Here is a 115,343-nt window from a genome sequence, read left to right on the forward strand (position 1 = left end):
CTACTGACGACCTTGCGGGACGTGCGCTGGAATGCGCCGTTCTACCGCAGCGAGGGTTTCGCCGAGTTGCCGATCGCGCTGCAGGGCGAGCAGATGCGCGCGGTGCTCACGCATGAACAGGCGCTGGGCTTTCCGATGCATTTGCGTGTCGCGATGGCCAAGCCGCTGGGCGACTGAGCTTTGCGCGGATCGAGGTATCGGTGACCGTTACGTGGTGGCGCGCGGCGCGTGCGCGCGTCAGGGCAACGGAAATCGCGACAGATCGTGCTACGACGCTAGGCGACGCGTCGCACGAAGCCATAAAACAACCGTGGATGCATTTTCAGCAGGGACAGCGCGATCGCGAACTTGGGATGGTGGCCCTGCTAGGTCATCGCCAAGTGCCGCAGGCGCGTGCGGCGCGGACGGTGGCCAGTACGGAACGCGTGGCGGCGTCGTTGGGCACCTCGCGGGCAATATGGAACGCGATTTGCCGGTACGCCTACACGTACTTGAGTCGAAAGAACAGCCGCGTGTAGTCGGGAATCGGCAGCAAGCGGGTGCTGTGCTCGACCAGGTCCATAATTTCGAACAGGTCGGTGACCGTCGGATTAAACCGGACCGGCAGGCCGTTGCCATGTTTGACATAGAAATACAGTTCATCCGCGTCGCACCGCTATCCCTATCGAGCGCACGCGTGTAGGGTCATCGGATGGACGAGATGTCGCAAACGAGGCAAAAAGGTTGGCGGATTACGTGGGTTTACGCAGGTTGGCAGACGGCAGGGCGGCGAGCAATGACAGCAGCGCCTGGTCGCATGGCAGCGTGACCTTCAGCGCGAGCAGCGGATCGGCACGCGTGCGCCCGAGGTTGATCGCGGCAATCGGCTTGCCGGCCCGTGCCGCTTGCACGCAGAAGCGATAGCCCGAGTAGACCATCAGCGACGAGCCGACGACAAGCACTGCATCGGCGCGCGTGAGCGCGGCCTGCGCCGTGTCGACACGCTCGCGCGGCACGCCCTCGCCAAAGAACACCACGTCCGGTTTCAGCATGCCTTGGCAATGGTCACACACCGGCACTCGGATCGTATCGAAGTCGATCGACTCGAGATCGGCGTCGCCATCGGGCGCTGCGTTGGCCGACAGCGTTTGCAACGCCGGATTGTCCGCTTCGAGCCGCTGCTGGATGGCCGCACGCGCATGCATGCGGCCGCAGCTCATGCAGATGGCACGGCCAATGTTGCCGTGAAGCTCGATTGTGCCGGCTTGTCCGGCGCGACGATGCAGGCCGTCGACGTTTTGCGTGACAAGCTGCTCGACGTGACCCAGTGCCTCGAGTCGCGCCAGCGCATGGTGCGCGGCGCTTGGCTTGGCCTGGGCCAGCACTTTCCAGCCGAGCGCGCTGCGGGCCCAGTAGCGGCGGCGCGCCGTCGGCGAGCGAAGGAACGCTTGCAGCATAATGGGTGCACGGCCCTTACGTTCGCCGTTCGCATCGCGATAGTCAGGAATGCCCGAGGCGGTACTGATGCCGGCGCCCGTCAGCACGAATAGGCGAGGATGCGCTAGCACGAAGCCGGCCAGCGCGCGCAGGCCCGGTTGCACATCGTCCGGTTCGGCCAGCGTGTGCCCCGGCCGAGCCGGATCGACGCCGTTGCAGCTTTCGGCTGGATCTTCGGATATGAACGTTTTCGTCTCCTGACAAAGCAGCATGGTCTGGCGGCAGCCGTGCGCCGCATCGGCGACGGGCCGATACGCTCCCTGCCCAATTCTACGGGGTTTGGGCACGGCTGTCGGCGTTGCGTGCGACGAGGCAACGGCCCATGAACCCTCGACTATTAAGCAGGACCGATCCCATGCTAGCGGCGCAGGGGCACCAGCCTATCCTCGACGCACTTTCGGAGTGCGGCGTACTGTCGGTTGCGCAACACCAGCGTAGCATGGAGAGGTTGTTCCAGAGCTATGCACTTTTGCATACCTACAGTGTTTGGAAATGTCACGTTCGGCTGCGAGTGCGGCGTGTTGAACGCGAAGGTCGCGCGGCGCGTGGCCGATGTGCTCAAGCTCGTCCAGTTATCCGACGCAGGACCATGTGATGCTGCTGTTGGACGAACCGCTGTCCGCGCCTGATTTCGACCTGCGCGCGTCAGTGCGCTCGGCACTCAAGGCGCTGCATGAGCGATTGCTAAACCTGACCATCTTGTGCGCGACGCATGTCACGATGACGCGTTGGTGCTGTCCGAGCGCACGCTGCTGATGCGCGCGGACGTATTGTGCAACGGGTCACCAGCAGCGTGAGCGTGTCGCATGTCTGCGGCCCAAGCAACTTTGCATCGGCGCGTGTGCCCGTGTTTGTTACGAGACTGTCGATGTGGCCCCGGTCCGAACGTAGCGAGTATCTTGCGCAATTGAGCTGTTTATACGAAAATGGATATAATTAACTAATATTTATCGACAATAAAATGCAATTTAAGTGCGGGATGACTGAGCCAAATTGGCTTGCCTACACCCTCTCTGAAATACTACCTCGCGATCCTCGCACGCGTACGCGCGCTTTGATGCGCCGCGTGCCTGTGCTGCTGCGATCACTCGCCGCACTGAAGCATCGGTCTTTTTAGATCGCTTATCCGACGCTATACGTTCTGCTCACCTCCGATTGTGACAGGCTCGCAGCCCGATGCAGCAGCTGCATTTTTTATGGCGAGGACACAATGACACGACAGACAAGTCGATTGCTTTCGAAGCTAGGCGCCGGCATGGTTTTGGCAGTAACCGCGGGGTGCGGCGGCACAACGAGCAGCGACGTGGGCGCGTCGGCCGAGCATCGTACAGAGGGGGCACCATTCACCGTATCGCGCCTCGATGCTTCCCTGCGGGATGAGCGCGGAGAACACGACAAGGTTGAAGAGCGCCACAGACCAGATGGACCGGAGCTTGATGGCGACGCCATGCCTGCGCATGCTGCACCGACTGCGCTTGGCGACGGCAATTCGCGCGAGCTATCACACACGGAAACCACAAACTTGCAGAGGCAGGATGACACGGAGAAACTACACGGTTGGACAGACGCTGCTCATGCGAGAACATGTTTGTCTGCGCCGGCGAAGCGTCCGTCCGATGAATACAAGCGCAGGTCGCATTCGAGCAGGACGTTGTCGCTCCCTGTCTTCCATGGGCCCCACCCCGACAACACGAATGGGAATGCCCACCCCGACGGAAGTACCATTCTCCGCGGCGTATCGTCAATAGACATTCCGAGGCCCGCGCACCGCCGCTCTCGGGCCAGTTTGACTCTTAGCCCGACCACGCGATCGTCTAGCGAGCAAAGTAACGAGGGATTGAATGTATTGCCACATTTCTTCCACGATACCAATTTTAATCCGCTTGAGGCGTTCCGCTCCACGCCGGGCGACACAGTAGCCACTTTGGAGGAACGGCCGGCGGCGCCGTTGAGTACTCGCCTTAGGTCGTGGATGCGGGAAGCCCATGCCGATTTTGCCGACTGTCGTACCATGCCTTGTCCTCATCGAGGATCGCCGCAGCCGTGGACCACGTTGTTCGATGTCGACGCACGGATGAGACAGCACGAGAAACAGGAAATCGTGCGCAGGAAGCTAGAAGAGTGGGCGTATGCACAGCAGGTGGTGCCTGTGGCGCCCGAGGCGTTTGATCAACTCGATCAACGCGATAAACTGTGGGTCGCGCTGCGTATCTCCGATGCGGAGGCTGCGGACAACGGCGACTTATTCGCTTGGTCAATGGCGGCCGAGCTGTTTCCGTGCGAAGCGCTTCGCCAGCGCCAACATCGCAAATTTGTGTCATGGATGCTCCAAATGTTCGACTTACGTTTGGACCTAGTCGCTTTGGGCGAGCGCGGCGCCCGACAGGACGAACTCGATGCATTTGTCCGGGCGGCGGCTCGTGACGTCGATCAGCAAGATCGCCTCGAGCAGCTGGAGCGAGCGCTGCACGCACTGGCCGTCTACGAGATTGTCCCGAGAATGCGTAATATTTTAGAGCCGACGGGCGCACCGTTGCATGAAGTGGCGGAGACGACATTTCGCGTAGTTGAGGCACTCAAACAACTGGCTGCCGAAGTGGTGCCCACGGCGGTCCAGCAAGGCGCGGTCGACACGGACTACGCGGATCGTTTCAACCAATTATTGTCCGGAACGATATAGACGTCTACCGTCCCAAGGCGTAATAGCAGACTGTCCGCTCCTATAATGGACGCCTATTGTCCATGCGAGTCGCTTCAGTGGCTCCCCGGTGATAGCCGTAGCGGACACAATAATGACGGGGAATTGATCGGTGAGCAGCCAGCATGCCATGCAGCAATCGTGATTTGCGCGGCGCATAGAGCCGGCCCGACTGGATTGATTCAAGCGATGCATGCGGCGATGGGCGGTCACTAATGGCGTGCAAGGCTGATTGGGTGAGCGATACGCTAGCACGGTTGCGGGCCGTGCTAGCGCCGGCCCACGTGTGAGCGCTGCAGGCGCGGTGTGTGAGTCGCGCCACCAGCACCTTCGGGCGCACGCTACCACTATTGCGTCATAGTGCGAAACAGCGCACGGCCGTTCAACGACGGATGGTGTCCTGGAGCGCGCCGACGTACAGCTGCGGTCCAGGAACGGCCGTTGCACGCGTTCCAGCATCGCCGAGCAGTGACGCACCAGCGCGGTGGTTGGCTGAGTGAAGCATTGCGCGAGCCACTGCGTCGTCTCGTTCCACTACACGAGCGAGCGCACGTGGAGTTCGAGGCCGCCACCACCGGTGTGCGGCGCGCTCTCTGGGATAGGCGATGCGCGCGGCACACCTGATCCGTGCGATGGAATGGGCTATGCCGTCCAGATAGCGCGACGGCGCCGCCAGTCATCCTGACAAAGGCGGGCATCATGCGCGGAGGCTGTTCAGCACGAGCTCGCGCGCACCGGGCAGCGCGGACGCGAAAGACCGATCGGACATGGCGCGGTAATGAAACGGTGGAGACGGAACAACGAAAAAGAAACGGTGAAGACGACATCGATCTTAGCCGCGAGTGGCTGGTATTCCTTTCGAAATGCGCAGAGAAATATCGAGTTGTATCGTAGAATGCGCGCGAAACATCCATGCCATTGAGCGGCTCCATCATGGTTTCACGCATTTTGCTGATCGAAGACGACAGTCGCCTGGCTGCGCTGGTGGCCAGCTACCTGCGCAAGCACGACTATGACGTGCATATCGTGCTGCACGGCAACGACGCATTGGACGCGATTCTCGCGCGTCGGCCCGACCTGGTGATTCTCGATGTGAACCTGCCCGGCAAGGACGGCTTCCAGATATGCCGCGAGGCGCGCAAACAGTTCGATGGGCTAATCATCATGGTGACGGCCCGGGATGAGGATCTCGACGAGGTGTTGGGACTAGAGCTCGGTGCCGATGACTATGTGCACAAGCCGGTGGAGCCACGCGTGCTGCTTGCGCGGATCAAGGCGCTGCTGCGCCGCGGGCTGCAGCTCGGCGGCGAGACGAGTGTTGAGCCGGAGTGCCTCATCTTAGGCAAATTCGAGATTAACCGCGCCACGCGCAGCATTCGCCTGCCTGATGGCAGCGTACCCGATCTCACCTCAGCCGAGTTCGACTTGCTATGGGCGCTGGTGCGCTGTGCCGGCGAGGTCGTGAGCCGCGACGACTTAATGCGTCAGCTGCGCGGCATCGGTTTTGACGGCGTGGATCGCACGGTCGACGGCTGTATTTCCAAGCTGCGGCGCAAGCTGCACGACGATGCGGCCAACCCGCAACGGATCAAGACCGTGCGTGGCAGAGGATATCAATTCAGCAAGGTGGCATGGGAGTAAGTCGAAAATTCGACAATTTTGCCCGCAACGCAGCAACACACCGTGGCTATATCGTTGTGGCGCCCCCTCAGTCGCTCGGCGGCACGCCCTTTAAACCGAGTTGGCCGGTGACAGGAGCGCCTACATGTTCGGACCGTTGGTGCCAGGCGCCAACAATCAATAGCCAACAGCTAACAGCTAACAGCCACTGCCACCGCTCGCGGATCAATAGACGTGCCCGAACTGGAAATACACATTGCGACGTCCCCCCGGCGCGAGCGCGACACCGAAATAGACTGGCCCGAATGAGCTGGTCAGCCCGGTGAACAGCGACACGCTGCGCTTCATCGGCCCGCTGTCCAGCGCGTCGTTGAAGCCGTTCCAGACGTTACCCATTTCCGCCGTGACGCCTGCAAACAAGCCGCGGAACGGACCGGTGTTGAACGAAGCCAACTGATTCATGTACGTGAGTTGAGCATAAGCCATCGACGTGCCGGACAATTGGTCGGCTGCATACGCGGACAAGTGTCGGAAGCCGCCCAGCGTGAAACCGAGCGGATTGATCACGTTAGTGCCGCCGATGTCTTTGCCACCCTCGATGCTGACGTTGACGCTGTGTCGTTCGAACGAGACTGCAGCCATTGCCTTGCCGTATAGCTCAGTGATGCGGTCCTCGCTGCTGGCAAGCGAACGCTCGGCCTTGATCTCCGTATAGTAGCCGCTGCGGGGGAACTGCGAGTCGTCGAGTTGGTCGATGACCAGTCGCGCGCGCATGCTTAACTGCCGGCCATAGGCGTCCGGGAACGCCAGCTGTGTGCCGCTTTCGTCCAGCGGCAGGTTGTACAGCGGCGATGTGAAGCCGTGCGCATACGCGAGCCCGATGCGCAAGTCGCCGAGTCGCGCGAGCGGCAGCCCGAAATCGATGCCGGCGCGTTTGGTTTGCAGATGGAAGCGGGTAATGCGGACGTTGTCACTATAGAGGTTCGCGTAGCGGCTCATGTACTCGACATATGGCGCCACGTAGTAGCCGAATGCACTGGACAGCGGCTGGCGCAGCTCACCATGCACGCTGATCAAGTCACTGCCGAGCGTGGTGTCCACGCGTCCCTCGAGTCCCGCCGGGCTCAGCCACGGTCGGCGATAGCCCAGATGCAGCCGAAATCCGCCTTCATCGGTTGAACTGCTCGACAAGCCTAGGCCAAACAGCAGGAAGTTTGGCCCCCATGACTTTTGTCGCGCCGTGATCACGAGCCGGTGTTCGTCGCCGTGTTCGACCAGCTTCTGCGTGACGTCCTCGAAGTCACCGGAATTTGACAAGGTCAGCAGGTCCTTGTTCAGCTGGTGTGGATCGTAAAGGTCGCCCGGACGCACATGCAGATAGTTGCGGATCCGTGCGGCCGGCACTGCGCCGACCGACTCGATGTCAATCTGCGTCAGGCGTATCGGGCGCGGTGGCGGGGCGGCGTGTGCGCGGCGGTAAGCGGCGTAGTCGGCGGGCGCCAGCGCCAGATGCCGTAGTTGCGGCAGAGCCGCGCGGGCCGCCGCCTCGCCGGCCTCAATCGCCTGTGCCGCATTCGCGAAATCGGTGAAGGTCAGGGAACCGAGATCGGGTTGGATTAGCACGTCGCCGGCGACCAGCCGCGAGCGTTGTTGCGCGACGTTTTGCCGGATCAGGATGCCGATCATCTGCTGCATCACGTCTGCGGGCGTCGCCAGTGCATCGAGCGGACGTAGCGGCGAGCCGACGTCTACGGCGATCACGACGTCCGCGCCCATCGTGCGTACCGTGTCCACCGGCAGGTTGCTGACCAAGCCCCCGTCGACCAGCGTGCGCCCGTCGACGTCAGTCGGCGCGAACAGCCCGGGCATCGCCATGCTGGCGCGGATCGCTTGCGGCAGTGAGCCATGATCTAGCACAATCATCTGGCCACTGCGCAACTCGGTCGCGATCGCTCGATACGGGATCGGCAGCTTATCGAACGACAGGTCACCGGCCAACGTCGAGGTCCAATCCGACAACAGCGCTTGTAGCCGGTTGCCCTGCACCAGGCCGCGTGGCAATTTCAGCCCGTCGCTGCTGACGCCCAGTGTCAGGCTGTTGGCATACGATTGTTCGTCTTCGCGTTGCGATTGTGGCAGCTCGGCGCGTTGGTGCACGTCGAATGCGATGTCCGTCAGGTTCACGCCTGCCAGCCGGTCCTGCATGTCTGTCGCACTCATGCCGCTCGCGTACAAGCCGCCCACCACGGCGCCCATGCTAGTGCCGGCGATGCAATCCACGGGGATGCGGTTTTCCTCCAACACCTTGAGCACGCCCAGGTGCGCATAGCCACGCGCGCCACCGCCAGAGAGTACCAGACCGATCGTCGCGCGGCCGTGCGCACGGTCGGGCGTCGCGCACGCGAGCGTCCCGGCGCACGAAGCCGACGCGTGCAGCGCCAGCGCTGCCGCGAACGCCACGGCAAGTGCTTGGTGGCCAGTGCGGCCACGCCGTGACACGTCCTTCTGCCCGATCGTGACGCGCATGACCAATGCGCGGAGACGGGCCCGCAGTGATAGGGTCATCCTGTTATTTGCGTTCTTAAAAACTAGCTATTATCGTTGCACGGTTACTGTGCGTGCAGGACAATGCGCGATTTCGCTCGCCCGCACAGACATGCGCAGGACTTTGCGTGTCGACGTCGTGCTGGTCGTCGGCACTGTTGGCGAATGGGCCATGATACCTGGTGATGCTGCATCGGCTTGAGCGCCGATATTCGATTGGCGTGCGACGGGCCCAGCGATGATCGAGATCCTGGCTCAATATCCGCCCGCCTACCTGCATAGCGACGGGCGTCAGTTGTTCGTCCGGGCGGTGATCGCGTGGTTGATCGCCGCGTCGCTGGCCATCGATTTCACGTTGTTCGGGCCGCTGCTGGTCGTGCACGTGTCGGCAAATCGCTGGCTCTCGATCCCGGTGGGCGTGTCTACGTACGGGATCCGCGGCATACCGCTATACGTAAAACTGTCATTGATCTGTACCGGTGTCTACGGCCTCGCGTTCGTGCGGTCTCACGAGTGGCTCGATGCGTTCTTCTGCAGCGGATATCACTGTACGGTGCTGGCGTTTGGGCTCAATACGTGTGCGTACACAACAAAAATTTTCGCCGGTGCGATCCGGATGACACCGTATGGAAAAGTCGGGGCCGCGCGTGCCTATGGCATGCCGCAACTAACGCTGTATTTGCGCGTGATTTTGCCCTCGGCGCTGCGTCGCGCGTTACCTGCGTACAGTAACGAGGTGAAACGGATGCTGCACGCCAGCACGGTGGCCTTCACGGCCACCGTTGGCTGTCCTGGCGCTCGCCGGCCAGTTGTCCGGCTATTGGGTTAGGGTCAATCGGGGAGGAGCGGCTGTGCTATCAATATCTGGCGGCGATACTGTCGAAGTATGACCTTGAGCAGCGGCCGGCGAAGGCAAAGATCCCATGGCAGCGCACCAGCAAATCAGTCCGGCAGATCAGCACTGGCGTGCAGATTCTCTTCGGCTGCTCATTTTACCAACGCGTATCACGAGAAGTTCGGCGTGACGTCGCGTGAGGAGCGGCGTGCATTCGTCAATGTAACGGCCCGGGTATCGACTGAAAACGGCGTGACATAGCGGGCGGACCCTATGCCGTTATTTCAGGTCCTTCTCGCTGGCTTGCCAGAAAGGATTGTCTTGGATGTCGAAACTGAAGCGTGGCTCGCCTGGCGTTCGCGTACCGTTGACAAACACGCGCGGCGCCGCTGCCCGGGGTGCGGCGCGGTCGCGACGGGTTGCTTCGGGGCAGCGAGCTGCATCGGATCGGTAGGCAGGCTTCGCGCTGAGCCCGGACAATCGGCCATTGCCGGATGCACGCTTGGCAGTGTGAGTCGCCTTGCGTTGATCCGTTTGCGGTTTCGCGTCGGCGGAGTCGGCCACGATCGGCGGCTTTGCTCCGCAATGGCGGACTGAAAATCTGTCAGACATTCCGGATCCTCGCTGGTGTGCAATGTCGATACCCGTGATTCTGACGCCGACGCCACGGGCGCGACGTGCTTACTACGAATCCGGCGGGTTGCCGGCGAAGTGGCGCGCCGGACTGTCCACGGAAACCGATAAAACGGCTCGCGTAGGCGAAAGGTGTTTCATTAGCCCCATCTAAGATGTTTTTATTGGACTGCAATCGAGGAGTCGCCATGAATAGCATCCAAGTGACCCGCGATACCTTCAATCAAGGAAGGGCCCCCGTTTTCTCGCCAGCGCCTTACCTGCTCGTGTTGACCTCGCGTGGTGGTCCAATCGCCGACACGCTCCTCTTCGATCTGCGCAAGAGCATGAAGAATGTCGGGGAACCGGCATGCCCACGGCTGCGTGTGGCGTTGAACGAGCGGGAGATCGATGAAATGAATCCATCGCTGTAGATGGACGACAAGTTGTATGCGCAACTGAACGCGTGAGCCGAGATGCACTATCGCGACCGTTTAATCGCCGACAATCTCGGCGACCCGCAACGGCTGGTGCAATGCCGCACCGCGCTCGATGAACTTACGCAGTGACTCAATCTCGGGTCTGTCCATGACTTCCAGCGCTGAGCCAGTGTGGCTGTCCGATCCGCTTGCGCTGACGCTGCAGGGCGAAGTGCCCGTCGAGCATGAAGGAAGACGGGCTATTTCTATTCGCTGGCACTTCGGTCTGCGTACGGCGAGCCGAGCGTCCGTCTCAGATCTTCTTGTCGCCGTGTTATTTATCCAAAGACGCGGTTGATCGAGTACCCGGCGCCCGGTGCCGTAAGCATCAATTTCGCTTTTATGACGGTAGGATAGGGCATTTTTTAAGGCGCACGGTTTGAAGGACACTGCGCCGTCGCAATCGGTTACCGATAGCGTGTCAAAGGCGGCCAATCGCTTTTAGGGTGAACGCCAGAAGCGCCGACCACCTCTTTTCGCAAGAGGCCGCGGGGTTAAAATCCCAAAATCAGTTCTTTACAGTGCGTCAAACCACTGATACATTAAATTTTGGGCGGTAAATCCCGATAGAGAGGGTGGAGTTGGAACCTGAGAGACGCGGGCTACGGAGCGCGCCAGACGATTCCGGACCGCGAATGGATGCACGGCTGCTAGCCGTGCTTTTTTTTGAGGGGTGTGCCCAGCATGGGTACACCCCTATGGGTGTCGGTCCCGCCTTCAGTTGGCCATCGCGAATGAAGTGAGGTTGTACCCTCTGGTGAGCGCTTGGCTGGTGATACGGGAGCCGCGGTTGCGGCGGACGTATCAGCCGGGGCCGGCGCGATGGGTGACAATCCCCAAGCCAGGCGCAGGTGAGCGCAAGCTAGGCATCCCGACAGTGACGGATCGGTATCGGTTGCTTTAACAGGCGTTGCTGCAAGTGCTGCAACCGATTCCACCACCATGAACCCAGTGCCACACCGCCAGACCAATGTTGTGACCCCCGTGCAATCGCGCGGATGTATCGATTGCAGCGGTAGTGCTTCATGACGGGTTGAATCTAACGGGCACTAGCCGTGGAAGAGCGCCACAACACTGAGCATCGTGCGATAGATGCCCCACACGAGTGGCAGCCCAACCGCGACCCAAGCGAGCACGACCAGCGCACTGCTGCCAGACGCCCGCATGGTGGGCGTTTCGGCAGACAGCTCGCACATGGGTGGCGCAGGGTGCGCCACGCGTTTCTCCTCCGCGAGTTCCTGCTCGCTCATGAAATATTTCGGGTGCACTGGCTTGATCAGAAGGTTGCAAACTAAGCCCACTAACAGCATGCCAACTAAGATATACATCGACTGGTTGTACACTTGCTCACGCGGCAGGCCCAGAGCAAGCTGGTAGTCGCGCATGTAGTTCACGACGACCGGTCCAAGAATGCCGGCGGTGGCCCAAGCTGTGAGTAGTCGGCCATGGATGGCACCGACAAATTGAGTGCCGAACAGGTCGGCCAAGTAAGCCGGCACCGTGGAAAACCCTCCACCATACAGACTGACGATGACGCAGACAGCAACAACAAAGAGTATCAAGTACCCGGCAGTGATGCTCGACGGAATGCTGGCATATAGAAGCATGCCTAGCACGAAGAAAATGGTGTAAGTCTGCTTGCGTCCGAACTTATCGGAAAGACTGGCCCAGACAAACCGGCCACCGATGTTGAACAAACTTAGCAGCGCGGTAAAACCGGCCGCCAAAGACGCTATTGACGTCAATTGTTTTTTGTTGAGATCAGAGAATGACATGGCTTGGCCAATCAGGTGTCCACCGAAGACTTCTTGCAGCATCGGACTGGCCATGCCGATAACCCCGATGCCGGCCGAGACATTCATGCAAAGCACCATCCAAACAAGCCAGAACTGCGGGATACCCCACACTCTCTTCACATGGACATGGTGCTGAGTCACCATGGCGCCATCTGCCCGATCGTTAGTGGACTTCCAGCCAGCGGGTGCCCATCCGGGCGGGGGTACGCGATAGGCCAGCGCGCCACTCATCATGAATACAAAGTACATTGCGGCCATAGCGACAAACGTCTGCGTCACGCCCCCTCCTTCGTACGTAGCAAAGGCCGCCATGAGTTCGGTGGCGAGCGGCGAGCCAATCATCGCGCCGCCGCCAAATCCCATGATGGCCATGCCGGTAGCCATGCCTCGCCGATCTGGAAACCATTTGATCAGTGTACTGACTGGCGAGATATACCCGAGACCCAGACCAATACCGCCAATCACGCCGGAGCCCAGCAGCATCAGCCAGAACTGATGTAGGTGGACGCCGAGTGCGGAAAGCAGCATGCCGCCGCACCAGCATAGTGCACTGACCACGCCAGCCTTGCGCGGACCGGCTCGTTCCAGCCAGCCTCCCCAAATGGCGGCAGAACTGCCAAGCAGCACAAAGAACAATGTATACATCCATCCCAGCGTGGAGATCTTCCAGTCGCAATGCGTGACGAACAACTCTTGCAAGAAGCCGATTTCGGGGCCGCAGGCCATGGGATGGGTCATGCCGATGGCCTGCGACAAGGGTAGCCAAAAGACCGAAAAGCCATAAGCCATGCCTATGCACAAGTGAATCGCCAAGGCAGCCGGAGGGACCAGCCAGCGGTTGAAGCCTGGCCTCGCTACAATGCGCTCCTTGGAGAGGAATGGCACAGCCGCGACTTGCTCGGCGGCACCTGTACTTAGACTAGATGTCATGTTGTCTCCGTCGATCATGACCGGCTAGGGATGCACCGCATGTCTTGAAACATGAAAAAAGCCGGTCCGTTATGCTAACAAGCGGACAATTTACCCGGCTACAAAACCAGGCACCTCTATTTTTTCGTAACCCTGTCACGATACTGTCGACATCCGAGTTGCACACGATATCGCTGGCAGTATCGTTCCCTATTTAAAATTAACCTCCTACGTTAAGACAGTTCTTTCTGACACCGCGCTTACCCTTGAGCCACTCTTGCCCATATAGCGACACGCAAAATTCTGCGACCACGTCAAACATCCCGGGTGTGGTCAATAACGTCATATGGCACGATGAGTTCACCTCAATCACCTCAAAGCTTGGCAATTACCGTTGCCACGCTTGCCAATAATCATGACGGCACGGCGACGAGGCGTGCTGCTCCATTTCGGAAATTCCTGGCGTCGGGTTGTGAACAGCATGGCTCGTCAGCGTGGGCCGGGCGAAGCGATAGTCTATCGAATCTTTGCCCCCGCGAGGATAACAGACTCAGGCTAATCGAACAGCGATCACACGCATAAATGGCGTTTTTGGAAGCTATGTCGTCACTATCGCTACCTGATAGTTCTTCGTTGCGCCAATGGATCGTGGTTTGCGCGGGCGCTCTGCCATGCGTCAGTGTGTTGAGGTGCGCCCTCCACAGCAACAGGGCAGGGTACTCGTCGGCAGTGTTTGCCAGTGATATGGCCCTGAACAGTGCGACGAGATAGCCATACGGTTCAAGGCGATTTACCTTGCAGGTTTCGATCAGCGAATACAGGCTGGCGGCGGCATTCGCACCGGCGACTGTACCGTAAGCAAAGTCGGTTTTTTTAACCGACGTTGACAGTCAATGGCCGGATCGCGTTCTCGCAAGCATTGTTCGAGATCGGCCAGGTGCCGTTCTCGACGTAGCGAATCAGCTTCGACCATTGACCTTGCAGGTAGTGCAGTGCTTTGCCGAAGGCACTTTGCGGCAACACGGCGTGCAACTGACGCAGAAGCAGTGCCTCGATTTATCCGAGGACCACACGACTCTGGCGTTGCCTTGCGAGCAACCGATTCTCCGGCGACCTGTCTTCGCAGCGCGATTCGATCTCAAACAGCCGCTCGACAGTCGAATGAATTCGCTGGTGGGATGATCGCGACCACGCTGCGCCTTCGGCAGGTTCTCTTTCGCCCCGATCCTGTAGCGACGCGCGTGCGCCCAGCAGCCCAGCTGCACCAGCTAATGGGTGTCGGTGACATCGTTGTACGGCTTATCGCCGTCAGTCATCCATGCTGCGCCGGGCTTGATGCTAGCCTAGCGCGCCGCGGCGTGTGCCGCGCTCGGACTCATTTTCCATGGTAACGCTCTTGAGTGCGCCCCATACCTTGTCGGTTACCTGTTTACCGTTTACCTTCCGTCATCGCTGTGATGTGTTTATTCGACTCTGCGACGAATGACAGCGTATCATCGAGCGTATCGTTTGCCTCCTTTATGGACGTATTCACACGCTCGCGAAAAGCCATCATTTCCTCTTCATTCTCAGATGGCATAAAGGCCCGTCCAGCTTACCGCATAAGCGCACTCGCATATCAATCCGAGCCGCTTGGCGGTCTGTACAATCGCGTGCTTTGGGGCGTCGGGCAAAAATTGCTTGCTGGGCGAAGAGGGTGGTTTTTTGCCCACCGACGATGATGGCCCAGGAGCAAGCATTAGAAACCAGGGTATTGGCGAGTCGTGGCGTACGGACCCGGGAGATAGACAAGCAGCTGGGCTGCTCGTGCTGTACCGTGCGACGGTATCTGTGTGAGGCCGAGGCGTGGCGATACGGAGCGCGAAGCGCAAGCGGCGAAGCTCGATTCGTGCAAAGACTCTCTGCGCGAGCGCATCGAGGCTGCTCGCCCGCACTGGATTGCGGCAATGGTATGACACCGAGAGATGCAAAAGTTGGGCTATGCCGACGGCGTGACGCAACTTAAGCCATTCATCAATGCGTATCGAGCACAAGAGCCCGAGCCAGTGGTGCGATTTGAAACGGCGCTTGGCAAGCAAATGCAGGCAGACTTCACGCATCTTCGGCGAGGTCGTCACCCATTGCTCGCGTTCGCTAGCAGGTCAAACCCGTAAGCCGTTTATTACCACAGCATCAGACAGGACTTGTGCTCGTTGCCGTCGTCAACAGCGGTGCACCGGGTTAAGCCGGTGCCACAACGAGATTTTTGCCACTAGCCTTGCGGGTGCGGCAAAAATTAACGCGGACTACAGCGGCACATTCGCTTCCTTCACCAACATGCCGCTCCACCTTATTTTTGGATTAAGAAGCGCTCGCGATTCTTTCCAATCCATGACGGCGCCCGACCTCTACCGCTCCAGGTCTCACCCGTTTTGGGATTCTGGTATTTCGGCTCCGGCTGCTTCGCATGGGCAGTGCCGCGAGCTTGACGCTTACGCCCAAATAAATCTTCGGCCGTGATCCCCAATTCGGTGATCTTCTCACGCATTTGTGCGATCACCGTTTCCAATTCTCGCGCCCGTAAGGCTTCTGCCTCCGCTTCAAGCTTTTCAATTTGAGCGCGCAACTCTTGGTATGTCGCCATGTTCATTCCCTATGTTAAGTTAAAGATACCCCGGACAGACGCGGGCTGAGTCAACTCGCTTGCACGCCTATGCCTACGCCTCGGATAGACGAAGCGCTTGGTGGCATGGACTCTATTTGAACAATTTCCTTCTTCTATTACCCTGTATCTTGAGGTTTCCGTGTCTGGCCATGCTCTTGCGCTTGCCGCAAATATTCCTTCATTCGTTGCGACATCATCCAAGTTAGCACCCTATATATAGCCCCACCGCGCAAGCTTGATTGCAGACTAACCACTTGGGGCCGGGATAGTGGTCACTTTCGATGATCAAACATCGCTTAGCTTTTTGCCTTCTACCGTGTGTGCGCATAAACAATGCCAGCTAGTTCTTTACGACGACCGGCGGCCCTACAAGGTTATCCATTATACCTTAACGCGCCGACAGCCGAGCCAACCACTGGATTAAAAATAATTGACTGACGGTTTTCACCGGCGGCGCGGCGCAGAAAGGAAAAAATTACCTGTGAGTGTTGTTAGTTTGCGCGATTGAAGGCGAGTGCCGTAATTGCCTTCAAGAAGACGCCTAAGCTCGGATTGCCGCTGCTTGCCCCAGCCGTTTACAAACCCTTATAGAAATCCTGGTATTGCTCGTTGGCGCATGGATAACCTGTTATTCGGCACTGGGCACCTCTGAACGAAATCGTCGAGCGCGCCACGGATATCCCCATTCCAGCGCTCCGGCTGCCGGTCGCTTTACCGTAGAAAGTCTGTGAGGCTGGCCAAAAACTGGGCCATGCAAAAATAAAAAATCCGGCATGATGGTGCTACCTTGGCAAGCAGAAGGTCATGTCGTGAAGAAGAGCCCGTACACTGAAGAACAGATTGCGTTCGCGTTGAAGCAGACAGGGCTGGGTACGCCGGTGGCTGAGGTATGCCGCAAGATGGGCATCAGCGATGTGACATTTTACAATTGGCGGCAGAAGTATGGGGCCCAGGCCCGTCGGCGCTAAGCCGGTTGAAGCAACTCGAGGAAGAGTGCGTGAGGCTTAGGCGCGATGGTGGATTTGTCGCTAAACAAAGCTATGTTACAGGATGTGCTATCAAAAAAGCGCTCGCCGAGTTGTGGAACAAAACGCTCGATGTGCCGCTTATTGTCGTCGGTGAATGACGCTGTGCCCCCTGATTCAGTAACCCGCAGCTACGCGGCGAGTGCAAGGCACCGCTCGCGGCGCATACATGTGTTGCTGCTGCGTGGGCGTACTGGTTTGTTGCCAAGGTTGGAGGGCTTGGCGCACGATGCCGCAACTACCGCTGAGTCCTCGGCTCACGATCTCCCAATATCACCTCGCCGCATTTTGACAGCCTTCACGTCAGCGCTGGGCAAGATAGCCTCAATAGGGATCCAGCTTGCTGGTCGCTGGTGGACGCTGCGCCCGTTCGGGAAACTCGCTGGCATGAATCCAGTGACACATCATACGCCGGTCCAGTGTCGTGACGCACGCAATCGCTCGGATTAAGTCAGCCAGCGTCACCATCAGCATCATGGGATTTGCCAGCACACTCACTGTTCCAGTTTAACGGGAAGGGCAGGTGACGCAGGAAAATGGCCCGCGCAGCAAATTGGCGCGGACGGTAGGCCAAGCCGTCGCGCGTCAGCGCAGGCTGCGTGGCTTGACACAGGAGCAGCGCTCGGAAGCGGCGGGACTGGCGCAGGCCTCGCTGTCGCAAATTGAGCGCGGCAAAATATTACCTGGACTTGACCAGCTGGCACAGCTTGCGCAACTGCTCAATTGTTGACTCGTGGATTGGGTGGCCGAAGGCGGCACCGGCGCGCTGGATCGCGCTATGCGCATGCGCAAGAAGCTATCGGCATTATCGCTCACGCAGCAAGAGGCACTGTAGCACTTATGGAACGAGGCCATTGTGATGGTGACCGACGTCCGCGCGGCCGCTCGCAGACGGGGTCGGAAAGCCGCGAGTTGACACGACGAGAGGGTGCCGCGTGGCGCCGTATTGGGCGCGCCGCGCCAGCGTGGTCTTTTGTAGAGAAGGTGGGACGGGTAGGCCACGCCCACGCCCACGCCGATAACGGCCCCGTTGAACCACCATCTCGCTAAATAAGAGCGCAAGTAGACAACGTCTACTTTAATGGATGGGAAGCCAACATGACGATTGGCTTCGTGTCGGCTGACGATTTCTCTATTATTTCTGGCGAGATCCCTTCTTCAAAGAAAAAACGCTTTTCGCCAAACGCAGGAGTCAGATCATTAAGCCACATTGCGTTCGGGTCAAATTTTGCATAAAAAGGTCTGCGTACCCAATCCGGATTGCGTGCTTGCAAAAATTGCAAAGCAAACACTTTTTCACCCTGTATCGTTGCGATACCATCAACGACAACTTTACCCGGAAAAGCGCTCATTGAAGGACCACGCACTGTCCGAGACAAACCTGAGACGGACTGGTAAGCTGCTTGGAAAATTTCGTAGGATTTAATTAAAGGGAGCTGGAAGTATTGGCGCGGGCCTGTATCACGCTCGATGAACATGTAATAAGGAATTGCCCCTAATCGAACGCCCGTCGTCCAAAGTTCAGCCCATGCTTTTGCATCGTCATTGATGTGACGAATTAAAGGTGATTGCATCCGTAACGTGGCGCCAGATGACACGATGCGCTTCACGGCTTTTTGTGCGATATCTGGACGTAATTCGACTGGATGATTGTAGTGGCCCATTACAGCAAGATTTTTGCCGGCATTGACAACCTTTTCAAAAAGCCACAAAAGATCATCAGCATCTTTATCTGTTACAAATCTTTGCGGCCAATAAGCAACGGATTTGGTGCCGATACGGATATTTTGAATATGGGCTAGTTCAGGGCTGAGCAGCGGTTCGATGTAATCTGCTAGCGAGCGCGTGTTCATGATGAGTGGGTCACCACCAGTGATCAGCACATCGGTGACTTCTGTGTGCCGCCGCAGATAGGCGACTAATTCATTCGATGCTTTTGCATCGAATTTCAGGCCTTCCATGCCGACGAATTGCGGCCAGCGAAAGCAAAATGTGCAATAAGCATGACAAGTTTGTCCCGCACTGGGGAAAAACAAGACCGTTTCTTTATATTTATGCTGAAGGCCGTGCATTCGCTTGCCGTCTAAAATCGGGACGTTGTGTGTCATTTGTCCTGCTGGATGTGGATTCATCCGCATGCGGATTTTTCTAACCTCATTTTCGATGGCTGCTTCGTCTTGCTTAATGAGCACTAAGTCCCGAAGCGTTGCATATTCATCGGCCGGCAGCATATCTGAGTGAGGAAAGGTCAGGCGGTAAATCGGGTCATCTGGCACACGCTCCCAGTTAATAAGTGTATCTAGAACATATTGATTGGTCCGGAATGGGAGAACGCGAGAAATGACTTTTACTGCTTCACGTAGATTTTCGGGAAGTGTTGCCCACTGATGCGCTTGTTGAATGGATTGGCGTGTATAAGGTTTAAATTTTGTTTGAGAAGCTTTTTGACTCATGAACGTGGCTCCATTTCGGTTTATTATGCTGCGGGATAAATAAAAGCCTTGATTTTACAATAGGTAGTTAAATAAAAGTACTCTGTTTGTTATGCTTTAGGCGAAGAGCCAGCATGGCACTGCACGACACTGCAGTATTGAGCTAAAGCAAGGACCCAGCGTATACGGGGTGAACGGCTCGCGCATATCCTTGCGGATGCGGCGCAGAGCATTGTGCTCGCGGATGCAGTGGGCCGCTCCGCGCTGGGTGAGGCGTCTTTGGCCTCTCGTACGGTGCTGGATTTCAACACATTGCCGGATTGGGCGGACACGAATCCATTGGTGCCGGCGCGTGTTGCCTCAGGGGATGATGTTACTCTCGGGTAATGGAGGTGTCAGAAATTCTGTGTACTGAGGTTGGTTAAAAAATCTCAGCTGATGGCACAAATGAATCGGTCGCCGAACAGGATCGCGAACTGGTTGACGGCTTGCCGCCAGATAATAGGTGGCATCTTCCAATCCTTTTCGATGTTGCGCAAGGCCAGATACAGTAGTTTGTTGGCCGCTTTATCGCTTGAAAAGTGGCCGCGGTTCTTGACGATCTTGCGCAACTGCATGTGCATGCTCTCGATAGCGTTTGTCGTATATACGATTCGACGCACCTGGGGCGGATAGGCGAAAAAAGGGTATGACCTGTTCCCATTGGCGCTGCCACATGGCCGCGACGGTAGGGGAATTTGCGGCCCCACTGGCTGTGCGCAAAAGCGTCGAGCGCCGCTGCCGCTGCCGCTGCCTCGGCCGTGGCGGCCTGATAGATTGTCTTGATCGCGGCAGCCAGAGGCTGGCGCTCTTTCCAACTGGCCAGCTTCAGCGAATTGCGGATCAGATGAACAATGCAGGTCTAGATGTGCGCAGCCGGATACACCGCCTCGATCGCTTCAGCAAAGCCGCGCAAACCATCGACCACCGCGATCAGGATGTCGTGCAAGCCGCGGTTCTTCAACTCGTTGAACACCTTCAGCCAGAACTTGGCGCCTTCGGTTTGCTCGATCCACAAACCCAGCACTTGCTTGCGGCCGTCGACCCCGATGCCCAGCGCCAGGTACACCGCCTTGTTCTTGACCGTGCCTTCGTCGCGGATCTTCAATCGAAGCGCGTCAAAATACACGATCGGATACATCGCCTCGAGCGGGCGTTGCTGCCATTGCTCGAGCTCGGCCAGTACTTCGTCGGTGACGCTCGAAATCAGATCGGGCGACACCTGAAGGCCATACAGTTCCCGCAAATGGCCTTGAATCTCGCGCACGCTCATGCCGCGCGCATACAGGCTAATGACGTGATCGTCAAAACCGGGCAGCCGGCGCTAATATTTACCCACCCGCTGTGGCTCGAACCTGGCCTGCCGAGCACGGGGGATAGCCAACTTCAGTTCGCCGCTGGGCATGATCATCGTCTAGGGGCTGCTCCCATTGCGATGATTGCCATCCTTACCTTGCTCGACTTCGCTTTCCAGATGGTGCGTCAGTTCCGCCGCGAGCATGCGCTCAGCCAGTTGCTTCTTCAGTCGCCCGGCTAAGCCCGATTCGCCCAGAATCGACTCGGCATCCTTGCTTTGCACCTGCGCCAGCAGTTGGTCAATCAGTTCATCGGGAAACAGCTTCGGCGCCTTCGCATTCTTACTCTTGGTCACGGTTGCATTGGTCATAGAACGTTATTTCCGTTATCGTCTCATGACCCCGGCACACTAAAATTCTGACAGGCTCGATTCGGGGCGTACTTAAGACGTTTGGCGTCATCCTGCCTGCAGGTAAAGGTGTGACATTCGAACGGCTTGTCGAGCAAAACATGCCCCCTTCATCTCTCGTACAAGGCGTACTTGATATCCTAATAGATAGCTTGCGCCATATTGGAACTCAAATTAATGCATTCGATCAGGCCATCCGTCGCGTGGCTCAAGCAAGTCCGGTCTGCCGACGCTTAATGACCGTGCCCGGCGTGGGCTCGCTGACTGCAGTGGCGTTTGCATCGGCTGTGGATAATCCTGACCGCTTCTCAAGCGTGCGTGACATTGGACCCTACCTTGGGCTGACGCCGACGAAATATCAATCCGGCAATGTCGATCGCAACGCAGGTATTTCGAAAGCAGGATGCCGGCTTACGCGCCATCTACTGTTCGAAGCGGCGTCTTCTCTAATCTCCCGATACCGGCAGGACTGCGATCTGAGACGATGGGCACTGACGCTTATTCCTCGCATTGGCGCTCGCAAGGCGATGGTCGCCACCGCGCGCAAATTAGCGACCGTACTGCTCTCTATGTGGAAGGGGCAAACAGACTTCAAGGTAATGACAGAGTGGATTCGATTTGACTATTTGCACTGCCAGACCCGAACACCTCATTCAGGCTGATTACGTCGCCGCAGCGATTCCTTCACCCTCTTTGCGGTCCCACCGCGGCAATCACATCGGAACGCTGTAGCGACTTTCAACGGCACGTTGTGGCGCACTGCGACCACGTAGACGACAACGAGACGGCTTCTATGAAGCATTGCAACAGAGATAAAGCTTATTGACAGGAATTAGACGATAAAGGGTTTACCGGCTCTATCGTGAGCCGGGGCTGTCATTGCGGCATAAGAGGCCGCGGCGAAACAAGGCGGCGCGGCTGCGGCAGCCCAAGCAGCTCGTGACCTCGATCAACGAGATTGGGAGTATGGACTTTCTATGGTCCACCCGCAAACCGCAAGCGCAGACTGGTGGCGGCTAGCGACTCGCGTTTATCTATTCGGCCTGTGGTGATCCGGGCATTTCCAGATCTGGCCTGCATGACATAGTCGCACGCTTCCTTCCCAATAGGCACGCGGCATGATTCATGCTAAGAAGCTAGACGGGTTGGGGGAGCGGCGTTTGAATATGCGATCGAGCGTTTTCATGAGCGCCATACCCTGCGCGGCAGCAAGTCGACCGCTGTCGTTTGTCGCCGTGAGTGCTTCATTGCTTTTCCTATATAACATTTGTCAGTTTAAGTGATGGTAACAAGCTTGTGTTGTCACAACAGGCGCCTTATAGTCGTAGTCGCCTTATCTGTGAAGCGGTGCACGACAACTTGGCCTCCTGCTTAGGCGCGTCGCGTGAGCGGGCAGTCGTACAATGAGGTGATTTGTCAGCGAACGGGCGCATGGCAGTCGCCGTTTTGCTGGCTAAAAGTGATGTCTGGAGGGAATACAATGCAGAAGTACCCCAGCTTGCACCCGGTGATGCTGTATAGGCGTGGTGCGTCCAACTTTTCCGCCGCACAATCCTCCTGCCTTCGCTCGGTATCTCTATTCGCCACGTTGCTGTCGCGTTGACGCATGCTCACCATGCTCGTGGCACGCGCGCATGGTGGTCCGGTGGCATCATTAACACAGCGTTTGTCTTGATGCGAATCGACTAAGGCCGAAGCGGACCACACTCATCTCACACGCAACGTTATGCCGCGCTAGCCATATGGCCGCCTCGTTGTGACGTGGAGGTATCGAAAGCTCCCCGCTGTTTTTCAAAGCAATGGCCTAAAAAGGCTGTACCAGTGGCAGGCGAGATGCATACGAAGCGCTATGTAACCGGTGCTCGCCAACGTAGAGCTTTATTTTCTTGCTGCCTGGCCGATTGTTAAAGCAATGGCAGTCGTTCAGTGGGTTAGTGCTGCTAAAACGGTTTGACTTTATCTGATCGAAGGTTATAAATGTCTGTTTACAGTATGCCAGTTCCGCTTAGTACGTCCCAAACTGACTGCAATGCGACGCAGCAGGACTGTCCGTCGCACCTGTGCGTGCATCAGCTGTTCGAAGCGCAGGTCGAGCGCACGCCGCAGGCGGTGGCTGTCGTGTTGGGCGAGCAGTCCATCACGTACGCTGACTTAGAGCGCCGGGCTAATCAACTAGCGTGGCATTTGCGCACGCTGGGCGTTGGACCCGACGTCGTGGTGGGGTTAGGCGTGACGCGCTCAATCGAGATGGTGGTCGGCGTACTGGGCATCTTGAAGGCCGGGGGCGCATACTTGCCGCTGGATCCGAGCTACCCGCACGAGCGCCTCACATACATGATGCAACAGGCGCGCGTGCCGGTCCTGGTTACGCAGTCGCCCCTGCAGCAGGCGTTGCCGCGCACGCCTGCATCATGCGTGTGCCTGGATATCGATTGGGCGCAGATCGCGGTGGAGCCCGACACGCGCCCGCCCAGCGGCGTGTTGCCTGAGCATCTCGCATACGTAACCTATACGTCGGGCTCAACCGGCCAGCCTAAAGGGGTGATGACCCGGCATGGTGGCGCAGCCAATTACCTGAACTTCTTAGTTCGCCATTATCGTGTCATCGACAAGGAGGTGGTGCTCAATGTCGCGAGCCTGGCCTTTGATGCGTCGGTGCGTGACCTAATCGGCCCGCTGATTGCAGGCGCCCGCGTGGTGCTCATCCCGACCGCGCACGCCAAGGAGCCGCACCGCTATGTGGGTGTGCTCCATGAGCAGCGTGTCACGGCATTGCTCAGTATAACGCCTAGCTTGCTGCGTAGCGTGTGTCAGGCAGCTGAACACCGAGGCGTGTGTGACGCACTGCGCCTGATCTTGGTGAGTGGCGAAGCGCTGGACGCGCAGCTTGTGGCGCGTGTGCATCAAACGCTCGGCGCGCAGGTGCAGGTGTTCAATCAGTACGGCCCGACCGAATGCACGATGACCTCGACCTGGTTTGCGGCCGTGCCTGACGCACAGGGGTCGGTGCCAATCGGCGAGCCGCTGTCGAACGTGCGCGTGTATGTGCTGGATCGGCAACTCAAGCCGTTGCCACCGGGCGTGACTGGCGAGCTATATATCGCGGGTGCGGGCTTGGCACGCGGTTACTTCAACCAGCCGGCGTTAAGCGCTGAGCGCTTTGTCGCCAACCCGTTCGGGCACAGCGAGCGGCTGTACCGAACGGGCGACTTGGGCAAATGGCGGGTGGACGGTCGGCTTGACTATATGGGCCGCATCGACGATCAGATTAAGCTGCGCGGTCAACGAATCGAGCCGGGCGAGATTGAGGCATGCTTGGCCCAGCACCCGCAGGTGCGCGACGCGGTGGTGCTGGCGCGCGGCGACGGCGAGGACACGCGACTTGTCGCGTATGTCATTGCGGAAGCCGATGCGCCACTGGCCAGCACGCCTGAATCCGGGGTGCCACTCGCGAGCACGCTGCATGCGCATGTGGCCGCTCGGTTGCCCGATTATATGGTGCCGGCTGCGTTTGTGCGGCTCAATGCCTTCCCGCTGACGCCCAACGGCAAACTCGATCGGCGTGCGCTGCCCGCGCCTGACGCGGACGCGCTCGTGCGCCAAGTGTATGAAGCGCCGCAAGGTGAGCTTGAAGCTGACCTCGCGGCGATTTGGGCCGAGCTATTAGGTGTCGAGCGCGTCGGCCGGCACGATAGCTTCTTTGCGCTCGGCGGCCATTCGCTGCTCGCGGTGCAGCTGTTGAATCGTATCGCTGGGCTGGGTGCCGACGTGCCATTGGCTACGCTATTTGCGTCGCCCACGCTGGCGGCATTCGCTGCCGCAGTGGAGGCGCAAGGGCATCACGGCACCGATATGCTGCTCCCCATCCCGCCGGTGCCGCGCGAAGGCGCTTTGCCGCTGTCGTTTGCACAGCAGCGGCTATGGTTTCTCGCGCAACTTGATGGCGTGAGTCGCACCTATCATATGTCGCGTGCACTGCGCGTGCGCGGGCCGCTGAATCGGGCCGCGTGGCAACAGGCGCTCGATGCGCTGTTTGCGCGTCATGACGCGCTGCGCTCACTATTTGTCAGCGTCGAGGGTCAACCGCAAGTGCAATTGCTACCGGCGGGCACAGGCGTGCCGATGACCTGGCATGACTTGCGCGGCGTGCCTGACGCCGACGCGCAATTGGCGCGCTTAAGCGACGAGGCGGTGTACGCACCATTTGATCTGGCGCACGGGCCGCTGCTACGCGCGTGCGGCATTCAGTTGGCCGATGACGAGCATGTGTTGGTACTGACCCAGCACCATATCGTATCGGACGGCTGGTCCATGGAAGTGTCGGTGCGTGAATTGAATGCGCTGTACACGGCCGCCTGTCAGGGTCAGCCGGATCCGTTGCAGCCCTTGGCAGTTCAGTATCCGGACTATGCGGCGTGGCAGCGGCAGTGGCTGTCGGGCGAGCGGCTGCAAGCGCAAAGCGAGTATTGGCGCACGACGCTGGCCGACGCACCGGTGCTGCTGGCGCTGCCGACCGATCGGCCGCGCCCGGCGCAGCAATCATTTGCGGGCGCGCAGGTGCCGGTGTGTATTGATGCCTCGACCACGCAGGCACTGAAGCGCTTAAGCCAAGAGCGCGGCACGACCTTGTTTATGACGGTGCTCGCGGCGTGGAGCGCGGTGCTGGCGCGTCTGTCGGGCCAGGACGATCTGGTCATCGGCGTGCCCAGCGCGAACCGGGGACATCCAGCGATCGAGTCGCTAATTGGTTTCTTTGTCAATACGCTGGCGCTGCGTGTGGATCTGTCCGGTGAGCCGACGACAACGCAGTTGCTGGAGCGCGTGCGGCACACGACGCTCGAAGCGCAGGCACATCAGGATCTGCCGTTTGAGCAGGTGGTGGAGATCGTGCAGCCGCCGCGCCGGCTCAATCACACGCCGCTGTTTCAAGTGATGTTTGCGTGGCAGAACACGCAGCCGGAGCGGTGGCACTTGCCGGATTTAGCGGTCACCCCGACCGAGCTTGAGGGCAATACGGTCAAGTTTGACCTGGAGCTGGAACTACAGGAGTCGGGCGACGCCATTGTTGGCGCATTGGGCTATGCGAGCGCGTTGTTTGACCGCGCGACGATCGAGCGGCATGTCGGGTATTTGCAGACGATGTTGCAGGCGATGGCGGCTGACGCAGCGCACCCTGTGACACGCGTTGAGTTGCTGGCACCGGCCGAGCGCACGTTGTTGCTCAAGACGTGGAATGCGACAGCACAAGACTATCCGGCGCACCAATGCATTCACCAGTTGTTTGAAGCGCAAGTCGAGCGCACGCCTGACGCCACGGCGCTAGTCTATGAGGACCAGACGCTGGGCTATGCTCAGTTGAATGCGCAAGCGAATCGCTTAGCGCATCAGTTAATCGAGTTGGGCGTCAAGCCCGATGCACGGGTGGCCATTTGTGTGGAGCGCTCGCCCGCGATGGTGGTGGGGCTGCTGGCGATCCTGAAGGCCGGCGGCGCGTATGTGCCGCTAGACCCGGCGTATCCGGGCGAGCGGCTCGCGCATATTCTTGCGGATGCGACGCCGCAGATTGTGCTTGCGGATGCGGCGGGCCGGGCCGCACTGGGTGAGGCGGCGTTGGCCGATCGCACGGTGCTGGACCCGAACACCTTGCCGGATCGGGCGGACACGAATCCATTCGTGCCGGATCTGACCTCCCATCATCTGGCGTATGTGATTTATACGTCCGGTTCCACCGGTATGCCCAAAGGGGTCTTAATTCGGCACAGTGGTGTGATCAACCAGATTACGGCGCTACCTCAACAACTGGAGTTGGGTGTACAGGACCGACGGTTGCAATTTGCTTCGCCAGCCTTTGATACGTCAGTAGAAGAAATTTTTTCCACGTTGACCGTGGGTGCGGCGCTGGTCCTACGCACGGATGCTTGGCTAGTGGAGGCCAGGAAATTTTGGGCGTTGTGCCAAGCCCATCGCATAAGTGTAGTAGGGTTACCTGCACAATTTTGGGCGCAATTGGTCCAGGAAGAGGTTCCCATTGCAGACAGTGTGCGCGCTGTCATGATCAGTGGCGATGCAGTGAGCGTGTCAGCGTGGAATGCCTGGTTTACAGGCCGTGGCTATCGGCCACGCTTGTTAAATAGTTACGGTCCGACTGAAACGACAGTGAGTGCCACAATCCATGAGATCACTCACGTTGAGGGTGACTGGCGCACGATTGGTCGCCCGATTGCAAATACGCGACTTTACCTGCTCGATGCACACAAGCAGCCAGTGCCGCTGGGTGCGGTGGGTGAGCTCTATATTGGCGGAGCGGGTGTCGCGTGTGGCTACCTGAACCGCCCGGAGCTCACGGCCGAGCGCTTTGTGCGCGATCCGTTCACGGACGAGCCCGATGCGCGGATGTACAAGACGGGGGATGTGGCGCGCTATTTGCCCAATGGCAATTTAGAATTCCTAGGCCGCAACGACCATCAAGTCAAGATCCGGGGCTTTCGCATTGAGCCGGGCGAGATCGAGGCGTGCCTGACCCAACACCCGCAGGTGCACGACGCGGTGGTGTTGGTCATGGGCGAAGGGCAAACTAAGCGCCTGGTCGCGTATGTGGTGGCTGGGCCCGATGAGGCGTTAGCGGGTACCTTGCGCGCGCATGTGGCGGCCGCGTTGCCTGAATATATGGTACCCAGTGCGTTTGTGCGGCTCGAGGCGTTCCCACTGACGCCGAACGGCAAGCTGGACCGGCGTGCACTGCCGGCACCCAGCGTCGAAGCATTCGCGCATCAAGCGTACGAAGCGCCGCAAGGCGAGCTTGAAACTGACCTCGCGGCGATTTGGGCTGAGCTGCTTGGTGTCGAGCGCATCAGCCGGCATGATAGCTTCTTCGCGCTCGGCGGCCATTCGCTGCTCGCGGTGCGGCTGTTGAATCGTATCGCTGGGCTGGGTGCCGATGTGCCACTGGCCACGCTATTTGCATCACCGACGCTGGCCGCGTTCGCGGCGGCGATCGATGCGCGACGTCATCACGGTACCGGTACGCTGCCTGAGATCGCGCCGGTGTCGCGCGAAGGCCATTTGCCGCTGTCGTTTGCACAGCAGCGGCTGTGGTTTCTCGCACAATTTGATGGCGTGAGCCGCACCTATCACATGCCGATCGCATGGCGTGTGCACGGGCCGCTGAATCGGGCCGCGTGGCAGCACGCACTGGATGCGCTGTTCGCCCGCCATGAGGCGCTGCGCTCGGTGTTCGTCAGCGTCGGCGGTCAGCCGCAGGTGCAGCTGCTACCCGCCGAGACGGGCGTGCCGATGACCTGGCATGACCTGCGCAGCGTGCCCGATAGGCAAGCCCAGTTAGCGAAGCTCAGCGAAGAGGCCGCCCGAGCGCCGTTTGATTTGGCGCACGGGCCGCTGCTGCGCGCCTGCGGGATTCAGTTGTCGGACGACGAGCACATGTTGGTACTGACGCAGCACCATATTGTGTCGGACGGCTGGTCGATTGAGGTGCTGGTGCGCGAACTCAGCGCGCTATACACGGCCGCCTGCCGGGGCCGACCGGATCCGTTGTCGCCCTTGGCGGTTCAGTACCTGGATTATGCGGCGTGGCAACGGCAATGGCTCTCGGGCGAGCGACTGCAGGCGCAAAGCGAGTATTGGCGCATGACGCTCGCCGACGCACCGGTGCTGCTGGAGCTACCCACCGATCGGCCGCGTCCGGCGCAGCCATCATTTGCGGGTGCACGGGTGCCCGTATGCATCGATGCGGACACGACAAGCGCGATCAAACGCTTGAGCGGGGAGCACGGCACGACCTTGTTCATGACGGTGCTGGCGGCGTGGAGTGCGGTGCTGGCGCGCCTGTCGGGGCAAGACGATCTAGTCATTGGTACGCCCAGCGCGAACCGCGGCCACCCAGCGATCGAACCCTTGATTGGCTTCTTTGTCAATACACTGGCGCTGCGTGTGGATCTGTCCGGTGAGCCGACGACGACGCAGCTGCTGGAGCGCGTGCGGCGCACGACGCTCGAAGCGCAAGCGCATCAGGAGTTGCCGTTTGAGCAGGTGGTGGAGATTGTGCAGCCGCCGCGCCGGCTCAATCACACACCGCTGTTTCAAGTGATATTTGCGTGGCAGGGGGCGCAGACAGAGCACTGGTGCCTGCCGGATCTCACGGTCACCCCGACCGAGCTTGAGGGCAATACGGTCAAGTTCGACCTGGAGTTGGAGCTACACGAGTCGGGCAACGAAATTGTTGGCGCATTGGGCTATGCGAGCGCGTTGTTTGACCAAACGACGATCGAGCGGCATGTCGGGTATCTGCAAACGGTGTTGCAGGCGATGGCGGCTGACGCAACGTATCCTGTGACACGCGTTGACTTGCTGGCACCGGCCGAGCGCACCTTGCTACTTAAGACGTGGAATGCGACGCAGCAGCCCTATCCATCGCACCTGTGCGTGCATCAGTTGTTCGAAACGCAGGCCGAACGCACGCCCGAGGAAACGGCGTTGGTCTCTGAGGATCAGGCAGTCAGCTACGCCGAGCTCAATACGCGAGCCAATCGTCTCGCCCATCAGTTGATCGAGTTGGGCGTCAAACCCGATGCACGCGTGGCCATTTGTGTGGAGCGCTCACCCGCGATGGTGGTGGGACTGCTCGCGATTCTAAAGGCCGGCGGCGCGTACGTGCCGCTGGATCCCGCGTATCCGGGCGAGCGCCTCGCGCATATCCTTACGGACGCGGCACCCGCCATTGTGCTCGCGGATGCAGCGGGCCGGACCGCGCTGGGGGACACGGCGCTCGCGTCGCGCACGGTACTCGATCCGAATGAATTGCCCGAGTTGGCTGACACCAATCCAGCGGTGCCAGGCTTGACCGCGCGTGATCTGGCGTATGTGATTTATACGTCCGGCTCCACTGGCACCCCGAAGGGCGTCATGGTGCCGCACCGTGGTGTGGTGAACCTTGCGCAGGCGCAAATTGCCTGCTTTGGCGTCCACGCTTGCAGCCGCATTTTGCAGTTTGCGTCGTTCAGTTTTGATGCGAGCAGCTCGGAAATGGTGATGGCCTTCGGCAGTGGGGCGAGCTTGTATCTGCCACCCAAGACGATTCGTCATGACCGACGCGGGCTGTGGGATTATTTAGCACGACATGCGATCACGCATGCCACCTTACCCCCTGCACTATTTCAACATAGCGAGGATTTACTGAGCCTAAGTCTCCCCCTAACGGTGATCCTAGCAGGCGAAGCGCCCAGTTCGACATTGATTCAAGCCTTGGCCAAGCAAGGCACCGTCTTTAATGCGTATGGCCCAACGGAGGCCACGGTTTGTGCCACGATATGGCGTGGCCCCCGTGATTTTGACGGCAAAGTCGTCCCGATTGGCCGGCCGATTGCAAACACACGGCTTTACCTGCTCGATGCACACAAGCAGCCGGTGCCGCTCGGTGCGGTGGGTGAGCTCTATATTGGCGGCGCGGGTGTTGCGCGTGGCTACCTGAATCGCCCGGAGCTGACAGCCGAGCGTTTTATGCGCGATCCGTTCACGGACGAGCCGGATGCGCGGATGTACAGGACGGGGGATGTGGCGCGGTATTTGCCCGATGGCAATTTAGAATTTCTGGGCCGCAATGACCATCAAGTCAAGATTCGCGGGTTTCGCATTGAGCCGGGCGAGATCGAAGCGTGCCTGAATTCCCATCCCCAGGTGCATGATGCGCTCGTGCTGACGCGCGGCGACGGCGACGAGAAGCGGCTGGTCGCCTATGTGCGGGCCGAGCCCGATGACGCGTTGGCCAACACGCTGCGTGCGTATGTGGCTGCTCGCTTGCCTGACTATATGGTGCCGGGCGCATTCGTGCGGCTTGACGCGTGGCCGCTGACACCCAACGGCAAGCTCGATCGGCGTGCGCTGCCCGCGCCCGATAGCCATGCGCTCGTGCACCAAGTGTATGAAGCGCCGCGGGGCGAACTGGAGACGGCGTTGGCGGCGATCTGGGCTGAGCTATTGGGCGTCGAGCGCGTGGGTCGGCACGATAGCTTCTTTGCGCTTGGCGGCCACTCGTTGTTGAGCGTGCGCTTAATGAATCGAGTGAGTGCACTCGGTGTCGACGTGCCCCTGGCTACGCTGTTCGCCTCGCCGACGCTGGCGGGATTCGCTGCCGCGGTGGAGGCGCAAGGGCATCACGGCACCGAGACGCTGTCCCCCATCACGCCGGTGTCGCGCGAAGGCCATTTGCCGCTGTCGTTTGCACAGCAGCGGCTGTGGTTTCTCGCACAATTTGATGGCGTGAGCCGCACCTATCATATGCCGATCGCGTGGCGTGTGCACGGGCCGCTGAATCGGGCCGCGTGGCAGCACGCACTGGATGCGCTGTTCGCCCGCCATGAGGCGCTGCGCTCGGTGTTCGTCAGCGTCGGTGGTCAGCCGCAGGTGCAGCTGCTACCCGCCGAGACGGGCGTGCCGATGACCTGGCATGACCTGCGCGGCGTGCCCGATAGGCAAGCCCAGTTAGCGCAGCTCAGCGAAGAGGCCGCTCAAGCGCCGTTTGATCTGGCGCACGGGCCGCTGCTGCGCGCGTGCGGCATGCAACTGGCCGACGACGAGCACATGTTGGTACTGACGCAGCACCATATTGTGTCGGACGGCTGGTCGATCGAGGTGCTGGTGCGTGAACTCAGCGCGCTGTACACGGCCGCCTGTGCGGAGCAGGCCGATCCGTTGCCGCCCTTGGCGGTTCAGTACCCGGACTATGCAGCGTGGCAGCGGCAATGGTTATCGGGCGAGCGGCTGCAAGCGCAAAGCGAGTATTGGCGCACGACGCTGGCCGACGCACCGGTGCTGCTGGAGCTACCCACCGACCGGCCGCGTCCAGCGCAGCAATCATTTGCGGGTGCACAGGTGCCCGTGTGCATCGATGCCGACACGACAAGCGCGCTCAAACGCCTGAGCCGGGAGCACGGCACGACCTTGTTCATGACGGTGCTGGCGGCGTGGAGCGCGGTGCTGGCGCGCCTGTCGGGGCAAGACGATCTGGTCATTGGTACGCCCAGCGCGAACCGCGGCCACCCAGCGATCGAGCCCTTGATTGGCTTCTTTGTCAATACACTGGCGCTGCGTGTGGATCTGTCCGGTGAGCCGACGACGACGCAGCTGCTGGAGCGCGTGCGGCGCACGACGCTTGAAGCGCAAATGCACCAGGATCTGCCGTTTGAGCAAGTGGTGGAGATCGTGCAGCCGCCGCGCCGGCTCAATCACACACCGCTGTTTCAAGTGATGTTTGCGTGGCAGGGGGAGCAGACAGAGCATTGGTGCCTGCCGGAACTCACGCTCACCCCGACCGAGCTTGGGGACAATCCGATCAAGTTCGACCTGGAATTGGGGCTACACGAGTCGGGCAACGAAATTGTTGGCGCATTGGGCTATGCGAGCGCGTTGTTTGACCAAACGACGATCGAGCGGCATGTCGGGTATCTGCAAACGGTGTTGCAGGCGATGGCGGCTGACGCAACGTATCCTGTGACACGCGTTGACTTGCTGGCACCGGCCGAGCGTACCTTGCTGCTCAAGACGTGGAATGCGACAGAATGCGATTATCCGTCGCAGTTGTGCATCCATCAGTTGTTTGAAGCGCAGGCCGAACGCACGCCCGAGGCGACGGCGTTGGTGGCGCAAGAGCAGACGCTCAGTTACGCCGAGCTGAATGCGAGGGCAAATCGTCTCGCCCATCAGCTGATCGAATGGGGCGTCCAGCCCGATGCACGCGTGGCCATTTGTGTGGAGCGCTCACCCGCGATGGTAGTCGGACTGCTCGCGGTGCTCAAGGCGGGCGGTACGTACGTGCCGCTCGATCCCGCGTATCCGCCAGAGCGCTTGGCGCATATGATGGCGGACAGTGCGCCCGTAGTCTTGTTGAGCGTGGGCACCCCGCCTGCCGCAGTGACGCCATGCTTGGGAGCCGGGGTGCCGGTACTGGACCTGCAGGCGGATGCGGCGCAGTGGGCACACCAAAGCGCACGCAATCCGGCATTAGCACTGACTGCGCAGAGCCTGGCCTACGTGATTTATACGTCAGGCTCCACGGGCCAGCCCAAAGGGGTGATGATTCCCCATCGCAGCGCGGTCAACCTGGTGACGTCCATGGCGCAGAAACTGGGTCTCACTGCGCACGACCGGGTGTTGCAATGCTCGTCCCTGTCCTTCGATGCGTCGGTCGGCGAGATCTTTGTCACTTTAACCCAGGGCGCGGCGTTGGTGCTACGCACCGATGCTTGGTTAGCGGGGGCCGCGCAATTTTGGGCGCTTTGCCAGGCGAACCGGGTGAGCGTGACGGATTTGCCTACCCAATTTTGGGCACAATTGGCACAGGAAAAAGTCCCTGTTCCGGACAGCGTGCGCGTGGTCATGATTAGTGGCGAGGCGCTGAGCGCGTCAGCACAAAGCGCATGGTTTGCGGGGGCAGGCCACCGACCGCGCTTGTTAAATGTTTATGGCCCGACTGAGACGACGGTGACGGCCACCGTGCATGAGGTCACTGACGCAGCAAACAACTGGCGCACGATTGGTCGTCCCATTGATAACACCCGGCTTTATATCCTGGACGCGCACAAGCAGCCGGTGCCGCTGGGGGCGATGGGCGAGCTGTACATTGGCGGCGTCGGCGTGGCCCGGGGTTACCTGAACCGGCCTGAGCTGACGGCTGAGCGCTTCGTGCGCGATCCGTTCTCGGACGAGCCCAAGGCGCGGATGTATCGGACTGGGGATTTGGCGCGGTATTTACCGGATGGCAATCTGGAATTCCTGGGTCGAAATGACCATCAAGTCAAGATTCGCGGCTTTCGGATTGAGTTGGGTGAGATCGAGGCGTGCTTGGCTCAGCATGCCCAGGTGCACGACGCGGTGGTGCTGGCGATGGGCGAAGGCAGCGCCAAGCGCTTGGTCGCGTATGTGGTGGCCGAGCCCGATGACGCGTTAGTCAGCACGCTGCGCGCGCATGTGACAGCCAACTTGCCCGACTATATGGTGCCGGCTGCATTGGTGCGGCTCGATGCGTGGCCACTGACGCCGAACGGCAAGCTGGACCGGCGTGCGCTGCCGGCACCCAGCGCCGAGGCATTCGCGCATCAAGCGTATGAGGCGCCGCAGGGTGAATGGGAGACCACGCTGGCCGAGATGTGGGCTGAGCTGCTCGGTGTCGAACGAGTGGGCCGACACGACAGCTTCTTCACGTTGGGTGGGCATTCACTGCTCGCGGTGCGCTTGATGAACCGGGTGGCTGTACTGGGCATCGCATTACCGCTGGCGACGTTGTTTGCTGCGCCGACGCTGGCCGGGTTCGCCGCGGCATTGGATGCGCAACGTACGGACAGCGCCGTGCTGCCCGAGATCACACCGGTGCCGCGAGAAGGCCATTTGCCGCTGTCGTTCGCGCAGCAACGGCTATGGTTCCTCGCGCAGCTCGACGGGGTGAGCGACACCTATCATATCCCGCTGGCGCTGCGCCTGCGCGGCACCTTGAACCGTGTCGCCTGGCAGCGAGCGCTGGATGGGCTGTGGATACGTCACGAAGCGCTGCGCTCAGTGTTTTTGAGCGTCGACGGTCAACCGCAGGTGCAGCTGTTGCCGGCCGAGACAGGGATGCCGATGACCTGGCATGACCTGCGCGGTGAGCGCGACGCGCAGGCCCAACTGGTGCGACTGAGCGCTGAGGCGGCACAGGCGCCGTTCGACCTGGCCCGTGGCCCGCTGATCCGCGCCTGCGGGGTGCAATTGGCCGATGACGAGCATGTGATGCTGCTGGTGCAGCACCATATCGTGTCGGATGGTTGGTCAATCGGGGTGCTGGTGCGCGAATTGAATGCGCTATATCGTGCGGCCTGCGGGGAGTCGGCCGAGCCGTTGCCGGCACTGACGATCCAATATCCGGACTATGCAGCATGGCAGCGGCAGTGGCTCTCGGGCGAGCGGCTGCAAGCGCAAAGCGAGTATTGGCGCACGCGGCTGGCCGATGCACCGGTGCTGCTGACATTGCCCACTGACCGGCCGCGGCCGGCGCAGCAATCGTTCGCTGGGGCCTATGTGCCGATCCGGATCGATGCGCAAACCACCCGGGCACTGAAGCGCGTGAGTCAAGCGCACGGTGCGACACTATTTATGACGGTGCTCGCAGCGTGGAGTGCGGTGCTGGCGCGCCTATCGGGGCAAGACGATCTGGTCATTGGTACGCCCAGTGCGAATCGTCATCACCGTCAAATTGAGCCGTTGATTGGTTTCTTTGTGAACACGCTGGCGCTGCGTGTGGATCTGTCTGGTGAGCCGACGACGACGCAGCTGATTGAGCGGGTGCGGCGCACGGCACTGGAAGCGCAAGCGCATCAAGATCTGCCGTTCGAGCAGGTGGTGGAGATCGTGCAGCCACCAAGGCGGCTCGAGCATACGCCGCTGTTTCAAGTGATGTTTGCGTGGCAGAACAACGAGACTGAAGCGTGGCAGCTGCCGGAGCTGGACGTCACGTCAGCGCCCTTGGCTTATGACGTGGTCAAGTTCGATCTGGAGCTGCACTTACAGGAGGCAGAGGAAGAGATTGCTGGGAGCCTGGGCTATGCGACGGCGCTGTTCGATCGCGCAACGATCGAGCGACACGTCGGGTATGTGCAGACGATGTTGCAAGCAATGGCGGCGGACGAGCCGCATCTGGTCACCCGTGTTGAGTTGCTGACGCCGGCTGAGCGCACGTTGTTGCTCGAGACGTGGAATGCGACGCAACAAGAGTATCCGGCGCATCGATGCATTCACCAGCTATTTGAAGCGCAAGTCGAGCGCACGCCCGAGGCCACGGCGCTAGTCTATGAGGATCAGGCGTTGAGCTACGCTGAGTTGAATGCGCGGGCGAACCGCTTGGCGCATCAATTGACCGAACTGGGGGTGCAGCCGGATGCGCGAGTAGCGATCTGCGTGCAGCGCAGTCCGGCGATGGTCGTCGGGCTGCTGGCGATCCTCAAAGCCGGGGGAGGCTACGTGCCGCTCGATCCGACGTATGCGGGCGAGCGGCTTGCGCATATCGTGCAGGATGCGGCACCGGAGATTGTGCTGGCCGATGCGGCGGGCCGGGCGGCACTGGGCGACGCAGCCTTGGCCGATCGCACGGTGCTCGATCCGAACAGGCTGCCTGAGCAGCCGGAGACGAATCCGTCGGTACCGGTGCTGACGCCCCGTCATCTGGCGTATGTAATCTATACGTCCGGTTCGACCGGTATGCCCAAGGGGGTGATGGTCGAGCACGCGCAGGTGGTGAGGCTGTTTGAGGCGACACAACCTTGGTATCACTTCGACGAGAACGATATCTGGTGTCTGTTTCACTCGTTTGCCTTTGACTTTTCCGTGTGGGAACTCTGGGGCGCATTGCGCCATGGCGGCAAGCTCATCATTGTTCCCCATCAGATGGCTCGTTCCCCGCAAGACTTCCACCGATTAGTTTGTGAACAGGGCGTCACGGTATTGAACCAAACCCCAAGTGCGTTCAAAGCATGGATTGCCAGCCAAGCGCAAAGCCCTTTAAGGGATCAACTGCGCTATGTAATTTTTGGTGGAGAAGCGCTGGAGCCCTCCATCTTGCAAGCATGGTATGCGACACGCACAGAGCAGGGCCCGCAACTGGTGAACATGTATGGGATTACCGAGACGACCGTGCATGTGACGTACCGGCCGCTTCGGCCTGAGGATAGTACGCAAGGGGGCAGTCCGATTGGCGTGCGCATTCCTGATCTGAAGCTCTATTTGCTCGACGCCTATCAGCAGCCGGTGCCGCTGGGGGCGGTCGGCGAGTTGTATATTGGTGGAGCAGGAGTGGCGCGTGGCTACTTGAATCGTCCGGAGCTGACGGCCGAGCGCTTCGTGCGCGATCCGTTCTCGGCCGAGCCCGATGCCCGCATGTATAAGACGGGGGATTTGGCGCGGTATTTACCCGATGGAAACTTGGAGTTTCTGGGTCGCAATGACCACCAAGTCAAGATTCGCGGCTTTCGCATTGAACTGGGCGAGATTGAAGCGTGCCTGGCTCAGCACGCGCAGGTACACGACTCGGTGGTGTTGGCGATGGGCAAAGGGCAAGCTAAGCGTCTGGTCGCGTATGTGGTGGCCGAGCCCGATGACGCGTTAGCGGGCAACTTGCGCACGCATGTGTCAGCCGCGTTGCCTGAGTATATGGTGCCCAGTGCGTTCGTGCGGCTCGATGCGTTGCCGCTTACGCCCAATGGCAAACTGGACCGGCGTGCGCTGCCGGCGCCTGATGGGCAGGCGTTTGCGCATCAAGCGTATGAAGCGCCGCAGGGGGAGGTGGAGGCCGCGCTGGCCGAGATTTGGGCCGAACTGCTCGGTGTGGAGAGAATCAGCCGTCACGACAGCTTCTTTGCGTTGGGTGGGCATTCACTGCTGGCGGTGCAGCTCATTGAGCGCCTGCGCCGTCGCGGTCTGAGGTTGTCCGTGCGGGCGTTGTTCGATACGCCCGTGCTCAGTGCGTTGGCCCAGTCGCTCAGCCAGCATCGTGAAGTGGCGGTGCCACCGAATCGCATCACACCAGAGACGAGTGCGCTGACACCGGACTTGCTGCCGCTGATCGAACTGACGCAGGCCGAGATCGATCGCATTGTTGAGCAAGTGCCGGGTGGCGTCGCGAACATCCAGGATATCTATGCACTCTCGCCCCTGCAGGACGGCATCCTGTTCCACCATCTGCTGGCCACAGAGGGTGATCCGTACCTGGCGATTGCACAACTCGCCTTCGACACGCGAGCGCGGCTCGAACAGTATCTGGACGCGGTTCAGCAGGTGGTCAACCGGCATGACATTTTGCGCACGGCGTTTGTCTGGGAGGGGCTGTCCAAGCCCGCGCAAGTGGTCTGGCGTCACGCGCCGCTGTCGGTAACCGAGATCACGTTGGAGGCGAAGGATGGACCGATTGCCGAGCAACTGGTGCAGCGCTTTGATCCGCGCCACACGCGGCTGGATCTGAGGCAAGCGCCGCTGCTGCGTTGTGCGATCGCCCAGGATACGGACGGTCGCTGGTTAATGGTCCAATTGCAGCACCATCTGATCGATGACGTTTCCTCGCTCAAGATCATGCATGCGGAGGTGCGGGCGTTCATCGAAGGAAAGGGCGAAACGTTGCCGGCACCGCAGCCGTTCCGCAATCTGATCGCGCAGGCGCGATTGGGCGTCAGTCAAGCCGCCCACGAGCGCTTCTTTACCGAGCAGCTTGCCGACATTGAGGAGCCGACGTTGCCGTTTGGTCTGTCTCAGGTGCATTGCGACGGTGCGCAGGTGCGCGAAGTGCACCGGATGTTGCCGCAGGCATTGAATGATCGGCTGCGCGCGCACGCTAAACGGCTGAGCGTGAGTCTAGCGAGCCTGTGCCATCTAACGTGGGCACAGGTGCTCGCACGCGCCAGTGGCCAACGACGTGTGGTGTTTGGTACGGTGCTATTTGGCCGGATGCAGGCAGGTAGCAGTGCCGACAGTGCGATGGGACTGTTTATCAATACGCTGCCACTGCGCGTAGACTTGGCCGGCAGCGTGGAGTCAGCCGTGCGCGCCACGCATGCGCGGCTGGCGGCGCTGCTCGAGCATGAGCATGCGTCGCTGGCCCTGGCGCAGCGCTGCAGTCGCGTGCCGGCGGGTACGCCGCTGTTTAGCGCGCTGCTGAACTATCGGCATAATGCGCTCAGCACAGATGAGCACAGCATGCTGCCGGGTGTCGAGTGGCTCAGTGCCGAAGAGCGTACCAATTACCCATTGATGCTGTCGGTCGAAGACTTCGGTCATGCGCTGGGGTTGACCGCGCAGGTCGTGGCGTCGTTGGATCCGGATCGAGTATGTGGGTATATGCAGCAGGCGCTGCACAGCTTGGCTGAGGCGCTCGAGACGATGCCAGAATGGCCGATTGGACAATTGGAGATATTGCCCAATGAGGAGCGGGAGCGGCTGCTGCAGACGTGGAACGCGACGCAGCAGCCCTATCCGTCGCACCTGTGCGTGCATCAGTTGTTTGAGGCGCAGGTCGAACGCACGCCCGAGGCAACGGCGTTGGTCTCTGAGGATCAGGCAGTCAGTTACGCCGAGCTCAATACGCGAGCCAATCGTCTCGCCCATCAGTTGATTGAGTTGGGCGTCAAGCCCGATGCACGCGTGGCCATTTGTATCGAGCGTTCACCCGCGATGGTGGTGGGACTGCTCGCGATTTTAAAGGCCGGCGGCGCGTACGTACCGCTGGATCCCGCGTATCCGGGCGAGCGCCTCGCGCATATCCTTACGGACGCGGCACCCGCCATTGTGCTCGCGGATGCAGCGGGCCGGACCGCGCTGGGGGACGCGGTGCTTGCATCGCGCACGGTGTTTGACCCGCATAGCGTGCCGCAGCGGGCGGATACCAATCCGGTCGTAGACGGCCTCATGTCCCATCATCTTGCGTACGTGATCTATACCTCTGGCTCCACGGGTAAGCCCAAGGGGGTTATGGTCGAGCACCGCAATGTGGTCAATTTCTTGACCGCCATGTCGTCATCGCCCGGTATAACAAGCGATGATCGTTTGCTGGCCGTGACTAGCATCGCTTTTGACATCGCTGGCCTGGAGTTGTATTTGCCGATGAGCCAGGGTGTGACGGTGGTGATGGCTAGCCGTGATGAGGTCACTGACCCGGTCAAGCTGCACAATCGGATCATTGAGCAACGCATCACGGTGATGCAAGCCGTGCCGTCCGTTTGGCGGGCATTGCTAGAGCTACCCGAGCCGATGCTTAACCTAAAAGTATTATGCGGTGGAGAAGCCTTACCTTCGAGTCTGTCAATCCGGCTGGGTCGCGCGACGGGAGGATTGTGGAATCTGTACGGTCCCACAGAGACGACCATTTGGTCCTCTGCCTTGCAATGGGTGGGTCCACGCGACACGGATGGACCCACTGTTCCCATTGGCCGGCCTATTGCGAACACGCAACTCTACGTGTTGGATGCATACGGCCAGCCGGTGCCGTTGGGCGCAGTCGGGGAGCTGTATATTGGTGGCGCGGGCGTCACGCGGGGTTATCTGAACCGTCCGGAGCTGACCACTGAGCGTTTTGTGCGCAATCCCTTCTCTCAAGAAGCCGATGCGCGGATGTACAAGACAGGGGATTGGGCGCGTTATTTACCCAACGGCAATCTGGAGTTCCTAGGCCGCAATGATCATCAAGTCAAGATTCGCGGCTTTCGGATTGAGTTGGGCGAAATCGAAGCGTGCCTGGCTGCCCATCCACAGGTGCGCGACGCGGTGGTGCTTGCGCGTGGTGAGGGCGTCAATCAGCGGCTGATCGCATATGTGGTCGCTGAGAAAGATGAAACGCTCACCAGTGTGCTGCACGCGCATCTGGCGGCCAACCTGCCCGACTATATGGTGCCGGCCGCATTGGTGCGGCTCGATGCGTTCCCGCTGACACCCAACGGCAAACTCGATCGGCGTGCGTTGCCCGCGTCGGACGAGGATGCGTTGGTGCGTCAAGTGTATGAAGCGCCACAAGGTCAGTTCGAGACGGCGCTCGCAGCGATTTGGACCGAACTGCTGGGCGTCGAGTGTGTCGGTCGGCACGATAGCTTCTTTGCGCTCGGCGGGCACTCGCTATTGGCGATGCACTTGATGAGCCGTGTTCGTGATGTGCTCGGAGTGGAGCTGGCCATTCGCAATCTGTTCGAGGCACCTACTCTTAGAGGTTTGGCACAACGCTTAGTCGAGCAGCAGGGAAGCCAAGAAAGCTCATTTGGTGTGCTGCTTGCGCTCAAACCCCAAGGTAGTCGTCCTCCGCTTTTTTGCATCCATCCCGCCATGGGGCTGAGCTGGAGCTATATGGGCTTGTTGCCTCACTTGGATAGTGATCAGCCCCTCTATGGCTTGCAAGCCCGGGGATTTGACGGAACACGACCGCTTGCCTCCAAGATTGAGACGATGGCGTCGGACTATCTTGAGCAGATTCGCCGCATTCAGCCTCAAGGACCGTACTACCTATTAGGATGGAGCCTGGGAGGCATGGTGGCTCACAGCATGGCGGTGCAGCTGGAGCAGCAGGGTGAGTCAGTGGCACTACTGGCGTTGTTGGATAGCCATCCCAGCCCCGGCGTATTGGATGATGTGCCCGAATTCGATGAAGCGGCCCATTATGCTGCGCTGGTGACGCAGTATGGTGAAGGATTGATTTCGGCTATGGATGAACCGCTACGGTGGAACGCCTGGGAAATCGCAAAAAACCATCACCGTATTTTGAAAGACTTTTCTCCGCCCATCTATGGTGGCAATGCGCTTTTCTTCCACACAACCCTAGTGGACGATGCATCTCCCACGCTCGTACCTCGCGATGCATGGCAGCCTTATGTGCGCGGGAATATCGAGATTTACGATATTCATTGCGTCCATAGAGCGCTGCTCGAACCGGAACCAGCCGCTGCAATTGGTCGCGTGATAGCGAGGAAGCTAAATGAATTGGCAGATCAACGGCGTGAATCGGCGTATCCTGTGGCACAAGCTTGATGTCTAGCACGGATGTCTATCCCCGGAAAGTGAATAGGAGAATTTAGCATGAGTGACGCATGGAATGATTCAAGTGGCTTGTCGTGGAGGTTGCGCACGTGCCGCCATATAATCTTTTCTTTCAACCGCGTCCTCCCATCCTTCGGGTCGCAATAGGCAGCCAAGCGCGCAGACAGATTTTGGAGAAGCGCGGCGTCCTGGGGATTGGGACGAAACGGGTAACTCCGGGAGTGGGTGGCGTTGACCAGGCCAACCAGCACCATTCGGGTCGCCGCGCCGGCGTTGACGCCATAGGCGATGTGGGGCACCGGGCCGATCTGACCTGGACCGTCTGATGCCACGTCATGCCATACGCGTGGCGGCTCTGCGGCAGCGTATTCAGTCCACGCCGATCGCTGGAGGACCAAATCAGGATCGGTAGCGTGTGCCCGCTCACCGATACGCGGAGCCGGTCGTTAGACGGGTTGCGGTGCCGGCGCTTCGGTCCTATTGTCCATCTCGGTTCGAGGCAAGCATCGGATCCGATGTGTGGGGAGCGAATAAGTCACGAGTATCCATGATCGGCTTGTCAGCCGCGCGGCGGCTGCCTGCTGTGAAAAGAAAGGTGAGGCTATTGTTGCGGCACACACCGCGCGGCATTGAGAGGCAACCGAAGCTAAGGCATGCCATGCGAGCCAGCCTGGCAGCAAACGATAAGGTGGGGCAGGCTCCCGAGTGAACTGAATTCAAGAAATTAGACAGCGAACCACTATGCCTTCGCAAATCGAGGTCGGTACTCGAGTGGGCTGAGTCCCCGCAATGGGACCTTGATGCGGTCGTAATTGTAGTGCCTGATGTAGCTGTCGATGCCGGTTTGTAACTCCTGGACGTCGCGCAATGCATTGAGATAGTAAAACGCTGACTTGAGCGTATCGGAGAAGCTCTCAATGGCCGCATTGTCGAGGCAGTTCCCTCTGCGGGACCGTACTCTCAGTAATAGCGCGCTCTTGGAGGCGGCGTCTATATTCTGGCCTCCGGTAGTGCCACTCCTATCGGAACACAAGATCGGCTCGTTGAAAATTTCGGCTTTACGCCGCGAGTCTGCCAGCCCTATCGTCCCAAGAGCGTCGTTGTCTCAATGCCAGCACTAACGTATCGACGCTCAGAGCCGCAGAACGCTTCCAACATCCGCTATCGGTCTACAACGAGTTATTAAGGGTGCGTGTCTGAATTTGAAACAGGACAAATTGCAGCTGTGCAAAGCGCTGAAGCTTGATCGAGTCGGCAGTCAGTGGGCCTGCCGTGGCGCAAACGGCCGAACAACAGCAATCCAGTCACGGCGATTTCCCTAAAAAAGTACTGAGTATGCGGACCCATAGGAATAAATCGGAAAACGGTGCTCGAATCAACAAACTATTTTTTGTTGACTATCAGGGTTGGGCCTATAGGTCTCAAGTTCTAGCACCGCTCTCCTATTGCTAGATCGCTTCAATGCCTCGCACGCGAGACACGGGCATTTTTAGCGCGGCCGCTCTGATGGGCGGCCGCTTCGGTCATATCCAGTGCTGCAGGCCGAAATCGAACAACAGAACGACCGCGGAGCAAAATACGCCGCACAGCAAATTGGCGATGCGATGCCCGAAGTCGCGGTGGCGGCTGAGCGCCGCACCGATCAAAAACACGATCTCGGTTGCCACCTGCAGCCCGAACCAGGCGAGCATGACGGTGTACTCGTATCCCATCGAATTGAAGTTGGCAAAGTTCATGCCGTGTACATATATCCATGAGCCTACCCGCCATACTTCGTAGAGCAACAGCACCGCGGGGAATAGGTAGCTTGCGATATAGGTCGGAATCGTCGCATGTCGCAGCTCGAAGTGGTTCTCGTGCCGCAGGGGATGGGTCGTGAGCCGCATGATCTGCTCCTCTAAATATCCAGCTTGCCAAGTTATAGGCGGCACACGGCATGTGTGCGCCTGATTTGACTTTAGGCGGCCTGTGGGAAGGTTTCAATGCTGCATTGCAGCATCATGTTGCGTTGCGTGGCAGCGGACGTATCCATGCGGCATTGAGCAAGACGATGGCGCGACACGTGGGCGCGCCTTACGCCAAGGTGCGCCGGGACGCGGGATTGGCGCTGCACTGCAGCAGACGCCATGCAAGCGGTGACCGCAAAATACAAACGGCGGCCAGTATGCGCAGCTGTTGGACAGACTGTAAAACGAGCTGTCCTACACGACGGGGAATGCGTCACCGTCCGCGGCGACCAGGCTGCCCGTGTGCGTGGTTTCCGGTTGTTCGTTGCTCCGCTTCAGGCGTAGCACGGTGGCGAGTCGCTGCGCGTACCGCTGCGGGTGGTATTCGGCGACGTCATAGCGGCGATTCGGCTGGCCGAGATGCCGTATCAGAGCGTCGAGCGTTGCGCGGTAGCTCACCATATCGCAATGATACTTAAACTTATTGCGGATTTCGTCGCCGAACGTCGACAGGCTGCCAATGTCGTGCACGAGCGCCGGCAACCCAAGCATGGCTGCTTCGACGATCGACAGAGGCGCATTTTCCGCGCAGATTGACGGCAACACCACGGCATGCGCGGTCTCGCGCAATTCGGCCAGGAGCGCGCGAGGGGCACGCCTGCCGCGGAATTCGAGCCTTCCGGCACCAATTAAATCGGCATTGCGGTGCTCGAGCGCGGCACGCTCTGGCCCGTCGCCGAAAATCGTCAGCTTATTCAGACAGGCGAATTGCGTGGCGCGTGCCAGCGCGATGAACTCGCTCAGCCTTTTTCCGCCGCGATGCGGCCGGCGAATGCGAGGTTGATGCGGCTAGCGTGGATCGGCTTGGGCGCGCATACGGGCATGTCCGCGTCAATTGGGTTGGGCAGCAGCGACGTGTTCGTGATGCCGACGCGGTGCAGTGCTTGCTCCATGTACTGGCTGGGGCACAACAGCAGATTGAACGCCCGGGCGGGATGACACAGCAGCCTGGTCGAATGCCAGTAAAGCTTTTTCAATGCATCATGCACCGCGCCTTTCGGACTCGCGCAGGTGGTCAGCGCTGGACGCGTTAAGCCAGCCGGGCCGCGGCCGACCGCGCGCGGGTTGACTTTCAGTCCCATACGCGTTTTCATTCGATCCCGACCCGCTGCGACGACGTCGAATGCGAGCAGGAGATCACCGGCTCTCGGCGGGACATCGAACGGTTGACCGGCCGGCCCTGCGTGCATTTTGCATACCCGAACGGCAACTATGGGGAAAGGGAGATCCGGCTGTTGCGGGCGGCCGGCTACCGTACCGCCAGAACGTGCGATGTCGGTTGGAACGATGACGCGACCGATCCGTTCAGGTTGCGTGCCATTGATATCCATGACGACTCGTCGCTGGCATGGTTCATCGCGAAGCTGAGGGGGATTCCCTTGCTCCTGCGCTATGCGTGGCACGGCGGCGGTTGGCGCGGCCGCAAGCTCCAATTCTGACCCGTGCGGCCGGCGCCAGCCGGCGAGCTGATCGGGATTTTACAAAGCGCGTTAAAATAGCGGTGCAAGCACCTCCTCTGTGCCGCCGGCGTATTCTCGCCGGCTCGCCGCGCAGCTTGCGCGACATAATGATTTCCCCCTATGGACGAACAGAAGAGACAGCGAATCATTGCGTATATTCATCACCGGATGGACGAATACGGCATTTCCATTGAGCATCTAGCCAAAGTACTCGCTGAAGAGGAAAAGAAAATAAAGCCCATATTGTTTCGTGATGCGTATGGCAACGTATGGGATGGTGAAGGAGACATGCCCGATTGGCTCAAGCGCGCGGTGCATGCGGGGCAGTCGACCGAGCACTTCATGGTCGAGCCGGAGCAATGACCGGCACGTCCCTGATGCCGCGCGCGATGCCGCATGCGCAGACCATCACGCTGGCTGACGGAGCAAGCGTTGCTTTCGCGCAGGCAGGCAGTGGCGAGCCGATCGTGCTGGTTCACGGTTCGCTGTGCGACTACCGGTATTGGGAGCCACAGTTCGCGCCGCTGGCGTCGACGCATCGCGTGCTGTCGCTTAGCCTCGGGCATTACTTTCCGACGCGCGAGCTGAATTGCGCGCTGCCGTTTAGTTGGAGTGCGCATGTGCAGCAGATCGCCGCGTTCATCGACGAGGTCGTGCGCGAGCCGGCGCACGTGGTCGCGCATTCCCGTGGCGCCTACCTTGCGTTTCATCTTGCCCGCCGCTTTCCCGACCGGTTACGCAGCGTGACACTGGCCGACCCGGGCGGCGCCGTTCAAGGCAGCGATGCGCCAGGCGTGCAGGCGGCGGGTAAGGACAACCCGCTGCGTGCCCGCGCCGTGGCGCTGATTGAGCAGGGCGAGGTGGACGCTGGCCTGGCGTTGTTTGTCGACTCGGTCAGCCGTCCAGGATCATGGATGCAAAGCCCATACGGGTTTAAGACAATGGCGCGCGACAACGCACATACGCTGCGGCCACAAATGGCGGAGCGGATGCCGGCCTTTGCCGCGCACGAGGCCGGCGCAATCACGGTGCCAGTCCTGCTGGTCGGCGGGGAGAAAAGCCCTTCGATCTTTCATCGGAACATCGAATGGTTGCACCAACGCATCGACGGTGCCCGCCAAATGACGATTACCGGCGCCTCGCACGGAATGAACCTGGCGCACCCGCGCGCATTCAATCGCGCGGTACTGGACTTCGTCAATGCGCAAGGCCGGACCCGGTCGTCCGGAAACGGTATGTAGGTAATATACTAACTCATTGCCTCGACCAGCCGGCTTCCATGAAACTCCCTGTCAATCCATTCAAACGTGCATTGGCCGAGGGCCGCGTGCAAATCGGCTTGTGGGTCGGATTAGCGCATGCCTATGCGGCCGAGGTCGTGGCCGGCGCCGGCTTCGACTGGTTGTTGCTCGACGGCGAGCACGCGCCGAACACGGTTCCGTCGATACTGGGACAACTCCAAGCGGTGGCGCCGTACGCGTCGCATCCGATCGTCAGGGCGGCGTGCAACGATACGGTGTTGATCAAGCAGATCCTGGATATTGGCGCACAGACCGTGCTGCTACCGATGGTGCAGAACGCGCAGCAGGCGCGACGCGCCGTGGCGGCGACCCGCTATCCGCCGCGCGGTGTGCGCGGCGTTGGCAGTGCGCTTGCGCGCGCGTCGCGCTGGAACCGCGTGACTGACTACTTGAAGCATGCCGACGACGAGCTTTGCGTACTGGTGCAGGTCGAGACCGCGCAGGGGTTGCGCCATCTCAACGATATTGCGGCCGTCGAGGGCGTGGACGGGGTGTTCATCGGTCCGGCCGACCTATGTGCGGACTTGGGCCACCTGGGGGAGCCCGGGCATCCGCAGGTGCGAGCGGCGATCGAAGCGGCGATCCAGCAGATTCGTGCGGCCGGCAAGGCACCGGGCATCCTGATGTCTGACGAGGCACTCGCGCGCCGCTATATCGAACTGGGCGCGCAGTTTGTCGCGGTCGGCGTGGATACGACGTTGCTGGCGCGTAGTGCCGACGCGCTGGCCGCGCGCTTCAAGCACGCGCTGCCCGAACCGGGGGCGCACGGCGGCGTTTATTGAGGCACAGGTGTGCAGCGGGCGGATCTCGCGCGCCTGACCCTGATTAGCGTATCGGTGAGCCGACCAGCGCGACGGCCAGTGAATCGCCGACGCGCTCGAACACGCCCGGCGTCATGGTCATCGATAGCGCGAACGTGTGCTTGCCGGCGTGTCTCGCGATGTCGAGTTCGTCAATGTCGATTTTCGGCACGAAGCCGCGAGCCTGCGCTTGGCCTGCGACAGTGAGCTTGTAGCCGCTCTTGCCGGTCACGCGCGTGTCGTCGTACGAAGTGCAATTGATGTCCGAGTTGCTCCAATACTGGCAGCCGTGCGATTTGCCGGTCGGCTACTACCGGTACCCGCTGTACGAAATGGGGGGCCGGTTGCGCGCGGTAATTCGTTCGCGCCGACGCAACAGTCCGCTGCGTAACGTGCTGTGGGCACCGGTCGTGCTACTGTTGGGACGAACGGACCCAACCGGGAGACGGGATGACTAAGCCTTTTGTTTTGATGTTTTTTGCGGTTGCTTTGAGCGGCTGCATGCTGATGCAGTATAACCCCGATGCCGGCGAACCCGAGAAGGTTGCCTCGACTGGGCGCAGCACGCAGGACGTGATCGCGTGCATGACCGATGTCGCGAGACGGCATCATGCGTCATTTCGCACGTCGCCGATTCCCCAGGGCCAAATGTTGGATTTCGGCGACTCCAACATCGTGAAGATCCGTACCGATGATGATGGCAGCACGAGCTTCCGGTTCTACCCGGGCAAACGCCATCCGGGCAACCTGTGGATCGAGGGCGCAGCGCGGCAGTGCGCGGATATACCATGACGATCCGTTGCAACGCGGCGGGGACTCGCTGGCATCGCCACGCGAGCGCAGGTTCGTGCGCGCGTCGCGCGATGGCGCACTGTGATGGCTGAACGCGTCGATCTTGCTGCCTATTTTGAGCGTATCGGCTATGCCGGGGCGGCACAGCCGACGCTCCAGGTGCTGAGTGTGTTGCATGCGCTACATCCGCGCGCGATTCCGTTTGAGAACCTTGATCCGTTGCGCGGCGAGCGCGTATGGTTAGATCTAGACCGGATACAGCAAAAACTTGTGACCGGTGGCCGAGGCGGCTATTGCTTCGAGCACAACACACTGTTTGCCGCGGTGCTCACCGAACTAGGCTTCGATGTGACGCCGATGCTCGCGCGCGTCTTATGGATGCGCGACGGAGTCGACGTGACGGCCAAGTCCCATATGTTGTTGCATATCGCGCTACCCGAAGGGCCGTTCATCGCCGATGTCGGCTTTGGTGCGATCACGCTGACGGCGCCATTGCGGCTGGACGCGGGCGTTGTTCAGCCGACGCCATTTGAGCCGGCTCGGCTCATCGGGCAGCCTGCGCTGCAACAGGGCTACGACCTCGAAGTAGCGCTGGGCTCGCGCTGGCAGAAGGTTTATTGGTTCGAGCCGCGACCCACGTATCGAATCGACCATGAGATGGCCAATTGGTACACCTGCGCCCATCCCGATTCCCATTTTGTCCGCGAATTGAACGTGTGCCGCATCGTCGGCGACGTGCGTGCCGTGCTGCGCAACGATCGGCTCACGTTGCGCTTGCGTGACGGCAGCGATCAGCGGCGGCGGCTGGCCAGTGCCGCCGAGTTGGCGGAGTGCTTGGCCGGCACGTTCGGTATCAATATTGACGGCATGGATATCGACGCGTTGTTTGAAAAAGTACGTGAGCCATGACATTGACCATCGTCCCTGATCCAGTATTAGTCTGATTCAGAATCAGAGATTTCCGGCTCCTTTGAATCCGTTGTTGTGGGCATTAACCTGCAACGACGGGCGAATTCGGTGGTGTGACTTAGTACTACAGTCGTAACTATTCACGGTGGCGCGCAACCACGAGCACGATAATGAGCCTGCTGCGCTCGCCATTGATGGGTGCGGCGCCAGATTGACCATCGCAGAACAGCGTTAATCGAGTTTAATCCCCTCCATAAAAGACCTGAGGTTTACCCACAAATATGGGTCACTCGTTTTGCCTGAAGATGCAATACATCTTGGTGACTTCGTACAGGACGAGAAAGCCACGCCATATAACAGTTGCCCCGGGGGGGGGCGATCATGCTTGCGCGCGAGATAGCCGCCGAGCTTGGCGATCCAGCGCATCACTTGCGCCAGCGATGGAGGCTCGTTGGGCAGTTTGGTGGTGCTATGCACGCGGCAATACAGCGCGCGCCACTCGATAGGCTGAAGCAAGACTTCGCACGACAAGTGCCCGTCCAGTCGGGCCAGCAACGTCGCATACAAGATACGCCAGCTGATCACGGCAAATAGCGCGGTTGCACGGACGAATCGATCCAGATTGCCGAATTGGCGTGCCTCGACGCGACAGCCGCTTTTGAGCACGCGATGCCACGATTCGATCGTCCAACGACGCGCGTACTACGCCAGGCGCTCCAGTGCTTGTTCGTGGGTATGGGTGGGCACCGAAGTGAGCAACATCCATTCAAGCGGCTCGCGCCCTTCGGGCACCGCTGCTTCCAGGGCATGGATCACAAAGACTTCAACATTCGATACGCTTTTGCAGCGCCGGTAGCGCGGCGGGCGCAAGCGCACCTGAGCGCATCGCAGCGTCAGGCGTGCAGTACGCGCCATCGTGCGGCCCGAGCCCGGGATCTGCAATTCGGTTTGCCCCACCAACGGCGCTGTAGCCATCGCTTCGCGCAAGTACTTCTGCGGATGATCCACACTGCGATTCCAACTCGCGCGAACCAGCCAATCGACGCCAGCGGGGCGTTCGGCGACGAATACATCATAGACATCGCCCTCGCGATCGCATACGCCAACGATATGCGTCCGAGGACAATGGTCTTTGAGCGCCGAGAGATGTTCAAGGCCCTCGAGTGGACTGAACCCAAGAAGTTGGACAGTGAACGACTAGGCCTGCGCAAATCGAGTTCGGTACTCGACCGGGCTGAGTCCCCGCAATTTGACCTTGATACGGTCGTGATTGTAGTACCTGATGTAGTTGTCGATGCCGGTTTGTAACTCCTCGACGTTGCGGAATTCATTGAGATAGTAGAACTCTGACTTGAGCGTACCGAAGAAGCTTTCAATGGCTGCATTGTCGAGGCAGTTTCCTCTGCGGGACATGCTTTGGGTAATAGCCCGCTCTTCAAGGCGGCGTCGATATTCTGGCATCCGATACTGCCAGCCCTGGTCGGAATGCAGGACTGGCTTATCGCCGGGTCTCAGCCGGTTGAACGCCTTTTCTAGCATCGCGCTCACCATATTGAACAAGGGACGCTTGGCCATCTTATACGACAGGATTTCGCCATTGTAGAGATCCATGATTGGCGACAGATACAGCTTCTGACCGCCCACGTTGAACTCCGTGACGTCCGTCACCCACTTCTCGTTCGGACGGCTCGCCTCGAACCTGCGCTCCAGTACATTGGGCGCTACGTGACCGAGCTGTCCTCTGTAGACGCGATACATCTTCACCCGAACACAGGATCTCAATTGCAACTGGGCCATCAATCGTCGAACGATCTTGTGATTGATCAGTTGACCGTCCCGCCGGATGACGGCCGTGATCCGCCGATAGCCATACTGCCCCGTGTGTTGATCGAACAGTGTGCGAACCTTCACTTTCAGATCAGCATACTTATCGGCCATCTGCAATGCCTTCTGCTGGTAATAGAAAGTGCTGCGCGCAAGTCCAGCTACCTTCAGAAGGCCTGCAAGCGGATATTGTTGCCTCAGCTCAAGCACGATTTGCGTTCTCTCTCTCGTGCTGACAGCTCGCTCGCTTGAGCCAAGGCCTTCAGCTTTTTTAGATAGGCGTTCTCCATACGGAGATAGCACAGTTCGTCCAGCAATTCCTGGTGGCTTCTCGCATCATCAGCTTGTTGCGCTTTGTTTTGTAATGGAGCGTTCTTCGTCATCTTCCTGCGACGTCCCCTGGAACCCCACGACAGGGCTTCCAGTCCACCTTGATTGTATTGCTGCTCCCAGCGGCCAATAATGTTGAAGCGTCGGATGTTAAACAGTGCGGCGGCCTGTCGATGCGACAGCCCCTCCTCACGCATTCGCTTCAAAACTGAAAGCTTCAATTCGACGCTATAAAACTCCCGCTTCTTCTCGGCAACACCCGCTTCACCGTGTGCGCGATAACCAGCGATCCATTGGCGCAGCGATGGAACGTCGACGTTGTGCCGCTGAGCGATAGTCTTTAAGCCAGCCTCGCCAGAACAGTAGTCTCTGACAGCCACTAGCTTAGCTTGCTCTGTGTATTTTCCCACAAACCCCTCCAGTTGATGTCCAACCTTCGGCGTTCGGTTCATATGGCTGTGGACACGCTGGGCCTGCTGCTGGCGGTGCACATTACGCCGGCCAACGCGCAGGAGCGCACACAGCTAGCCGAGCTTGCCTGTCAGGTTCAGCATGTCACCGCTCAGACGGTAAAACTCGCATTGGCTGATCAGGGCCATACGGGCGACCGCCTGCGCAGGCCGCTCGCGATGAAGGTATGCAACTGCAGGTCATCAAACTGCCTGAGGCAAAGGAAGGTTTCGCGCTGCTGCCCCGCCGCCGGGTAGTCGAGCACAGCTTCGCCTGGCTTAACCGGTTCAGGAGACTGGCACGCGACTACGAGCGCTCGCCCGAAACCCTGGCTGGCCTGCATTTCGTTGTCTTTGTTATGCTCATGCTCGTTCATGCTGTACCCATTATGAAAAGTGCCTAACATGCTCTAAGCCATTGCCAGGCAACTTCTTCGTCTAATTGGGACTCTAAGCCTTGCTCGCAAGCTTGATGCAGATTTGTTCAGGATGGACTAACTAACACTTCCGAAGCACGGCTTTTGTTAGGGCATCATGGCAGGGGAAGTAAGCATGGCGACCGTTTAGCATCCTATCACCATCAATCCGAAAAATAATGTTTCATAAAAGTTGCCATTAAGTTTAATTTTGGATTGTTTATTTCTTTGGGCGATTTAAAATATAAGTATCTTAACTATTTTTATTTTTGTCTGCTGATACTGCTTAGATGTCTTTTGCACGTTGCTTGCGTACTTTTCTAGTATAAATTTGTCGGTTGTGAAAAATAAAAAATGTTTGTTTAATTTGGGGTTTAGACATATAGTGGTTTTATCTGATTGGGAAACTGTGCATATGAGAGTGGGGCTTCATCCTTGTGCGTAGTGCGAGACAACAAAAAGGGGGCGTCGGCAGCGACAGCTGTTTTTTCATGCAAAATTTGGAGTGAGCACAATGGCGAAGTTCCCTAATGTAGCCAGACCACGCTGCCTTTATGTGGTTTCCTTCTTGATCTGTTATTAAACACCCTTTGTGAATTTGACGCAGTTATGCCTCAAGTGCGTTATAGTAAAAAATTTGGTTTTGTGGATGTTTAATCTATATTGATTTTATATTATGACTGAGCCATTTCAACATGAAAATCCTTGGCATCAATTCAGAAGTAGGCCGATATACGATCGATCCGGACGTGGCCCATTTCCGTCTGCCCGACTTCGAGCAGATCGAAGCATTGTTTGGCCCGGCACGCGTCGATAAAGAACCGATCCTTGACCATCATCGCCATGTTGCTGCGGCCCTTCAAGAAGCCACAGATCACGCGCTCATGGGATTGGTGCGCGAGCTGCGTGAGCGCACCGCCGCCGATAAATTGTGCTATGCAGGCGGTGTCGCACTAAATTGCGTCAGCAATTCCGTCATCAAGGAAAGCGGCTTGTTCTCTCAAATGTATGTCCCCACCGCGCCCCATGACGCGGGTACGGCGGTTGGCGCAGCGCTGCATCTTTATTATTCGCTTTCCGGCCAACGTCCATCGCAGGCGGATAATAACCCGTACCTGGGCCCGGCGTTTTCCGATGCCGCTATCGATGCCGCATTCCGTGACGCGGGTCTGTCGCCCCAGCACAGCACCGATCCCGCGCGCGATGCGGCCACGCTGATTGCCGAAGGCAAGATCGTCGCCTGGTTTCAAGGCCGTATGGAATTTGGTCCACGCGCGCTGGGCAACCGTTCGCTCCTGGCTGATCCACGCAGCGCGTCGATGCGCGAAGTGCTCAATGTGAAGGTTAAGCACCGCGAAGAGTTTCGTCCTCTCGCACCCAGCGTATTGGCTGAAGAAGCGGCCAACTGGTTCGAGCTCGGCCAAGCGTCGATGAGCCATCAAACGATGCTGTTCGCCTGCCCGGCCAAACAAGATCGTCAAGCATCGATTCCAGCGGTTCTGCATAAGGACCATTCCGCCCGTGTGCAGATGGTCAGTCGCGAGAGCAATCCTAAATTTCACGCGCTGATCCAGCATTTTTCTGAGATAACTGGTGTACCCGTGGTGCTCAATACCTCATTCAACGATAGGGAGCCTATTGTCTGCACGCCATCGGATGCCATCAAGACGTTCCAAGGAACGGCCATTGATGCTTTGTTTATTGGCGATCGGTTTGTTGTCAGATAAGCCTGTGTTCAATCGTCATACCGACACCAGGATAATCAGGAAACATCGCTCATGCGCCACACAAACGAAGAGAAATGTATTTTTTTCATCACGAAAAACCAGGATCAGGCGACAAACCACCATCAGATAACTGACTGCTTGCCGATAACCCAGTGGCGGGCAATGCATCATCACGGCTTGAATGGGCAAAACGAGACAAATCACGCATTGTCGTCGCCCTATCCCATCAAGATCGTGACGGATGCCTTTCACTATCCCCATGCTGATCAGGTGCTTCCCATACAGCCGGAACAGTTATTCTTCATGGACTACACCTGCGCAGAGGATATAGAACAGGCAAGCGTCCTAGACATCGGCGTTGGCTCGGGCGTATTGAGCATTTTTTGCCTACTCAATGGCGCTAAATCCTGTGTTGGATTAGATGTCAATCCAAGAGCAAAAATATTAGCTGGGCACAACGCCATCCTTAACCATATCGATAAGAATTTCGATATTCGGGAGGGCAACACTTCGGATATTTTTGCATCCGTCAAGGATAAGCAATTCGATTTTATTTGCTCTAACCCTCCGTTCGAGCCGACGCCACCCGGAATCGAGTATTATGTCAATTCTGCAGCCGACATCTATGGGATGGATTTTGTCGAAAAGATATTGTCCAATATCGACCAGCACTTAACAGACGATGGCACGCTTCAGTTGGTCACGATGGCGCCAGGAGATGCGAAGAAGCCATTCAAGCTATATGAAGTCCTCGAAAACTATTTGCCGGGTCTAGCAGTTGAGGTTATTCTAGATCGGCAGCCCATTTCCTATGCTGATTTTGTCAACAGGTTTAACACTATTTTTGGATATGGCGAGGATGTCATTGCTCAAATGAAAAAGACTGCTCGCGATGACGGTGTCACGCACCTCCATATGCTGATATTAAAATATAAAAAAGGACAACGCGGCAGCATCACGGAAAAGGTTGCCGGTAAAACTTATGAGGATTGGACGACCCCGCTTGGGGTGTAGCAATCAATATTGCTTTCACTTTATTTGGATACCGAAAAACTATTTGTGGGTATATTGAACAAAATATAATTGAAATTATGTTTAGCATGCACTATGCTGGCATTGTTCTAATTTGTTGGATTTTAGAAATGCTTCACCTTTTTAATAGTATGTGGTAACCGCTTAGCTTACTCGGTAGGCGGCAAGATAGGGTAAAAATTTTATCTAAATTGGAGGCCATTGATGCCTGCTTACGCCGCTCCACTCACCCATCCGTTATCCACCGCACAAACAGAAATTTGGCTTGCTCAGCAGCTCCATGAAGACAGTCCTGTCTATAACATTGCGCAGTATACAGTTATCCACGGTGGCTTTGATTTGGCTCTTTTCAAGGTGGCGTTGCGGCAGGTAGTCGCCGAAGTAGATAGCCTGCATTTGCACTTTGTCGAAAGTGAGGAAGGTCTGCGGCAGTATATCGGTTCACCAGCATGGTCGCTGTCGGTGGTCGACTTTAGGGCAGAAGCGGAGCCGCAAGCGGCGGCTGAAGCGTGGATGCGTGCCGATTATGAACAGCCAGTAAACATTTTACAGGGCCCAACTTTTTCATTACGCATTACTAAAAATCACCTCGGAGAAGGTGCTATGGTACCAACGATATCACCATATCATAATGGATGGGTATGGCTATTTCTTGATCGCACAACGCGTCGCACACGTGTAATAGCGCGATATGTGAAGGTGTTGAGCCAGAGCCGTGCCCTTTTGGGTCTGTACTCCAATTGTTAAAAAGTGATGCTCAATACCGCGCTTGCGAACAATGGACTCGCGATGAAGCGTATTGGTCCGAGCGTTATACAGATTGGACTGAGCCGGCCACATTAGCGAGTCGGTCCACGCCCGCTGTGCAGCATCGGCTACGTCAGACAGCCTATCTTCCATGCAAGTCAATCGGCAGCGGCGCGACTAATCCAAGATGTTTGTCTCATTTCATCCTTGCTGCGTTGGCAGCCTATCTTTGCCGTTTAACCGGTGAACAAAACGTCGTATTGGGCTTTGTAGTAAAAGCACGCTTTGGCGTGGACCAGCATGTTCCCGGCATGGCCTCTAATATACTGCCAATTCAGTTGACTGTAAAACCGGACATGGACCTGTCATCAGTGATACAGCAGGCTGCGCGGGGGATTCAATGTGGGCTTCAGTATCAACGCTACCGAAGCGAAACGTTGCGGCGTAAGCTTAAATTGGCACCGGGCCAGCCGCTGTTCAGTACCATAGTCAACGTGATGCCGTTTGACTACGATTTGTCTTTTGGCGGGCACGCATCAGAAAGTCATAACCTGCTTCTTGGTCCAGCCGACGATCTAATGGTTGCAGTTCACACACTTGAGAATAACCATATGCTTCGGATTGATTTTGATGCGAATCCAGCGTGCTATACAACGGATGAGGTCATTGCTCACCAACGTTGTTTTGTTAATTTGCTGAAAACGCTTGCCACTAGCCCTGCGCAGCTGATCAATAGCATCGATCTGCTTGATGCTGTGGAGCGGCAGCGATTGCTGGTTGAGTGGAACGCGACTGAATGCGATTATCCTGCTCATCTATGCATTCACCAGCTGTTCGAAGCACAGGTTACGCGCACGCCCGGCGCGATTGCGCTGGTGTTTGAAGAGCAGACATTGAGCTACGCGGAACTTAATACACGGGCTAACCGTCTGGCGCATCAACTCATTGAATTGGGTGTCAAGCCGGATGCGCGGGTGGCCATTTGTGCCGAGCGCTCGCCGGCAATGGTGGTGGGGCTGCTGGCGATTTTGAAGGCTGGCGGCGCGTATGTGCCGCTCGATCCCGCGTATCCATCTGAGCGCCTCACGCATATTCTCGCTGATACCGCGCCGGCAATTGCGTTAGCTGATACGGCTGGCCAGTCTGCCCTGGGCGACACGGTTCTGGCCTCATTAACCGTACTAGATCCAAACATACTGCCGGAACGGGCGGCCACCAATCCACAGGTGCCTGAGTTGACCGCTCACCATCTTGCGTATGTGATTTATACGTCCGGCTCCACCGGCACGCCGAAGGGCGTGATGGTCGAGCATGCTCAAATTGTCCATTTATTTGATGTCGCAAAACTAGACGACGCCCAAAAGAAAAATCAAGCGTCAACAAACCATCCAGTTTGGATGCAACAAGCTTTATGGACTAACACCTGACGATCGTGTCCTTCAAAAGGCGCCTTTTACTTTTGATGTCTCTGTTTGGGAGTGCTTTTGCACGTTGCTCAATGGCGCGACCCTCGTCGTGGCAGCGCCCGGTGTCCATAGGGATCCGTCTGCCCTAATAGAGTTGATGATCCGGCAGCGCATCACGACGGTTCATTTTGTGCCTTCCATGCTCAGCCTGTTTCTCTCTACTGACGGTGTGCAGCGCTGCACCGCTGTGAGACGCCTGCTGTGCACTGGAGAAGCACTCACTAGTACACATGTCCGGCGTTGTCAAAGTCTTTTGCCTCATGCACAACTGCATAACTTGTACGGCCCAACTGAAGCGACGATTGGAGTGGCGGCTTGGACTTGTCCAGCAGAGTATTCGGAAGAAAATATTCCGATTGGTCGGCCTATTGCTAATAACCGGCTTTACTTACTGGATAAGCACGGTCAGCCGGTGCCGCTTGGCGCGACTGGCGAGTTGTACATCAGTGGCGCAAGTGTCGTGCGTGGTTATATGAATTGCCCAGGCCTGACTGCCGAGCGCTTCTTACTCGATCCGTTCAGCGATCGTGAGGGTGCTCGGATGTATAAGACGGGCGACTTGGCTCGTTACCGAGCCGACGGTAATCTAGAGTTCCTTGGACGCAATGACCATCAGATCAAGATTCGAGGTCTTCGAATCGAGCTGGGCGAAATTAAAACATGCCTGGTTAGACATCCATTGGTACGCGAAGCAGCAGTGCTTGCGCTGGGCGAGGGGATGGATAAGCGGCTTGTCGCGTACGTGGTGGCCAAACCGGATCACCGGCTCGCCCATGTGTTGCGCGCGTACTTGACGGCCAGATTGCCTGAATACATGGTGCCGGCTGCGTTCGTGCGCTTGGATGCGTTGCCTTTGACGCCCAATGGCAAGCTCGATCGGCGTGCGCTGCCTGAGCCAGACGCCGACGCGCTCGCGCTTCATGCCTATGAAGTGCCGCAAGGCGAACTGGAGACGATGCTTGCGACGATTTGGGCCGAGTTGCTGGGTGTCGAACGGGTGGGGCGGCATGACAGCTTCTTCGCGCTCGGTGGCCATTCGCTGCTTGCGGTGCGCCTGATGAACCGGGTAAGGACCTTAGGTGCTGACGTGCCACTTGCGTCCCTATTTGCATCACCGACGCTGGCTGCGTTTGCGGCCGTGATGAGTGCGCAATTGCACCAAAGTTCCCATGTACTGCCCGAGATCACGCCGCTCTCACGCGAAGGCCGTCTGCCGTTGTCGTTCGCGCAGCAGCGACTGTGGTTCCTCGCACAACTTGACGGCGTGAGTTACACCTATCATATCCCGATCGCACTGCGCTTGCGCGGGCCCCTCGATCAGACCGCGTGGCAGCAGGCGCTCAATGCGCTGTTCGCGCGTCATGAAGCGTTGCGCTCGACGTTTGTGAGTGTCGATGGCCAGCCACAGGTGCAACTGCTGGCTCCCGACGTGGGCCTGCCGTTGCTCTGGCATGATTGGCGTGGTGTGCCCGACGCCGAGACGCGGCTGGCGCGCTTGAGTGCCGACGAAGCACAGACGCGGTTCGATTTGGCGCATGGCCCGCTGATTCGCGCACAGATGGTGCAGCTTGCTGATGACGAACATCGGTTCTTGCTCACACAACATCATATTGTGTCGGACGGCTGGTCGTTCGGCGTGCTGGTGCGAGAATTGAGTGCACTTTATGCCGCCTATTGTGCCGGTGAGGCCGATCCACTGCCACCGCTGAGCATCCAATATCCGGACTATGCGGCCTGGCAACGGCAATGGTTGTCCGATGAGCGACTCCAGCACCAAAGTGACTATTGGCGTAGAGTGCTGGCCGAGGCGCCGGTGTTGCTAGAGCTGCCCACCGATCGGCACCGTCCCGCACAGCAATCGTTTGCCGGCGCGCATGTGCCGGTGTGCATCGACGCAGAAACAACGCATGCACTTAAATGCATGAGCCACAGGCACGGTACGACATTGTTTATGACGGTGCTCGCCGCATGGGGGGCGGTACTGTCACGCCTGTCGGGACAGAATGATGTGGTTATCGGCACACCGAGCGCCAACCGCAATCACCCTCAGATCGAACCGCTGATCGGATTTTTTGTTAATACGCTCGCGTTGCGCATGGATTTATCGGGTGAGCCGGACATCACTGAATTACTCACGCGCGCGCGGCAATGCACGTTGCAAGCACAAGTACACCAGGATTTGCCATTCGAGCAGGTCGTCGAAATTGTGCAGCCGCCGCGAAGACTAAACCATACGCCGCTATTTCAAGTAATGTTTGCGTGGCAGCAAAACGCCATCGCCGCATGGAAGTTGCCTGGCCTGCAAGTGCTGCCGGTTGAGCCAAGCTGTGATGTGGTCAAATTCGATCTCGAGTTGAGCCTGCAAGAGACCAGCGACGCAATTATTGGGCAATTAGAGTACAGTACCGCGCTGTTTGACCGCTCTACGATTGAACGGCATGTTGGTTATTTACAGACGATGCTGTACGCGATGGTCGCTGATGCACGCCAATCGGTGGCAAGGATTGAACTGCTTGCGCCAGAAGAAAACAAACTTGTGCTTCAAAGTTGGAACGCCACACAACGGGATTATCCAGCCCATTTGTGCATTCACCAATTGTTTGAAGCACAAGCCGCGCACGCACCGGACGCAACTGCACTAATATACGATAAAAAGACAGTCAACTACGCGGAGCTGAACGCGCAGGCTAACCGTCTCGCGCGTCAGCTAATTGAGCGGGGTGTGCAGTCCGATGCGCGGGTGGCAATATGCGTCGAACGCTCTATAGCAATGGTTGTGGGGCTACTCGCAATTCTGAAGGCCGGGGGCGCTTATGTGCCGCTCGACCCTACCTATCCGGCCGAGCGTCTTGCCTATATCCTTGCGGATTCCGCGCCAACGATTGTGCTGGCTGATGCAGTGGGCTACGCAGCGCTCGGTGACACTGCGCTTGCCTCCTGCACCGTGCTCGATCCAAATGTGTTGCCAGCATTGCCCGATACTAATCCACAAGTGCCCGGTCTGACTGCTCGTCACCTCGCATATGTAATCTACACGTCTGGTTCGACCGGCACCCCAAAAGGTGTAATGGTTGAGCATCGAAGCGTTGTGAATCTAGTGACGGCTGCGGCGCAAACACTTGAACTGACCGTACAAGATAGGATGCTGCAATTTTCCTCGCTGTCTTTTGATACTTCAGTGGGGGAAATCTTTACTTTTTTAACGCATGGCGCCACTGTAGTACTGAGTACAAAGGCATGGCTGACCGAAGGCCAGCAGTTTTGGAAGCTTTGCAAGGCCAACCGCTTGAGCGTAGTCGACTTACCGGTTCAGTTTTGGGCGCAGCTAGTCCAGGAAAAGGCTTCCGTTGCAGACAGTGTGCGCGCAATTCTGATTGGTGGCGACGCCTTAAGTGCATCGGCACACAATGCGTGGTTTTCTTGCTCGGGCTATCGGCCACGCTTGTTAAACGCGTATGGCCCCACTGAAACGACGATTGCCGCTACGATACACGAGGTCACAGATGAGGATGGCAGTTGGCGTGCGATTGGTCGTCCGCTAGCCAACACACGGCTCTATATTTTAAACGCGCACAGCCAACCAGTGCCGTTGGGCGCGGTCGGTGAGCTGTATATCGGTGGTGCAGGCGTGGCACGCGGCTACCTGAATCGGCCAGAGTTGACTGCCGAGCGCTTTGTGCCAGATCCGTTCTCGGCGGCGCCCGATGCGCGCATGTATAAGACCGGTGATTTAGCGCGTTACCTGCCCAATGGCAACCTTGAGTACCTAGGGCGCAACGATCAGCAAGTCAAGATCCGCGGTTTTCGTATTGAGCCGAGTGAGATTGAAGCGCGCCTTACTGAGCATCCACAAGTGCGCGACGCGGTGGTACTTGCACGCGGCGAGGGTAATGAAAAGCGTCTGATCGCGTATGTGGTCGCCAAGCCTGATGAGAACCTCGTGAGCGCGCTGCGCGCGCATGTGGCCGCTTGCTTGCCCGAGTACATGGTGCCGACCGCCTTCGTTCGGCTTGATGCGTTCCCATTGACACCGAATGGCAAGCTCGATCGGCGTGCACTACCCATGCCGAATGAGGATGCATTTGCTCACCAAGCGTATGAAGCGCCGCAAGGCAAGGTTGAAACCGCACTGGCGGCCATCTGGGCCGAGCTACTTGGCGTTGAGCGTGTTAGCCGCCATGACAGCTTCTTCGCACTTGGCGGTCATTCGTTGCTTGCGGTGCAATTAATTGAGCGCCTCAGGCGGCGGGGGCTCGGGCTGTCCGTGCGGGCGTTGTTTGACACGCCCACGTTGAGTGCGCTAGCCCAATCGGTTGGACAGCAACGTGATGTGATGGTACCGCCGAACGTGATCACGCCCGACACCATTGCGCTGACACCCGAGATGTTGCCACTGATCAAGCTCACGCAAAGCGACATTGATCGGATTGTTGAGCAGGTGCCGAAGGGTGTGGCGAACATCCAGGACATTTATGCCTTGTCCCCATTGCAGGACGGCATCTTGTTTCATCACTTGCTCGCCAGCGACGGTGACCCGTACTTACTGATCGTGCAGTTGGCTTTTGATAGCCGAGCATTGCTGGATCGTTATCTGCATGCGGTGCAGCAAGTGATCCATCGACATGATATTTTGCGCACCGCATTTGTCTGGCAAGGCTTAACGATTCCCGCCCAAGTAGTGTGGCGTTATGCACCATTGTCGGTCACTGAATTGACTTTGGATCCAGTTAATGGGCCGATTGCCGAACAATTGGCGCGGCGCTTTGACCCTCGCCAACACCGCCTTGATTTGACGCAGGCGCCACTGCTGCACTGTGCGGTGGCGCAAAATACCGACGGCCGCTGGCTATTGGTGCAGCAGCAGCACCATCTGGTCGGAGATCATTCGACGTTAGAAGTGATGCATACGGAGATACAAGCGTTCATCGAGGGTCAAGGTCGGGCCCTGCCAGAGGCTCAGCCGTTCCGCAATCTGGTTGCGCAAGCGAAGCTAGGTGTGAGTGAAGACGAACATGCGAAATTTTTTACTGAGATGCTTGCCGATGTGGAGGAACCGACGCTGCCGTTCGGGCTGGCTAATGTGCATCGTGATGGTGCGCCACCGAGTGAAGCGTACCGGATGTTGCCACAAACGTTGAACGATCGGCTGCGTGCGCTGGCGAAACGCTTGAAGGTGAGCCTGGCCAGTCTGTGTCATCTAGCGTGGGCGCAGGTGCTCGCGCGAGCGAGCGGCCAACCGCGGGTGGTGTTCGGCACGGTGCTGTTCGGGCGGATGCAAGGAGGTAGCGGTGCCGACAGCGCGATGGGGCTGTTTATCAATACATTGCCGCTGCGCGTAGAACTGCCCCGCAGCGTGCAAGACAGCGTGCGAGAGACTCACACGCGGCTCGCTGCGCTGCTCGAACATGAACATGCGTCGCTAGCGCTTGCACAGCGCTATAGTGGTGTTCCGGCGGGCACGCCACTGTTCAGTGCGCTGCTTAATTACAGGCACCATGCAACGCCGTCAGATGCGCCTAACCTGCCTTCCGGGATCGAGCTGCTTGGCGCACAAGAGCGTACCAATTATCCGTTGAGCTTGTCAATTGAAGACGATGGGCAGACGTTGGGGCTCACGGCACAGGTTGCGCAGCCGCTCGATCCCGAGCGTGTATGCGGGTATATGCAGCAGACGCTGGCAAGCCTAGCTAAAGCATTGGAGCAGGAGCCTGACACACCGGTGCAGCAGCTAGAGGTGCTGCCCGAGATTGAGCGCCAATTGTTGCTTGAAACGTGGAACGCGACGCAACAGACGTATCCGGCGCACTTATGCGTGCACCAATTGTTCGAAGCGCAGGCCGAGCGCACGCCCGAGGCGACGGCACTAGTCTATGAGGACCAGACGCTGAGCTACGCTGAGTTGAATGCGCGCGCGAATCGCTGGGCGCATGAACTGATCGAACTGGGGGTGAAGCCCGATGCGCGGGTGGCGATCTGCTTGGAACGGAGTCCTGCGATGGTCGTCGGGCTGTTGGCGATATTAAAGGCGGGCGGGGCGTATGTGCCGCTGGACCCGACGTATGCAGGCGAGCGGCTGGTGCATATCGTGCAGGATGCGGCACCGGACATTGTGCTGGCCGATGCGGCGGGCCGGGCGGCACTGGGTGACGCAGCCTTGGCCGATCGCACGGTGCTCGATCCGAACAGGCTGCCGGATCGGGCGGAGACGAATCCGTCGGTACCGAGTCTAACGCCCCGTCATCTGGCGTATGTGATCTATACGTCGGGTTCGACCGGTATGCCCAAGGGGGTGATGGTCGAGCACGCGCAGGTGGTGCGGCTGTTTGAGGCGACACAACCTTGGTATCACTTCGACGAGAACGATACTTGGTGCCTGTTTCACTCGTTTGCCTTTGACTTTTCCGTGTGGGAAATTTGGGGCGCATTGCGTCATGGCGGCAAGCTCATCATCGTTCCCTATCAGATGGCTCGTTCACCGCAAGACTTCCACCGATTAGTCTGTGAACAGGGCGTCACGGTATTGAATCAAACCCCAAGTGCGTTCAAAGCATGGATTGCCAGCCAAGCGCAAAGCCCCTTAAGGGATCAGCTGCGCTATGTGATTTTTGGTGGAGAAGCGCTGGAGCCCTCCATCTTGCAAGCATGGTATGCGACACGCGCAGAGCAGAGCCCGCAACTGGTGAATATGTATGGGATTACCGAAGCGACCGTGCATGTGACGTACCGGCCGCTTCGGCCTGAAGATAGTACGCAAGGGGGCAGTCCGATTGGCGTGCGCATTCCTGATCTGAAGCTCTATTTGCTCGACGCCTATCAGCAGCCGGTGCCATTAGGTGCAGTCGGTGAGTTGTATATTGGTGGAGCAGGAGTGGCGCGTGGCTACTTGAATCGTCCCGAGCTGACGGCCGAGCGCTTCGTGAGCGATCCATTCTCGGCCGAGCCCGATGCGCGCATGTATAAGACGGGGGATTTGGCGCGGTATTTACCCGATGGAAACTTGGAGTTTCTGGGTCGCAATGACCATCAAGTCAAGATTCGCGGCTTTCGCATTGAACTGGGCGAGATTGAAGCGTGCTTGGCCAGGCATGTGCAGGTGCACGACGCGGTGGTGCTGGCGAGGGGCGAAGGGCAAGCTAAGCGTCTGGTCGCGTATGTGGTGGCCGAGCCCGATGACGCGTTAGCGGGCAACTTGCGCACGCATGTGTCAGCTGCGTTGCCTGAGTATATGGTGCCCAGCGCGTTCATACGATTGGATGCATTGCCACTGACGCCCAATGGCAAACTAGACCGGCGTGCGCTGCCAGCGCCCGATGCCGAAGCGTTTGCGCATCAAGCGTATGAAGCGCCGCAGGGCGAGCTCGAGGCCACGCTGGCCAAGATTTGGGCCGAGCTGCTCGGTGTGGAGAAAATTAGCCGACACGACAGCTTCTTTGCGCTCGGTGGCCATTCGCTGCTTGCGGTACAAATGATCAGCCGGAGCTGCACCACTTTGGGTATCTCCATTCCGATGCCCGTCCTGTTTGAAGCGCCGACCCTTGCCGCGCTGGTGCAGCGTGTATCCGCACAAGACAACGTGCAGGACAAGTCCTTTGCTGTTGTGCTGCCGATTCAACCGCGCGGCGTCCGCCCCCCGCTTTTCTGCGTCCATCCAGTGACTGGGCTAAGTTGGCACTATCGAGGCCTGGCGAACCATTTGGAGGCAGATCAACCCCTCTATGGCTTGCAAGCGCGTGGGCTTGACGGTGTTTCGTCGCCTGCTTTCACGATCGAGGCGATGGCGATGGACTATATTCAGCAAATCCGCCGTATTCAGCCACACGGACCTTACTGTTTGCTAGGTTGGTCATTTGGCGGAAAAGTGGTCCATAGCATGGCAACGCAGCTTGAACAACAGGGCGAGCGGGTCGCGTTGCTAGCGGTGCTCGATGCGACGCCAGATCATGTGCAACAGGATAACGAGCCAGAAATCACCGAAGACGATTTTTATCATCTGTTTGTACGCCACGCTGTAGGTAGTCTGTCGGAAGCCGGCCACTATTTGTGGGAGAAAACCCGTGCAGTGCTGCAAAATAATGTGCAGCTTGTTCAATGTTTTTCACCACGTATTTACAGTGGCGATATGTTGTTTTTCAGGGCGACAATGGCACAAGATGCATTGACTCAACCCATCTCACCGAAGGTATGGCAGCCTTACGTAATGGGTAATATCGAGGTTCACGACATTGCCTGCCAACATTACGACATGGCGTTGCCCGTGCCTACTGCACAGATTGGTCGCATTCTGCGCCAGAAGCTGAATGCGCTACACGGAGATCAAGAAATCGACAATAAAAAAACTCTAATCTAATTCATTAGATCGCCCTGAAAAGAGAGCACTTCACTCCAGAAGCTGACGTTACCTGTTGACCTCTCAGCTGCTGGGGTAACTGTTTGTCGTCGCCAAATGACATTTGTCATCACCCAATTTATTGAAAAATAAGTTTTTTTCATGCTGTCATTTTTTCATAAAGGGACGATAATCCCACCACCGATGGCATTCGGTCTGCGAGCCGCTGAGTAATGAACCGAATATGAAAGGTGCTTCCCGAACTAGCCATTTATTTCATATTGGATGTGAGACAGTGCAATGTGAGATGATTTTTGCATTGTTGTGCGCATCGGCAACGTGTACATGATGATGTCAGGTCGCACTTAATTGAGCGATGTCAAGTGCATTGTTTCGCGGCAGCTTATTTTTAAAAGCAGGGAGGCATGAGTCCGGTGGCGTACCGGGCTCAGTTCGCGCAGGCATAGCTGTTACACCGTCCAACTGCGTGGGGTTACTTCACAGCACTGTCTGCGCTCGGGCTGTGCGGCGTTGATGGCGCGCGACACAAGACGGAAGGCTTTCGGCAAATGTTTGTCGCCGACGCGTTCTGTTCTCGTAGCGAAAGCGCCGAACCTGCGTTTGCAGCGTGACGCGACGGCCAGTGCACGGTGAGTCTTCAATACATCGTCGGAACCATCCGTGTATCCGAGAACTTGTCGCTCCACAAGCCGCGCGCCCTACGGCATCGCGTGCGTCGCAATGAACCGCTTGATTACATCATAGCGATGCTTGCGGACGATACCGTCGCCGCCCAACAAGCCGTAGTTTCCGTCGCCACCGTACGCCTCATCGTCAAGCAATTCATACAACGTAACGTTCTGAATATTGTACTGCTTAGCATACTGGATTAAGCCGCCGAGCGCATTGGGCCCAACCAGGTAGGCTGCCGATGCCTGTTCGCTCGCGCCCGGTCGGACACCTAGTTCGGTGATCCAGATTGGCTCGCGGTACGTCTCGTGCAAGCGCCTGAGCACGTTGACGCCTCGCGCGGCGGTGATGTCCCCCATGTCCGAATACCAATGCCATGCGGTGATGTCCCACTTCGGGATCCGGTGCCCTCGGGAGCCGTCGGGTTGCGTGCCGGTGTACAGCATGTCCAGGAAACCGAAATGTAGCCACCCTAGCGGGCACATCACGATCGTGGCGGAGGGGTTGGCGCGCTTTATCCCGTCAATCATGCCGAGAATCGAGCCACGAGCCTTTTGAAAAGAGGCATTATCATAGTCGTCCGGATGGCTGCCCTGTCCGCGGCGAATGCTGACATTCTCATACTCGTTACCCACCTGGTAATACTGGACGACGCCCTTGAGCGTCGTAGCGACCATCATCCCTAGTTTTAACCCGTCGCGGTAGGCTGCGTCCTCGTTGGCGTAGGAATTCAGATCGGCGGTCAGCGCAGCAAAGACGCCGATGCATTGTTTCTTTGCCTGTTTAGCAATTCGAAGAACCTTTTGTGTGCTGGCGTAATCGAAAACATCGTGCCCGTACATCGTCATACCCAGTTCCTTGATATGACGGAGTTGCTGTTCGTAACTCATCTTGTCGTACACGCCTCCTTGCCCGACGTGACCGCTAATGCCGTAGAAGACCCCCTTGGTGCCATTGCCGCACGGGATCGTGGGTGGCACAGTTGGAGCCGGCGTGTCCGTTGACCTACCGGACTTCACAGCGGCGCTGGCCACGGCCGATGGGATGGCCGCTACTATCACGTCGCCTGCCTTCAAAACAGGCAAGTGAGATGCGACGTCCCCGTCGGTCTGATCGCTGAAGGCCGTTTGTAGTGCCGCGCCGGTCAACGTCACAATCGCGATCCCCGCAAACAAGTAAGAATAACGTGTCATTCGATGCCCTTCGGTACGCGCATCAGACATGCTTGTCTGGCGTCAACTAAAAAAGCCGCCGACGACAACTAAAATTGCCGCCCTATGATGCTACCGGGGCTGGCGCCGTCGGCTTGGCGCCGGCAGCTTCTGCCCGATAGCTTTCAACGCTCATCAAGTCGAGAATGACACTGTGATGGACGACGCGGTCGATGGCCGCGAGCGTGGTCATTGGGTCTTTAAAGATGCGCTCCCACTCTGAGAATACGAGGTTTGTCGTGATGACGATGCTCTTGCGCTCGTAGCGCTCAGCGAGCAACGTGAACAGCACTTCCATTTCATCTCGGTTATGCTGGACGTAGCCGATGTCGTCCAGAATGAGGCACTCGAAGCGATCCAGCTTCGCTAGCTGCTGCGGCAAACGCAGATCGCGCTTTGCTGCCAGTAGCCGCTGCACCAAGGCCCCCGTGGATGTGAACAGGACCGGATACCCTTGCTCGACGAGCGCGTGCCCCAATGCGCAGGCAAGGTGGCTTTTCCCGGCACCGGGTCGGCCGAGCGCGATCACATTGGTGGCATCCTTGAGGAAGCTGCCGCTGCGCAGCCGCTCGATCTGCAGGCGAGTGGCCGGATCGAATCTTTCCAGTTTTAACGTGCGCAAGTTCTTCCCAGGCAGCAGTTCGGATTGCCTCAGTAGTCGCTCGATTCGGCGCGACGCCTTCGCTGCACGTTCGATACGAGCCAGCTCGAGAAGAAACGCCTCATGAGTCAGTCCTTCCTTTGCCGCTCGCAGTGCCGTGTCTTGCACAGCTGCCGCCATGGCACCGAGATTGAGCGCACGAAGCGACACCAGCAATTCTTCACGGGCGTTATGCATGCTTGCTCCGCGACGGGATTAGGGCGTCGTAGTCGTGCAAGTTGATGGCGGCCTTGCCGATCTTCGGCACCGGTGTCGGCGTAGGGCTTGCGACGAGTTTGCGCACGACATCGAGCGTCGGTATGCGCCCGTCATGCAACAAGCGGCCGATTGCTTCGTCGATTTGCGCCTCGGATGTGCTCGCAGCTAAATGCAACAGGCGAAGATATTCCTGGTCCGCCTTTGTCGGCGTTGTGGCAAGCAGTGCGTCGTAGGCCCGGCGGAATGTGGTCGTTGGAAACAGCTCGTCTCTGTAGCAGTAAGCCGCGAACGCGCCGGGCTTTCTCACCAGTGACCAGATCAGATGCCGGTAGTCGATTCGCCGCTGATTGCGCCCGCTCAAGCGCGGCAGAGTAAGAACATGTGCCGTCCCGTGGTAAAGATCCAAGTTCTCCGAGCGGATGCGTGCCTTCAGCATGGCGCCGATCAATCGTGACGGCACCGAGTAGTAATTGTTGAGAACCCGAACCAAGCTGAAACGAGAAACGCGCACCGTGACCGCGCGCGTGAAGTCCAGCGGCGCTGCGGGCAGCGCTCTAAGCGCCGCTCGGTCCGCCTCGAATCGTTGCGAGCGCGTGAGATTGCGCTGCCCAACAAGTTCGCCAAGGAAGTGTTCGTAGTCGCTGCGCGTTGCGAAGTCTCGCGTGCCGCGAACCCGTAGCGCCTGGTCCACGGCCTGTTTGAACCGAAAGTGCGATTGCTCGACGTCGCCGTTTTGGTTAGCGCATCCAGCCGTGTTCGCTGATGGCTGCATGCTGTCATGAGCAAGCAATGCACGATAGTTCTGCGTGAACTCATGCATGCCTTCGCGATCCAGCTCGCGTACGGCCGCAGTCAGATTGTCGGTGCGATGCCATTGTGGAACACCGCCGATCTGCCACAGGCATGCTTCAAGCCCTTCAGCCAGCGCCTCAAAGCTCTCGGAGAAGCAAATGCGCACGGCCTCTACGTTCGAGTAAGTCAGCACCAGGTGGTACAGCAAATGCGGGAATGCCGTGCCCGAGATCGTGACGCTCAGCCTATTCATTGAAGTGAAATCGGATTGAGCCATGCGCCCGGGCACATGCTCCTGTGCAAACATGACTTCTTGTTCCGGGCCGTGACGAACGCGCCACGCTTGAATGTGCCGCTGCAACGTGCGCAGCTGGCCTTCCTGATATCGCCCCGGAAACGCCTGGCACAGCAGCACAAATAAGGTCTTGGCCTGCAATGCCGGATCTCGCTTGAGATGGTCCTCAACCCACGGCCAATCGACGCTAAACGGATTCTCCCGCGTGCGATGCATGCGCGGCTTCTTCATTTGACTCGGTAACGTGCCAGCACGCTCGTACTTACGGACCGTACGCTCACTCATACCTGTTCGCGCTGCCGCCAGCTTCTGGCTCACTCCTTTGCGCCGTTCTTCTCGCAACAATTTGATTTCTCCGTCTTTTTTCATGCTGGCTCCGCAAGGAGCCGCATGATAGCGACGGCCGCCACCTCAACAGTTCAGCCGCCGCACACCGGCAAATCTAGTTGGCGCCACCGGCAAAAGTAATTGTCGCCAGACACATGCTACTGTGCGCAGACCTCGGACCGATGTGCGCGAAACCACAAAACGCCAGGAGTGGGCTGCTGGCACGGCAATGAGCAGGTGGGTGCGCTTGCGCGATTGGCATTCAGCGGGAATAGAAGCGGTTTGTCCCCGCCCACGGCCCTAAAGCGGCTGGCACGATGTTGCGGGCGCAAGCAACCGTGTCCGACGTGAGCGCACTCACGCTCGAGTTACGCCACGTGTGTGCGATTGGTGCCTAAGCGAACCGACCGACGCTCACGCTTGTGAGCCGCTTTTCTGCGTTTAATGGACGGTCCGGCGAATCGCGAAGTGCATGCGTATGGCTTGACATGACATCGCATCTGACAATTGAAGTCGTTGACACTTACTTATTGTGGTGAACACATCGAATTTGAGTCAGGTCTTTTCATGCGTATTCCGACCCGTTCTGTGGGCCCATCTAACGCGCAGCGTGATGCCGAGCCCGGTACGACTGAAGAAAAAGCGGCGCCAAGCACCCGCTCTCGCCCCCGCGTGCTCAATCCTCTACTGGCAGTGCTCAAACACCGTGACAGCAAAGCCATTCAGTCGCTAGCCGGAACCGGCCATTCAGCGCCGGCACTCAGGCGCAGCCGGCCGCCGTCGCCAGTAGAGATCGACCACGCCCGCAAGCTTATCCACCGTCAAAATAACAACTGGACACTCGCACAAGTATCTGTGTACGGGCAAATGCATAACTTGCAGCCGCTGGAAAAATACCTCGATAGCAATGGCAACCCGACAACTGCCGGCAAGTCGGTATTGGACGCCCAGAAAAAGCGAAGCGAATACATCGCCAAACTAAAAAAATTTAGGAAACCAGCCGTTTCGTTGAAGAAATTGACTCGCGGTCTGTCTACCCAAATTTATAGCGAACTAGCGAAGAGCGTCACGACTGCAAGGGACTATGAGTCTAGCGTGAATCCCTTTGCTTTGATCGAGCATGATTCGCCACAGTTCGTGATGCCATCGGCTATATTGCGGCCGATGGCACGGCCGACGTACAAAGAAAGCGAAGGGAGTCATCCAGAGAAGTTGCCCACCTACGAAGAAGCTGTGTCTCCCAAGCCGGCTGAACCTACGATCGGAACCAATCGCTTGCCGCGTAGCTCCTCGCTCCGGTGACAGCGTCTACTTGCTGCGTTCCATAGTAGGTTGGCCCTCGTACATCGATTAGCAAGATGTGTGATGACTGCTATGGCTGGGGACCGGGAAGAGCCGGTTCCGGCCGCGTAATCTGGAAGCGGCTCCACGGCGCTATGGGTAACTTCGGATGCCGGTGAATCGCAATTAGGCGGTAGACTGATTGTCATCGTAGAAACCGGCCTGGCTGGGCGGTCAAGCCGCCCAAGCTTATGTAAGCGACGCCCATGTCGATCACACGGTCGGCCGGTTCCCTCGGAGTTATGCTTGCTGCGTGTCGGGGTGAGCCGCGTGGTAGGTATCGATCATCTCCTTGACCTKGGCTCCAACCGGCCCGCCGTGGTCGATGCACCTATCGAAAAACTGGCTTAGTTTTTCGAGATCTTTTTCTTGATCCGCCGACATAGTTTTTGGATCTAGCGACTGTAGTTTGTCAATCTGATCCATAAAACCGCTGCCAATGGTAGAAACCATAATGCTCTCCTTGAAGTAGATGAGTGCTGGGCTGGCTTTGGGTCACCGAGCAGCACAACGATGCCATGCTGAACTGCGTGGAGCCCGGTGATCACGAAGTAGCACGTTGCGACACGAACTCAGGCTCGCGCCGTTGCGTAGGCATTGGCATCAAACTGGAGTTGACCCAGTAACGCAGGACACCTGGACACTACCAGGTAAGTGACTCAGCCGTTCGCCGGGCTTCTGGAGGTGAGCGGTATCTCAACGCTCTTGATACTGCTTGCGCCATGTGAACACCTGATTCTCATTCATACCATGCCATCGTGCATCTCCCGAGCCCGTCTCTTCGGGGGGCAGACGTCGCCTACACGATGGCCAATTTTTTCCACAGAACGCCAGCGACGGTGCTCCGGCTCACTTAGCATTACAACGCTTTCCTGATGCCTAGGCTTGAAGCCAGTCACCGAACTGACCTCTATTTTAGGAGGTAGCGGAGTCCTGAGATTCAGATTTAGGGAGCTATTCCACGATACTCGCAGTCTTGATGGAGGAGAAAGGAGCTAGGATTGTCCGGCAGAGCATTGGTCTGTCGATTTGACAGTGAAATCATATTGCATCCTACTTGACAACAGACATTGTCAAGCGTAACAAAGCTGTGATCCAGGCGTTTGTCGAGCATATAGACTCAGGGCCGGCGCTCACGCGGCGGTGCGCGAGCGCCGCGTGCCCAACGCGCTGATAGTACGCTACTACGCCGAACGCGCCAGTGCCGGATTGATTTTGTCTGAGGCGACATCGGTGCTGCCGCACGCGTACTGCGACGGCGCACGCAATGCGAAGGAGGCTGTTCGGTTTGTTCTACTCGACGCCTGCCGTGCCATTGTCGTCCAATGTGCTGGGCAAGGCGGCGTTTGAGAGGCTTGTGACCGGTGATTTTATCGATGCGGTGACCGTACACCCACGAGGGCTGGTCAACCGGGCCGCCGGGCCCGTGCAACTAGATAACACGTTACGCGAGCTGGCCCAGCGCATCTGCGCGAAGCCGGCACACGTGGTAGCGCTCGGCAAGGATCTGTTTTATCGGCAGGCCGAGATGGGCGTTGACGCCTCCTTAACTGGCTGAGCAGACGATGGCACGCAACATGATAGACGGCGCCGCGCTGGACGGCGTTCAGGCGTTCATCGACAAACGCGGCCCGCAACGTTGACGGGTCCATCGGGTACGGGGGCGGCGCTCGCGTCGCATCGGGGGCCTCGCCGTCTTGCGCCAACTGGCTTATCCTTCGGCGGTTGCAAAAAGTGGAGGTACCGATGCTGATCAACTGCGCTGCATACCACGATGGTCGCAAGATGGGCGACATCCCGGTGAGTGACATTAGCGAATATGTCGCGAAACCGGACTGTTTTGTCTGGGTGGCGCTGAAAGACCCGAATCCCGAGGAATTGGCGCAGATGGCACACGAGTTCGGCTTGCACGAGCTTGCAGTCGAGGATGCAAGCCACGGTCATCAGCGGCCGAAGATCGAAGAGTATGGCGCGTCGCTGTTCGCCGTGTTGCACACGGTTGAGCAAACGTCAGACAAAGAATTGGAAGTCGGCGAGGTAGCGGTTTTTGCCGGTGCGAATTATGTGTTGACCGTTCGTGCCGGCAGCAAGCAGGGCTTTCAGGATGTGCGTGCCCGTTGCGAGCGCGACGCGCATTTGCTGCGGCACGGCTCGGCCTTCGTGCTGTACGCACTGATCGACAGCGTGGTGGACCGCTATTTTCCCGTCGTCGAGGCGTTGATCGATGAGTCGGAGATCGTCGAGGACCGGATTTTCGAGAATAAGGGCACCGCGGCCTCGCGTGACGTGGTCGAGGACCTGTATTCGCTTAAGCGCCGTTTCGTGCGGCTGCATCACCACGTCGCGCCTTTGCTGGAGGCGGTGGGAAAATTGCAGGGTGGCCGCGTCCCGACGCTGTGCGCCGGCATGGAGGCGTATTTCCGGGATGTCTATGATCATCTGGTGCGCATCGACAAGCTGATCGAAGGCCGCCGTGAGATGATCTCGACTGCGATTCAGGTGAACCTGGGCATGATCTCGCTGGCTGAAAGCGAGACGACTAAGCGGCTCGGCGCGTTCGGCGCGCTGTTCGCCAGTCCGACGATGATCGCGGGGATCTACGGGATGAATTTTCAGAGCATACCGGAGTTGCACTGGCAGTATGGTTATCCGGCGTGCCTAGCGGTCATGCTGGCGATCGATGCGGTATTGTGGTGGCGGTTTAGGAAGGCGGGTTGGCTTTGACCCGGCAGCGTGGGCCGATGGGACGTCCCGGCCTTAGGGCGGTCCGCGCCGCTGCGGCTGCCGCCAGGAACCGATCCGCGCTGCGGGCTATGACGGAGCGACCTCACGCACATGGCGCACACCCTGCATCTGCTCGAGCCGGCGCACAATGGTCGCGAATTCCGGATCAGTGACCCGCGAGAACGCGATCGTCACATCATCGATGCCGCTGCCGTCTTCCTGTTGCTGTACGATGAAGCGCTTGATGCGCGCGCTGCTCGGGCCAAGCACCTCGGACAAGGTGTCAATCGACAACGCACCGCGGCTGGCGACGAGCCGCACCTCGCGGCGGAGCTTCGCAGCAATGAAGCGTCGCTCGAGCGGCTTCACACCGACTAAGATCACCAGGATGATCGCCGTCGCGGCGCTGGCCGCGACGTATAGTCCACCGCCCACGGCGAGCCCGACGCCAGCCACGGTCCACAGGCTCGCCGCGGTCGTCAGCCCCCGGATGACTTCCCCGCGCAGCAGGATTGAGCCGGCACCAAGAAACCCGATGCCAGACACTACCTGGGCCGCGACCCGCGACGGATCCAGCACCATGCCTTCCTTGCCTTGCACCTGTGTGAAGCCATAGGTTGACACGATCATGATCAGGGCGGAGCCGACGCAGACCAGCATGTGAGTGCGTAGTCCGGCTGCCCACTGCAGCCGTTCCCGCTCGATGCCGATCACGCTGCCGAGCGCCGCCGCCATCAGCAGCCGCCCGACCAACTCCAGGTTGATGACCAGGTCAGCCATTCCAATTAGAGTCCAGTTCATTGCACGTTTCCGGTGTTGGACCGCGCCGGCGCGAGGCGCCGACGCAGCAGCCAAAATGCAAGGTTACTGGAAATCTTGACATTCGCCGATAGCGAGGCTGAACGCGCGCAATGGCGCAGCACCGGTTGTATCGGATCGTCAAGGCGCTGTCGAGGCAGGCGGACGCCGTGTTCATTGGCATCGGTCACGTGGGGCCGCATGCCCGCTGCACGGAGGCGGTTTCGTGTCGGACGCCGAACTCGACGAAATAATCAAGCAGGGCGCTGTTGCAAAGATATTGGGATGGTCAATCGATGCGCGAGGCCGGATGCATGCGGCCGGCGTATCGACATGTCAATTGGGCGCCGCGCCACCAGCTTACCGCTCGACTCGCCGCCGCAACGCCCGACGATTGCCTTCGTCGGCGTATCGCACGCGCGTTACGCGGCGGCCAGCGTCGCCGCCATTTTTGCTCGAAGGCTCGGCCTTGCGCGTCGAACAGAGGGCAATGGTCGAGGTCGGCGCCGAGCATGACGACCGCGCCTTTCGCATGGCGCTCCAATGGTAGAATACGCGCGATCAGTTCGTCGTTGGCCAACGGCGACTTGGCGTACAGATAGGCGGCGTTGGCCAGCGGCTCGACCGTCATCGTGCGGGCGGACATGCCATACGCCCGCGTGATCAGCGACAGAGGCTCGGGGCAGTTGCCGATCGTAACCTCTGCCGATCGTCGCCTCGTCGCCGGTTCGTGCACCCCGGATGCGACGGACACTTTTTACGTCTCGCTCGACCATAGAATACCAGCGCGCCGTCGGCATCGAGTGGTGCGATGCGCCAGGCGATAAAGCCGATGCACTGCGCCGGGGCGACGTCAAGCGAGCGGGCGGCCGCCCTAGCTAGACATCCGGGGTCGGCTTCAGCATAGCGCCCTGATCGGCATAGAACAGCCTACGCCAAGGTGCAGCGCGAAGCCGGTGCGCGGCCATGCGGCGTGCATGCTGCACTGCCACACGGCATGGCCGGAAACCCGCGCGGGCATTATTCCGAGGCGTTCTATGCTGTGCAGCATTTATTGGTTTGAGAATCGTCCTGTCGATGCTATGGTAAGCCACCTTGCGTCACTGATTTGGTGCACGCGCCGCTCAATCATGAAGGTCCACAAGATATGAAATCGACAGTGCTCTCCACGCTGCTGGCCGGCTTGCTGATCGTCGCGGCCGGCGTTGCCCACGCTGACCGGCTCGACGACATCAAGAAAGCGGGCGTGTTACGGGTGGCGACGTTTGACAGCAATCCGCCATTTGGTTTTGTCGACGCGAAGACGCATCACATCGTCGGCTTGGACGTTGATTACGCCAAGGCCTTGGCCGATAAGCTCGGCGTGAAACTGGAGTTGCAGCCGACCAATCCAGCGAATCGGATTCCGTTCCTTACGTCCAGGAAGGTCGATCTCGTGCTGGCAAACTTTACGATCACTGAGGAGCGCGCCAAGCAAGTAGACTTTAGTATTCCATATTTCGCTTCCGGCCAGCAGTTCCTCGCCAAGAAGGGCGTGCTTAAGTCGGCCGAGCAGCTCAACGGTTTGCGGATCGGCGCGGACAAAGGCACTATCAACGAAATCACGCTGCGCGAGAAATTCCCGCAGGCCACCATCGTCGCATACGACGACACGCCGTTCGCGTTCGCCGCGCTTCGGGCCGGCAACGTGCAGGCGATCACGCAGGACGGTCCAAAGCTGGTCGGCCTGCTTGCCAACGTGCCCGACAAGCAGAACTACGAAATCCCAGCCTTCACGATTTCCAACGACTATATGGGCGTGGGTATCCCAAAGGGCGAGACGCGGCTGGTCGCGTTCGTCAACGATACGTTGCGCGGGCTGGAGAAGGGTGGCATGGCTGAGCAGATCTACAATCGCTGGTTTGGCCCGCGCACGAGCACGCCGCTGCCGCGCCTGTTTAAGATCGGCGACAAGGTCTGAGCCGTGCCGCAGGAGTGGATTCTGGAGCCGAAGTACGTCGGCTGGCTGCTGCAGGGTTTTGGTGTCACGTTGGCGCTGGCCGCGACGGTGATCGTCACCGCCACTGTGAGCGGCTTCGCGCTGGCGATGGCGCATAGCGCCGACGCGCGGCTGGTGCGTCGCGTCGCCGCGGCCTACGTGCTGGTGTTTCGCAATTCGCCGTTGCTAGTACAACTGATGTTCTGGTATTTCGGCGCGGCGACATTGCTGCCCGATGGGTTGATGCAGTGGCTGAACGCGCCTCATGCGTTCCAGGTCGGCGCATTGTCGCTGCGTTGGCCGCCGTTCGAATTCGTCGCCGGTTGGATCGGGTTGACGTTCTACTCGTGCGCGTTCGTCGGCGAGGAGTTTCGCGCCGGCCTGCGGGGCGTGTCCGGCGGACAACGCCAGGCCGCCGCCGCGCTCGGGCTCACGCGCTGGCAGGCGTTCCGCCATGTCGTGCTGCCGCAGGCGGCCCGCAACGCGATGCCGCCGTTATTCGGCCAGTACATGAATATCGTGAAGAACTCGTCGTTGACGATGGCGATCGGCTTAGCTGAGCTCTCGTATGCGTCTCGCCAAGTCGAGACCGAGACGTTCAAGACGTTTGCTGCATTCGGCGTGGCGACGGCGCTGTATATTGGCACGATCGCGGTGATCGAGGCGCTTGCGCACGTGGTGCAGCGGCGTCACCCGGCTGCCCGCGCGGGGTGACGATGGACGTCTCGATCCTGTTGGACAATCTGCCGTATTTGCTGGTCGGCACGTTCCCGAACGGGCCGCTTGGCGGTGTGGCGTTGACGCTAGTGCTCGCGCTGACGTCGGCCTTTGTCTCCGGTGTGCTCGGGCTCGCCGCCGGCATCGCATTGGCGTTGACGCGCGGCGCCGTTCATACGGTGCTGCTCGCCGTGATCGGGTTCTTCCGCGCGATTCCCGTGCTAATGCTGATGTTCTGGACATATTTTCTGTTGCCCGTTGTGCTGCATATCGATGCGCCCGGTCAACTGACCGTTGTCTGTGCGCTGTCGCTGATCGGCGGCGCCTACCTGTCGCATGCGGTGTATGCGGGCATCCGCGCGGTGGGCGCCGCTCAACTGCAGGCCGGGCTGTCGCTGGGTTTCACGCGGATGCAGGCGCTGCGCTTTGTGGTGCTGCCGCAGGCGTTGCGGATCATGGCACCGTCGTTCATCAACCAGTGGGTGTCGCTGATCAAGGACACGTCACTGGCGTACATCGTTGGTGTGCCGGAACTGTCGTTGCTCGCCACGCAGGTCAACAACCGGTTGATGGTCTATCCGGCTCAGATTTTCGCGCTGGTCGCCTTCATCTATGTACTAATCTGTACCGCATTCGATGCGATTGCGTCGCGGCTGGTCGCCGTGACGACGCCGCGGCCGTTACACTGATTACGGCGCAACGGCGCAACGGCGCAACGGCGCAACGGCGCAACGGCGCAACGGCGCAACGGCGCAAAATGCGATGAGCGAATGAGGTAAGCGCGCTTTAGTGCGGCGCGAATGCGGCACGCCCATGGGTCAGGTCGCGCAATGCCTGCTGGGCAGCGCCCAGTGCATCCCTGCGGCAGCACGATGGTCAGCGTGACACGCATCCCATGCTGGCTGGCGGTGAGCACATGGCCCTGCTGCGCGATCCAGTGTCGGATACGTGCCTCATCCGCATAGTCGGCGTCAATGGTCAAAGTTCTCTGGGCGATGCGTTCGATGCGCTGTGCGTGCTGTAGCGCTGTTGCAACCGCGTCCGTGTACGCGCGCATGAGTCCACCTGCACCAAGCTTGATGCCGCCGTAGTAGCGCACCACCGTCGCGAGCACGCCGTCCAGGTCGTGATGGCGCAGCACCTCCAGCATCGGGCGGCCTGCGGTGCCGGACGGCTCGCCGTCGTCGGACATGCCGGACTGGCCGCCGGCGAGTAGTGCCCAGCAAACGTGCGTCGCATTCGGGTGGACGGTGCGCAGACGATGGACTTCGGCCATCGCGGTATCGCGGTTTTCGACCGGCACGACGGCGCTGACAAAGCGGCTTTTGCGAATATCCTGTTCCGCGTGGACGGCAGCGGCGAGCGTGTAGGTTGGCAATTGACAGGACTTCCGGAGTCGGGCTAGGTTCGCCAGCAGCCGTGCCGGCGACATTGCGGCCGGCTGCCGTTCGGCTATCATACCCGATGAGTTCCACGAAGGCGGCAGCCACCGGCGCACTCGCTCGCGCCGGTGGCTGCCGAAGAGTTCATGATTCGAAAGACGTTGACCGCGACGCGGCTACAGCAGGAGTTCGAGCGCCGACTTCACCGGCTTGATCACATCGCCGACGACGGCGTGAAGATCCGCGTGCCGCGGCCGCGCATGCAACCGCCCGACGCATCCGGATGCAACTGGACGCTTGGACACTTCAGCAACGCGGCCGGCTACAAGAAAGACATTGCCGCGGTGCTGGCGGCGATGCGGGCGGAGTACAATCTGGCGGGCGAGGTGGTGCGTCCGGACGACCCGTTCGGCACGTAGCTTCCCGCTGTCGCGCCCTGCACGCCGGAGCGCGTCGGACGGTGTGCGACGGCACACTGTATGCCGGCGGCGCTTAGATCACGAAGAAGCTGTGCGTGCCGTCGCGCTCCAGTTGCGCAACGAGGGCATATTCCCAGTCCAAGTGCGCGTGCGTTGTGCTGTGCAGGTTATTGGTGCCTTGATCAGAACACCGGTAGCGGTCGATTCGCGGTGACGCGGTGCGCACTTTGCCGGTCTCGATGGCAAGACCCGCGTCGTTCCATGCCGCTGTGCCGCCCGTGAGCACCGAAGCCGGCTTGCCGGTCAGCGCGGCGACTTCGGGCGCCGCATAGGGCGCCAGCGCATTGATTTGCATACCGCAATGACTCGCGTGGACGCGTTCGGTGCCAATACACGCGCGCAGTATGCGTTCGCTGTCTGGCGCGCTTAGTCCCTGTGGGGGTGCATTGTTTGATATTTATGGTTACTGCTTGCCAATAAAACAAGTGAGACGGCGGATTTTTTAAAGCGCTGCCCTGCAACCTACTGTAAGCGGGCGCAAGGGCGCCACGCTGGGATAGAATGAGTTAGATCGACTGCTGGCTGTCGCGCGATGGGCCGCGTGCAGGGCGGTGCGCGTGATGCCGTGTTGCGCGGTTTCGATGTACGATTTGCCACGCTGTAATCGAGCTTATTGCGAAGAGCCCCTGTGCCGATGACCAACCGCGGACCTGCCCTCAACAGCCTGACGTCCGTCTGGCCGATGTTGTGGGTCGAAACGATTGCCGACTATGCGATATTCGCGTTGTCACCGGATGGCCGCATATTGAGCTGGAATGCCGGTGGCGAGCGTATTTACGGATATACCCGCGAGCAAGCCCTGGAGCGCATGCTCGATGACTTGTATCCGGACCAGGAGTGCCGGGCCGGCGCGCCCGCGGCCGCGCTGCGCACGGCGGCGCGCGACGGCCGTTACGAGAGCGAGGGATGGCGCGTGCGCTGCGACGGTACGACGTTCTGGGGCAGCGTCGTAATGACGCCGCTGCATGGCGCGCACGGCCAGCTACTCGGCTTCGGCAAGATCGTGCGCGACATGAGCGACAAGAAGAAAGTGCACGATGTGGCGATGGAGAGCGAGCGGCGCTTCCGGCTACTCGTTCAGGGCGTGACTGACTATGCGATCTTCATGCTGTCGCCACAGGGCATTGTCACGAACTGGAACCAGGGCGCGCGACGCATCAAGGGCTACCAGGCCGAGGAGATCATCGGCTCGCATTTTTCCCGTTTCTACACGCCGCAAGAGGCTGCCGCCGGGGTGCCGCAACGCGGCCTCGAAGTGGCGGCGCGCGAAGGTCGATGGGAGTCGGAAGGCTGGCGCGTGCGGCGCGACGGCTCACGTTTTTGGGCGCATGTGGTGCTCGATGCCATCCGCGACGATGACGGCGAGTTGATCGGCTTTGCCAAGATCACGCGCGATATCACTGAGCGGCGTGAGGCAGCCCAGGCGCTGGAGGAAACCCGCACCGCGCTGTTCCAGTCGCAGAAAATGGAGGCGATCGGCAAGTTGACCGGTGGTGTCGCGCATGACTTCAACAATGTGCTGCAGGTACTGCGTGGCAACCTCGAGTTGCTCGAGAATCGCCATGGCGACGATGCGTGGAGCCGTGAGCGGCTCGGCAAGGCCATCGACGCGGTGAACCGCGGAGCCAAGCTAGCCGCGCAATTGCTAGCGCTGGGCCGTCAGCAGCCGCTCAAGCCCCAGGTCGTCAACCTCAGCGGTGTGCTGCACCGCATGGACGACTTGCTGCGACGCGTGCTTGGCGAGACGATCCATATCGAGACAACGGTGGCCGACGGACTCTGGAACACACTCGTAGACAGCCATCAACTCGAAAACGTGCTCCTGAATCTGGCCATCAACGCCCGTGATGCGATGCCCGATGGAGGCCGGCTGGTGCTGACGCTGGCCAATGCGGTGCTCGGCCCGCAACCGGTGGCCGGCATTCCGGATTTGCGCCCTGGTGAGTATGTGACGTTGGCGGTCACCGATACCGGCACCGGCATGCCGCCCAGCGTGATCGAGCGGGCGTTTGATCCATTTTTCACCACTAAGCCGGAAGGGCAGGGCACAGGGCTGGGCTTGAGCATGGCGTACGGCTTCGTGAAGCAAAGCGGCGGGCATATTCTGATCCGTAGCGAGCCGGGACGGGGCACGACCGTGCGCATCTACCTGCCGCGCTCCACGGCGCCGGCCGATACGGTGCGGGTGCTGCCGAGTGCGGCGCCGCAGGGCGGCCACGAGACGATCCTCGTGGTCGAGGACGACCAGGCCGTGCAGGCCACCGTGGCCGAGACGTTGATGGGACTCGGCTACCGGGTGCTGCGCGCGGACAACGCAGATCAGGCACTGGCATTGATCCGCAGCGGCGTGCATGTTGACGTACTGCTTTCGGATGTGGTGATGCCGGGTTCGATCCGCAGCCTCGAGCTTGCGCGCGTTGCGTTGCGCTTGCGGCCGCGGTTGAAGATCGTGTTCACGTCCGGCTACACCAAGGATGCGATCGAGGACAACGCGCGGCTGAACAACAGCGTCGAACTGCTGCGCAAGCCATACAGCCGTGAGCAGTTGGCGGCGCGTTTGCGCGCCGTGCTCGGCGATCACGACGTGTCCGTTGCCACCGGCCGGGCACGCTCGCCGGTGCCGGCTTCAAGCAATGCGGCTGTCGCGCCACGCCGCGCTCCGCAGCCCGCGAAACGCATTGACCAGCCGTTGCAGGGGGTGGCCAGTGCGCACCAGTCCCCGGCGCTGGACGACCCAGCCGCGCGTGCCAATCGCTTGCGCATCCTGCTGGTCGACGACAACGCGGCAGCGACCGAGGCGGTGCGGGAAATCCTGTCGATGCAGGGGCACGTGACAATCGCGGCGGGCACGGCGGAGGAGGCGCTGGACGCGATTCGGCGCGACCGGTTCGACGTATTGCTCACTGATATCATGCTGCCTGGCATGTCGGGGATCGAATTGGCCCAACGCTCGGTCGACGTGCAGCGCAGTCTGCGCGTGATCTTCACCTCTGGCAATGATGTTCCGTGCGACTGCGATCTGGGTTTCGCTTGGGAAGCGTTGCGCAAACCGTACACTGCGGAGCAGCTGTGTGCGGTACTGGGGCGGCCGTGATCTTCGCGGGCCACGCGCGGTGACGTTACTAGCCATACTATTGTTATATAAAATGTAATAGTGTATGGCTGAACTAGCGGTTTTTTCTGTCCGATGGCCTTTCTAGACTTCAGTTGTGGGCCCGAGCAGCAGGCTTGGTGCCTTAAAAACAAGTCTGGAGGTTAAATCATGAAGTCCATCGTCTATGCAGCCATTGCTGCTTCAATTGTTGCCACCCCGCTTGCCTCGTTTGCGCAACAGAAAGGCCCGTTGACGCGGGAGCAAGTGCGCGCGGAATTGGTTCAACTTGAAAAGGCTGGTTATAGCCCGGAGTCGGCCGATCCCTATTATCCGGATAACATTCACGCCGCGCAGGCACGCGTCGATGCTCAACAGAGTATCGCGTACACCAGCGCTGGCTCGTCGATGAGCGGCTCCGTGCAATCCGGCGCAGGCCGAGACAATGCGGCAAGGCCTGCGAACTCAGTGAACTCGGTCTATTTCGGTCATTGAGCGGCACCGCGGATCAAGCGAATCGCTTCCTTCATGCCGATTCGCTCGCGCATCTGCGCGGTGATCGTCTGCCGGACGCGAGCGTAGCCGTGCCACGGATCGGTATCCTGTTCGGCGAGACGGTGGTGAAGGTTGGCGATCGTCCATTGATTGGCGCTCTTCAGTGACGTGAGTTCGTCACGCCGGATTGGAACCGAAACGGGCAACTGCGCTCGGGCGCGGACCGCGTACGGCGCGATCGTCGTCSCGCCTTGGCCGTTGCGTCAGATAGTCGATAAAAATACGACCGACCCGGTTCCTCGGGCCGGATACCGCCGAGAATCGGTCCGGCAGCTGTCGCGCCATATGCTGGACAAGCGCTTGTGTGAACCCTTTCACGTCTGCCCATCCCTGCGACGGCGTCAACGGCACCACCAGGTGAATCCCCTTGCCGCCGCTGGTTTTCAGGAATGATTTCAGGCCGAGTTCGTCCAGCACGGCCAGTGTGAGTTGTGTTGCCTCGATCATTCGTTTCCACGGTAGCGCCGGGTCCGGATCGAGGTCTAATACAAAACGGTCGGGCTGGTCGAGCCGCTCGGTGGTCGCGTTCCATGTATGCAACTCGATGGCGCCCATCTGTGCTGCCCCGACGAGCGCTTGCGCGCTGTCGATCGTCATCACAGGCTGGCCCGCGCAGGCCTTGTCCAACATGTGGATATGGGGAATCGGCAGCTTGCCGGCGTCCTTCTGAAAGAACAACTCGCCCGTGATGCCGTCCGGCGCGCGCACCAGCGCCACGGGGCGCGATTTTAGATGCGGCAGTATTCGCGACGCGATCGATGTGTAGTATTCCGCGAGTTCGCGCTTGGTCGTCGCGCTGGCCGAATCGATGATGCGCTGCGGATGCGTAATCCGGACGCCGCGGACCGTCTCCGTCTCGGCGCGTGCGTCGGGTGGCGCATCGGCCGGTGGACCGGCCCGCGCGCGGCCACGACGTGCGGGCGCTGCCGCAATGGCGTCAGCCGGCACTGCGTGTTCTGGTCCGATGTTGCTGGCTGGTTTATCGGTGCGCAATCCGCGAAAGACGGCATGACGGATGATGCCCTCGCGCGTCATCTCTGCGTAGGCCACCTCGGCAAGCAATTCAGGTCGGGTCCAGTGCACGCCCGTTGCCTCGCGTCTACTCGGCGGGTTGTCCAACGCGGCATGTCTCGTGCGCAGCGGGTCTAGCCGCCCGAGCACAGATTGCAACGTCGCTTCACTGAATCCGGCGCCGACTTTGCCCGCGTATCGCAGTGCGCCGGTATCGGGATCGTGTAGGCCGAGCAGCAATGCGCCGAATGCCTGCCGGCTGCCTCTCGGCTCGGTGTAGCCGACCACGACGAACTCCTGCCGGTGCTTGCATTTAAGTTTGATCCAGTCGGTGGTGCGGCGCGACGCGTACAGGCTGCCAGCTTGCTTGCCGATCACGCCCTCGAGTTGGATCTCACATGCGCTGTCGAGCATCGACTCCGGTGACTCATCGAAATCACGCGACAGCCGCAGCACGTCGCCTTCATGGTGCTCGAGCAGCGCAGTCAGCGTGGCACGGCGCGGCTCTAGCGGCACGTTGCGCAGGTCCATGCCATTCAAGTAAGGCACGTCGAACAAGTAATAGACAATCCCGTTGCTGCGCCGCGCATCGAACGCGTTTTGCAATGACTGGAAGTTGGGCAGTCCTGCTTTGTCGAGGACCACCACTTCGCCGTCCAGCCATGCCGAGTCGAGTCCCAGGCGGCTCAGCGCTTCTGCCTGGCGCGGCATCTTCGAGGTCCAGTCGTTGCCGTTGCGGGTGAACAGTTTGACCTCATCGCCGTCGATCCGCGCCAGGATTCGATAGCCATCAAACTTAATTTCATACCGCCAGTGGCCGGCCGGAGCGGCGTCCACCAGCGTCGCGAGCGCCGGTTTGAGCGATTCGGGCAGCGGCGCGGCGCGTGCACCGTCCAGCGCGGGCCAGTGGGACCTACGCCGGTTCTGTGTCGTGACGGGCTTGCGCAGCGGGGCTTGCGCCGACGCGTCGTTTGCCGTTTCAGGTTGCCGCTTGCGCGCCGCCTGACGCGTCGCGAGTTGTCGGGCCGATGTCGTGGGCCGCAGGGTGCGGTCACTGAGCACGCTGTCCGGTAGCGCTTGTACGATATCGTACTCGGATTCGGAGCGCGCATCGTTGTCGTCCGATTTGATCAGCAGCCATTGCTCTTGCTTGCCTTTCAGCCGGGTGCGCACGAGATGCCAGCGGCCGGCGAGCTTTTCGCCGTCAAGGCGAAAGGTCAGCCGGCCTTTTCGGTAGGCCTCGGCGGGATCGCCGTCTGGCACCCAGACGCCGCGGTCCCATACGATCACGTCGCCCGCGCCATAGTGGCCTTCTGGAATATGACCTTCGAACGCCGCATAGTCGAGTGGGTGATCCTCCACATGGATCGCGATGCGCTTGACATGCGGGTCCAGACTAGGCCCCTTTGGGACCGCCCAGCTTTTCAACGTGCCATCCAACTCGAGGCGGAAGTCGTAGTGCAACTGCGTTGCGTCGTGCTTCTGCACGCAAAACTGCAATGCATGATTGGCCCGTCCCCGCCGTGCTGGGGACTTGCCTGTTTGCATCGGCGGCTCTGGGGTGGTGTCGAAGTCGCGCTTACGCGTGTATTCATCCAGTGCCTTGCGCATCCTAGTCTCCGTTCGTGCGTTGGGCCTGTGTGTTGCGCTTGGGGTGTGCCGGCCCGCCGTCCGCGTCCCTATCCCATCGCAGTTCAATCCAGGCCGGTGCATGGTCGCTCGCTTGTGACTGGCCGCGCCCCATATGTCTACCTCCGCGGCGGTCAACGCCGGCGCAAGCGCGCGGTTGAGTAGCAGATGTTCGATTCGCAGCCCGGAGTGGGTCTGCCAGTGTTGCCGGAAGTCATCCCAGAACGTGTAGTTCCGCTTATCAGGATGCAACACGCGCCGCGCGTCGGTCCAGCCTTGCGCGAGCAGTTGCGCATATCGTTGCCGGCTCTGCGGCTGTAGCAACGCATCCTTCAGCCACGAGCGGGGGTTGTAAATATCCTCGTCAGTCAGCACCACGTTATAGTTACCTGCTAGCACGACGGGCCGGCTGTCGTTGACCATCGTCGCCGCGTGCTCGATCAGCTTGTCAAACCAGGCGAGCTTGTAATCGAACTTCGGGCCGGGCTGCGGATTGTCGTTCGGCAAGTATAACGACGCGATTAGCAAGCCAGCGACGCTGACTTCCAGGTACCGGTTATGCGTGTCGGTCTCGAAGCCGGGCAGCGCCCGTCGCACAGCACGTGGCTGCTCGCCACGCGCCAGAATCGTGACCCCGCTCCACGCTGCCTGGCCGCGCCAGAGCGCGCCGTAGCCGGCCCGCTCCAGGTCGCTTGCCGGAAAGCGCTCGTCGGGTGTCTTCAGTTCCTGCAGGCAGACCACGTCAGGCCCCTCGTGCTCGAGCCATTCCAGCAGTTGGCCGAGTCGCGCCCGCAGGCCGTTAATGTTAAAGATAGCGATTTCCAATGGCCGGATGCTTCGATGGTGCACTTGCTCGCTGGGACAGCAAGCTTCATGCCGACGCTTCGCTGCCGGGCGCCGCGGCGGCGCGTCACAGCGCGCGGTGGCAAGCCCTGATAGGGGGAAAGACTTCGGCTCCCCCGGGGAGCGCCGTGCCGCTGGGACTCAGTCAGGCCCTTCGTTAACTGTCATTTGCTCCAGTGGCGGCGAGGCTGGCATCCGACCTACTGCGACGGCAGGCTGTCCGCGCGCCATGCGCTTAGCGTGCCGCTTGTTGCACAACAGGCGGTCCACAATCTCGATGCCGATGCCGATGCCGATGCCGATGCCGATGCCGATGCCGATGCCGATGCCAATGCCAATGCCAATGCCAATGCCAATGCCAATGCCAATGCCAATGCCAATGCCAATGCCAATGCCAATGCCAATGCCAATGCCAATGCCAATGCCAATGCCAATGCGGATTGCGGGCGCCTGATCGAGCGGTGCTATCGCAGTGGAGTGGCAACTTACCTCGAACGGCTCGATGCACAGCGCAGCGGCTACGAATCCGTGCAGGAGCTGATGCGGCTGAAGCAAGGATGGCTGACCAACGTAGTAACGCTGTATTGGGCATTGGATGGCGGTTAGACGATATTCATTGTCGATCGCGTAGCCGCCGGCCATTGAGAATATCCAATATAAATGGCGGAATCGTGGTTATGGCGTCTCATAGCATAGAAGAGCGCCGTTGCGACTGCCGTTGCCGCTCGGTGTTTCAAGTCTGCGGAGGAAGCGATGACGATCTTTGGTGATATTGTGAGCAAGCTGCTGCGTAGCGCGAGGCCGGACGCGTGCATCGTTTCGCCGGAACCCGCGCCGGATCCAGCAGCGGCTACGGTATCGACCGACGCGCCGTTTCCGGCGCCAACACCGCTGAGTGGCGTTGATGTCGCCGCCGTGCTGGATGCCCGGGTGCGCAAAAGTGGGCGTGCGCTGGATTGGCGTCGATCGTTGACCGACCTGTTGGCCGCGTTGGATGTCGACGACGGCCTTGCGCAGCGCAGCCGGCTTGCCGGCGAATTGGGCTGCAATGGCCCGATTGACGACCCGGCGACAATCGAGCGGCTGCATGACAAGTTGATGCATGCGCTGGCCGCCAATGGCGGGAAAGTTCCTCCACCGTTCCATTGAGCGGCGCGGTGTTGCCGATCCCGAAATCGATTGACAACGCTAATGACACAATCTAACTGGACGTTGCCGATAAAATATCGGCTTCGCGCTGGCGGCTAGGGCGTCGCGCTTTCCTCCTTGTCACGATTTTCTGTATGTATAAGAAAGGCGCTGTTGTCGAGATTCAATTCACCGCCCACCGGCTCAACGACCATGCAGGGGAGCCTTACTGGATCGACCTGGGCCCGGACGAGGCGGTGACGCTGTATCGGCAATTGCACGCCAGGTTTGCTAATGCAACGCCGCAAGCTCAACCGCTTATCGTATCGCTGGACGCACCGGCAGCCGGACACGACCCAGCGCGTGACACACCACGTCAGGCTGACCTCGCTGCAGGGCTTGATACCGCCGCCGCGGTCCAGCCGGCTTCGGTGGAGCCTGATGTGGTCGCGTTCCGGCAATGGGTTTGCGTGATCTGCGGCTGGGTCTATGACGAGGCGTACGGCGCGCCGGACGACGGAATCCCGCCAGGGACCCGCTGGGAGGATGTGCCTGCCGATTGGCGGTGCCCGCTTTGCGATGTTGGCAAGGCGGACTTCGCGATGATCGAGTTCTGACCGGTATCAATCAGTGTCATGATTCACCGGCATGCGTCGGGGAGGTCCGGCAGGCTTGCATGGCATACTTTGCACAGCGCGGCTGAAGCCGATCGTGGCCGATCGGCGCGGTCGCATCCCTTGTTGGTTTCTTGTCACGAGGAGCAATTCGTCATGATCTGTGCCTTTGCGAAGTCGCTGTGCCGTACTACGACGCTATTGTCAGCGCTGTTTGCGGGCTGTGTCACCGCGCATGCCGCCGACGTGAGCTTTGTTGAGCCGAAGGATGGTGCACAGGTTAGCAATCCTATCCATCTGAAGTTCGCAGTGGACGGGATGAAGGTGGCGCCGGCCGGCGACATGACCCCAGGAACGGGCCACCATCACTTGCTGGTCGACGGTCAAGCGCTGCCCAGCGGTGAGGTTGTACCAGTCAATGATCATTCGATTCACTACGGCAAGGGCCAGACGGAAACGGACGTCACGCTGACGCCCGGCGACCATACGCTGACGATGCAGTTCGCCGACGGCGCGCATCGCTCGTATGGGCCCGAAATGAGCCAGACGATCAAGGTTCACGTCAAGTAGCCCACTGCCGCCCATTCGTCACCCGCTCGATCATGTGGCACGGCACAATGTTCGCGTCCTTTCATTGACATCGGGTGCGCGATTCCAATACGGTTGCATCATGCCGGATTTTTCTACCTTTGAATGGTCCAGTTTTTTGGGTCAGCCTCACGACGACTGCCGGGCGCCATATCGAAATGCAGGTACTCGAAGCATCTACCGTTTCGTTTGGCACGGGAATAAGCAAGTCCAAGGAGGCCGAGCGGATAATTCTATTGTTGCACGTTGCTTGCGTCCTTTTTAGTGCAATTTTGGCGGTTTTGAAAAAGAAATAATGTTTGGTTAGTTCACGATTTAAGCCTATAGTGGTTTATATTATGAATGAGCCACGCTAATATGAAAATCCTTGGTATCAATTCCGCCTATCATGAATCCTCCGCGTCGATTGTCATCGACGGCAAGATCGTAGCGGCAGTCGAAGAAGAGCGATTCACCCGAATCAAGCATGCGAAAGAAGCTTGTGTAAGTGGCCCGGCTGAGCTACCGAAAAACAGCATACAGTTTTGCCTTTCCCATGCAGGATTAAAAGCCACGGATTTGGATGGCATCGCCTACTCGTTTGATCCCGCCCTCAGAAAGCGTGAATTCAAACTCGATTCGCTCAGCCTACCGGGTGATTGGGGAAGTGCGCAGGGAGAGGGCATTTTTCTTGCCAAGCTCCAGCAAGTTCCCGGTGCAATCGATGCGCTACTAGACCATCAGTTTGGCAGCAAATTAGCCTTTGTTCCGCATCATATCGCTCATGCCGCTTCGACTTTCTATCCGTCTGGATTCGATCAGGCTGCGATCCTTGTCGTCGATGGGATCGGCGAATCAGGCTGTACTTTGCTGGCGCGTGGGGACGGCAATAAAATAACGACACTGGATCAGGTGCCCTATCCGCACTCGCTTGGGTTCCTGTGGGAAAAGCTGAGCAAATATTTGGGCTTTTCTGAATATGATGCTTGCAAGCTGATGGGGCTGGCCGCTTATGGTGATCCCGCTGTCTTCAGAGAGACATTCAAGCAACTTCTGAATTCAGAAGCAGGCCGATATACGATCGATCCGGACGTGGCCCATTTCCGTCTGCCGGACTTCGAGCGGATCGAGGCATTGTTTGGTCCGGCACGAGCCGATAAAGAACCGATCCTCGATCATCACCGCCATGTTGCCGCCGCCCTTCAAGAAGCCACAGATCACGCGCTGATGGGATTGGTGCGCGAGCTGCGTGAGCGCGCTGCCTCCGATAAATTGTGCTATGCAGGCGGTGTCGCGCTAAATTGCGTCAGCAATTCCGTCATCAAGGAAAGCGGCTTGTTCTCTCAAATGTATGTCCCCACCGCGCCCCATGACGCAGGCACGGCGGTTGGCGCGGCGCTGCATCTTTATTATTCGCTTTCCGGCCAACGTCCATCGCAGGCCGATGACAACCCGTACCTGGGCCCGGCGTTTTCCGATGCGGCGATCGATGCCGCATTCCGTGACGCCGGTCTGTCGCCCCGACACAGCGCCGATCCCGCGCGCGATGCGGCCACGCTGATCGCCGACGGCAAGATCGTAGCTTGGTTTCAAGACCGCATGGAATTTGGTCCCCGCGCGCTGGGTAACCGTTCACTACTGGCCGATCCCCGCAGCGCGTCGATGCGCGAGGTGCTCAATGTGAAGGTCAAGCATCGCGAAGAATTTCGCCCTCTTGCACCCAGCGTACTGGCTGAAGAAGCGGCCAACTGGTTTGAGCTGGGCCAAGCATCGATGAGCCACCAATCGATGCTGTTCGCCTGCCCGGCCAAACAAGATCGTCAAGCATCGATCCCAGCGGTCCTGCATAAGGATCATTCCGCCCGTGTGCAGATGGTCAGTCAAGAGCGCAACCCTAAATTCCACGCGCTGATCCAGCATTTCTTTGAAATGACCGGTGTACCCGTGGTGCTCAACACCTCATTCAACGATAGCGAACCCATCGTCTGCACGCCATCGGATGCGATCAAGACGTTCCAGGGAACGGCCATTGATGCTTTGTTTATTGGCAATCGGTTTGTCGTCAGATAAACTAGGGTTCGATCGCCAGACCAACAACAGCCAGACTAACAACAGGATGGTACGGGACATCGCGATGCACCACACAAACGAAGAAAAATGTATTTTTTTCATCACGAAAAACCATGGCCAGACGGCAAGCCATCATCAAATAGCTGACTGCTTGCCGATAGCCCAGTGGAATTCAATGCATCATGGCTTGAATGGTCAACATGACGAGAAAAATAATTTATTGTCGTCGCCCTATCCCATCAAGGTCGTGACGGATGCCTTTCACTATCCTCATGCTGATCAGGTTCTTCCTATACAGCCGGAACAGTTATTTTTCATGGACTACACGTCCGCAGAAGATTTGGAACAGGCTAGCGTCCTAGACATCGGTGTTGGCTCGGGCGTATTGAGCATTTTTTGCCTACTCAATGGTGCCACTTCTTGTGTTGGATTGGATGTCAACCCAAGAGCGAAAATATTGGCCGGACACAACGCCATCCTCAACCATATCGATAAGAATTTCGATATTCGGGATGGCAGCACTTCGGATATTTTTGCATCTGTCAAGGATAAGCAATTCGATTTTATTTGTTCTAACCCGCCGTTCGAGCCTACGCCACCCGGAATCGATTACTACGTCAATTCTGCAGCCGGCATTTACGGGATGGATTTTGCTGAAAAGATATTGTCCAATATCGACCAGCACTTAACAGATGATGGCATGCTCCAGGTGGTCACGATGGCGCCGGGAGATGCGAAGAGGCCATTCAAACTATATGAAATTCTCGAGAATCATTTGCCAGGCCAAGCGGTGGAGATTATTCTAGACCGGCAGCCCATTTCCTATGATGATTTTGTCGGCAGATTCAACACTATTTTTGGATACGGCGAAGGTGTCGTTTCCCAAATGAAAAAGACTGCTCGCGATGACGGCGTCACGCATCTCCATATGCTGATAATGAAATATAAAAAAGGACGACACGGCAGCATCACGGAAAAGGTGGCCGGTAGAATTTATGAAAATTGGACAACCCCACTTGGGTTATAGCACCCAATGTTGCACTCATCCTAGTGGCATGCTAGGGGGTGTACATATCTTTAATAAAGGCATAATTAAAATTATGTCTCGCTACATCATGCTGGCAGTATTCTAATCTGCTAATTCTTTTCAATGCCTCATCTTTTAAGCAGTATGCCATAGTCGCTTAGCCTACTCGGTAAGTGGCAAGTAAAGATAAAACTTTTATCTAAATTGGAGGCCGTTGATGCCTGCTTGCGTTGCCCCACTCACCCATCCGTTATCCACCGCGCAAACAGAAATTTGGCTTGCCCAAGAACTCCATCCTAACAGCCCCGTCTACAACATTGCTCAGTACACGACCATTGACGGTGCTGTTGACCCGGTTCTATTTGAAGTGGCGCTGCGGCAGGTGATCAACGAAGCGGATAGCCTGCGGCTGCAATTTGTCGAAACCGATCAGGGCCTTCAGCAGACGGTTGGCTCAGTCGATGGGTTTCTGCCGTTCATTGATGTGAGCCGAGAAGCAGATCCCCAAGCAGCCGCCCACGCATGGATGCGTACCGATTACGAGCGGCCAGTGAATGTTCTACGAGATCCGCTATTCTGTTATGCGTTGTTGAAAGTCGGGCCCGAGCATTTTTTTTGGTATCAGCGCTACCATCATATTATGATGGATGGGTTTAGCCTATATCTCATTGCGCAGCGTGTCGCGCAGCTCTATAGCGCGCTATGCAAACATGCCGAGCCGCCGCCGTGTCCTTTTGGATCGGTCTTTCAGCTGTTAGAAAGCGACGTGCAGTACCGCACTTCCGCACAATGGGTACAGGATGAATCGTATTGGCTCAAACGTTGCATGGACTGGCCCGAACCCGCTACATTGGCGAGCCGGTCCGCGCCTGCGGTTGCAGTTGCTCATCGGTTCCGGCAAACCATCTACCTTGATTCTAAATCAATAGGTATTGAGACGGCGGATAGTAGAAATTTAGCCCAGTTCGGCGTTGCTACGCTGGCTGCTTACCTGTGCCGTTGGACCAGTGTGCAAGACATCGTATTCGGTTTACCAGTTAAAGCCCGGTTTGGGGCAAACCGACAGATTCCTGGTATGCAGTCCAATGTACTCCCTTTGCGGCTTACGGTACAGCCGGATATGAGTTTGTCATTGTTGATGCAGCAAGCCGCTCAAGCAATACAAAGCGCTCTTGAACATCAACGCTACCCCAGTGAAAGAGTGCGGCGCCAGCTTGGGTTGGTGAACCACCAACAACTGTTTAATACGGCGGTCAATGTAATGCCGTTTGACTATGATTTGTCTTTTGATGGTAACGCATCGACAAACCATAATTTGCTCAACGGTCCGGTGGATGATCTAATGATTGTCATTACCCAACCTGACGCCAATACGCTACAAATTGACTTTGACTTTAACCCCGCTCGCTATACTGAAGATGAGTGCATTGCTCACCAACGCCGTTTTATTCAGTTTTTAAGAACGCTGGCCGCCAATTCCACGCAGCCGCTGCGCAGTATCGATATTCTCACTGTCGATGAGCGCCAATTAATGCTTGAAACGTGGAATGCCACACAGCAGGATTATCCGGCGCACCAATGCATTCACCAGGTGTTCGAAGCGCAGGTTGAGCGCACGCCCGACGCCAGGGCGCTAGTGGCTGAAGGGCAGACACTGAGTTATGCGCAACTGAATGCACGAGCCAATCGCCTCGCGCACCAGTTGATCGAATTGGGCGTCAAGCCAGAGGCGCGCGTGGCGATTTGTGTCGAGCGTTCACCCGCTATGATCATTGGGCTGCTGGCGATTTTGAAGGCTGGTGGCGCGTATGTGCCGCTCGATCCCGCGTATCCGAGCGAGCGCCTCGTGCATATTCTTGCAGACGCAGCACCGGCCATTGTGATCGCGGATGCAACAGGCCGGGCCGTGCTGGGAGACGCGACGCTCGCATCCCGCACCGTGCTGGACCCGAACACACTGTCGGAGCTGGCCGACACCAATCCATGGGTACCAGAGATCACCGCTCGGCATCTTGCGTATGTGATCTATACGTCCGGCTCCACTGGCATGCCCAAGGGCGTGATGGTCGAGCATGCTCAAGCGGTCAATTTATTGTTCTGGGCTCTTCAAGCCTTTACCCCATCGGAGACACAGCATACGCTGTTTTCAACTTCAATCAATTTTGATCTTTCCGTCTACGAATGCTTCGTGCCGCTCGCGCAAGGTTCAACCGTGCGCTTGGTCGATAATGCATTGGCTTTGACAAACCATTCCGAGCCCATTTCACTGATCAATACGGTACCTTCTGCAATGCGGTCCTTGTTGGATCATCGAGCAGATTTGTCGTCGGCAACTACCATCAATTTGGCAGGTGAGCCGCTAAAAGCACAACTGATTCAGCAAATTTTTGAGCAGACACCAGTCCAGCGTCTATGCAATCTTTATGGGCCTTCAGAGTGTACTACTTATTCAACCTGGCTCTCAATCCATCGCGAAGAACCGTGGATTGAAAGCATCGGCCGACCGATTGCGAACACTCGCATTTACCTGCTCGATGCGCAGGGCCAGCCGGTGCCGCTCGGTGCGGTCGGGGAGCTGTATATTGGTGGTGCGGGGGTTGCGCGCGGCTATTGGAACCGGCCGCAGTTGACCGCCGAGCGTTTTGTGCCGGATCCGTTCTCGATGGTACCGGATGCGCGCATGTATAAAACCGGTGATTTGGCGCGTTACTTGCCCGATGGCAATTTGCAATACTTGGGGCGCAATGATGAGCAAATCAAGCTGCGCGGTTTTCGCATTGAGCCTGGCGAAATCGAGGCGTGCTTGACTCAGCACCCGCAAGTGCACGACGCAGTCGTGCTCGCGCGCGAAGGCTCGGATAAGCGGCTTGTCGCGTATGTGGAGGCTGCGCCCGATGAGCAGCTGGCCAGCACGCTGCGCTCACATGTGGCAGCGGCGCTGCCCGAGTACATGGTGCCCAGTGTGTTCGTGCGGCTCGATGCGTGGCCACTGACGCCCAATGGCAAGCTGGACCGGCGCGCGCTGCCGGCGCCCGATGATGAAGCATTAGTGCGTCAGGTGTATGAAGCACCGCAAGGTGAGCTTGAGACGACGCTGGCGGCGTTCTGGGCGGAGTTGCTTGGTGTTGAGCAGGTGGGCCGGCACGACAACTTCTTTGCGCTCGGTGGCCATTCGCTGCTCGCGATGCAGTTAATTGAGCGCCTGCGACGCCGGGGATTTGGGGTGTCCGTGCGCACGCTATTTGACACACCAGTGCTCAGTGCGTTGGCGCAGACGCTAGGCCAGCATTGTGGAGTGGTCGTGCCGCCCAACATGATCACGTCCGACACGGCCGCGCTCACACCATCGATGCTGCCGCTGATCGACCTGTCTCAGTCCGATCTTGACCACATCGTTGAGCAAGTACCTGGTGGTGTCGCCAATCTCCAGGACATCTATGCGCTCTCGCCGTTGCAGGACGGTATCTTATTCCACCATTTGCTGGCCAGTGACGGTGATCCGTATCTGCTAATCACACAACTAGCCTTTGACTCTCGAGAGCGGCTAGACCAGTATCTGGACGCACTACAGCAGGTCATCAACCGCCACGACATTCTGCGCACCGCGTTTGTCTGGGAAGGGCTGTCCACGCCCGCGCAAGTGGTTTGGCGCCATGCGCCGCTGTCGGTGACCGAGCTTGCGCTAGATGCGAAGGAGGGGCCCGTTGCCGAGCAGTTGGCGCGGCGCTTCGATCCTCGGCACACTCGCCTGGACTTAACGCAAGCGCCGCTGCTGCGCTTGGCGATTGCGCAGGATACCGATGGCCGCTGGCTGTTGGTCCAGTTGCTGCACCACTTGATTGGCGATCACTCGACGCTGGAGGCGATGCACACGGAGATACGAGCGTTTATCGAAGGAAAAGGTGAGACGCTGCCGGCGCCGCAGCCGTTCCGCAATCTGATTGCGCAAGCGCGTCTGGGCGTGGGTCAAACCGAGCATGAGCGCTTCTTTACCGAGCAGCTCGGCGACATCGAGGAACCGACGTTGCCATTTGGTCTGTCGCAGGTGCATCGCGACGGCGCGCAGGTCGCCGAAGCGCAGCGGATGTTGCCGCAGGCATTGAACGATCGGCTGCGTGCGCATGCTAGACGGCTGGGTGTGAGTCTGGCGAGCCTGTGTCACCTGGCGTGGGCACAGGTGCTCGCACGCGCCAGTGGCCAACGACGTGTGGTGTTTGGTACGGTGCTGTTTGGCCGGATGCAAGCGGGTGAGGGCGCCGATAGTGCGATGGGGCTGTTTATTAATACGCTGCCGCTGCGTGTGGACTTGGAGGGCACTGTGGAGTCAGCCGTGCGCGCCACGCATGCGCGGCTGGCGTCGCTGCTTGAACATGAGCATGCGTCGCTGGCATTGGCACAGCGCTGCAGTGGGGTGCCGGCGGGCACGCCGCTGTTTAGCGCACTGCTCAATTACCGGCACAATGCGCCTAGCTCAAGCGAGCGCAGCATACTGCCCGGTGTCGAGTTGCTCAGTGTCCAAGAACGTGACAACTATCCGATCGGACTGTCGGTAGAAGACTATGGTCAAGTGTTGGGGTTGACTGCACAAATCGTTGAGCCAATGGATCCTGACCGGGTGTGCGGGTATATGCAGCAGGCGCTACTTAGCCTGGCTGAGGCGCTCGAGACAGCGCCTGAGTGGCCGGTTGAACAGTCAGAGATACTGCCCGCAAACGAACGGACCTTACTGCTTAAGACGTGGAACGCGACGCAGCGGGACTATCCAGCACACCAATGCCTTCACCAGCTGTTCGAGGCGCAGGTAGTCCGCACGCCCGAGGCGACAGCATTGGTCTATGAGGGCCAGACGCTGAGCTACGCGGAGTTGAATGCGCGGGCGAATCGCTTGGCGCATCAGCTCATCGTGTTGGGTGTCCAACTGGATGCGCGGGTGGTGTTGTACGCGCAGCGCAGTCCGGAAATGGTAGTGGGCATGCTTGCCACGCTCAAGGCCGGCGGCGCGTACGTGCCGCTCGATCCCACCTATCCGCGAGAGCGCTTGGCCTATATGGTGACGGACAGTGCGCCGATAGTCCTGCTTAGTGTGGGTACACCGCCTACCGCAGTGACGCAACGCCTAAGGGCCGGGGTTCCGGTACTGGACCTGCAGGCTGATGCAGCACAGTGGGCACATCAAAGCACACACAATCCTGGATTGGCACTGACTGCACAGAGCCTGGCCTACGTGATTTATACGTCAGGTTCCACTGACCAGCCCAAAGGAGTGATGGTTCCGCACCAGGGTGGGGTAAATCTCGTCACCGCTATAGCTCGAGAGCTTGGACTCACCGCACAAGACAGGATGCTGCAATTTGCGCCATTGTCTTTTGATACATCAGTCGAGGAACTGTTTACGCCGTTGACTCAAGGTGCGACAGTCGTGCTGCGCACGGATGCCTGGTTGGCTGAAGCCGAACAGTTCTGGGCGCTTTGTGATACCCATCATGTAAGCGTGGTGGATTTGCCGGTGCAGTTTTGGACACAGCTGGTACAAGAAGCGGCTCCCGTAGCAAGCAGTGTGCGCGTGATCCTTATTGGGGGAGACGCGTTGAGCGCGACGGCGCGTGATGCCTGGTTTGCAAATAATGGCCACCGGCCGCGCCTGTTGAACGTTTATGGTCCGACAGAGACGACGGTGACCTCCACGGTGCATGAGGTCACCGACGACGAAAATAGCTGGCGCACGATCGGCCGGCCGCTTGACAACACTCGGCTCTATATTCTGGATGCCTACGGTCAGCCGGTGCCGATGGGTGCGATCGGCGAGTTGTATATCGGTGGCGCGGGGGTGGCGCGTGGCTATCTAAACCGTCCCGAATTGACCGCTGAGCGCTTCGTACGCGATCCGTTCGTAGCTGAGCCGGATGCGCGGATGTACAAAACGGGGGATTTGGCGCGCTACCTGCCCAATGGGAACTTGGAATTCCTGGGCCGCAATGACCATCAAGTCAAGATCCGGGGCTTTCGCATCGAGCCGGGCGAGATCGAGGCGTGCTTGGGCCAACACCCACAGGTGCGCGAGGCGGTCGTGCTGGCGGTGGGCGAAGGCAGCGCCAAGCGCTTGGTGGCGTATGTGGTGGCCGAGCCCGATGATGCGTTAGCCGGTACATTGCGCACCCATGTGGCGGAAGCGTTGCCTGAATACATGGTGCCCAGTGCGTTCGTGCGGCTTGATGCATTGCCACTGACGCCAAACGGCAAGCTCGACCGGCGTTCTCTGCCGGCGCCTGATGTGCAGGCGTTTGCGCGCCAGGCGTATGAGGCACCGCAAGGCGAACTTGAGACTACGCTGGCTCAGATTTGGTCTGAATTGCTCGGTGTGGAGCAGGTAGGCCGACACGACAGCTTTTTCGCCCTGGGCGGGCATTCGCTGCTGGCGGTGCGCTTGATGAACCGAGTTGCCGCGCTCGGTATCGCATTGCCGCTGGCGACCTTGTTTGCTGCTCCGACGCTGGCCGGGTTGGCTGCCGCGCTCGATGCGCAGCACACATCAAATGGTGCGGCGCTGCCGGCGATCACGCCCGTGTCGCGTGACGGTACGTTGCCGCTGTCGTTCGCGCAGCAACGGCTGTGGTTCCTCGCGCAGCTCGATGGCGCGAGCGACTCATATCATATTCCACTAGCGCTGCGCCTGCGCGGCACCTTAAACCGCGTGGCGTGGCAGCACGCGCTGGATGCACTGTGGACACGCCATGAAGCGCTGCGCTCGGTGTTCGTCAGTGTCGAGGGTCAGCCGCAGGTACAGCTGTTGCCCGCCGAAACAGGTATGCCGATGAGCTGGCATAACCTGCGCGGCGCGCCCGACGCCGACGTGCAGCTGGCACAACTTAGCGCTGAGGCAGCCCGCACGCCGTTCGATCTGGAGCGCGGGCCGCTGATTCGCGCATGCGGCATTCAATTGGCTGAAGACGAGTACGTGGTGTTGCTCACACATCACCATATCGTCTCGGATGGCTGGTCAATCGGGGTGCTGGTGCGCGAGTTGAATACCCTATACACTGCTGCGTGTGCTGGTCAAGCCGATCCGCTGCCACCACCTGCAATCCAGTATCCAGATTATGCAGCCTGGCAGCGGCAGTGGCTCACAGGCGAACAACTCCAGCGCCAGAGTCACTATTGGCGCACAACGCTGGCCGATGCACCGGTGCTGCTCGAGTTACCGACTGATCGGCCCCGTCCGCCGCAACAATCATTTGCCGGCGCGCAGGTGCCCATTCACATTGATGCAAAAACGACGCGCGCGCTCAAACGCCTCAGCCACGCGCACGGCACAACGCTGTTCATGACGGTACTTGCCGCGTGGGGCGCGGTGCTCTCGCGCCTGTCCGGTCAAGAGGATCTGATTATCGGCGTTCCGAGCGCCAATCGCAATCACCGCGAGATCGAGCCGCTGGTCGGCTTTTTTGTCAACACGCTGGCATTGCGCCTCGATTTATCTGGTGAGCCGGACACTGCGCAACTGCTTGAGCGGGTGCGGCGCACGACGCTGGAAGCGCATGCGCACCAGGATCTGCCGTTCGAGCAGGTTGTCGAAATCGTACAGCCGCCGCGCCGGCTCGACTATACGCCGCTGTTTCAAGTGATGTTTGCATGGCAAAACAATGAAATAGCAAACTGGCGGCTGCCGAATTTAGCGGTCACGCCGGTCGAACTTAATTACGATACGGTCAAGTTTGATCTTGAACTAGGTCTGTATGAGTCGGGCGAGGAGATCATCGGAGAATTAGGCTATGCAAGCGCATTGTTTGACCAATCCACAATTTCGCGGCACGTTGGTTATTTCAAGGCGATGTTGCAAGCGATGGTCGCCCATCCACGGCAACCGGTGGCAACGTTTGAACTGCTTGCTGACGATGAACGTAAACTGCTGCTTTACACGTGGAATGCGACGCAGCGCGATTATCCATCGCAATTATGCGTTCATCAACTGTTCGAGATGCAAGCCAAGCGTACGCCAGAGGCAATCGCGCTCATGTACGAGCAACAAACGCTCAGTTATGCTGAGCTGAACGCACAAGCTAACCGCCTCGCACATCAGCTGCGAGAGTTGGGTGTGCGCGCCAACAGTCGCGTAGCACTGTATGCATACCGCTGTCCGGAAATGGTAGTTGGCATTCTTGCTACGCTTAAGGCGGGAGGAGTTTATGTGCCGCTCGATCCCACCTATCCGCCAGAACGGTTAGCTTCTATGATGGCGGACAGTAAACCAGTCGTTTTGCTCAGCGTCGGCACCCCGCAAGCTGCAGTGACGCAATGCGTGGAAAATGGCGTACCAATACTAGATATACAAGCGGGTACAGCGCAGTGGGAACACCGAAGTGCATACGGTTTTGAGTCGCATAAACTAGCACTGAAAGCACAGCATTTAGCTTATATAGTTTACACCTCGGGCTCCACGGGCCAACCTAAAGGGGTATTGATTAAACATCACAGCTTGGTCAATCTTGTGACGGCCATGGCTCGCAGACTTGACTTGGCTGCGCAAGACCGAGTTTTGCAATGTTCTTCGCTGTCCTTTGATGCGGCGATTGGGGAAATCTTTGTCACCTTAACTCAGGGTGCGACGCTAGTGCTACGCACCGATGCCTGGTTAGCCGGGGCCCAGCAATTCTGGGCGCTTTGCAAAGCCAACCGTGTAAGTGTGACGGATTTACCCACTCAATTTTGGACACAATTAACGCAGGAAAAAGTCGCTGTTCCAGATTGTGTCCGCGTGGTCATGATTAGTGGAGATGCGTTAAGTGCGGCGGCACGCGATGCATGGTTTGCCGGCGGTGGCCATCGGCCAAGGTTGTTTAATGTTTACGGTCCGACCGAAACAACGATAACTGCTACTGTGCATGAAATCACCCGAGACGATGACAACTGGCGCAGCATTGGCCGACCGATTGACAATACGCAACTTTATATTTTAGACACGTACCGGCACCCCGTCCCGATGGGTGTGGCCGGGGAGCTATACATTGGCGGAGTGGGTGTCGCGTGCGGCTATCTGAACCGTCCGGGCTTGAGCGCCGAGCGCTTTATACCTAATCCATTCTCGGTGATGCCCAGCGCGCGGATGTATAAAAGTGGGGATCTGGTGCGTTATTTGCCCAATGGCAATCTCGAATTCTTGGGTCGCAACGACCACCAAGTTAAGGTTCGCGGCTTTCGGGTTGAGCTTGGCGAGATCGAGGCGCACTTGACTCAGCACCCACAGGTGCGTGAGGCGGCGGTGTTGGCGCGGGGTGAAAGCAATGAAAAGCGGCTGATTGCATATGTGGTCGCTGAGCCCGATGAGCAGCTAGCGAGCACGCTGCGCACGCACATCGCAGCCCGCCTGCCCGACCACATGGTACCAGCCGCATTTGTGCGGCTCGATGCGCTCCCCCTGACGCCCAATGGCAAACTCGATCGGCACGCTCTGCCCGCGCCGGACGATGCAGCGTGGGTCCGTCAAGTATACGAGGCACCGCAAGGCGAACTTGAAACCACGCTTGCAGCCATTTGGAGCGAACTGCTCGGCGTTAAGCAGGTGGGTCGGCACGACAGCTTCTTCGCGCTCGGTGGACATTCGCTGCTCGCGGTGCAGTTGATTGAGCGCCTGCGCCGCCGCGGCTTGGGGATGTCCGTGCGTGCGTTGTTTGACACACCGGTGCTCAGTATGCTGGCCCAGTTGCTGGGTCAGCATCGCGAAGTGGCTGTGCCGCCCAATCGCATCATGCCTGAGACGAGCGCGCTGACACCGGACTTGCTGCCGCTGATCGAGCTGACGCAGGCCGAGATCGATCGCATTGTTGAGCAGGTGCCGGGTGGCGTCGCCAATATCCAGGACATCTATGCGCTGTCACCCCTGCAGGATGGCATCCTGTTCCATCATCTGCTGGCCAGCGAGGGTGATCCGTATCTGCTGACCACACAACTGGTTTTCGACACGCGAGCGCGGCTCGATCAGTATCTCAATGCTATTCAGCAGGTCGTCAACCGCCACGACATTCTGCGCACCGCGTTTGTCTGGGAAGGGCTGTCCATGCCCGCGCAAGTGGTTTGGCGCCATGCGCCGCTGTCGGTGACCGAGCTTGCGCTAGATGCGAAGGAGGGGCCCGTTGCCGAGCAGTTGGCGCGGCGCTTCGATCCTCGGCACACTCGCCTGGACCTGACGCAAGCGCCGCTGCTGCGCTTGGCGATTGCGCAGGATACCGATGGTCGCTGGCTGTTGGTCCAGTTGCTGCACCACTTGATTGGTGATCACTCGACTGCTGAGGTCATGCAGGCGGAGGTGCGCGCGCTCATCGAAGGGCGAGGTGAGACGCTGCCCGCGGCACAGCCGTTCCGCAATCTGATCGCGCAGGCGCGACTGGGCGTGAGTCCAGCAGCACACGCGCGCTTCTTTACCGAGCAGCTCGGCGACATCGAGGAACCGACGCTGCCGTTTGGTCTGTCGCAGGTGCATCACGACAGTGCGCAGGTCGCCGAAGCGCAGCGGATGTTGCCGCAGGCATTGAACGATCGGCTGCGTGCGCACGCTAGGCGGCTGGGTGTGAGTCTGGCGAGCCTGTGTCACCTGGCGTGGGCACAGGTGCTCGCACGCGCCAGTAGCCAACGACGTGTGGTGTTTGGTACGGTGCTGTTTGGCCGGATGCAAGCGGGTGAGGGCGCCGATAGTGCGATGGGGCTGTTTATTAATACGCTGCCGCTGCGTGTGGACTTGGAGGGCACTGTGGAGTCAGCCGTGCGCGCCACGCATGCGCGGCTGGCGTCGCTGCTTGAGCATGAGCATGCGTCGCTGGCACTGGCACAGCGCTGCAGTGGGGTGCCGGCGGGCACGCCGCTGTTTAGCGCACTGCTCAATTACCGGCACAATGCGCCTAGTTCAAGCGAGCGCAGCATACTGCCCGGTGTCGAGCTATTGACGGCGGAGGAGCGCACTAATTACCCGTTGACACTGTCGGTGGAGGACTTTGGCCAAGCGTTGGGGCTCACCGCGCAAGCGGTGGCATCGTTGGACCCAGATCGGATATGTGGGTATATGCAGCAGGCGCTGCATAGCTTGGCTGAGGCGCTCGAGACGGCGCCTGAGGGGCCGATTGAACAATTGGAGGTATTGCCCAATGAGGAGCGGGAACTGCTGCTGCAGACATGGAACGCGACGCAGCAGGACTATCCAGCACACCAATGCATCCACCAATTGTTCGAGGCGCAAGTCGAGCGCACGCCAGAAGCGACAGCATTGGTCTATGAGGACCAGGCGCTAAGTTACGCTGAACTGAATGCACGAGCGAATCGCTTGGCGCATCAGCTCATTGAACTGGGTGTCCAACCGGACGCGCGAGTGGCAATCTGTGTGCAGCGCAGCCCGGCAATGGTGGTGGGGCTGCTGGCGATTTTGAAAGCGGGCGGGGCGTATGTGCCGCTGGATGTGGCGTACCCGGGCAAGCGACTCGCGCATATTCTACAGGATGCGGCACCGGAGATTGTGCTGGCCGATGCGGCGGGCCGGGTGGCACTGGGTGAAGCGGCCTTGACCAATCGCACGGTGCTGCTGGACCCGAACACGTTGCCGCAGCGGGCGAGAACGAATCCGCTGATACCGGCGCTAACGTGCCGTCATCTTGCGTATGTAATCTATACGTCCGGTTCGACCGGTACGCCTAAGGGCGTGATGAATGAACACCAGGCGTTGGTCAACCGCTTGCTTTGGATGCAACAAGCCTATGGCTTAACGGTTGCTGACCGCGTGCTTCAAAAAACACCCTTTGGTTTTGATGTGTCTGTTTGGGAGTTTTTCTGGACGTTGCTCAATGGTGCAACTTTGGTTGTGGCGGCTCCCGAGGTCCATAAAGATCCTACTGCCTTGATGGAGCTGATTATCCGGCAGCGCATTACCACCGTTCATTTCGTGCCGTCCATGCTTGGCACATTCCTGCACAATGAAGGAGTTGAGCAGTGTACATCCGTAAAACGGCTAATTTGTAGTGGTGAAGCGTTGCCAGGAACAAGTGTGCGGCTTTGCCAAAGGCGGTTGCCGGGGGCGCAGTTATATAACCTGTATGGTCCGACGGAAGCTGCAATTGACGTAACAGCCTGGAATTGTCCATCGGATTATGCGGAAGACACCGTGCCAATTGGCCGCCCGATTGCGAATACGCAAATCTATCTATTTGATGCCTACGGCCAGCTGGTGCCATTAGGCGCGGTCGGGGAGCTATATATTGGGGGGGCGGGCGTGGCGCGCGGCTACCTGAACCGCCCGGAGCTCACGGCTGAGCGTTTTGTGCGCAATCCGTTCTCGGCTGAAACCAACGCTCAAATGTACAAGACAGGAGACCTTGCCCGCTACCGGTCCGACGGCAATCTGGAATTCCTGGGCCGTAACGACGATCAGGTCAAGATTCGCGGCTTTCGCATCGAGTTGGGTGAGATCGAGGCGTGCTTGGCGAAGCACTCGCAGGTGCGCGAGGCGGTGGTGCTCACGACAGGTGAAGGCAGCGTCAAGCGCCTGGTGGCCTATGTGGTGGCCCAGGCCGATGAGCAACTGGTCAATACGTTGCGTGTGCATGTGGCGGAAGCGTTGCCTGAATACATGGTGCCCAGTGCGTTTGTGCGGCTTGATGCATTGCCACTGACGCCAAACGGCAAGCTTGATAGACGTGCCCTACCGGCCCCCAATGCCGACGCGTTCGCGCATCAAGCGTACGAGGCGCCGCAGGGTGAGCTCGAGACCACGCTCGCGGCGATCTGGGCCGAGCTGCTGGGCGTGGAGAAGATCAGCCGGCACGACAATTTCTTTGCGCTTGGCGGCCATTCACTGCTGGCGGTGCGAATGGCTAGCTGCAGTCGCACAGCACTGAACGTTTCTATCCCGATACGGATGCTGTTCGAAACTCCCACCGTCGCTGCATTGGCACAGCGCTTATTGACGCACCGTAGCATGCAAGACGATTCCTTTGCTGTATTGCTACCGATTCAGACCAATGGTAGCCGTCCCCCGCTTTTCTGTGTCCACCCTTTTAGTGGACTCAGCTGGCATTACCGGGGCCTGGCAAGCCATTTAGATGCCGAGCAGCCCGTTTATGGTTTACAAGCCCGGGGTTTTGATGGCGAGACGTTGGCACCCACGCTCGACGCAATGGCCGCGGATTATATCCAGCAAATTCGACGCATTCAGCCTCATGGGCCTTACTATCTGCTTGGATGGTCTTTGGGCGGTAACATCGCCTATAACATGGCCACACAACTTGAAGAGCTAGGCGAACAAATTGCGCTACTGGCACTGTTGGACAGTGCACCAAAGCATGTGCAACGAGACGATGAACCGGAGATGGATTTGAAGGAGGCTTATATTAAGCTACTGGCTCATGATGATGGACAAATTAAGTCAAATGTCGGTCACGATTTATGGGAAAAAAGCCGGACAGTTGTTCAAAATAATTATAAGCTTTTGAAGAGTTTTTCCCCCCGCATGTATGCGGGTAACATGCTGTTTTTCCGGGCAACGGTCGTGCAGGATGCATCGACTGATCTCATTCCGTCTGACGCATGGCGGCCGTACGTGTTAGGGGAGATTGAAATACAAAACATTCCATGCAAACATCATGACATGGATAAGCCTTTGCCAACTACGATAATTGGCCAGATTTTACAACGCAAGCTCAATATATTACATAAGTGTGATAAAAAAACCTGCAGTTGTTGTGCGAAAATTAAAAATGAGCCACTTCGCGCAAAGTAAATCTGGACCACCTTTCAGTACAGTCAGCCTTTTTCGCGAGAGGGCTGGCGACGCTCCAGAAGGAACAGGGCGCCAGCCGTGCTGCGTGTACTGCGTCGTAGTCGTGGCCGATATCTGCCGCGAATCGCCGCATTTCCGGCACGCCGCTGGCCTGCACTTGACGCATCCAGCTTGCCAGCGCTTGTGTGAACGACGCTTTACCCTATCGGCGAACTCAAGCGACAATCGTCGGAGCGCTGCGATGTGCTCGAATCCTTGAAAACATGGAGACGATAAACAAATCGAATCGATCTTTCGCTCAAGTCCGGGGGCGCACCGTCCACAGGGGGAGCCGCTTCACGCCGCGGCGGGTACAGGCTCCTCCGTCAGCGATTGCTGGGGTTCCTCGCCCGGCAGCGCAGGCAATGTCATGACAAAGCGCGCGCCGCCAAGTTCACCGTGCTCGAGCCATACACTGCCGCCGTGCAGCAGCGCGACGCGTCGCACGATCGCCAGTCCTAAGCCGAAGCCGCCGGTTTGCCGGTCGCGGCTGGAGTGCGGCCGGTAGAACGGCTCGAATATCCGTTGCCGATCTTCGACGGGGATGCCTGGGCCGTCGTCCTCGACAGCAAGCTGCAGCGCGCCATGCGCGTCAGTCGTCGCGCTCAGCGTGATGGTGTTGGCTGCATAGCGCAGGCTGTTGCGGACCAGGTTTAATAACGCGCGGGCGACCAGCTTCGGATCGCATACGTGCCACTGTGGCGCGCCCTGCGTCGATACCGACAGTGTTAGCCCTCGGTTGCCGACGTCATGTGCGACGCTGTCGGCGACGCTATCGAGCAGCTCGCCGACTGCCACGCGCATCGGCGTTTTGTGCGACGCCCGCTGCTCAAAACGGCATAGTGTCAGCAATTCGGTAACCAGATCGTCGAGTTCCCGCACGTCAGCGTGTAGCGCGTCGTAGCGTTCGCGCTGGCGCTCAGGCGAGTCCGGCGATGCAAGCAGTGCCAGCCCAAACTCGAGTCTGGCTAGCGGCGTCTTCAGCTCGTGCGAAATACCGTACATCATGTCACGTTGCTGCAGGATCGAGGCTTCGATCTGCTCGGCCATCTCGTTGAATTGCCGCGACAGCTCATAGATGCTCGACTTGCTGGATATCGGGGCCCGCGTGGACAGCTTGCCTGCGCCGAATGCACGGGCGGCGGCCTCGAGTGCGCGCAGATCGCGCCAGTGGTAATGAACCCATGCCCCGACGGCCAACAGCGTGGCGAGCACGATGAACCCGTATGCGTAGATCTGGATGTCCAGATAGGTCGGCTCCTGCGGATTGGCGTGCACGATCTTGCTGGCACGCAGCTCGCTCAACTGCCGCGCGTCGAGCAACTGCTCGACGTCCTGCCATGTCATGAGGCTGAAGCCCTCAGCGTCATGCTTGCTCAACGCGCGTAGCGCCGCGGCGCGCTGATTGCCGGCGTGCCGCTCGAGATAGTCGGTCAGTACAAACGCGTAGGTGCTCAGCGAATGGCGCGCCTGCTCGCTGGCGCGCTCGGAAAAAATGCGAACGGACGACACGTCGACCAATACGATGGCGGCGCCTGCGACGACGATGACGGCCAAGTACAGACGGATCAGCGAACGAAGCATTTACTCCTCCCACGCGGACGGGCTGAACAGGTCGCCGCGTCTCCAGATGGTCTTGACCTTGCGCGGCTCCGAAGAAGTTTCGAAGCGTCGCCTGACTCGCGAGATGCTGGAATTGACGGAATGGTCCAGTCCGTCGAATTCGATGCCGCGCAGCGCTTTTAGCATTTCGCCGCGCCATGTGATCTTGCGATTGGGCGGCGAGGCCACGATCTCGCCGGATCTTAGCGCGTCGCCGACCGGTGGAGCGCCAACCGCCGTCGGCGCTGGCTGCATGCGGCGCAGCAACGTTCGCGCCCGCGCGATTAGCAGCCGCGGCCCGAGGAGCTTGATCCTGTAGTCGTTCGCACCGGTCTCTAGACCGGCGATCTGATCGTGGGCGTCCACGCGTGCGGTCAGGATCAGCACGGCACGTTGGACAGCTTGCGGATGCGGCGGCACACTGCCATATCGTTCAAGTTCGGCGGCATCGGCTCCAAGATCATCAGCGCGAGACGGTGCTTGCGCAGCGCATCCAGCGCGACGTCACCGCGCCGGTCTCCATGGACCGAGAGCTTGTAGTTGTCGAGGTACTCGCGCACCCACTGCGCGAGCCGGTCGTCATCCTCGACCAGCAGGACCTTGTGTTTGAGTGGTACGTCTTCCATGGTCTTTCTTGCGTCACACTGGCCGATTCTATCCGGCCTGGCGGTGCCATGGATAGTGCGCAGACAGCCCAAGACAACCTGTCAAACTTGGACACCAATCTGCACCACTTCAAAACAAATGTAAAGTCGGTGCGCTCCTAGACTATCGTTTCCACCACAACCTTTTTTCGACCCGCGTTTCGACCCGCGTACAAACGTCTGCTCTCCCTAGCGTTACCGCTGGCCACGCTGCCCGTCGCGCCACCGGCTCATGCTGAGAACACCGATACGATCGTGGACGGCAGCGGTGTAGCACCGCGCTACCTGGGCAGTCGCCGTTATCGGCCGGAGTTCGACTTGGGCTTTTGCGCGCAGTTTGGCAATGGCTTTTTATCAGCGTAATAGACGGCGCCGGCTACCACAAGCCATTCGACAACGACATGTTCGCGCAGATCGCACTAAACTATGACGACGGGCGCGCTGAGCGCCACCGCACCGATCGTGTTAGTTCGACTCACTGAAAAGAATGGGCAACCTCCCGAGTGCAGTGATCGTGCCAGTTTGGTGCACGGGTGTTCGAGCCTCAATAAAGCACGGCAGGATCGCTAGCGCATGGCCTTGCAGCGCCGCGTAATATTGCGCGATTTGTCGAACAGCACGGCGCCCAGCGCGGCTTCGAGGAAGTAGCGCAGGTCGTCCCAATTCAGCGGTCTTGGGGCCCCGTTGTGTTCTTTGGCATGCCAGGCGTGTTCCTGCTCTGCGTATCGCGGCAATGGGCGTTACTATCACTATACTTGGGTTCGTCGCGGGCCGGCTGCGACGCGGGCCACGCCTTTTTCAGCGGGCGAGTGAGCCGTACGGGCCTAGCGTTCGCCAGCCGTCACGCGCGCAGCACGCTTGCGAGGGCGTTGGCGACCACGCCGACGTTCTGCTCGTTCAGGCCCGCGACGCACATCCGCCCGGAGCGAACCAGATACACGCCGTGCTCGGCGCGCAGCCGGTCCACCTGCGCGGCGCTCAGTCCGGTATAGGTGAACATGCCGCGCTGTCGGATATAGCGCGACAAGGCTTCGTCGGCGATATGGCCTTGCAACCGCTGGTGGATCGCGCGGCGCATCGCGGCAATGCGCTTGCACATCGAGGCGAGTTCGGACTGCCAAGACGCGCGTAGCGCCGGCGTGCAGAGCACCTTGTGCACCACCTTGGCGCCATAGGTCGGCGGATTGCTATAGTTAGCTCGTATCGCGCCGGTCAATTGCCCGAGTACGCGTGTTGCCTCGTCGGCGGATCGGCACACGACGCTTAGGCCACCGCAGCGCTCGCCATACAGCGAAAAGTTCTTCGAAAACGAGTTCGCGACTAGGCACGATATGCCGCGCGCGGCCAGTTCTCGCACCGCGAAGGCATCATCGTCCAGATCCGTGCCAAAACCCTGGTACGCCATGTCGACGAACGGCAGCAGCTCGTTTTGCTCGATTAGCGAGATGACCTCACGCCATTGGTCGTGGTCCAGGTCGACGCCGGTCGGGTTATGGCAACACGCATGCAGTAGCACGATGTGGCGCTTCGGAATAGCGCGCAACGCATCGAGCATCGCATCAAAGCGCAAGCCGCCGGTGGCGCCATCGTAGTACGGATAGGTGTTCACCGTGAAGCCGGCGCGTTCAAACACCACGCGGTGGTTTTCCCAACTGGGGTCGCTGATCCACACCTGCACATCGGGGAAGGTGCGTCGCAGAAAGTCTGCGCCGACTTTCAACGCACCCGAGCCGCCCAGTGTCTGCAGCGTCGCGATGCGCCGCCCGGCGCGCGCGCTGCATGTGTCGCCGAACACCAGTTGTTGTACTGCGTCGCGATACGCGGGCAGTCCCGACATCGGCAGGTAGGGACGGGGTCCGATCGCGCCGGCCAGCGCCTGCTCCGCATCGCGCACGGCAGCCATCACCGGCAGCTTGCCGTGCGCGTCGAAGTAGATGCCAATGCTCAAATTCACCTTGTCGGACCGAGGGTCAACCTGGAAATCCTCGTTGAGCGACAGGATCGGATCACCGGGAAACGCTTCGACGTGCTCGAACATGAACTATCCTGAAAAGATAAGATGTTACCGCTTGGAGGTCCCGCCGGATATCGTCAACGGCGCACTGGGTTGGCGAAAGCGATAGCTTACCGCCAACACTGCCAGCCAGACAGGAATTAAGTAGACCGACAGGCGCAACGGCGGCGTGCGGTACATCACGATCAAGATCGCGGCGAGGAACACCAGGCACAGGTAGTTCGTGAACGGATGGCCGACGCTGGCGAAGCGGCTCGTCTGGCCGGTCCTGCGCTTATGCTGCCGGAAGCGCAGGTGGATGATGCTGATCATGGCCCAGTTGATCAGCAGCGCCGATACCACGAGCCCCATCAACAGTTCAAGCGCCTGGGCTGGTATCACATAATTAATGACCACGCACACGCCGGTGATTGTCGCCGATACAGCGAGGGCGGCGACCGGCACGCCGCGCCGGTTCACCGCGCCGAGTGCGCGCGGCGCATTGCGTTGCTGCGCGAGCGCGTACAGCATTCGACTGTTGCTGTAGACCCCGCTGTTATAAACTGACAGCGCGGCGGTCAGTACCACGACGTTGAGCACGGTGGCCACCACGTTGCTGTTCATCGCGTGGAAGATCATCACGAACGGGCTGCTGCCGCTAGTGATATTCTGCCATGGATAGAGCGACAGCAGCACGGCGAGTGCGCCGACATAGAAAATCAGGATTCGGTAGACGACCTGGTTGGTGGCGCGCGGGATACTGTTGTGCGGATCGTCGGCCTCGGCGGCCGTGATGCCGACCAATTCCAGGCCGCCAAACGAGAACATGATCACTGCCATCGACATCGCCAGGCCAGTGGCGCCGTTCGGGAAAAAGCCACCGTGCTGCCACAGGTTGGCAATGCTCGCTTGCGGGCCCGCCGAGCCGGACAACAGCAGGTAGGCGCCGAATACGATCATGCCGGCGATCGCGGCCACTTTGACGATCGAGAACCAGAATTCCATCTCGCCGTAGGATTTCACGCTGCCCAAGTTGATCGCGTTGATTAGCACGAAAAACGCCAGCGCCGAGGCCCACGTCGGCACGCCGGGCCACCAATATTGGATATAGATGCCGACCGCCGACAACTCGGCCATGCCCACGAGAATGTACAGTACCCAGTAGTTCCAACCAGACAGGAAGCCGGCGAAGCGGCCACAGTACTTGTCGGCGAAGTAGCTGAACGAGCCGGCGACCGGCTCGTCGACCACCATCTCACCGAGTTGCCGCATGATCAAAAAAGCAATGCCGCCGGCCAACGCGTAGCCGAGTAATACTGACGGTCCCGCCATTTGGATCGTCTGCGCGATGCCCAGGAACAAACCGGTGCCGATGGCGCCGCCCAACGCAATCAACTGGATATGCCTGTTTTTCAATCCGCGCTTGAGTGCGGTCTCTGTATTGTTTGCTACTACCATGTGACCCTCTATTCTTGTGGAATTCGGTGTGGTGCCGTGTCAATGGGGAAGTCGGCCGGCCATGCGGCCCTTGAGTACACGCTGAGTTTATCGATTGCGTCGGGAAAAAGTATTGTGCAACCCGCTGAGGTAAACCCTTGCTATAAAGTTCCGTGTTTTGCGAAAACCGGGAATCAAAGTGCAGATACTCGAGTTCGATTGTACGGTCCGCCAGTTATTGAGCGTACTACAGGAACAGGCGCGTGCATCACACTTGGAGTGGGCTAAGACGATCCGGCTATCGCTGGCGCAGACGCTGTGTTGCCGTCGGCGCCTGGAGGAGCACGGTGTGATCAAGCAGTACGAGGCCCGCCGCGCTGCACCAAAAATAGGCATTGACGTCGTCGCGTCCATCCATGTGACGATGGAGCGCGGGCCTATCCGCCACAGGGCACCGTTTCGCGAACGGATTGTCGAACTTACGTAGATACAGGAGTGCTTCTCGGTAACAGGGGACATCGACTACATGTTAAAGGTCGTGGCGCGGATGAAGTCCGCAATCACCCGATTGAGTTCGACCGGTGCGTCTCGGTGCGGCAAATGGCCGCAGGTGGGCAGCTTGGCCACCCGCGCGTGACGCACGTTGTGCTGGATTATATCGATCTGTGCCATCGTGCCGTACTTGTCGTCGTAGCCTTGAATCGCCAGCAGGTGGCATTGGATGCGCGGTAGCATGCCGGTGATGTCCCAGTCACGGAACGCCGGGTCCAGCCAGATGTCATTCCAGCCGTAGAATGCGGAATCGACATCGTCGTGGTAGCGTGCAAGTTTGTTGCGCAGGCTCGCGCGTTCGTAGTCAATCTTCATTTGCGCGATGCTGTCCACCGATAGCTGCTCGACCCTCACGTGCGGTGCGATGACGACCGCACCGGCCAGCGCGCGAGGAAACGCGCTGGCGTACAGCAACGCGATCGAGCCGCCGTCACTATGCCCAATGAGCCACATCCGCGCGCGCTCGCTCGCGTCGATGCCCAGCGCATCGAGCAGCGACGGCAGCACGTCGTGGGCCTGCTCGTGCATGAACCGCACGGGCCACTTAACGCCCGGCTCGCGCGGCGTGGAGCGCCCGTAGCCGGGCCGCGAATAGAGGAGTGCGCGCCAGCCGAGCGCGTCGCACAGCGTTTGTGGCCAGTCCCTCCACATCGCCACGCTGCCCAGTCCCTCATGCAAAAATACCGCGATCGGCGCGTCGTGACGCGTGCGGTTCAGCCAACGATACTCAATTTGCAGCGTGCCGCGCGTCGCACCGGCGGGCAGCGTCGTCAGCCCGCCATCTGTGGTGACTGGGCCCGGTGTGCCGGCCTTGGCGGTGTGTGCCCTGGCGGAGCTTGCGCAATGATGCATGAAGGCCTCAGGATTGTGCTCGCAACTTGAAGCGTTGAATTTTACCTGTCGCGGTCTTCGGCAACTCGTCGACGAAGACGATTTCGCGCGGACACTTGTGCGGCGCGAGCCGTTGCTTGGCGAATGCTCGGATCTCATCGGCCAGCGCATCCGACGCACTCACGTGAGCCTTGAGCACGACAAACGCGTACGCCTTCAGCAAACCGTCGCGCTCGACGCCGACGACGGCGGCCTCCAGCACCGCCTCATGATGCGCCAGCGACATCTCGACCTCGACGGGTGAGACGTACTGGCCGCTGACCTTGAACATGTCGTCGCTGCGGCCCGCGTACACATAGCGGCCGTTGGGCTGGCGGCGGAATTTGTCGCCGCTGCGCAACCAATCGCCCAGGAACGTCGTACGGGACTTCTCGCGGTTGCACCAGTACATCAGCGCCGCGCTGGGGCCCTTAATGAACAGGTCGCCGATCTCGCCGTCCGCGACGGGCGCGCCGGTCTCGTCGCGTAGTTCGACCTCGTAGCCAGGTACCGGCGTGCCGGTGGTGCCATACTCGACGTCGCCCGGCCGATTCGACAGGAAAATATGCAGCATTTCCGTCGAGCCGATGCCATCGAGGATCTCGCAGCCAAAGTGTGCGCTGAATCGCTCGCCGACCGCCTTGGGCAGCGCCTCGCCGGCGGACGTGCAGAGGCGCAGCGCAACCTGCTCGCGTCTGGGCAGGCGCGCACAGGCAAGCATGCTTGCGTACAGTGTGGGCACGCCGTAGAAGATTGTGGCGCGATGCCGTACGAGCCGTGCGAACACCGCCTTTGCGCTGGGGCGTTCGGCCATCAGCACGGTGGTTGCGCCGACCGAGAGTGGAAAGGTCAGCGCGTTGCCCAATCCGTAGGCGAAGAACAGCTTGGCCGCCGAGAACACGACGTCATGCTCGTTGATGGCCAGCACCGACTTGCCATACAGTTCCGCAGTCCAGTACAGGTTCGCGTGGGTATGCACGGTACCCTTCAGCTTGCCGGTCGAACCAGACGAATAGAGCCAGAATGCGATGTCGTCGCGGCTACTGCGGATCGGCTCGGCCGTGGGCATCGCGGTGTCCAGCAAGTGTTGCAACGTGGGCGCAGTATTGTGGTGAGACGCTGGCATCGCACCGTGGTCGACGCCGCTGACAATGAGCTCGCATGAATCGGCCTGTGCTTGGTCCAGTGCTGGCAGGACGGCGGGCAGCAGTGACGCGGAAGCAATCACGATGCGTGCGCGGCTGTGCGCGATCATGTACGCATATTCGCTTGGGCCGAGCAGCGTGTTGGCAATGACCGGGACCACACCGGCATAAAGCGCGCCGAGGAACGCGATGGGCAACTCGACGGTGTCCAGCATCACCAGCAAAATCCGCTCTTCCGGCCGCACCCCTTGTGCACGCATGATGCTCGCGAAGCGGCGTGCATGCTCCTGCAACGCCCCATAAGTGAGTGTGCCAGCGTCGTCGATGTAGGCCAGTCGCTGCGCGCGCTGGCGATTCAGCTCGAACAGATGCGTGGCGAAGTTAAACTGGGCCGGCGGCGAGCTGGCCGAAATCGTCGCGCCAGCGTGGGACTCCATTAAGGCTTGCATTTTTCCTCCGACAATGACGCGAAAGGGGGCCATGACACGCCAGCGCGCAAGCACGCGCACGGCAGGTATGCGTGTGGTGGACCGCCGCGCATGCCGTGCAGCCTGGTATGTTGATCAGGCGGGGGAGAATTCGATTGCGCCGTAGGGTAGCAGATACATCACCAGCGCGCGGCCGTTCGAGACCGTTGGCCGATGCGCGCTGCCGGGATCGTAGACGCACCAGCCGGCAGCGTGGCCGTCAAACGTTGCGTTCGGCGTGAGCGGCATGATCAAGTCGATCTCGCCGTGCGGATGGACGTGATGTGGGCCGGCCACGTCGGCCATGTCGACGGAGAAGCCGCCAATGCTGGCGTCGGGTTTGAAAATCCGGCCATAACGGATGCCCGCGTGTTCGCGGTTGCACATCCAACCCTGTGAGACACCGGCCCGACAGGCTTGCGCCAACTCGCGGTATTCGGTGCTCTCTGGCGACCAGCGGGTATTGAGCCAGTCGGCCAGCGCGCCGTCAAGTTCACGTCCGACCAACGGTTCCGTTACACGCGCGATCATGCGGTGAAAGTCTTGTGGCGACATGTGGGCCTCCGGGTTAGCGTTGCGGGCGTCGGTCAGCGGCGTCGGTATGCCGCCGTGATGCGATGCCGGTGGCTGGCCACGGTTATCATTCAGTACGATGGGGATGAAATTAGTCGTTGAGCATGCTGTTGTCAAGCAATATAGTGCATATATAGTGACAGGGTGACAAAAGTGGCTGAATATGAAGCACAGTGATACATCGCGGCGGCTTGCCAACTCGCCCATGGAGTACGGTCCCGAGTCGCCCGCCAACGACGGCTCGCTCGCCGGACGTGATCCGCGCGATCCGTTCCTGACCGCCATGGGCGAGCGCGTGCGACTGCTGCGGGCGCGACGCGGGATGACGCGCAAGAGCCTGGCGGCTGAAACCGGCCTGTCGGAGCGGCATCTAGCGAATTTAGAGTCCGGCGTCGGTAACGCTTCAGTGCTGGTACTGCGCCAGATCGCGCTGGCTTTGAATTGCCCGCTCGCGGAAGTGATCGGCGACGAGACCACGTCGTCGGCCGAATGGCTGTTGATTCGCCAGTTGCTTCACGGGCGCGATCCGGCGTCACTACAACGCGCACGCATGGCGCTCGCTGACCTATTCGAGCAGACGCAGCGCGACCCCGACCGGAACCACAGGATCGCGCTGATCGGCTTGCGGGGCGCCGGCAAGTCCACGCTTGGCCGGATGCTGGCGCAAGAGCGCAAGGTGCCGTTTGTCGAACTCAACCGGGTGATCGAGCAGCTAGCCGGGTGCTCCCCGTCCGAAATTCACTCGCTATATGGCGCTAACGCGTACCGGCGCTACGAGCATCGCGCGCTGGAGGCGGTGATTGCCGAACACCCGCGCGCGGTGATCGCGACAACGGGCGGCCTCGTGTCGGAGCCGGCCACGTTCAACATGCTGCTCGCCCATTGCTTTACGGTATGGCTGCAAGCCAACCCGGACGAACATATGCGTCGCGTCATCGCCCAAGGTGATCTGCGTCCAATGTCCGGCAGCAGCGAGGCCATGGAAGATTTAAAGCGGATCCTGGCGGGGCGCGGCGAGTTGTACGGCCGGGCCGACCTGAGTTTCGATACCAGCGATAAGACGTTGGCCGATGCTTATTTGCAGTTGCGCGATCGGCTGGCCGTGCGGCTGGTGGCGGATAATTAATTTGTGTGTCTGAATATTAGCCAAAATATGAAATAAAGTTCATTAATTGCCTTTGCGATGGCGTCGTCATGCAC

At 59.1% G+C, this 115,343-nt stretch carries 60 protein-coding genes and 19 pseudogenes (1 of these 79 only partly in view); 44 read left to right on the forward strand and 35 right to left on the reverse strand.

Features of this window, described 5'->3' with window-relative positions; translation table 11 throughout:
* Both RBRH_RS12410 and RBRH_RS20395 read left to right on the forward strand, forming a co-directional pair.
* A protein-coding gene (locus tag RBRH_RS12410) for a GNAT family N-acetyltransferase (protein WP_041754935.1) crosses the window boundary here: on the forward strand, positions 1 to 177 show its final stretch. 333 nt of this gene lie to the left of the window's left edge; the window shows 177 of its 510 coding nt (coding positions 334-510); its start codon lies off the left edge, out of view; its stop codon occupies positions 175 to 177.
* A 23-nt stretch (positions 178 to 200) separates the two neighbouring features.
* Positions 201 to 518: a hypothetical protein gene (locus tag RBRH_RS20395; protein ID WP_013428339.1), complete on the forward strand. Its 318-nt coding sequence runs from the start codon at positions 201 to 203 to the stop codon at positions 516 to 518.
* Positions 519 to 731: 213 nt separating this feature from the next.
* On the opposite strand, the gene RBRH_RS12420 is transcribed toward RBRH_RS20395, so the two are convergent.
* On the reverse strand, positions 732 to 1,763 hold the full coding sequence (locus RBRH_RS12420; RefSeq protein WP_013428340.1) for an NAD-dependent protein deacetylase: 1,032 nt from the start codon (positions 1,761 to 1,763) through the stop codon (positions 732 to 734).
* A 155-nt stretch (positions 1,764 to 1,918) separates the two neighbouring features.
* On the opposite strand from RBRH_RS12420, the pseudogene RBRH_RS17565 reads away from it, so the two are divergent.
* From RBRH_RS17565 to RBRH_RS12435, 3 genes and pseudogenes are all read left to right on the forward strand, one after another.
* Positions 1,919 to 2,237: pseudogene (locus RBRH_RS17565) on the forward strand (2-aminoethylphosphonate ABC transport system ATP-binding subunit PhnT); the annotation flags it as partial.
* 1,250 nt (positions 2,238 to 3,487) lie between these two features.
* Complete coding sequence (locus RBRH_RS19165; RefSeq protein WP_157864503.1) at positions 3,488 to 4,156, forward strand: hypothetical protein; 669 nt, start codon at positions 3,488 to 3,490, stop codon at positions 4,154 to 4,156.
* Between the two features lie 951 nt (positions 4,157 to 5,107).
* Entirely contained in the window at positions 5,108 to 5,815 is a 708-nt protein-coding gene (locus tag RBRH_RS12435) for a response regulator (RefSeq protein WP_041754659.1), read from the forward strand.
* A 204-nt stretch (positions 5,816 to 6,019) separates the two neighbouring features.
* On the opposite strand, the gene RBRH_RS12440 is transcribed toward RBRH_RS12435, so the two are convergent.
* On the reverse strand, positions 6,020 to 8,359 hold the full coding sequence (locus tag RBRH_RS12440) for a patatin-like phospholipase family protein (RefSeq protein ID WP_013428346.1): 2,340 nt from the start codon (positions 8,357 to 8,359) through the stop codon (positions 6,020 to 6,022).
* Between the two features lie 217 nt (positions 8,360 to 8,576).
* Between RBRH_RS12440 and RBRH_RS12445 the strand changes: the two are divergent.
* The 3 genes and pseudogenes from RBRH_RS12445 to RBRH_RS21125 all read left to right on the forward strand — a co-directional run.
* Positions 8,577 to 9,122, forward strand: a pseudogene (locus RBRH_RS12445) (ABC transporter permease subunit); the annotation flags it as partial.
* A 35-nt stretch (positions 9,123 to 9,157) separates the two neighbouring features.
* Positions 9,158 to 9,392: pseudogene (locus tag RBRH_RS20400) on the forward strand (GlxA family transcriptional regulator); the annotation flags it as partial.
* Positions 9,393 to 9,994: 602 nt separating this feature from the next.
* Positions 9,995 to 10,219 (forward strand): N-succinylarginine dihydrolase, encoded by a 225-nt coding sequence (locus tag RBRH_RS21125; protein WP_041754660.1) that lies wholly within the window; start codon positions 9,995 to 9,997, stop codon positions 10,217 to 10,219.
* A gap of 1,094 nt (positions 10,220 to 11,313) precedes the next feature.
* On the opposite strand, the gene RBRH_RS12460 is transcribed toward RBRH_RS21125, so the two are convergent.
* From RBRH_RS12460 to RBRH_RS12480, 3 genes and pseudogenes are all read right to left on the reverse strand, one after another.
* Positions 11,314 to 12,990, reverse strand: a complete 1,677-nt coding sequence (locus RBRH_RS12460) for an OFA family MFS transporter (protein WP_049786569.1) — start codon at positions 12,988 to 12,990, stop codon at positions 11,314 to 11,316.
* A 674-nt stretch (positions 12,991 to 13,664) separates the two neighbouring features.
* Positions 13,665 to 14,342, reverse strand: a pseudogene (locus RBRH_RS21580) (IS66 family transposase); the annotation flags it as partial.
* A 956-nt stretch (positions 14,343 to 15,298) separates the two neighbouring features.
* Positions 15,299 to 15,592 carry an H-NS histone family protein gene (locus tag RBRH_RS12480; RefSeq protein WP_041754940.1) on the reverse strand — a complete coding sequence of 98 codons (294 nt, stop codon included), beginning with the start codon at positions 15,590 to 15,592 and terminating at the stop codon, positions 15,299 to 15,301.
* 830 nt (positions 15,593 to 16,422) lie between these two features.
* On the opposite strand from RBRH_RS12480, the pseudogene RBRH_RS17600 reads away from it, so the two are divergent.
* Positions 16,423 to 16,680: pseudogene (locus RBRH_RS17600) on the forward strand (transposase); the annotation flags it as partial.
* 282 nt (positions 16,681 to 16,962) lie between these two features.
* On the opposite strand, the gene RBRH_RS19685 reads toward RBRH_RS17600, so the two are convergent.
* Positions 16,963 to 17,130 (reverse strand): hypothetical protein, encoded by a 168-nt coding sequence (locus RBRH_RS19685; RefSeq protein ID WP_162145563.1) that lies wholly within the window; start codon positions 17,128 to 17,130, stop codon positions 16,963 to 16,965.
* A 31-nt stretch (positions 17,131 to 17,161) separates the two neighbouring features.
* On the opposite strand from RBRH_RS19685, the gene RBRH_RS20420 reads away from it, so the two are divergent.
* Positions 17,162 to 17,368, forward strand: a complete 207-nt coding sequence (locus RBRH_RS20420; RefSeq protein ID WP_013428361.1) for a helix-turn-helix domain-containing protein — start codon at positions 17,162 to 17,164, stop codon at positions 17,366 to 17,368.
* A gap of 343 nt (positions 17,369 to 17,711) precedes the next feature.
* On the opposite strand, the gene RBRH_RS12495 is transcribed toward RBRH_RS20420, so the two are convergent.
* Both RBRH_RS12495 and RBRH_RS12500 read right to left on the reverse strand, forming a co-directional pair.
* On the reverse strand, positions 17,712 to 19,091 hold the full coding sequence (locus RBRH_RS12495; RefSeq protein ID WP_013428363.1) for a KamA family radical SAM protein: 1,380 nt from the start codon (positions 19,089 to 19,091) through the stop codon (positions 17,712 to 17,714).
* Positions 19,092 to 19,501: 410 nt separating this feature from the next.
* Positions 19,502 to 20,775: pseudogene (locus RBRH_RS12500) on the reverse strand (IS256 family transposase).
* A gap of 110 nt (positions 20,776 to 20,885) precedes the next feature.
* On the opposite strand from RBRH_RS12500, the gene RBRH_RS17620 reads away from it, so the two are divergent.
* From RBRH_RS17620 to RBRH_RS12510, 3 genes and pseudogenes are all read left to right on the forward strand, one after another.
* Positions 20,886 to 21,476, forward strand: coding sequence for an IS110 family transposase (locus RBRH_RS17620; protein WP_013428368.1), 591 nt, complete (start codon positions 20,886 to 20,888; stop codon positions 21,474 to 21,476).
* Between the two features lie 181 nt (positions 21,477 to 21,657).
* Positions 21,658 to 21,792: pseudogene (locus RBRH_RS19190) on the forward strand (IS3 family transposase); the annotation flags it as partial.
* 999 nt (positions 21,793 to 22,791) lie between these two features.
* On the forward strand, positions 22,792 to 41,346 hold the full coding sequence (locus tag RBRH_RS12510; protein ID WP_013428370.1) for a non-ribosomal peptide synthetase: 18,555 nt from the start codon (positions 22,792 to 22,794) through the stop codon (positions 41,344 to 41,346).
* Positions 41,347 to 42,094: 748 nt separating this feature from the next.
* Here the strand turns inward: RBRH_RS12510 and RBRH_RS21405 are convergent.
* The 4 genes from RBRH_RS21405 to RBRH_RS16370 form a co-directional block, all read right to left on the reverse strand.
* Complete coding sequence (locus tag RBRH_RS21405; RefSeq protein ID WP_013428371.1) at positions 42,095 to 42,388, reverse strand: IS3 family transposase; 294 nt, start codon at positions 42,386 to 42,388, stop codon at positions 42,095 to 42,097.
* A gap of 490 nt (positions 42,389 to 42,878) precedes the next feature.
* The gene (locus tag RBRH_RS12520; protein WP_049786505.1) at positions 42,879 to 43,241 is read right to left on the reverse strand and encodes a hypothetical protein; all 363 of its coding nucleotides are present in this window, start codon (positions 43,239 to 43,241) and stop codon (positions 42,879 to 42,881) included.
* 315 nt (positions 43,242 to 43,556) lie between these two features.
* The gene (locus RBRH_RS16365) at positions 43,557 to 44,135 is read right to left on the reverse strand and encodes a glycosyltransferase (RefSeq protein WP_157864607.1); all 579 of its coding nucleotides are present in this window, start codon (positions 44,133 to 44,135) and stop codon (positions 43,557 to 43,559) included.
* Positions 44,102 to 44,443, reverse strand: a complete 342-nt coding sequence (locus RBRH_RS16370; protein ID WP_157864507.1) for a glycosyltransferase family protein — start codon at positions 44,441 to 44,443, stop codon at positions 44,102 to 44,104. The genes RBRH_RS16365 and RBRH_RS16370 overlap by 34 nt, the downstream gene beginning before the upstream one ends.
* On the opposite strand from RBRH_RS16370, the pseudogene RBRH_RS12530 reads away from it, so the two are divergent.
* The 4 genes and pseudogenes from RBRH_RS12530 to hpaI form a co-directional block, all read left to right on the forward strand.
* Positions 44,411 to 44,800 (forward strand): annotated as a pseudogene (locus RBRH_RS12530) (polysaccharide deacetylase family protein); the annotation flags it as partial. The gene RBRH_RS16370 and the pseudogene RBRH_RS12530 sit on opposite strands and share 33 nt — an antisense overlap.
* 141 nt (positions 44,801 to 44,941) lie before the next feature.
* Positions 44,942 to 45,184: an H-NS family nucleoid-associated regulatory protein gene (locus RBRH_RS12535; protein ID WP_013428377.1), complete on the forward strand. Its 243-nt coding sequence runs from the start codon at positions 44,942 to 44,944 to the stop codon at positions 45,182 to 45,184.
* Positions 45,181 to 46,062, forward strand: coding sequence for an alpha/beta fold hydrolase (locus tag RBRH_RS12540; RefSeq protein ID WP_013428378.1), 882 nt, complete (start codon positions 45,181 to 45,183; stop codon positions 46,060 to 46,062). Before RBRH_RS12535 ends, RBRH_RS12540 begins: the two co-directional genes overlap by 4 nt.
* Before the next feature lie 38 nt (positions 46,063 to 46,100).
* Entirely contained in the window at positions 46,101 to 46,904 is an 804-nt protein-coding gene (gene hpaI, locus RBRH_RS12545; protein ID WP_013428379.1) for a 4-hydroxy-2-oxoheptanedioate aldolase, read from the forward strand.
* Positions 46,905 to 46,947: 43 nt separating this feature from the next.
* Here the strand turns inward: hpaI and RBRH_RS12550 are convergent, their stop codons facing one another.
* Positions 46,948 to 47,154, reverse strand: coding sequence for a hypothetical protein (locus RBRH_RS12550; protein ID WP_013428380.1), 207 nt, complete (start codon positions 47,152 to 47,154; stop codon positions 46,948 to 46,950).
* Between the two features lie 4 nt (positions 47,155 to 47,158).
* Here RBRH_RS12550 and RBRH_RS12555 point away from each other — a divergent pair, with 4 nt between their 5' ends.
* The 3 genes from RBRH_RS12555 (at position 47,159) to RBRH_RS12565 (ending at position 48,623) form a co-directional block, all read left to right on the forward strand.
* The gene (locus RBRH_RS12555; RefSeq protein ID WP_232509392.1) at positions 47,159 to 47,380 is read left to right on the forward strand and encodes a hypothetical protein; all 222 of its coding nucleotides are present in this window, start codon (positions 47,159 to 47,161) and stop codon (positions 47,378 to 47,380) included.
* Positions 47,373 to 47,714 carry a hypothetical protein gene (locus RBRH_RS12560; RefSeq protein WP_013428382.1) on the forward strand — a complete coding sequence of 114 codons (342 nt, stop codon included), beginning with the start codon at positions 47,373 to 47,375 and terminating at the stop codon, positions 47,712 to 47,714. Before RBRH_RS12555 ends, RBRH_RS12560 begins: the two co-directional genes overlap by 8 nt.
* A gap of 84 nt (positions 47,715 to 47,798) precedes the next feature.
* The gene (locus tag RBRH_RS12565; protein ID WP_041754664.1) at positions 47,799 to 48,623 is read left to right on the forward strand and encodes an arylamine N-acetyltransferase family protein; all 825 of its coding nucleotides are present in this window, start codon (positions 47,799 to 47,801) and stop codon (positions 48,621 to 48,623) included.
* A 231-nt stretch (positions 48,624 to 48,854) separates the two neighbouring features.
* Here the strand turns inward: RBRH_RS12565 and RBRH_RS20430 are convergent, their stop codons facing one another.
* The 3 genes from RBRH_RS20430 to RBRH_RS17630 form a co-directional block, all read right to left on the reverse strand.
* A complete protein-coding gene (locus RBRH_RS20430) occupies positions 48,855 to 49,289 on the reverse strand; it encodes an IS4 family transposase (RefSeq protein WP_013428384.1) in 435 nt (144 codons plus the stop codon).
* Positions 49,290 to 49,325: 36 nt separating this feature from the next.
* The gene (locus RBRH_RS20435) at positions 49,326 to 49,631 is read right to left on the reverse strand and encodes a hypothetical protein (RefSeq protein ID WP_013428385.1); all 306 of its coding nucleotides are present in this window, start codon (positions 49,629 to 49,631) and stop codon (positions 49,326 to 49,328) included.
* Between the two features lie 189 nt (positions 49,632 to 49,820).
* A protein-coding gene (locus RBRH_RS17630; RefSeq protein ID WP_370645107.1) for an IS3 family transposase occupies positions 49,821 to 51,187 on the reverse strand; the annotation gives its coding sequence in 2 pieces (ribosomal slippage) (positions 49,821 to 50,699 and positions 50,702 to 51,187; 1,365 coding nt in all).
* A 36-nt stretch (positions 51,188 to 51,223) separates the two neighbouring features.
* Between RBRH_RS17630 and RBRH_RS17635 the strand changes: the two are divergent.
* The 6 genes and pseudogenes from RBRH_RS17635 to RBRH_RS12605 form a co-directional block, all read left to right on the forward strand.
* A pseudogene (locus RBRH_RS17635) lies at positions 51,224 to 51,630 on the forward strand (transposase); the annotation flags it as partial.
* A 707-nt stretch (positions 51,631 to 52,337) separates the two neighbouring features.
* The gene (locus RBRH_RS12590) at positions 52,338 to 53,369 is read left to right on the forward strand and encodes a carbamoyltransferase C-terminal domain-containing protein (RefSeq protein WP_013428390.1); all 1,032 of its coding nucleotides are present in this window, start codon (positions 52,338 to 52,340) and stop codon (positions 53,367 to 53,369) included.
* Between the two features lie 51 nt (positions 53,370 to 53,420).
* On the forward strand, positions 53,421 to 54,383 hold the full coding sequence (locus RBRH_RS16375; RefSeq protein WP_013428391.1) for a methyltransferase: 963 nt from the start codon (positions 53,421 to 53,423) through the stop codon (positions 54,381 to 54,383).
* Between the two features lie 222 nt (positions 54,384 to 54,605).
* Positions 54,606 to 55,148: a condensation domain-containing protein gene (locus RBRH_RS17640; RefSeq protein WP_157864510.1), complete on the forward strand. Its 543-nt coding sequence runs from the start codon at positions 54,606 to 54,608 to the stop codon at positions 55,146 to 55,148.
* A pseudogene (locus RBRH_RS20975) lies at positions 55,142 to 56,461 on the forward strand (AMP-binding protein); the annotation flags it as partial. The gene RBRH_RS17640 and the pseudogene RBRH_RS20975, both read left to right, overlap by 7 nt.
* A 73-nt stretch (positions 56,462 to 56,534) precedes the next feature.
* Positions 56,535 to 64,961 (forward strand): amino acid adenylation domain-containing protein, encoded by an 8,427-nt coding sequence (locus RBRH_RS12605; RefSeq protein WP_463140227.1) that lies wholly within the window; start codon positions 56,535 to 56,537, stop codon positions 64,959 to 64,961.
* Between the two features lie 698 nt (positions 64,962 to 65,659).
* Here the strand turns inward: RBRH_RS12605 and RBRH_RS12610 are convergent.
* The 3 genes from RBRH_RS12610 to istA all read right to left on the reverse strand — a co-directional run bounded on the left by RBRH_RS12610 (position 65,660) and on the right by istA (position 69,156).
* Entirely contained in the window at positions 65,660 to 66,823 is a 1,164-nt protein-coding gene (locus tag RBRH_RS12610) for a glycosyl hydrolase (RefSeq protein ID WP_157864511.1), read from the reverse strand.
* 82 nt (positions 66,824 to 66,905) lie between these two features.
* Entirely contained in the window at positions 66,906 to 67,679 is a 774-nt protein-coding gene (gene istB / locus RBRH_RS12615) for an IS21-like element helper ATPase IstB (protein ID WP_013428397.1), read from the reverse strand.
* Complete coding sequence (istA, locus tag RBRH_RS12620; protein WP_013428398.1) at positions 67,672 to 69,156, reverse strand: IS21 family transposase; 1,485 nt, start codon at positions 69,154 to 69,156, stop codon at positions 67,672 to 67,674. The genes istB and istA overlap by 8 nt, the downstream gene beginning before the upstream one ends.
* A gap of 525 nt (positions 69,157 to 69,681) precedes the next feature.
* Between istA and RBRH_RS12625 the strand changes: the two genes are divergently transcribed.
* Positions 69,682 to 70,416, forward strand: coding sequence for a hypothetical protein (locus tag RBRH_RS12625; RefSeq protein ID WP_157864512.1), 735 nt, complete (start codon positions 69,682 to 69,684; stop codon positions 70,414 to 70,416).
* A gap of 279 nt (positions 70,417 to 70,695) precedes the next feature.
* On the opposite strand, the gene RBRH_RS12630 is transcribed toward RBRH_RS12625, so the two are convergent.
* Both RBRH_RS12630 and RBRH_RS21410 read right to left on the reverse strand, forming a co-directional pair.
* Positions 70,696 to 70,908 carry a hypothetical protein gene (locus tag RBRH_RS12630; RefSeq protein ID WP_013428400.1) on the reverse strand — a complete coding sequence of 71 codons (213 nt, stop codon included), beginning with the start codon at positions 70,906 to 70,908 and terminating at the stop codon, positions 70,696 to 70,698.
* 249 nt (positions 70,909 to 71,157) lie between these two features.
* Positions 71,158 to 71,354: pseudogene (locus RBRH_RS21410) on the reverse strand (transposase); the annotation flags it as partial.
* A gap of 386 nt (positions 71,355 to 71,740) precedes the next feature.
* On the opposite strand from RBRH_RS21410, the pseudogene RBRH_RS12635 reads away from it, so the two are divergent.
* Positions 71,741 to 72,098, forward strand: a pseudogene (locus RBRH_RS12635) (enoyl-CoA hydratase-related protein); the annotation flags it as partial.
* 103 nt (positions 72,099 to 72,201) lie between these two features.
* A complete protein-coding gene (corA, locus tag RBRH_RS12640) occupies positions 72,202 to 73,179 on the forward strand; it encodes a magnesium/cobalt transporter CorA (protein WP_041754951.1) in 978 nt (325 codons plus the stop codon).
* An 87-nt stretch (positions 73,180 to 73,266) separates the two neighbouring features.
* On the opposite strand, the gene RBRH_RS12645 is transcribed toward corA, so the two are convergent.
* On the reverse strand, positions 73,267 to 73,980 hold the full coding sequence (locus RBRH_RS12645; RefSeq protein WP_013428405.1) for an MgtC/SapB family protein: 714 nt from the start codon (positions 73,978 to 73,980) through the stop codon (positions 73,267 to 73,269).
* A gap of 286 nt (positions 73,981 to 74,266) precedes the next feature.
* The gene (locus tag RBRH_RS21415) at positions 74,267 to 74,623 is read right to left on the reverse strand and encodes a sorbitol/mannitol transport ATP-binding protein (protein ID WP_370645105.1); all 357 of its coding nucleotides are present in this window, start codon (positions 74,621 to 74,623) and stop codon (positions 74,267 to 74,269) included.
* A 501-nt stretch (positions 74,624 to 75,124) separates the two neighbouring features.
* On the opposite strand from RBRH_RS21415, the gene RBRH_RS12655 reads away from it, so the two are divergent.
* From RBRH_RS12655 to RBRH_RS12665, 3 genes are read left to right on the forward strand one after another with little or no spacing between them, the layout of a single operon-like run.
* Positions 75,125 to 75,937, forward strand: a complete 813-nt coding sequence (locus tag RBRH_RS12655) for an ABC transporter substrate-binding protein (protein ID WP_041754953.1) — start codon at positions 75,125 to 75,127, stop codon at positions 75,935 to 75,937.
* Positions 75,938 to 75,940: 3 nt separating this feature from the next.
* Entirely contained in the window at positions 75,941 to 76,669 is a 729-nt protein-coding gene (locus RBRH_RS12660) for an amino acid ABC transporter permease (RefSeq protein ID WP_013428411.1), read from the forward strand.
* A 2-nt stretch (positions 76,670 to 76,671) separates the two neighbouring features.
* Positions 76,672 to 77,361: an amino acid ABC transporter permease gene (locus tag RBRH_RS12665; RefSeq protein ID WP_041754670.1), complete on the forward strand. Its 690-nt coding sequence runs from the start codon at positions 76,672 to 76,674 to the stop codon at positions 77,359 to 77,361.
* A 97-nt stretch (positions 77,362 to 77,458) separates the two neighbouring features.
* On the opposite strand, the pseudogene RBRH_RS17655 reads toward RBRH_RS12665, so the two are convergent.
* A pseudogene (locus RBRH_RS17655) lies at positions 77,459 to 78,050 on the reverse strand (IMPACT family protein).
* Between the two features lie 150 nt (positions 78,051 to 78,200).
* On the opposite strand from RBRH_RS17655, the gene RBRH_RS12670 reads away from it, so the two are divergent.
* Positions 78,201 to 78,473, forward strand: a complete 273-nt coding sequence (locus tag RBRH_RS12670) for a hypothetical protein (RefSeq protein WP_041754954.1) — start codon at positions 78,201 to 78,203, stop codon at positions 78,471 to 78,473.
* Between the two features lie 73 nt (positions 78,474 to 78,546).
* Here the strand turns inward: RBRH_RS12670 and RBRH_RS12675 are convergent.
* Positions 78,547 to 78,819: pseudogene (locus RBRH_RS12675) on the reverse strand (rhodanese-like domain-containing protein); the annotation flags it as partial.
* Positions 78,820 to 79,215: 396 nt separating this feature from the next.
* On the opposite strand from RBRH_RS12675, the gene RBRH_RS12680 reads away from it, so the two are divergent.
* Both RBRH_RS12680 and RBRH_RS12685 read left to right on the forward strand, forming a co-directional pair.
* Positions 79,216 to 81,627, forward strand: coding sequence for a hybrid sensor histidine kinase/response regulator (locus tag RBRH_RS12680; protein ID WP_232509394.1), 2,412 nt, complete (start codon positions 79,216 to 79,218; stop codon positions 81,625 to 81,627).
* 168 nt (positions 81,628 to 81,795) lie between these two features.
* Positions 81,796 to 82,119: a DUF4148 domain-containing protein gene (locus tag RBRH_RS12685; protein WP_013428417.1), complete on the forward strand. Its 324-nt coding sequence runs from the start codon at positions 81,796 to 81,798 to the stop codon at positions 82,117 to 82,119.
* Here RBRH_RS12685 and ligD read toward each other — a convergent pair.
* Together ligD and RBRH_RS19205 are read right to left on the reverse strand one after the other, a co-directional pair.
* Positions 82,113 to 84,801, reverse strand: a pseudogene (gene ligD / locus RBRH_RS12690) (DNA ligase D). The gene RBRH_RS12685 and the pseudogene ligD overlap by 7 nt on opposite strands.
* A gap of 195 nt (positions 84,802 to 84,996) precedes the next feature.
* Positions 84,997 to 85,668 (reverse strand): annotated as a pseudogene (locus tag RBRH_RS19205) (exodeoxyribonuclease III); the annotation flags it as partial.
* A gap of 441 nt (positions 85,669 to 86,109) precedes the next feature.
* Between RBRH_RS19205 and RBRH_RS20450 the strand changes: the two are divergent.
* From RBRH_RS20450 to RBRH_RS12725, 7 genes and pseudogenes are all read left to right on the forward strand, one after another.
* A pseudogene (locus tag RBRH_RS20450) lies at positions 86,110 to 86,268 on the forward strand (multidrug transporter); the annotation flags it as partial.
* A gap of 147 nt (positions 86,269 to 86,415) precedes the next feature.
* Positions 86,416 to 86,811, forward strand: a complete 396-nt coding sequence (locus tag RBRH_RS12700) for a DUF3597 domain-containing protein (RefSeq protein WP_013428421.1) — start codon at positions 86,416 to 86,418, stop codon at positions 86,809 to 86,811.
* A gap of 134 nt (positions 86,812 to 86,945) precedes the next feature.
* Positions 86,946 to 87,407 (forward strand): rubredoxin, encoded by a 462-nt coding sequence (locus tag RBRH_RS20455; RefSeq protein WP_013428422.1) that lies wholly within the window; start codon positions 86,946 to 86,948, stop codon positions 87,405 to 87,407.
* A 153-nt stretch (positions 87,408 to 87,560) separates the two neighbouring features.
* On the forward strand, positions 87,561 to 87,974 hold the full coding sequence (locus RBRH_RS12710; protein ID WP_157864515.1) for a DUF4399 domain-containing protein: 414 nt from the start codon (positions 87,561 to 87,563) through the stop codon (positions 87,972 to 87,974).
* A 375-nt stretch (positions 87,975 to 88,349) separates the two neighbouring features.
* A complete protein-coding gene (locus RBRH_RS12715) occupies positions 88,350 to 90,041 on the forward strand; it encodes a carbamoyltransferase family protein (protein WP_041754959.1) in 1,692 nt (563 codons plus the stop codon).
* Positions 90,016 to 91,068, forward strand: coding sequence for a methyltransferase (locus tag RBRH_RS16385; protein ID WP_232509395.1), 1,053 nt, complete (start codon positions 90,016 to 90,018; stop codon positions 91,066 to 91,068). Before RBRH_RS12715 ends, RBRH_RS16385 begins: the two co-directional genes overlap by 26 nt.
* Positions 91,069 to 91,285: 217 nt before the next feature.
* Positions 91,286 to 104,821, forward strand: a complete 13,536-nt coding sequence (locus RBRH_RS12725; RefSeq protein WP_157864516.1) for a non-ribosomal peptide synthetase — start codon at positions 91,286 to 91,288, stop codon at positions 104,819 to 104,821.
* 336 nt (positions 104,822 to 105,157) lie between these two features.
* Here the strand turns inward: RBRH_RS12725 and RBRH_RS12730 are convergent, their stop codons facing one another.
* The 5 genes and pseudogenes from RBRH_RS12730 to RBRH_RS12745 form a co-directional block, all read right to left on the reverse strand.
* Positions 105,158 to 106,444, reverse strand: a complete 1,287-nt coding sequence (locus RBRH_RS12730) for an ATP-binding protein (RefSeq protein WP_013428428.1) — start codon at positions 106,442 to 106,444, stop codon at positions 105,158 to 105,160.
* Positions 106,445 to 107,088 (reverse strand): annotated as a pseudogene (locus tag RBRH_RS12735) (response regulator). It lies immediately after the preceding gene.
* 549 nt (positions 107,089 to 107,637) lie between these two features.
* Positions 107,638 to 107,754 (reverse strand): annotated as a pseudogene (locus tag RBRH_RS20460) (LysR family transcriptional regulator); the annotation flags it as partial.
* 193 nt (positions 107,755 to 107,947) lie between these two features.
* Positions 107,948 to 109,144 (reverse strand): amino acid aminotransferase, encoded by a 1,197-nt coding sequence (locus RBRH_RS12740; protein WP_013428434.1) that lies wholly within the window; start codon positions 109,142 to 109,144, stop codon positions 107,948 to 107,950.
* 24 nt (positions 109,145 to 109,168) lie between these two features.
* A complete protein-coding gene (locus RBRH_RS12745; RefSeq protein ID WP_013428435.1) occupies positions 109,169 to 110,557 on the reverse strand; it encodes an amino acid permease in 1,389 nt (462 codons plus the stop codon).
* Positions 110,558 to 110,735: 178 nt separating this feature from the next.
* Between RBRH_RS12745 and RBRH_RS12750 the strand changes: the two genes are divergently transcribed.
* On the forward strand, positions 110,736 to 111,023 hold the full coding sequence (locus RBRH_RS12750) for an Lrp/AsnC family transcriptional regulator (RefSeq protein ID WP_049786511.1): 288 nt from the start codon (positions 110,736 to 110,738) through the stop codon (positions 111,021 to 111,023).
* A gap of 35 nt (positions 111,024 to 111,058) precedes the next feature.
* Here the strand turns inward: RBRH_RS12750 and RBRH_RS12755 are convergent, their stop codons facing one another.
* The 3 genes from RBRH_RS12755 to RBRH_RS12765 form a co-directional block, all read right to left on the reverse strand.
* Positions 111,059 to 111,940, reverse strand: coding sequence for an alpha/beta fold hydrolase (locus RBRH_RS12755; protein ID WP_013428437.1), 882 nt, complete (start codon positions 111,938 to 111,940; stop codon positions 111,059 to 111,061).
* 7 nt (positions 111,941 to 111,947) lie between these two features.
* On the reverse strand, positions 111,948 to 113,552 hold the full coding sequence (locus RBRH_RS12760) for a benzoate-CoA ligase family protein (protein WP_041754671.1): 1,605 nt from the start codon (positions 113,550 to 113,552) through the stop codon (positions 111,948 to 111,950).
* Positions 113,553 to 113,666: 114 nt separating this feature from the next.
* Positions 113,667 to 114,125 carry a DUF4863 family protein gene (locus RBRH_RS12765; RefSeq protein ID WP_041754672.1) on the reverse strand — a complete coding sequence of 153 codons (459 nt, stop codon included), beginning with the start codon at positions 114,123 to 114,125 and terminating at the stop codon, positions 113,667 to 113,669.
* Between the two features lie 223 nt (positions 114,126 to 114,348).
* On the opposite strand from RBRH_RS12765, the gene RBRH_RS12770 reads away from it, so the two are divergent.
* Complete coding sequence (locus tag RBRH_RS12770; RefSeq protein WP_157864611.1) at positions 114,349 to 115,269, forward strand: helix-turn-helix transcriptional regulator; 921 nt, start codon at positions 114,349 to 114,351, stop codon at positions 115,267 to 115,269.
* Positions 115,270 to 115,343 lie beyond the last annotated feature (74 nt).

Origin of the sequence: Mycetohabitans rhizoxinica HKI 454 (assembly GCF_000198775.1) — a bacterium.
GTDB classification, from domain to species: Bacteria; Pseudomonadota; Gammaproteobacteria; order Burkholderiales; family Burkholderiaceae; genus Mycetohabitans; species Mycetohabitans rhizoxinica.

Excerpts from the sequence above, each read along its gene's own strand:
- RBRH_RS19165 (WP_157864503.1), top strand. The coding sequence starts at position 3,488 with ATGCCTTGTCCTCATCGAGGATCGCCGCAGCCGTGGACCACGTTGTTC.
- RBRH_RS12435 (WP_041754659.1), top strand. The coding sequence starts at position 5,108 with ATGGTTTCACGCATTTTGCTGATCGAAGACGACAGTCGCCTGGCTGCG.
- RBRH_RS12440 (WP_013428346.1), bottom strand. The coding sequence starts at position 8,359 with ATGACCCTATCACTGCGGGCCCGTCTCCGCGCATTGGTCATGCGCGTC.
- RBRH_RS21125 (WP_041754660.1), top strand. The coding sequence starts at position 9,995 with ATGAATAGCATCCAAGTGACCCGCGATACCTTCAATCAAGGAAGGGCC.
- RBRH_RS12460 (WP_049786569.1), bottom strand. The coding sequence starts at position 12,990 with ATGACATCTAGTCTAAGTACAGGTGCCGCCGAGCAAGTCGCGGCTGTG.
- RBRH_RS12480 (WP_041754940.1), bottom strand. The coding sequence starts at position 15,592 with ATGGCGACATACCAAGAGTTGCGCGCTCAAATTGAAAAGCTTGAAGCG.
- RBRH_RS12495 (WP_013428363.1), bottom strand. The coding sequence starts at position 19,091 with ATGAGTCAAAAAGCTTCTCAAACAAAATTTAAACCTTATACACGCCAA.
- RBRH_RS12510 (WP_013428370.1), top strand. The coding sequence starts at position 22,792 with ATGTCTGTTTACAGTATGCCAGTTCCGCTTAGTACGTCCCAAACTGAC.
- RBRH_RS12520 (WP_049786505.1), bottom strand. The coding sequence starts at position 43,241 with ATGCGGCTCACGACCCATCCCCTGCGGCACGAGAACCACTTCGAGCTG.
- RBRH_RS16370 (WP_157864507.1), bottom strand. The coding sequence starts at position 44,443 with ATGGGACTGAAAGTCAACCCGCGCGCGGTCGGCCGCGGCCCGGCTGGC.
- RBRH_RS12535 (WP_013428377.1), top strand. The coding sequence starts at position 44,942 with ATGGACGAACAGAAGAGACAGCGAATCATTGCGTATATTCATCACCGG.
- RBRH_RS12540 (WP_013428378.1), top strand. The coding sequence starts at position 45,181 with ATGACCGGCACGTCCCTGATGCCGCGCGCGATGCCGCATGCGCAGACC.
- hpaI (WP_013428379.1), top strand. The coding sequence starts at position 46,101 with ATGAAACTCCCTGTCAATCCATTCAAACGTGCATTGGCCGAGGGCCGC.
- RBRH_RS12560 (WP_013428382.1), top strand. The coding sequence starts at position 47,373 with ATGACTAAGCCTTTTGTTTTGATGTTTTTTGCGGTTGCTTTGAGCGGC.
- RBRH_RS12565 (WP_041754664.1), top strand. The coding sequence starts at position 47,799 with ATGGCTGAACGCGTCGATCTTGCTGCCTATTTTGAGCGTATCGGCTAT.
- RBRH_RS12590 (WP_013428390.1), top strand. The coding sequence starts at position 52,338 with ATGAAAATCCTTGGCATCAATTCAGAAGTAGGCCGATATACGATCGAT.
- RBRH_RS16375 (WP_013428391.1), top strand. The coding sequence starts at position 53,421 with ATGCGCCACACAAACGAAGAGAAATGTATTTTTTTCATCACGAAAAAC.
- RBRH_RS17640 (WP_157864510.1), top strand. The coding sequence starts at position 54,606 with ATGCCTGCTTACGCCGCTCCACTCACCCATCCGTTATCCACCGCACAA.
- RBRH_RS12610 (WP_157864511.1), bottom strand. The coding sequence starts at position 66,823 with ATGACACGTTATTCTTACTTGTTTGCGGGGATCGCGATTGTGACGTTG.
- istB (WP_013428397.1), bottom strand. The coding sequence starts at position 67,679 with ATGCATAACGCCCGTGAAGAATTGCTGGTGTCGCTTCGTGCGCTCAAT.
- istA (WP_013428398.1), bottom strand. The coding sequence starts at position 69,156 with ATGAAAAAAGACGGAGAAATCAAATTGTTGCGAGAAGAACGGCGCAAA.
- RBRH_RS12625 (WP_157864512.1), top strand. The coding sequence starts at position 69,682 with ATGCGTATTCCGACCCGTTCTGTGGGCCCATCTAACGCGCAGCGTGAT.
- corA (WP_041754951.1), top strand. The coding sequence starts at position 72,202 with ATGCTGATCAACTGCGCTGCATACCACGATGGTCGCAAGATGGGCGAC.
- RBRH_RS12645 (WP_013428405.1), bottom strand. The coding sequence starts at position 73,980 with ATGAACTGGACTCTAATTGGAATGGCTGACCTGGTCATCAACCTGGAG.
- RBRH_RS21415 (WP_370645105.1), bottom strand. The coding sequence starts at position 74,623 with ATGTCCGCCCGCACGATGACGGTCGAGCCGCTGGCCAACGCCGCCTAT.
- RBRH_RS12655 (WP_041754953.1), top strand. The coding sequence starts at position 75,125 with ATGAAATCGACAGTGCTCTCCACGCTGCTGGCCGGCTTGCTGATCGTC.
- RBRH_RS12665 (WP_041754670.1), top strand. The coding sequence starts at position 76,672 with ATGGACGTCTCGATCCTGTTGGACAATCTGCCGTATTTGCTGGTCGGC.
- RBRH_RS12670 (WP_041754954.1), top strand. The coding sequence starts at position 78,201 with ATGATTCGAAAGACGTTGACCGCGACGCGGCTACAGCAGGAGTTCGAG.
- RBRH_RS12680 (WP_232509394.1), top strand. The coding sequence starts at position 79,216 with ATGTTGTGGGTCGAAACGATTGCCGACTATGCGATATTCGCGTTGTCA.
- RBRH_RS12685 (WP_013428417.1), top strand. The coding sequence starts at position 81,796 with ATGAAGTCCATCGTCTATGCAGCCATTGCTGCTTCAATTGTTGCCACC.
- RBRH_RS12700 (WP_013428421.1), top strand. The coding sequence starts at position 86,416 with ATGACGATCTTTGGTGATATTGTGAGCAAGCTGCTGCGTAGCGCGAGG.
- RBRH_RS20455 (WP_013428422.1), top strand. The coding sequence starts at position 86,946 with ATGTATAAGAAAGGCGCTGTTGTCGAGATTCAATTCACCGCCCACCGG.
- RBRH_RS12710 (WP_157864515.1), top strand. The coding sequence starts at position 87,561 with ATGATCTGTGCCTTTGCGAAGTCGCTGTGCCGTACTACGACGCTATTG.
- RBRH_RS12715 (WP_041754959.1), top strand. The coding sequence starts at position 88,350 with ATGAAAATCCTTGGTATCAATTCCGCCTATCATGAATCCTCCGCGTCG.
- RBRH_RS12725 (WP_157864516.1), top strand. The coding sequence starts at position 91,286 with ATGCCTGCTTGCGTTGCCCCACTCACCCATCCGTTATCCACCGCGCAA.
- RBRH_RS12730 (WP_013428428.1), bottom strand. The coding sequence starts at position 106,444 with ATGCTTCGTTCGCTGATCCGTCTGTACTTGGCCGTCATCGTCGTCGCA.
- RBRH_RS12740 (WP_013428434.1), bottom strand. The coding sequence starts at position 109,144 with ATGTTCGAGCACGTCGAAGCGTTTCCCGGTGATCCGATCCTGTCGCTC.
- RBRH_RS12745 (WP_013428435.1), bottom strand. The coding sequence starts at position 110,557 with ATGGTAGTAGCAAACAATACAGAGACCGCACTCAAGCGCGGATTGAAA.
- RBRH_RS12755 (WP_013428437.1), bottom strand. The coding sequence starts at position 111,940 with ATGCATCATTGCGCAAGCTCCGCCAGGGCACACACCGCCAAGGCCGGC.
- RBRH_RS12760 (WP_041754671.1), bottom strand. The coding sequence starts at position 113,552 with ATGCAAGCCTTAATGGAGTCCCACGCTGGCGCGACGATTTCGGCCAGC.
- RBRH_RS12765 (WP_041754672.1), bottom strand. The coding sequence starts at position 114,125 with ATGTCGCCACAAGACTTTCACCGCATGATCGCGCGTGTAACGGAACCG.
- RBRH_RS12770 (WP_157864611.1), top strand. The coding sequence starts at position 114,349 with ATGGAGTACGGTCCCGAGTCGCCCGCCAACGACGGCTCGCTCGCCGGA.